114 protein-coding genes, 2 tRNA genes and 1 other RNA gene (1 of these 117 cut by a window edge) are annotated in these 113857 nt (G+C 52.0%); 75 read left to right on the top strand and 42 right to left on the bottom strand.

Features of this window, described 5'->3' with window-relative positions; genetic code table 11:
- The 3 genes from P1U47_RS11915 to P1U47_RS11905 form a co-directional block, all read left to right on the top strand.
- On the top strand, positions 1-422 hold the 3' portion of the coding sequence (locus P1U47_RS11915; RefSeq protein ID WP_301029176.1) for a DUF3015 domain-containing protein. 61 nt of this gene lie to the left of the window's left edge; 422 of the gene's 483 nt are visible here — the last part of the coding sequence; its start codon lies off the left edge, out of view; its stop codon occupies positions 420-422.
- Positions 423-483: 61 nt separating this feature from the next.
- Positions 484-2325, top strand: coding sequence for a DUF4105 domain-containing protein (locus P1U47_RS11910; RefSeq protein WP_301029174.1), 1842 nt, complete (start codon positions 484-486; stop codon positions 2323-2325).
- A 53-nt stretch (positions 2326-2378) separates the two neighbouring features.
- Positions 2379-3221 (top strand): alpha/beta hydrolase, encoded by an 843-nt coding sequence (locus P1U47_RS11905; RefSeq protein WP_301029173.1) that lies wholly within the window; start codon positions 2379-2381, stop codon positions 3219-3221.
- Between the two features lie 36 nt (positions 3222-3257).
- Here P1U47_RS11905 and P1U47_RS11900 read toward each other — a convergent pair whose 3' ends face one another.
- A complete protein-coding gene (locus tag P1U47_RS11900; RefSeq protein ID WP_301029171.1) occupies positions 3258-3740 on the bottom strand; it encodes a peptidylprolyl isomerase in 483 nt (160 codons plus the stop codon).
- A gap of 111 nt (positions 3741-3851) precedes the next feature.
- Here P1U47_RS11900 and P1U47_RS11895 point away from each other — a divergent pair, with 111 nt between their 5' ends.
- Positions 3852-4034, top strand: a complete 183-nt coding sequence (locus tag P1U47_RS11895) for a hypothetical protein (RefSeq protein ID WP_301029170.1) — start codon at positions 3852-3854, stop codon at positions 4032-4034.
- Positions 4035-4368: 334 nt separating this feature from the next.
- Here P1U47_RS11895 and P1U47_RS11890 read toward each other — a convergent pair.
- The 9 genes from P1U47_RS11890 to P1U47_RS11850 form a co-directional block, all read right to left on the bottom strand.
- Positions 4369-4445 (bottom strand) — tRNA-Met (locus P1U47_RS11890).
- A gap of 75 nt (positions 4446-4520) precedes the next feature.
- Positions 4521-5612, bottom strand: a complete 1092-nt coding sequence (gene ychF, locus P1U47_RS11885) for a redox-regulated ATPase YchF (RefSeq protein WP_301029169.1) — start codon at positions 5610-5612, stop codon at positions 4521-4523.
- 7 nt (positions 5613-5619) lie between these two features.
- Entirely contained in the window at positions 5620-6207 is a 588-nt protein-coding gene (gene pth, locus P1U47_RS11880) for an aminoacyl-tRNA hydrolase (RefSeq protein ID WP_301029168.1), read from the bottom strand.
- A gap of 46 nt (positions 6208-6253) precedes the next feature.
- Entirely contained in the window at positions 6254-6874 is a 621-nt protein-coding gene (locus P1U47_RS11875) for a 50S ribosomal protein L25/general stress protein Ctc (RefSeq protein WP_301029167.1), read from the bottom strand.
- An 86-nt stretch (positions 6875-6960) separates the two neighbouring features.
- Positions 6961-7905 carry a ribose-phosphate diphosphokinase gene (locus tag P1U47_RS11870; protein WP_366943161.1) on the bottom strand — a complete coding sequence of 315 codons (945 nt, stop codon included), beginning with the start codon at positions 7903-7905 and terminating at the stop codon, positions 6961-6963.
- 154 nt (positions 7906-8059) lie between these two features.
- A tRNA-Gln gene (locus tag P1U47_RS11865) sits at positions 8060-8134 on the bottom strand.
- A 22-nt stretch (positions 8135-8156) separates the two neighbouring features.
- Positions 8157-9002: a 4-(cytidine 5'-diphospho)-2-C-methyl-D-erythritol kinase gene (ispE, locus tag P1U47_RS11860; protein ID WP_301029166.1), complete on the bottom strand. Its 846-nt coding sequence runs from the start codon at positions 9000-9002 to the stop codon at positions 8157-8159.
- Entirely contained in the window at positions 9002-9595 is a 594-nt protein-coding gene (gene lolB / locus P1U47_RS11855; RefSeq protein WP_301029164.1) for a lipoprotein insertase outer membrane protein LolB, read from the bottom strand. Before lolB ends, ispE begins: the two co-directional genes overlap by 1 nt.
- The gene (locus tag P1U47_RS11850; RefSeq protein WP_301029162.1) at positions 9588-11309 is read right to left on the bottom strand and encodes a tetratricopeptide repeat protein; all 1722 of its coding nucleotides are present in this window, start codon (positions 11307-11309) and stop codon (positions 9588-9590) included. Before P1U47_RS11850 ends, lolB begins: the two co-directional genes overlap by 8 nt.
- Before the next feature lie 283 nt (positions 11310-11592).
- Between P1U47_RS11850 and hemA the strand changes: the two genes are divergently transcribed.
- From hemA to rhlB, 6 genes are all read left to right on the top strand, one after another.
- Entirely contained in the window at positions 11593-12864 is a 1272-nt protein-coding gene (hemA, locus tag P1U47_RS11845) for a glutamyl-tRNA reductase (RefSeq protein ID WP_301029160.1), read from the top strand.
- Positions 12865-12893: 29 nt separating this feature from the next.
- Positions 12894-13976 carry a peptide chain release factor 1 gene (prfA, locus tag P1U47_RS11840; RefSeq protein WP_301029159.1) on the top strand — a complete coding sequence of 361 codons (1083 nt, stop codon included), beginning with the start codon at positions 12894-12896 and terminating at the stop codon, positions 13974-13976.
- Positions 13976-14824, top strand: a complete 849-nt coding sequence (gene prmC / locus P1U47_RS11835) for a peptide chain release factor N(5)-glutamine methyltransferase (RefSeq protein WP_301029158.1) — start codon at positions 13976-13978, stop codon at positions 14822-14824. The genes prfA and prmC overlap by 1 nt, the downstream gene beginning before the upstream one ends.
- A complete protein-coding gene (locus tag P1U47_RS11830) occupies positions 14817-15569 on the top strand; it encodes a molybdopterin-synthase adenylyltransferase MoeB (protein WP_301029157.1) in 753 nt (250 codons plus the stop codon). Before prmC ends, P1U47_RS11830 begins: the two co-directional genes overlap by 8 nt.
- Positions 15570-15621: 52 nt before the next feature.
- Positions 15622-16554, top strand: coding sequence for a DoxX family protein (locus P1U47_RS11825; protein WP_301029156.1), 933 nt, complete (start codon positions 15622-15624; stop codon positions 16552-16554).
- 82 nt (positions 16555-16636) lie between these two features.
- The gene (gene rhlB, locus P1U47_RS11820) at positions 16637-18004 is read left to right on the top strand and encodes an ATP-dependent RNA helicase RhlB (protein ID WP_301029154.1); all 1368 of its coding nucleotides are present in this window, start codon (positions 16637-16639) and stop codon (positions 18002-18004) included.
- Here the strand turns inward: rhlB and cysZ are convergent.
- Positions 18001-18732, bottom strand: a complete 732-nt coding sequence (gene cysZ, locus P1U47_RS11815; RefSeq protein ID WP_301029153.1) for a sulfate transporter CysZ — start codon at positions 18730-18732, stop codon at positions 18001-18003. The two genes, rhlB and cysZ, sit on opposite strands and share 4 nt — an antisense overlap.
- A 136-nt stretch (positions 18733-18868) precedes the next feature.
- Here cysZ and P1U47_RS11810 point away from each other — a divergent pair, with 136 nt between their 5' ends.
- Positions 18869-19234 (top strand): hypothetical protein, encoded by a 366-nt coding sequence (locus P1U47_RS11810; RefSeq protein WP_301029151.1) that lies wholly within the window; start codon positions 18869-18871, stop codon positions 19232-19234.
- 2 nt (positions 19235-19236) lie between these two features.
- Here P1U47_RS11810 and P1U47_RS11805 read toward each other — a convergent pair whose 3' ends face one another.
- Entirely contained in the window at positions 19237-19458 is a 222-nt protein-coding gene (locus P1U47_RS11805; RefSeq protein ID WP_301029149.1) for a cysteine-rich CWC family protein, read from the bottom strand.
- A 25-nt stretch (positions 19459-19483) separates the two neighbouring features.
- Between P1U47_RS11805 and smrA the strand changes: the two genes are divergently transcribed.
- From smrA to P1U47_RS11770, 7 genes are all read left to right on the top strand, one after another.
- On the top strand, positions 19484-20065 hold the full coding sequence (gene smrA, locus P1U47_RS11800) for a DNA endonuclease SmrA (protein ID WP_301029147.1): 582 nt from the start codon (positions 19484-19486) through the stop codon (positions 20063-20065).
- A 142-nt stretch (positions 20066-20207) separates the two neighbouring features.
- The gene (locus P1U47_RS11795; RefSeq protein WP_301029146.1) at positions 20208-20411 is read left to right on the top strand and encodes a helix-turn-helix domain-containing protein; all 204 of its coding nucleotides are present in this window, start codon (positions 20208-20210) and stop codon (positions 20409-20411) included.
- Positions 20412-20413: 2 nt separating this feature from the next.
- On the top strand, positions 20414-23233 hold the full coding sequence (locus P1U47_RS11790) for an SNF2-related protein (protein ID WP_301029144.1): 2820 nt from the start codon (positions 20414-20416) through the stop codon (positions 23231-23233).
- Between the two features lie 16 nt (positions 23234-23249).
- Positions 23250-24491, top strand: coding sequence for an RNA-binding domain-containing protein (locus P1U47_RS11785; RefSeq protein ID WP_301029143.1), 1242 nt, complete (start codon positions 23250-23252; stop codon positions 24489-24491).
- Position 24492: 1 nt separating this feature from the next.
- Entirely contained in the window at positions 24493-25920 is a 1428-nt protein-coding gene (locus tag P1U47_RS11780) for a DUF6880 family protein (RefSeq protein ID WP_301029142.1), read from the top strand.
- Positions 25921-26122: 202 nt separating this feature from the next.
- Positions 26123-27169, top strand: coding sequence for a DUF262 domain-containing protein (locus tag P1U47_RS11775; protein WP_301029141.1), 1047 nt, complete (start codon positions 26123-26125; stop codon positions 27167-27169).
- A 1-nt stretch (position 27170) separates the two neighbouring features.
- A complete protein-coding gene (locus P1U47_RS11770; protein WP_301029140.1) occupies positions 27171-27893 on the top strand; it encodes an MAE_28990/MAE_18760 family HEPN-like nuclease in 723 nt (240 codons plus the stop codon).
- 2 nt (positions 27894-27895) lie between these two features.
- Here P1U47_RS11770 and P1U47_RS11765 read toward each other — a convergent pair whose 3' ends face one another.
- The 5 genes from P1U47_RS11765 to gatC form a co-directional block, all read right to left on the bottom strand.
- Positions 27896-28954: a DNA cytosine methyltransferase gene (locus P1U47_RS11765; RefSeq protein WP_301029139.1), complete on the bottom strand. Its 1059-nt coding sequence runs from the start codon at positions 28952-28954 to the stop codon at positions 27896-27898.
- A 173-nt stretch (positions 28955-29127) separates the two neighbouring features.
- Positions 29128-29418: a PA4642 family protein gene (locus P1U47_RS11760; protein WP_301029137.1), complete on the bottom strand. Its 291-nt coding sequence runs from the start codon at positions 29416-29418 to the stop codon at positions 29128-29130.
- A gap of 35 nt (positions 29419-29453) precedes the next feature.
- On the bottom strand, positions 29454-30902 hold the full coding sequence (gene gatB, locus P1U47_RS11755; protein ID WP_301029136.1) for an Asp-tRNA(Asn)/Glu-tRNA(Gln) amidotransferase subunit GatB: 1449 nt from the start codon (positions 30900-30902) through the stop codon (positions 29454-29456).
- A 10-nt stretch (positions 30903-30912) separates the two neighbouring features.
- Positions 30913-32367, bottom strand: a complete 1455-nt coding sequence (gene gatA / locus P1U47_RS11750) for an Asp-tRNA(Asn)/Glu-tRNA(Gln) amidotransferase subunit GatA (protein WP_301029135.1) — start codon at positions 32365-32367, stop codon at positions 30913-30915.
- A 68-nt stretch (positions 32368-32435) separates the two neighbouring features.
- The gene (gene gatC / locus P1U47_RS11745) at positions 32436-32723 is read right to left on the bottom strand and encodes an Asp-tRNA(Asn)/Glu-tRNA(Gln) amidotransferase subunit GatC (RefSeq protein WP_301029134.1); all 288 of its coding nucleotides are present in this window, start codon (positions 32721-32723) and stop codon (positions 32436-32438) included.
- A 276-nt stretch (positions 32724-32999) separates the two neighbouring features.
- Here gatC and P1U47_RS11740 point away from each other — a divergent pair, with 276 nt between their 5' ends.
- The 7 genes from P1U47_RS11740 to P1U47_RS11710 all read left to right on the top strand — a co-directional run bounded on the left by P1U47_RS11740 (position 33000) and on the right by P1U47_RS11710 (position 42207).
- The gene (locus P1U47_RS11740; protein WP_301029132.1) at positions 33000-34037 is read left to right on the top strand and encodes a rod shape-determining protein; all 1038 of its coding nucleotides are present in this window, start codon (positions 33000-33002) and stop codon (positions 34035-34037) included.
- Between the two features lie 63 nt (positions 34038-34100).
- Complete coding sequence (mreC, locus tag P1U47_RS11735; RefSeq protein ID WP_301029130.1) at positions 34101-34904, top strand: rod shape-determining protein MreC; 804 nt, start codon at positions 34101-34103, stop codon at positions 34902-34904.
- A 3-nt stretch (positions 34905-34907) separates the two neighbouring features.
- Positions 34908-35393 (top strand): rod shape-determining protein MreD, encoded by a 486-nt coding sequence (mreD, locus tag P1U47_RS11730; RefSeq protein WP_301029128.1) that lies wholly within the window; start codon positions 34908-34910, stop codon positions 35391-35393.
- Between the two features lies 1 nt (position 35394).
- Positions 35395-35967, top strand: a complete 573-nt coding sequence (locus P1U47_RS11725) for a nucleoside triphosphate pyrophosphatase (RefSeq protein WP_301029127.1) — start codon at positions 35395-35397, stop codon at positions 35965-35967.
- A gap of 3 nt (positions 35968-35970) precedes the next feature.
- Complete coding sequence (gene rng / locus P1U47_RS11720) at positions 35971-37434, top strand: ribonuclease G (RefSeq protein ID WP_301029126.1); 1464 nt, start codon at positions 35971-35973, stop codon at positions 37432-37434.
- A gap of 47 nt (positions 37435-37481) precedes the next feature.
- Positions 37482-41342 carry a YhdP family protein gene (locus P1U47_RS11715; RefSeq protein ID WP_301029125.1) on the top strand — a complete coding sequence of 1287 codons (3861 nt, stop codon included), beginning with the start codon at positions 37482-37484 and terminating at the stop codon, positions 41340-41342.
- 13 nt (positions 41343-41355) lie between these two features.
- The gene (locus tag P1U47_RS11710; protein WP_301029123.1) at positions 41356-42207 is read left to right on the top strand and encodes a carbon-nitrogen hydrolase family protein; all 852 of its coding nucleotides are present in this window, start codon (positions 41356-41358) and stop codon (positions 42205-42207) included.
- A gap of 18 nt (positions 42208-42225) precedes the next feature.
- On the opposite strand, the gene yjgA is transcribed toward P1U47_RS11710, so the two are convergent.
- The 12 genes from yjgA to P1U47_RS11650 form a co-directional block, all read right to left on the bottom strand.
- Positions 42226-42741 carry a ribosome biogenesis factor YjgA gene (gene yjgA, locus P1U47_RS11705; RefSeq protein WP_301029122.1) on the bottom strand — a complete coding sequence of 172 codons (516 nt, stop codon included), beginning with the start codon at positions 42739-42741 and terminating at the stop codon, positions 42226-42228.
- Between the two features lie 17 nt (positions 42742-42758).
- The gene (gene mgtE, locus P1U47_RS11700; protein ID WP_301029120.1) at positions 42759-44117 is read right to left on the bottom strand and encodes a magnesium transporter; all 1359 of its coding nucleotides are present in this window, start codon (positions 44115-44117) and stop codon (positions 42759-42761) included.
- A 112-nt stretch (positions 44118-44229) separates the two neighbouring features.
- Complete coding sequence (locus tag P1U47_RS11695) at positions 44230-44499, bottom strand: HPr family phosphocarrier protein (protein ID WP_301029118.1); 270 nt, start codon at positions 44497-44499, stop codon at positions 44230-44232.
- Between the two features lie 10 nt (positions 44500-44509).
- Positions 44510-45367, bottom strand: a complete 858-nt coding sequence (rapZ, locus tag P1U47_RS11690) for an RNase adapter RapZ (RefSeq protein ID WP_301029117.1) — start codon at positions 45365-45367, stop codon at positions 44510-44512.
- Entirely contained in the window at positions 45367-45816 is a 450-nt protein-coding gene (locus tag P1U47_RS11685; protein ID WP_301029115.1) for a PTS sugar transporter subunit IIA, read from the bottom strand. The genes rapZ and P1U47_RS11685 overlap by 1 nt, the downstream gene beginning before the upstream one ends.
- A gap of 39 nt (positions 45817-45855) precedes the next feature.
- A complete protein-coding gene (gene raiA, locus P1U47_RS11680; protein ID WP_301029113.1) occupies positions 45856-46143 on the bottom strand; it encodes a ribosome-associated translation inhibitor RaiA in 288 nt (95 codons plus the stop codon).
- An 81-nt stretch (positions 46144-46224) separates the two neighbouring features.
- Positions 46225-47715 (bottom strand): RNA polymerase factor sigma-54, encoded by a 1491-nt coding sequence (locus tag P1U47_RS11675; protein ID WP_301029112.1) that lies wholly within the window; start codon positions 47713-47715, stop codon positions 46225-46227.
- Positions 47716-47925: 210 nt separating this feature from the next.
- Entirely contained in the window at positions 47926-48651 is a 726-nt protein-coding gene (gene lptB, locus P1U47_RS11670) for an LPS export ABC transporter ATP-binding protein (RefSeq protein ID WP_301029111.1), read from the bottom strand.
- 2 nt (positions 48652-48653) lie between these two features.
- The gene (gene lptA / locus P1U47_RS11665; RefSeq protein WP_301029110.1) at positions 48654-49226 is read right to left on the bottom strand and encodes a lipopolysaccharide transport periplasmic protein LptA; all 573 of its coding nucleotides are present in this window, start codon (positions 49224-49226) and stop codon (positions 48654-48656) included.
- On the bottom strand, positions 49213-49779 hold the full coding sequence (lptC, locus tag P1U47_RS11660) for an LPS export ABC transporter periplasmic protein LptC (RefSeq protein ID WP_301029109.1): 567 nt from the start codon (positions 49777-49779) through the stop codon (positions 49213-49215). Before lptC ends, lptA begins: the two co-directional genes overlap by 14 nt.
- Before the next feature lies 1 nt (position 49780).
- Positions 49781-50302, bottom strand: coding sequence for an HAD family hydrolase (locus tag P1U47_RS11655; protein WP_301029108.1), 522 nt, complete (start codon positions 50300-50302; stop codon positions 49781-49783).
- 14 nt (positions 50303-50316) lie between these two features.
- The gene (locus tag P1U47_RS11650; protein WP_366943160.1) at positions 50317-51291 is read right to left on the bottom strand and encodes a KpsF/GutQ family sugar-phosphate isomerase; all 975 of its coding nucleotides are present in this window, start codon (positions 51289-51291) and stop codon (positions 50317-50319) included.
- Between the two features lie 192 nt (positions 51292-51483).
- Between P1U47_RS11650 and P1U47_RS11645 the strand changes: the two genes are divergently transcribed.
- From P1U47_RS11645 to hisC, 6 genes are all read left to right on the top strand, one after another.
- Positions 51484-52155, top strand: coding sequence for a phospholipid-binding protein MlaC (locus P1U47_RS11645; protein ID WP_301029107.1), 672 nt, complete (start codon positions 51484-51486; stop codon positions 52153-52155).
- 119 nt (positions 52156-52274) lie between these two features.
- Complete coding sequence (locus tag P1U47_RS11640) at positions 52275-52508, top strand: BolA/IbaG family iron-sulfur metabolism protein (RefSeq protein WP_301029106.1); 234 nt, start codon at positions 52275-52277, stop codon at positions 52506-52508.
- A gap of 27 nt (positions 52509-52535) precedes the next feature.
- Entirely contained in the window at positions 52536-53801 is a 1266-nt protein-coding gene (murA, locus tag P1U47_RS11635; protein ID WP_301029105.1) for a UDP-N-acetylglucosamine 1-carboxyvinyltransferase, read from the top strand.
- 26 nt (positions 53802-53827) lie between these two features.
- Positions 53828-54484: an ATP phosphoribosyltransferase gene (hisG, locus tag P1U47_RS11630; RefSeq protein ID WP_301029104.1), complete on the top strand. Its 657-nt coding sequence runs from the start codon at positions 53828-53830 to the stop codon at positions 54482-54484.
- Positions 54484-55815 (top strand): histidinol dehydrogenase, encoded by a 1332-nt coding sequence (gene hisD / locus P1U47_RS11625; RefSeq protein ID WP_301029102.1) that lies wholly within the window; start codon positions 54484-54486, stop codon positions 55813-55815. The genes hisG and hisD overlap by 1 nt, the downstream gene beginning before the upstream one ends.
- The gene (gene hisC / locus P1U47_RS11620; RefSeq protein WP_301029101.1) at positions 55812-56873 is read left to right on the top strand and encodes a histidinol-phosphate transaminase; all 1062 of its coding nucleotides are present in this window, start codon (positions 55812-55814) and stop codon (positions 56871-56873) included. The genes hisD and hisC overlap by 4 nt, the downstream gene beginning before the upstream one ends.
- 1 nt (position 56874) lies before the next feature.
- Here hisC and P1U47_RS11615 read toward each other — a convergent pair whose 3' ends face one another.
- Entirely contained in the window at positions 56875-57918 is a 1044-nt protein-coding gene (locus tag P1U47_RS11615; RefSeq protein WP_301029099.1) for a trypsin-like peptidase domain-containing protein, read from the bottom strand.
- Positions 57919-58025: 107 nt separating this feature from the next.
- Here P1U47_RS11615 and P1U47_RS11610 point away from each other — a divergent pair, with 107 nt between their 5' ends.
- Entirely contained in the window at positions 58026-58787 is a 762-nt protein-coding gene (locus P1U47_RS11610) for a Nif3-like dinuclear metal center hexameric protein (protein WP_301029098.1), read from the top strand.
- Positions 58788-58901: 114 nt separating this feature from the next.
- Here P1U47_RS11610 and P1U47_RS11605 read toward each other — a convergent pair whose 3' ends face one another.
- Entirely contained in the window at positions 58902-59378 is a 477-nt protein-coding gene (locus P1U47_RS11605; RefSeq protein WP_301029097.1) for a DUF1043 family protein, read from the bottom strand.
- Positions 59379-59527: 149 nt separating this feature from the next.
- Between P1U47_RS11605 and zapE the strand changes: the two genes are divergently transcribed.
- From zapE to P1U47_RS11570, 7 genes are all read left to right on the top strand, one after another.
- Positions 59528-60637, top strand: coding sequence for a cell division protein ZapE (zapE, locus tag P1U47_RS11600; protein WP_301029096.1), 1110 nt, complete (start codon positions 59528-59530; stop codon positions 60635-60637).
- Positions 60638-60747: 110 nt separating this feature from the next.
- Positions 60748-61176, top strand: coding sequence for a 50S ribosomal protein L13 (rplM, locus tag P1U47_RS11595; RefSeq protein WP_008251607.1), 429 nt, complete (start codon positions 60748-60750; stop codon positions 61174-61176).
- A gap of 12 nt (positions 61177-61188) precedes the next feature.
- Positions 61189-61581, top strand: a complete 393-nt coding sequence (gene rpsI, locus P1U47_RS11590) for a 30S ribosomal protein S9 (protein WP_301029094.1) — start codon at positions 61189-61191, stop codon at positions 61579-61581.
- A 238-nt stretch (positions 61582-61819) separates the two neighbouring features.
- Positions 61820-62416, top strand: coding sequence for a ubiquinol-cytochrome c reductase iron-sulfur subunit (petA, locus tag P1U47_RS11585; RefSeq protein ID WP_301029092.1), 597 nt, complete (start codon positions 61820-61822; stop codon positions 62414-62416).
- Entirely contained in the window at positions 62416-64473 is a 2058-nt protein-coding gene (locus P1U47_RS11580) for a ubiquinol-cytochrome c reductase (protein WP_301029091.1), read from the top strand. The genes petA and P1U47_RS11580 overlap by 1 nt, the downstream gene beginning before the upstream one ends.
- Positions 64474-64583: 110 nt before the next feature.
- Complete coding sequence (locus P1U47_RS11575) at positions 64584-65231, top strand: glutathione S-transferase N-terminal domain-containing protein (RefSeq protein ID WP_301029090.1); 648 nt, start codon at positions 64584-64586, stop codon at positions 65229-65231.
- A 24-nt stretch (positions 65232-65255) separates the two neighbouring features.
- Positions 65256-65669: a ClpXP protease specificity-enhancing factor gene (locus P1U47_RS11570; protein ID WP_301029204.1), complete on the top strand. Its 414-nt coding sequence runs from the start codon at positions 65256-65258 to the stop codon at positions 65667-65669.
- A gap of 86 nt (positions 65670-65755) precedes the next feature.
- Here the strand turns inward: P1U47_RS11570 and P1U47_RS11565 are convergent, their stop codons facing one another.
- The 4 genes from P1U47_RS11565 to P1U47_RS11550 are packed head-to-tail and all read right to left on the bottom strand — an operon-like array spanning position 65756 to position 69219.
- Positions 65756-66328, bottom strand: a complete 573-nt coding sequence (locus P1U47_RS11565) for a BON domain-containing protein (RefSeq protein ID WP_301029089.1) — start codon at positions 66326-66328, stop codon at positions 65756-65758.
- 2 nt (positions 66329-66330) lie between these two features.
- Positions 66331-66915, bottom strand: a complete 585-nt coding sequence (locus P1U47_RS11560) for an SIS domain-containing protein (protein ID WP_301029088.1) — start codon at positions 66913-66915, stop codon at positions 66331-66333.
- 12 nt (positions 66916-66927) lie between these two features.
- The gene (locus P1U47_RS11555; RefSeq protein WP_301029087.1) at positions 66928-67311 is read right to left on the bottom strand and encodes a YraN family protein; all 384 of its coding nucleotides are present in this window, start codon (positions 67309-67311) and stop codon (positions 66928-66930) included.
- Positions 67312-69219 carry a penicillin-binding protein activator gene (locus tag P1U47_RS11550; RefSeq protein ID WP_301029085.1) on the bottom strand — a complete coding sequence of 636 codons (1908 nt, stop codon included), beginning with the start codon at positions 69217-69219 and terminating at the stop codon, positions 67312-67314.
- A gap of 32 nt (positions 69220-69251) precedes the next feature.
- Between P1U47_RS11550 and rsmI the strand changes: the two genes are divergently transcribed.
- The 21 genes from rsmI (at position 69252) to mutT (ending at position 93072) form a co-directional block, all read left to right on the top strand.
- On the top strand, positions 69252-70109 hold the full coding sequence (gene rsmI / locus P1U47_RS11545) for a 16S rRNA (cytidine(1402)-2'-O)-methyltransferase (RefSeq protein WP_301029202.1): 858 nt from the start codon (positions 69252-69254) through the stop codon (positions 70107-70109).
- A gap of 54 nt (positions 70110-70163) precedes the next feature.
- An RNA gene (gene rnpB / locus P1U47_RS11540) (RNase P RNA component class A) lies at positions 70164-70514 on the top strand.
- A gap of 272 nt (positions 70515-70786) precedes the next feature.
- Positions 70787-71230 carry a division/cell wall cluster transcriptional repressor MraZ gene (mraZ, locus tag P1U47_RS11535; protein ID WP_301029084.1) on the top strand — a complete coding sequence of 148 codons (444 nt, stop codon included), beginning with the start codon at positions 70787-70789 and terminating at the stop codon, positions 71228-71230.
- 12 nt (positions 71231-71242) lie between these two features.
- A complete protein-coding gene (gene rsmH / locus P1U47_RS11530; RefSeq protein ID WP_301029082.1) occupies positions 71243-72184 on the top strand; it encodes a 16S rRNA (cytosine(1402)-N(4))-methyltransferase RsmH in 942 nt (313 codons plus the stop codon).
- 2 nt (positions 72185-72186) lie between these two features.
- Positions 72187-72522, top strand: a complete 336-nt coding sequence (ftsL, locus tag P1U47_RS11525) for a cell division protein FtsL (protein WP_301029081.1) — start codon at positions 72187-72189, stop codon at positions 72520-72522.
- Entirely contained in the window at positions 72506-74230 is a 1725-nt protein-coding gene (locus P1U47_RS11520) for a penicillin-binding protein 2 (RefSeq protein ID WP_301029080.1), read from the top strand. The genes ftsL and P1U47_RS11520 overlap by 17 nt, the downstream gene beginning before the upstream one ends.
- Entirely contained in the window at positions 74230-75708 is a 1479-nt protein-coding gene (locus tag P1U47_RS11515; RefSeq protein ID WP_301029079.1) for a UDP-N-acetylmuramoyl-L-alanyl-D-glutamate--2,6-diaminopimelate ligase, read from the top strand. The genes P1U47_RS11520 and P1U47_RS11515 overlap by 1 nt, the downstream gene beginning before the upstream one ends.
- Positions 75705-77069, top strand: a complete 1365-nt coding sequence (gene murF, locus P1U47_RS11510) for a UDP-N-acetylmuramoyl-tripeptide--D-alanyl-D-alanine ligase (RefSeq protein WP_301029077.1) — start codon at positions 75705-75707, stop codon at positions 77067-77069. Before P1U47_RS11515 ends, murF begins: the two co-directional genes overlap by 4 nt.
- 1 nt (position 77070) lies before the next feature.
- Positions 77071-78153 (top strand): phospho-N-acetylmuramoyl-pentapeptide-transferase, encoded by a 1083-nt coding sequence (gene mraY / locus P1U47_RS11505; RefSeq protein ID WP_301029075.1) that lies wholly within the window; start codon positions 77071-77073, stop codon positions 78151-78153.
- Positions 78154-78168: 15 nt separating this feature from the next.
- Positions 78169-79530, top strand: coding sequence for a UDP-N-acetylmuramoyl-L-alanine--D-glutamate ligase (murD, locus tag P1U47_RS11500; RefSeq protein WP_366943159.1), 1362 nt, complete (start codon positions 78169-78171; stop codon positions 79528-79530).
- Entirely contained in the window at positions 79527-80669 is a 1143-nt protein-coding gene (gene ftsW, locus P1U47_RS11495) for a putative lipid II flippase FtsW (protein WP_301029073.1), read from the top strand. The genes murD and ftsW overlap by 4 nt, the downstream gene beginning before the upstream one ends.
- The gene (murG, locus tag P1U47_RS11490) at positions 80659-81744 is read left to right on the top strand and encodes an undecaprenyldiphospho-muramoylpentapeptide beta-N-acetylglucosaminyltransferase (RefSeq protein ID WP_301029072.1); all 1086 of its coding nucleotides are present in this window, start codon (positions 80659-80661) and stop codon (positions 81742-81744) included. The genes ftsW and murG overlap by 11 nt, the downstream gene beginning before the upstream one ends.
- On the top strand, positions 81734-83152 hold the full coding sequence (gene murC / locus P1U47_RS11485; protein ID WP_301029070.1) for a UDP-N-acetylmuramate--L-alanine ligase: 1419 nt from the start codon (positions 81734-81736) through the stop codon (positions 83150-83152). The genes murG and murC overlap by 11 nt, the downstream gene beginning before the upstream one ends.
- 9 nt (positions 83153-83161) lie before the next feature.
- Positions 83162-84106, top strand: coding sequence for a D-alanine--D-alanine ligase (locus P1U47_RS11480; RefSeq protein WP_301029069.1), 945 nt, complete (start codon positions 83162-83164; stop codon positions 84104-84106).
- 1 nt (position 84107) lies between these two features.
- Positions 84108-84902 carry a cell division protein FtsQ/DivIB gene (locus tag P1U47_RS11475; protein WP_301029067.1) on the top strand — a complete coding sequence of 265 codons (795 nt, stop codon included), beginning with the start codon at positions 84108-84110 and terminating at the stop codon, positions 84900-84902.
- A 65-nt stretch (positions 84903-84967) separates the two neighbouring features.
- Positions 84968-86197: a cell division protein FtsA gene (gene ftsA / locus P1U47_RS11470; RefSeq protein ID WP_301029066.1), complete on the top strand. Its 1230-nt coding sequence runs from the start codon at positions 84968-84970 to the stop codon at positions 86195-86197.
- A 56-nt stretch (positions 86198-86253) separates the two neighbouring features.
- Positions 86254-87411 carry a cell division protein FtsZ gene (gene ftsZ / locus P1U47_RS11465; RefSeq protein WP_008251578.1) on the top strand — a complete coding sequence of 386 codons (1158 nt, stop codon included), beginning with the start codon at positions 86254-86256 and terminating at the stop codon, positions 87409-87411.
- Positions 87412-87517: 106 nt separating this feature from the next.
- The gene (gene lpxC / locus P1U47_RS11460; protein ID WP_301029065.1) at positions 87518-88429 is read left to right on the top strand and encodes a UDP-3-O-acyl-N-acetylglucosamine deacetylase; all 912 of its coding nucleotides are present in this window, start codon (positions 87518-87520) and stop codon (positions 88427-88429) included.
- Positions 88430-88684: 255 nt separating this feature from the next.
- Entirely contained in the window at positions 88685-91435 is a 2751-nt protein-coding gene (gene secA / locus P1U47_RS11455; RefSeq protein ID WP_301029064.1) for a preprotein translocase subunit SecA, read from the top strand.
- 13 nt (positions 91436-91448) lie between these two features.
- Entirely contained in the window at positions 91449-92669 is a 1221-nt protein-coding gene (gene argJ, locus P1U47_RS11450) for a bifunctional glutamate N-acetyltransferase/amino-acid acetyltransferase ArgJ (protein WP_301029062.1), read from the top strand.
- Positions 92650-93072, top strand: coding sequence for an 8-oxo-dGTP diphosphatase MutT (gene mutT / locus P1U47_RS11445; protein ID WP_301029061.1), 423 nt, complete (start codon positions 92650-92652; stop codon positions 93070-93072). The genes argJ and mutT overlap by 20 nt, the downstream gene beginning before the upstream one ends.
- A 30-nt stretch (positions 93073-93102) precedes the next feature.
- On the opposite strand, the gene P1U47_RS11440 is transcribed toward mutT, so the two are convergent.
- The 5 genes from P1U47_RS11440 to pilB form a co-directional block, all read right to left on the bottom strand.
- Positions 93103-93318: a DNA gyrase inhibitor YacG gene (locus tag P1U47_RS11440; RefSeq protein WP_301029059.1), complete on the bottom strand. Its 216-nt coding sequence runs from the start codon at positions 93316-93318 to the stop codon at positions 93103-93105.
- A 34-nt stretch (positions 93319-93352) separates the two neighbouring features.
- Positions 93353-93961: a dephospho-CoA kinase gene (gene coaE / locus P1U47_RS11435; protein WP_301029057.1), complete on the bottom strand. Its 609-nt coding sequence runs from the start codon at positions 93959-93961 to the stop codon at positions 93353-93355.
- Positions 93962-93983: 22 nt separating this feature from the next.
- Positions 93984-94865, bottom strand: coding sequence for an A24 family peptidase (locus P1U47_RS11430; protein ID WP_301029056.1), 882 nt, complete (start codon positions 94863-94865; stop codon positions 93984-93986).
- Between the two features lie 73 nt (positions 94866-94938).
- Positions 94939-96153 carry a type II secretion system F family protein gene (locus P1U47_RS11425; protein WP_301029054.1) on the bottom strand — a complete coding sequence of 405 codons (1215 nt, stop codon included), beginning with the start codon at positions 96151-96153 and terminating at the stop codon, positions 94939-94941.
- Between the two features lie 2 nt (positions 96154-96155).
- Complete coding sequence (gene pilB / locus P1U47_RS11420; protein ID WP_301029053.1) at positions 96156-97877, bottom strand: type IV-A pilus assembly ATPase PilB; 1722 nt, start codon at positions 97875-97877, stop codon at positions 96156-96158.
- 256 nt (positions 97878-98133) lie between these two features.
- On the opposite strand from pilB, the gene P1U47_RS11415 reads away from it, so the two are divergent.
- The 3 genes from P1U47_RS11415 to P1U47_RS11405 all read left to right on the top strand — a co-directional run bounded on the left by P1U47_RS11415 (position 98134) and on the right by P1U47_RS11405 (position 102046).
- Positions 98134-99450, top strand: a complete 1317-nt coding sequence (locus tag P1U47_RS11415; protein WP_301029052.1) for an O-antigen ligase family protein — start codon at positions 98134-98136, stop codon at positions 99448-99450.
- 143 nt (positions 99451-99593) lie between these two features.
- Positions 99594-100073, top strand: coding sequence for a pilin (locus tag P1U47_RS11410; RefSeq protein ID WP_301029051.1), 480 nt, complete (start codon positions 99594-99596; stop codon positions 100071-100073).
- A 116-nt stretch (positions 100074-100189) separates the two neighbouring features.
- Positions 100190-102046, top strand: coding sequence for an LTA synthase family protein (locus P1U47_RS11405; RefSeq protein ID WP_301029049.1), 1857 nt, complete (start codon positions 100190-100192; stop codon positions 102044-102046).
- Here the strand turns inward: P1U47_RS11405 and nadC are convergent.
- A complete protein-coding gene (nadC, locus tag P1U47_RS11400; protein WP_301029047.1) occupies positions 102036-102878 on the bottom strand; it encodes a carboxylating nicotinate-nucleotide diphosphorylase in 843 nt (280 codons plus the stop codon). The genes P1U47_RS11405 and nadC overlap by 11 nt on opposite strands.
- Positions 102879-103129: 251 nt before the next feature.
- On the opposite strand from nadC, the gene P1U47_RS11395 reads away from it, so the two are divergent.
- From P1U47_RS11395 to P1U47_RS11380, 4 genes are all read left to right on the top strand, one after another.
- Positions 103130-105418, top strand: a complete 2289-nt coding sequence (locus P1U47_RS11395; protein WP_301029046.1) for a DUF1631 domain-containing protein — start codon at positions 103130-103132, stop codon at positions 105416-105418.
- A 137-nt stretch (positions 105419-105555) separates the two neighbouring features.
- Positions 105556-106104, top strand: a complete 549-nt coding sequence (gene ampD / locus P1U47_RS11390) for a 1,6-anhydro-N-acetylmuramyl-L-alanine amidase AmpD (RefSeq protein ID WP_301029045.1) — start codon at positions 105556-105558, stop codon at positions 106102-106104.
- 3 nt (positions 106105-106107) lie between these two features.
- A complete protein-coding gene (gene ampE / locus P1U47_RS11385) occupies positions 106108-106962 on the top strand; it encodes a regulatory signaling modulator protein AmpE (protein ID WP_301029044.1) in 855 nt (284 codons plus the stop codon).
- A gap of 33 nt (positions 106963-106995) precedes the next feature.
- A complete protein-coding gene (locus P1U47_RS11380; RefSeq protein WP_301029043.1) occupies positions 106996-107877 on the top strand; it encodes an ROK family protein in 882 nt (293 codons plus the stop codon).
- Positions 107878-108013: 136 nt separating this feature from the next.
- Here P1U47_RS11380 and P1U47_RS11375 read toward each other — a convergent pair whose 3' ends face one another.
- On the bottom strand, positions 108014-108568 hold the full coding sequence (locus P1U47_RS11375; protein ID WP_301029041.1) for a cob(I)yrinic acid a,c-diamide adenosyltransferase: 555 nt from the start codon (positions 108566-108568) through the stop codon (positions 108014-108016).
- Between the two features lie 97 nt (positions 108569-108665).
- Between P1U47_RS11375 and cobU the strand changes: the two genes are divergently transcribed.
- The 8 genes from cobU to P1U47_RS11340 all read left to right on the top strand — a co-directional run bounded on the left by cobU (position 108666) and on the right by P1U47_RS11340 (position 113739).
- Complete coding sequence (gene cobU, locus P1U47_RS11370) at positions 108666-109187, top strand: bifunctional adenosylcobinamide kinase/adenosylcobinamide-phosphate guanylyltransferase (RefSeq protein WP_301029040.1); 522 nt, start codon at positions 108666-108668, stop codon at positions 109185-109187.
- A gap of 10 nt (positions 109188-109197) precedes the next feature.
- Positions 109198-110244 (top strand): nicotinate-nucleotide--dimethylbenzimidazole phosphoribosyltransferase, encoded by a 1047-nt coding sequence (gene cobT / locus P1U47_RS11365; RefSeq protein WP_301029038.1) that lies wholly within the window; start codon positions 109198-109200, stop codon positions 110242-110244.
- Positions 110245-110280: 36 nt separating this feature from the next.
- Positions 110281-110892 carry a histidine phosphatase family protein gene (locus P1U47_RS11360; RefSeq protein ID WP_301029036.1) on the top strand — a complete coding sequence of 204 codons (612 nt, stop codon included), beginning with the start codon at positions 110281-110283 and terminating at the stop codon, positions 110890-110892.
- A gap of 266 nt (positions 110893-111158) precedes the next feature.
- Positions 111159-111452: a BrnT family toxin gene (locus P1U47_RS17590; RefSeq protein WP_366943157.1), complete on the top strand. Its 294-nt coding sequence runs from the start codon at positions 111159-111161 to the stop codon at positions 111450-111452.
- Positions 111430-111654: a BrnA antitoxin family protein gene (locus P1U47_RS11355; RefSeq protein WP_301029034.1), complete on the top strand. Its 225-nt coding sequence runs from the start codon at positions 111430-111432 to the stop codon at positions 111652-111654. The genes P1U47_RS17590 and P1U47_RS11355 overlap by 23 nt, the downstream gene beginning before the upstream one ends.
- A 975-nt stretch (positions 111655-112629) precedes the next feature.
- Positions 112630-112872: a type II toxin-antitoxin system Phd/YefM family antitoxin gene (locus P1U47_RS11350; protein ID WP_301029032.1), complete on the top strand. Its 243-nt coding sequence runs from the start codon at positions 112630-112632 to the stop codon at positions 112870-112872.
- Positions 112869-113132, top strand: coding sequence for a Txe/YoeB family addiction module toxin (locus P1U47_RS11345; RefSeq protein ID WP_008252539.1), 264 nt, complete (start codon positions 112869-112871; stop codon positions 113130-113132). Before P1U47_RS11350 ends, P1U47_RS11345 begins: the two co-directional genes overlap by 4 nt.
- A gap of 238 nt (positions 113133-113370) precedes the next feature.
- On the top strand, positions 113371-113739 hold the full coding sequence (locus tag P1U47_RS11340) for a DUF2750 domain-containing protein (protein ID WP_301029030.1): 369 nt from the start codon (positions 113371-113373) through the stop codon (positions 113737-113739).
- Positions 113740-113857: the final 118 nt, after the last annotated feature.

Below are 113857 nucleotides of genomic sequence, written 5' to 3'. Positions count from 1 at the left end.
CACCTGGCGGCCCAAATTGTGGTTGGGGCAATATGTTGTTTGCCGGTCAATCAGGCTTGCCTTCGCACATGGTTGCTTCTAGCACTAACGGTACATCAGGTAATAACACCTTTGGTATGACCTTGGGCACCAATGGTTGCTCAGCAGACGGCACCTTGACCTACGGCGGCAAGAAAATGATTAATGTCGGCGCCATCATGGATGAGTTTTCTGAAGACGTTGCCCGTGGCGATGGCGAGGCGTTAAGTGCGGTTGCTGTTTCATTGGGTATCAGTGCAGAAGATCGCCCAGTGTTTAAGGCAGCAATGCATCAGCACTTTGACAGCCTGTTTCCACAGGGCGATGTCAGCGCTGACGCCGTGGTGGCATCGATGTTTGAAATTATGAAAAACGATCAGCGTTTAGCGAAATACGCCGTTTAAAATACTTTTTCATTAATACTGTAACGGTCCTTCGGGGCCGTTTTTTTATACAAGGAAAATCATGGCGCGTTCTCTAGCCGCGGTATTGGCTCTGCTTTTTAGCAGCTGCGTTATCGGCGCAGAAGTTAAGCCGGCGTCAAATTTGATGGTGTTGGCGCAAAGCAATGCTTGGCGCGCCTTGTTGCATATTCCTCGGGGTGGCGCTGAGCATAGTTATATCGACGACCCGCGGTTTTTCTTGGCAGAAAACGGCCCGCGAGATCGCGGGGCAGAATTAAGCGCAACATTAGCGGCTTTTGCGCAGGCACCAGAAGTAACTGCGTGCCGTTTTCCTGCGCGCTATAAGTGGCTGCGCGAGCAGGGCATATTGCCTGCTAATCTTCTGGTGGGCTGCTCGGAGTATCTGCTGTGGCGAAGTCAAACCGATATCCAGCGCGTGGTCTTGGTGCTGGCCGCCAGTTATTTAAACAGTCCGTCCTCCATGTATGGTCATACTTTTTTGCGGCTCGACCCCGCTGGGGCGCGCAGCGAAAGTGCATTTTTATCTTATGCCTTAAACTTTGCGGCAAGTATTCCCGCTGGCGAAAATGGCATGTTATACGCTTATCGGGGAATTCTCGGCGGCTACCCGGGTTTGTTTAGCATGCAGCCCTATTACGAAAAAATTCAGGAATACAGCCGCTTAGAAAACCGCGATATGTGGGAATACCCCTTAGATTTAAGTGCGGCGCAAATCGACACCTTGCTAGCTCACACTTGGGAGCTGCGGGGAATTAATTTTGATTATTACTATTTTGATGAAAATTGCTCTTTCCGCTTGCTCGAATTGTTAGAGGTAGCACTGCCCGACCTAGACTTAACTTCTGCCTTTGCCCGCGCCGCGATGCCGGTTGATACCGTGCGGGCAGTGATCGATGCCGGTTTGGCTGGGGAGCCAGAATATCGGCCCTCAAAGCGCATTGAACTGGAGTTGCTGCTAAAAGGGTTTGATCGTGCTCAGCGCGGCTTGGTAAAGGCTTTGGCGGCGAGCTCGGAGGTACTGCAAACTGCAGAATTTAAGCGCTACCCCAAAGCGCAGCGCCAAACCATGGCGATGGCGGCCTACCGCTATCTGCGTTATACCGACAATCGCGAGCAACGCAGGGCGGCGGTGGCGGCGCGCAGCCTTGGATTACTTGGCGAGGTGCAGCGTCACGGCGCTGTCCAATGGCCGCTTTCAGCGCAGCCCGCGCAGCCAGATCAAGGCCACCCAACATCGCTGTTTGCACTGACTCTCGGCTCCCGAGGTGACCGCCAATACAGCATTGCTGAGTGGCGAATTAGTTATCACGACGCGCTAGATTCGGTGGCCGGTTATCCCGAGGGCGCAACACTCAGTATGGGCCGCTTGCAGTTGCGCTGGCAGGAAGGTGAACAGCGGGGTGATGACAAACTGCAATTGCAGCGCTTTGACCCCATCGCGATTCGCTCCTTGGCGCCCCGCAATGAATTTTTCTCGCCCCTGAGTTGGCAGGTCGACGCCGGCGTAGAGCGTTTAGAATACAGCCCCGAGCAGAGCTTGGTTACGCGGATTAGCGGCGGCGCGGGGGTGAGTGTAGCGGTATTAGGGGGGCTGGCGTACGCGCTGCCGGGCCTGCGCTTAGAATACAACGACGATGCTCGGCGTAATTTGCGTTTGGCGCCCCAAATAGCGCTTGGCCAATTATGGCAGAGTCAGGTTATGGCGTGGGAGTTAGCACTCACCTATAGCGATTTTGGCGCGGAGGGCGAACGCCGCAGTGCAGCACTTAGTAGCAATTGGGCTATGTCGTCCAGCCAGGCGCTGCGCGCGTCAGTGGACTACCGCAATCAGCCTTGGGGCGAATCTACAGGGGTAGAGGTGTCGTGGCGTCATTACTTTTGAGGTCGCGTCAAATCGCGAGGCTGACCTGCTTCTCGCGCCAGCGGGGTCTTGCTTTGCTGCTGTTGATGAGCCTACTGCTGTGTGGTTGTGAGGGCTTATTGTTTTTTCCTCAGCAGCAATTACTGCGTAATCCAGCCGATGTTGGTCTGAACTATCAAGATGTGAAAATTACGCTCGATGATGGCAACACCATTCATGGCTGGTGGCTCCCAGCGACCGGCAGGGTGCAAGCCACCGTGCTTTTTGCCCACGGTAATGCCGAAAATATTAGCACCCATCTTGCCAGCGTTTACTGGCTGCCCGCACAGGGCGTGAATGTGCTGCTAATCGATTACCGCGGCTACGGCCAGTCCAGCGGTAGCCCTAGTATAGTAAGTGCTCAAGCAGACGTTACGGCGGGGCTGGCGTGGTTGGCAACGCAGGCGAGCGCGCACGATACGCCGTGGTTTGTATTAGGGCAAAGTTTGGGTGCGAGTGTGGCAGGAGTTGCGGTGGCCCGCAGCGCAAATAAATATCCCAATATGGCGGGGGTGATATTAGATGCAGGTTTTAGTCGTTACGGCGACATCGCCCAAGAGGTGGCCGCCGGCAATTGGTTAACATGGCCATTTCAGTGTCTTGCGCGTTGGGGAATGCCAGATGGCCAGGATTTGATTGATGAGGTCGCCGCAATCGCGCCGCTGCCGTTGCTATTAATTCACGGTCGCCAAGACCCAGTGGTTCCGTACGCCCACGCCGTGGCCCTGTATGAGGCTGCGCAGCCGCCGCGTCGCTTACTCAGTTACGACGGCGGCCATATCGAAACCTTTAATCAGACCAGCAGCGCCGCTCAAAACCGTGAGCAGCTTTTGGACTTTATTGGCGCGGCGGGCAAGGCGTGGCGGCAAAGCCACTGATTAAAACACGAGCCGATTAAACTTAGAGCCTAGGCCTTAATGCTGGTGGCCGCCCTCGCCGTGGGCGTGGCGGTGGCGAATCTCTTCGTCGGTGGCGTCGCGAATATCCTTGATAAGCACCTTAAAACTCAGGGTTTGGCCTGCCAGCGGGTGATTAAGATCAACGTCCACTGAGAATTTCCCTACTTTCACCACAGTAGCTTGGCGCATGCCTTTATCGGTATTAAAACTAATCGCTTGGCCGAGCTTCATCTTGCCCTCGTGCTTAAGGTATTTGGCAGGAATGCGCTCCTGCTTATTGGGTTCAACGTGGCCGTAAGCATCTTCTGGCGCGAGGGTAACGTCAAACTCATCACCTACTTTGTGGCCAGCCATCGCTGCTTCTAAGCCGCTGATGATATTGTCGGCGCCGTGCATATACAGCGACGGTGCATCGTTAAAATTATTTTCTAATACCGCGCCCTGGCTATCGCTGAGCTCATAGTGAAAAGACACTACCTTATTCTTGCTGATTTCCATGTATTCTCCTCGCCGCCGCCGAATATCGTGCAGCTATCTTAAGGCGCGTATAGTAATCTTGAATTTCATTTAGTGGTAGGTTTGCGGGGCTGAATCTAATGGAGAAACACAATGGGTGAAGTCATCCCCTTTGCACGGCGCCCTAAAGGGCCAAAACCCGCCAGCAGCTTATGCCGCGAAGGCCACCACAAATGGCAGGTAGATAAAGCCAAACAGTTTGATGTGAAGCAGGGCAAGCTGGTAACGGTTTACCGTTGTGAGCGCTGTGGTGAGAAGAAAATTACAGCGCATTGATCAGAAGCAGGCTAGGGCCTGTTTCTGCCCCTACGGGCGGCTAGCGCCGTCTAAAATGCTGGTCGCATTTTATGATCATTATCAGGCTAGGGCCTGTTTCTGCCCCTACGGGCGGCTAGCGCCGTCTAAAATGCTGGTCGCATTTTATGATCATTATCAGGCTGGGGCCTGCTAATGCTCCTGCGGGCTGCGCCATGTATATAAAGCATACATGGCTTGTTTAAAATGCTGGGCGCATTTTATCGAACCGCGGCGGTTCTCATCCACCCGTCTAGAGTGGCGCACTTTTCTTGAGGCGTAAAAAAAACCACCGTTAGGTGGTTTCTTCGAATAATGGTAGCAAGGGGCGGATTCGAACCGCCGACCCCAACATTATGAGTGTTGTGCTCTAACCAACTGAGCTACCTTGCCACTGTTCTCTGTGTTTAGAGAAGGCGCGCATTTTCCAAGCTTCCGGTCCTTATGTCAAGTGCGGATTAACGCAGCTTAAACATTGAAGCGGAAATGGACGACGTCGCCGTCTTTAACAATGTAGTCTTTACCTTCTAAACGCCATTTGCCGGCGTCTTTACTGCCTTGTTCGCCTTTGTATTGAATAAAGTCGTCGTAGGCGATGACTTCGGCGCGGATGAAGCCTTTTTCAAAGTCGGTGTGAATAACGCCGGCCGATTGAGGGGCGGTGGCGCCGACGGAGATAGTCCACGCGCGCACTTCTTTTACGCCAGCGGTGAAGTAGGTTTGCAGGCCCAAAAGCTGGTAGCCAGCGCGAATAACGCGATTTAGGCCAGCTTCTTCCATGCCGAGGTCGGTGAGGAATTCCTGTTTCTCTTCATCGTCTAGTTCGGCAATTTCCGACTCAAGTTTATTGCATATCGGTACCACGATGGCGCCGTCTTCGGCGGCGATTGCACGTACTACGTCGAGGTGCGGGTTGTTTTCGAAACCGTCTTCGTTAACGTTGGCGATGTACATGGTGGGTTTGATAGTGAGCAGGTGCAGGGTGCGGGTGCGGGCCAGTTCTTCGCTGTCCAGCGCCAGTGAGCGCACGGGCTTGCCTTGGTTGAGGTGGGCGAGGAGTTTTTCGAACAGGTTTTTAAGTACTGTGGCTTCTTTGTCGCCGCTGCGGGCAACGCGAACCACTTTTTGCAATTGCTTGTCGATGCTTTCCATGTCGGCCAGCGCCAGCTCGGTATTGATAATGTCGATGTCGGCGGCGGGGTCGATTTTATTGGCAACGTGAATAATATTGTCGTTGTCGAAGCAGCGCACTACGTGGGCGATGGCGTCGGTTTCGCGAATATTGGCCAAAAATTTATTGCCCAGGCCTTCACCTTTGGAGGCGCCGGCAACGAGGCCGGCAATGTCGACAAATTCCATGGTGGCGGGCAGTACGCGTTCGGGCTTAACAATGGCGGCCAGCGCGTGTAGGCGCTGGTCCGGTACCATAACGATGCCCGAGTTGGGTTCGATGGTGCAGAACGGGAAATTGGCCGCGTCAATGCCGGCATTGGTCAGTGCATTGAAGAGGGTGGACTTGCCGACATTGGGTAGTCCGACGATGCCGCAGTTAAATCCCATGTGATATTTACCCTTGTTTGTAGCTGTGTAGTTGGTTCATGGCCTTTGCCCAGTCGCCGTTAACGGCGTCGGGGAGGCTGCGCAGGGCTTCGTCGATACAGCGGTCGATGCTGATGCGCTCGTCTGCGGGGGGCTTGCCAAGAACATAATTGGTTACTTGTGCCGCGCTGCCGGGGTGGCCAATGCCAATCCGCAGGCGGTGAAAGTTGTTGTTATTGCCTAGTTGGGCAACGGTGTCGCGCAGGCCGTTGTGGCCGCCGTGACCACCGCCGGTTTTAAAGCGGGCGGTGCCGGGGGCAAGATCCAGTTCGTCGTGGGCGACGAGAATGGCTTCTGCCGGAATTCGGTAAAAATTAGCGAGCGCTGCGATAGCTTGACCGCTGCGATTCATAAACGTGGTGGGTATTAATAGGCGCAGATCGCCGCCTTGATATTGGATTCTGGCGGTGTCGCCAAAAAACCGAGATTCACTGCTGAGGGTGCAGTGATGCTGGCGCGCCAGTTCTGAAACGAACCAAGCGCCCGCATTGTGACGAGTATCGTGATATTGCGGGCCGGGGTTAGCCAGCCCAACGATCAGTTTTATCGTAGTCAATGGGGCGCCTGTTACTATTGGTCCCGAGGGGCCGTTAGTTTATTGCTTACTCTTCTTCGCTAGTTTCTTCTTCGTCAGCGCCGCCGTGCGGGGCGTGGACGTGAACTACTGGGTGATCGTGATCTTCGCCCAGAGCCAATGCTGTGCTTTCTACGCCAGCTGGCAATACGATGTCGGAGATGTGAAGAATGGTGCCAGCTTCTACTGCAGCCATATCGACTTCAATGAACTCAGGCAGGTCTTTGGGCAAGCACTGGATTTCAATGTCGGTCATTGCGTGAGTGATGTTGCCGCCAGCAAGCTTAACGCCAACACAGCTTTCTTCGTTAATGAAGTGCAGTGGTACGTGTAGCGTGATTGGGGTGTCGGCATCAACGCGCAGAAAGTCGGCGTGAAGTACGCGCAGCTTCGCAGGGTGACGTTGCAGGTCTTTCAGGATCACAGACTCTTTCTGGCCATCAATATCCAAAGTAAGGATAGAGGTGTAGAAAGCTTCGTCGGTCAGTAATCTAACCAAGTCTTTGTGGATCAGGTTAAGCATTTGTGGAGCTTTTTCGCCACCGTAAACAATGGCAGGAATTTCACCTTGCAGACGACGTAGGCGGCGGCTCGCACCTTTCCCTACATCTGCGCGTGCTGTTGCGCTAACTGTGTAATCGCTAGACATATTTGTCTCCTTAATAACGCGAAAACCGCCGACTTGCGACCAGTGCGGCGGTAAATGTCGAAAAGCGTTGTTGCTAAACGGTGTGCTTAGCGGAACAGGGCGCTGATCGACTCTTCATTACTAACCCGTCGAATTGACTCGGCCAGTAGATTTGCCAGGGTTAGCTGGCGAATTTTGCTGCATTTTCTCGCTTCTTCAGACAGCGGAATGGTGTCGGTTACCACCAGTTCGTCTAGTTCTGAGCCATTGATGTTGGCAATTGCGGAGCCGGATAATACAGGATGTGTACAGTAAGCGACAACTTTTGCTGCGCCGTGCTGCTTTAATGCTTCGGCAGCTTTGCACAAGGTGCCAGCGGTATCGACCATGTCGTCAACCAAAATACAGGTTTTGCCCTGCACTTCGCCGATAATGTGCATCACTTGGGCAATGCCTGCGGCGGGGCGGCGCTTGTCGATAATCGCAAGGTCGGCGTCGTCTAATTGTTTGGCAACGGCGCGGGCGCGAACAACACCGCCAATATCGGGTGATACCACCATTTGATTTTCATATTGCTGACGGCTGATGTCGTCTAGCAAGATGGGCGAGCCGTAGACATTGTCGACGGGCACATCAAAGAAGCCCTGAATTTGTTCTGCGTGCAGATCAACCGTTAATACTCGGTTGATGCCAACGCCGCTCATCATATCGGCAACCACTTTGGCCGAAATAGGTACGCGCTGTGAGCGCACGCGGCGATCTTGGCGGGCGTAACCAAAGTAGGGGACAACGGCGGTAATCCGGCCGGCAGACGCTCTGCGCATGGCGTCGGCCATTACGATGAGTTCCATCAAGTTGTCGTTGGTTGGCGCGCAGGTGGGTTGCAGCAGAAAGACATCAGCACCGCGTACGTTTTCGTTCACTTCGACGAAAATTTCGCCGTCACTGAATTTGCCAACAACCGCATCGCCGAGAGGCAGGTGCAGATGTTCTACGACTTTGCGAGCAAGTTCGGGGTTGGCATTGCCGGTGAAGACCATCATCTTGGGCACGGTCGGCGTCCTGTAGGGCTGGTGTTAATGAATTTCGGGTGGTGTGCATTGCCAATTTATCGCAATTGGCTGGCTCTCAGTGCCGGTACTTATCGTGTCTAGCTCGGGCAGCTGATTTGAAGCTACAAGCCGCTTTACGCGGCGAGTTTTAAAATGGCTGGGGTGGTAGGACTCGAACCTACGAATGCTGAGATCAAAACCCAGTGCCTTACCACTTGGCGACACCCCAATTAAACTTTTCAGGTCTGCGTTTAGAGAATGCCCAATGCTTTGTGCAGTGGCGAGGTGTTTACACCCCGGGCAGCAAAACCGTCAATATTATCCGGTCGTTGCGCGCAAACCGCCTCGGCAGTTGCCTGATCTTGAAAGCTGGCAAACACGCATGCGCCTGTTCCGGTCAGCTTTGCGGGAGAGAATTGATTCAGCCAAATCAAAGCCTTATCAACATTCGGATACAGTTTTCGAACCAGTGGTTCGCAACTATTTCCGTTACCTCCCTCAAGAAAGGCGGCTATTTTGATCGGTGAGCTATGGCGTGTCAATTGTTCATGACAAAAAATTTCTACAGTAGACACATGGCAGTCCGGTTTTAGCACCACAAACCAGCTTTCTGGGGTTTGTATTGGGCTCAGTTTTTCGCCGATTCCCTCGGCCCAAGCGGTCTTGCCATGCACAAAAACCGGTACGTCGGCGCCGAGTTTTAAGCCAATTTCGGCGAGCTGCGCCAAATTGAGATTTAAGCCCCACAAAACGTTAAGGCCCAGTAGAGTGCTCGCGGCATCTGAGCTGCCGCCCCCAATACCCCCGCCCATGGGTAGGCGCTTAATTAGCGAGAGGTCGGCGCCAAGGCGCTGCTGAGGGTGCAGCGCCTGTAGTTGCCGCGCAGCGCGCATAATTAAATTGTCGTCGTCGTCGACGCCGTCGAGCGCGGGGAGTAGGCGCAGCTGATCATCGTCGCGGCGAGTGAGTTGCAAGCTATCGCCATAATCGAGCAGTTGAAACAGTGTTTGCAGTTCGTGATAGCCGTCGGCGCGGCGGCCGGTAATATTCAAAAATAAATTTATTTTGGCGGGGCAGGGTAGCTCAATACTGGTCATTATGGGGTACACGCGCTCACATTATCGCTCCAGTCGCGGACCATTAGGACTAGCCGAGTGTCGGCCGAGCTGGCTTCGATTCGCTCAGGGAGGGTTTGTTGGGGGTGGCTGTAGCGATAGAGTATGGTCCAGCCAGCTTGTTCCAGTTGCTCAAGTTGGCCGTTGGTATTAATGCGGGTGCTCAGCTCTAACTGCGGCGCGGCACGACCGCGCACCCAGCGGCGTAAAGCTTTTACGGGCAGGGGCCACTGGGCTTGGGCGGCGAGGCTTTCAATATTGTCGGCGCGCTGGGTTTCGCCGTTTTGGCTGAGGCTGGCGCCGTGTTGATCGGCAACTAATTCAATGGCGCCGCTGCCCAGTGGCCCGCTGAGGCGGATGTGCAGGCTGTTGGCGCTGCACTGCTGCCAATCTATGGTGGCGCTTTCTTTTTTGTCGCCGTGCCAAAGACCGATCTTGCCCTTTAATTGCCAGTGTTCAGCGCTGTTGTTGTCGGGGTAGCGTTCGGGGCTGCTTGCGCAGCCAGCGAGTATCAGTAGGCAGAGTGCAGCGGTAAATTTGGCGCTGCGGCGCCGGCAGGGTTGAGGTCTATTCATTGAAAAGGCCCAGCCTGCGCAGGGTGTCGTAAATAATTGGGCTGTCGGGGGTGTGCTTTAGCCCCGTTTCCCATACGGTTTTGGCGCGTTGTTTATCGCCACTGGCCCATAGCGCTTCGCCAAAGTGGGCGGCAATTTCGTGGTCTTGGCTTTTGCTATAGGCCTTTTCTAATAGCTTAATTGCGCCACCGGTATTGCCTTTTAAAAACAGTATCCAGCCGTAGCTATCAATAATGGCGGGGTCTTCCGGCTCAAGCACTAGTGCGCGTTTAACAAGGGTTTCGGCTTCGTCTAGGCGTGAACTGAGGTTGGCTAAGCTGTAGCCAAGGGCATTGAGGGCCGTGGCGTTTTCGGGGTCGCGGGCAATAATGTGTCTGAGGTCGGTTTCTACGCCGGCTAGGTTGCCGAGCCTTTCGCTAAACAAAGAGCGCGCGTAACGCAATTGCTCGTCGTTTGGGTTGGCGCTTAGGGCGCTGCTCAATAAATCGTAACCGCGTTGGTATTGGGTTTCTTTGCGCAGCACTTCTGCTTCGAGCAAATAAATGCGGCCGCTGTGTTCGGGTAGACGCAGGCGCAGGGCCTGTAAGCGCGCAAGGGTTTTCTCGGCGCCGTCAATGCCGAGCGAGATGCTGGTTAAGCGTTGGCTGGCTGGGGTGAACTCGGGGCTGGCGGTGGCTTTTTCATAATGGCCGATCGCTTCTGGCCATTTGCGATCTTCCTCGGCAAGGCGGCCCAGTACATAGTGGGCGCGGCTGCTATGGGCCGGGGTGTCGCTAAGGGATTCAAGTTGTTGGGCGGCTTCGTCGGTATTACTGAGTTCGCGATTGACCAGCATGAGCTCTAGCAGTAAATCACTGTCGTCAGGGTTTTGCCTAACCAGCAGTTCGTATTGGGCTTTGGCTTGGAATAAGTCGGTTTTTACCAGTCGCCGCGCAAGATCGTGGCGCAGGCGCTTGTGGTTGGGGTTTTGGTCTATCGCGTAGCGCAGGCGCTCAAGGGCCTCGTCGTCGCGGCCGAGCTGGGCTAGGGTGCGGGTTTCGATGAGCAGGGCGTGGGGGTTGTCGGGTTCGTCGTTCAGCACTTGTTGAATTAGGGCGAGCGCGGCGACTTCTTGCTCCTGATACTGGAGGATTAGGGCCTTGGCTATTTTTAGGCTGTTTTCATCGGGGTGGCGTTCAAGCTGGGTGTTTAAAAGTGCGAGAAAGTTGCCCTGCTCGTTTTTGTCGCGCGCTAAGACGGTGGCAGCGAGGGCGGCAAAATTACTCTCGCCGCCCAACTCCATTACTTTGGTCATGTGGGGAAATGCGTCTAGCGGGCGCTGGCCGTGGGACAGGGCCGAGGCCAGAATATAGTGGGCTTCGGCGTTTTCTGGCTCAAACTGCAGCCATTGCTGGGCGTAGGTTTCGGCTACGTCGTCGCGATTTAGGTACTGGGCCAGTCTCGCGGCGGTGGTAATTACCCCGTGGTCGCCGGTTTTGTCTGCTTGGTAGCTGTAGTTGTCTAATGCGGTGTCTAGGTCGTGATAGCGCAGGGCCATTTCGGCAACCAGCAAATCGAAGAAAGTATCCTCCGGAAAGGGGCGGCTGGGCGTTGGCTTGGCCTGGGGGCTGGCGACGGCATCTGCTGCGAGTTCTGCGTCGCTCTCTGACGTTAGGCTCGCACAGCCGCTAAGTAACACCATTATAATCAGCAGGTAGGGGAAGACAGAACGCATGCTTATATATCACCACAGAATTTGAAGGCCAATCTTAGCATGGCTCTTGCGTAGGAGTTAGGGTCAAAGCTGGCTTGAGCGCAGCGCCAGCGTTTAGGGTCTATTTTGGGGGCAAATACGTGTCAGTTTTAGAGCTGATAGATAGGACATTATTGGTCTAATTAAATTCGCAGAAAAACATTGTTTGGAACAAGCTCGTAATAAAATCCACATTTGGCCTTCATCTTGCTAAAATTCACCGCTGTTTCCGCGTTAACCCGTAAAGCTAGGCGCACGTTATTTAATGAATTTGCTCGTAATTGGCATAAACCACAACTCGGCCCCGGTCGCGGTGCGCGAGCGCGTGGCGTTTGTGCCCGAGCAAATGTCGGCAGCGCTGCGCGATGCGCTAGCCAATATCGGGGTGTCTGAGCTGGCGATTTTGTCGACCTGCAATCGCACTGAGCTATACGGCATAATTACTGATGAGGCCGATGCCACCGTGCACGGGATGCTGGATTGGCTAGCGGCTTATCATCATATTGATCGCGCCGAGCTGGCAGATTGCATCTATGATCACCGCGGCCAATCTGCCCTTAAGCATATGATGGAAGTGGCTGCGGGCTTGGATTCTATGGTATTGGGCGAGCCGCAAATTTTTGGCCAAATGAAAACCGCTTACGCCCAAGCAGTGGATGCTGGCACCGCCAGTGGTGCCTTGCATCGTACTTTTGCGCAGGTGTTTTCCATTGCCAAGCGAGTGCGCACCGACACCGGTATTGGCGAAAATCCCGTGTCGGTGGCCTATGCCGCTGTTAACTTAACCCAGCATGTATTCTCTTCTTTGAGCAGTTGTACGGCGCTGTTGATCGGTGCCGGTGAAACTATAGAGTTGGTTGCTCGACATCTGCACGACAAAGGCATTAAGCGCATTATCATCGCTAACCGCACCCTAGACCGCGCGCGGGTATTGGCCGAGCAGTTTGACGCTGAGGCAGTGATGCTCTCGGATATGCCTAAATATTTGGTTGATGCCGATATTGTGGTGGCTTCAACAGCCAGTCAGCTGCCAATCTTGGGCAAGGGTGCGGTTGAGGGTGCACTGAAAAAGCGCAAACATCGGCCCATGGTGATGGTCGATATTGCGGTGCCGCGCGATATTGAGGCGCAAGTGTCCGAATTGGCTGATGTGTATTTATACACTGTGGACGATTTGCGCGAGATTGTTGAAGAAAATAAGCGCGCTCGCCAAAACGAGGCGCGCAAAGCCGACGATATTATTGCCAAGGCGCTCGTTGACTGGCAAATCCAAATTCGCGCATTGAATGCGGTGGAAACGGTGCGTGATTATCGCGCCAAAGCCGAGGAGGTTCGCGACGCCGAACTGGAGCGGGCACTGCGCCAGTTGGCGAAGGGCGACAATGCAGAGCAAGTGCTAGAGCAATTGGCGCGGGGCTTAACAAATAAACTAATACACAGCCCAACAACTCAAATAAAAGCGGCGGGCGCGCAGGGCCGAACCGACTTGGTCCACTGGGCGCGAGAGCTATTTCAGCTTAAAGACAGCGAATCCTGAACATCACCACCCAAATTAAGTGAGTCAATATGAAGGCCTCCCTTGTCAGTAAACTCGACAATTTACTTGATCGTTATGAAGAGATCGGCGCACTGCTCAGCGATGGCGAAATTATCGCCAATCAAGATCGGTTTCGCGGCTTGTCACAGGAATATGCCGAGATAGAACCTGTAGTACAAGGCTATGGTCACTACCGTCAGGTTGTGCAAGACCTTGCCGAAGCCACCGCCATGTTGAGCGAAGACGACGCCGATATGCGCGAAATGGCCGAGGACGAAGTTAAAGCGGCCAAAGCCAAGCTAGAAGTTTTAGAGCTTGAGCTGCAAACCCTGTTGCTGCCTAAAGACCCCAATGATTCCCATAACGTGTTTTTAGAGATCCGCGCCGGTACTGGCGGCGACGAGGCGGCAATTTTTGCCGGTGATCTATTTCGCATGTACTCCCGCTACGCCGAGCGCAAGGGCTGGCGGGTTGAGGTATTGAGTGAGCGCCACGGTGAGCACGGCGGTTACAAAGAAGTGATTAGCCGAGTCGCAGGCCAAGAAGTGTATGGCCATCTCAAGTTTGAATCGGGCGCGCACCGCGTGCAGCGCGTACCAGAAACCGAATCTCAGGGCCGTATTCATACCTCGGCTTGCACAGTGGCGGTAATGGCCGAGCCAGAAGAAGCCGACGAAATTTTAATTAATAAAGGCGATTTGCGCATCGACACCTTTCGGTCGAGCGGCGCGGGTGGTCAGCACGTTAACACCACCGATTCGGCGGTGCGTATTGTTCACCTGCCTACCGGTATTGTGGTGGAGTGTCAGGACGAGCGCTCGCAGCATAAAAACAAGGCGCGGGCGATGTCTTTGCTAACCGCAAAAGTGAATGATGCCGCGAATAGCAAAAACTTGGCCGAGCAGGCGACCGAGCGCCGCAATTTGGTGGGCAGCGGTGATCGTTCCGAGCGTATCCGCACTTACAATTTTCCGCAGGGTCGAGTAACTGATCACCGTATAAACCTGACTCTGTATAAATTAGACGAATTCGTACAGGGCGATGTCGATCATATTATTTCGCCGCTGCGCCAAGAATACCAAGCAGACCTCTTGGCGGCGCTGGCGGAGTAATGCCTAGCCTGAGTATTGCCGACGCCTTGGCGTATCGAGGGCAATTGGCGGCGCTGAGTGACAGCGCCGATCTCGATACCGCGCTACTGCTTTGCCACTGCCTAAACAAACCTCGCAGTTATTTATACAGTTGGCCGGAGCGGGAATTAACGGCAACCGAACAAGGGCAATTTGAAGCGCTTTTTGCGCGGCGGCTGGTGGGCGAACCCATCGCTCATATTCTCGGTCACCGCGATTTTTGGTCGCTGTCGTTGGCGGTGTCGCCAGCCAGTTTAATTCCCCGCCCCGACACCGAGTGCTTAGTTGAACGCGCCCTTGAAATAATCGACGGCCAACAGCGGCCCCAGATTCTTGATTTGGGCACCGGCACTGGTGCCATTGCATTGGCATTGGCGTCGGAACGTGCTGACGCCCAAGTGCTGGGATTAGATTGCGTGGCCGAGGCCGTAGCGTTGGCCGAGTCCAATCGCGCGGCGCTGGGTTTGACGAATGTGCGCTTTCAGCAGTCCAACTGGTTTGCCGAACTGGCGCCCAGCCGGTTTGAATTGATTGTTAGCAACCCACCGTATATCGACCCTGATGACCCTCACTTATTGACCGGCGATGTGCGCTTTGAACCGCGTTCGGCCTTGGTTGCGGCCGATGGCGGCATGGCGGATCTTAAACATATTATTAGCCAAGCGTCGAACTATTTGGCCGCCGGTGGCGTGCTGTTGTTAGAGCACGGCTTTCAACAAGCGGCGGCGGTGCGCGAGGTGTTGAGTGAGCGAGGTTTTAGCTGCGTAGAATCCCGCCGCGACTACGGCGCTAACGAGCGAATCAGCTGGGGAGTGTGGCGCAATGAATGACGAACAATTACTACGTTATAGCCGCCATATTTTATTGCCAAATTTAGATGTGGACGGCCAAGAGGCCTTGCTCCGCAGCCGCGTGCTGATTGTGGGAATGGGCGGATTGGGATGTCCGGTGGCGATGTATTTGGCGGCCTCGGGGGTGGGTGAACTGCATTTGGCCGATGACGACACCGTAGATTTAAGCAATCTGCAGCGCCAGATTGCCCACGGCAGTAGTGATGTTGGCCGCCTTAAAGTCGACTCAGTGGCCGACAGCATTGGCGCTATAAACAGTGATATCTCAGTGCTGAAATACCCCGCGCGACTGACTGGCAAGGCATTGATAAACGCGGTGGCTGCGGTCGATTTGGTGGTGGACGCCAGCGATAACTTCACTACCCGCTTTGCCCTGAATCAAGCCTGCTATAGCGCGCGAAAACCACTGGTTTCAGGCGCGGCAATTCGCGGCGAAGGTCAGTTATCGGTATTCGATTTTCGCCGCGAGGACTCCCCTTGCTATCGCTGCTTGTATCACGAGGCCGACGACGCGGCCCTCAATTGTGCCGAGAGCGGGGTGTTGGCGCCCATCGTTGGCATTGTTGGCAGTATGCAGGCGCTGGAAGCGCTGAAGTGTTTGGCGGGCGTGGGTGAGCCCTTGGTGGGGCGGCTGCTATTGATTGACGGTATTAATATGGAGCTGCGTCAATTAAATCTGCGCAGAGACCCCGCGTGTCCTGTGTGCAGTCGGGCGCGTGTCTAGTTATACTGCCTCCAGCTTTTCACCACGATAATGATAAAAAAGAGGGATGATCATGGCTTTGCTATTCAGGGCATATTACGGCGTACACGATTTTTTATTTGGTTTGCTCGCTAAATTAGACGGCTTGGCACCGCTGCTGATTCGCCTGTATTTGGCGCCAGTGATGATTGCCGCCGGCCTTTATAAATTTCGTCATCTCGATGCTATCACGCAGTGGTTAGGCAGCGGTTTAGGATTACCCGAACCAGAATTAATGGCGCAATTGCTTACTTATACCGAACTGATCGGTGGGTTTTTGCTGCTATTTGGCCTGGCCGTACGCTGGGTCAGTATTCCTTTGATGGTGGCGATGTTGGTTGCGGCAATCACCGTGCACTGGGATAACGGTTGGTTTGCAATTGCCCCCAGCGACCCCGCTTCCAGTATCGCAAAGCCGCTGGCAGATTTAGGTTTGCCGGCGGCGCGGGCCAGTATGGAAAATAGTCAGGCGGTGGCCGACCGCTTGGCGAGCGCGCGCACCATTCTTGATGAATACGGCGACTACGGCTGGATAACTGAAAAAGGCAATATTGCGGTGGTAAACAACGGCATTGAATTTGCCGCCACCTATTTTATTATGCTGCTTAGCTTACTGTTTAGCGGCGGTGGTCGCTGGTTTAGCGCGGATTATTATATAGATCGCAAGGCGCGGGCCCGAGTTAAGGCGAGCAAAGAGGCTAAGGCTGCCGCTAAGCGGGAGGCCGAAGAGGCGTTGCCACCGCCACCAGTAATTGCATCGGCGCCAGAAGCAGAGCCAGAGCCAGAACCCGAATCAGAACTAAAGCCGAAGTCGGCAGCGGTGGTGGATGCAGCGAAAACCGCAGCGCCCCAACCTGAAAGCAAAACTGAGCCCGAGCCTCAAGTTGAGCCGCCGACAGAGTCTAAGGAAGATCATCCGCCGGCCAAAACGCCCAGCGCCCAAGCCCCGAGTGACCTACCTAAATAGCAGGCCGTAATTGCATTTGGGCGTGTCGCCAGTGAATGGTGATAGAATGGGTGATTATTGCGCAATTTAAGAAGAGTGAATTTTGTTAAAAAAGTTGTTCGGCTCAGGTAAAGCATCGTCAGCGCCAGAAAAAGTCGCGGCTGTCGATAATCAGCGCGGACAGATCGGCGCAGCCGCTGCTCCAGTTAACGCCCACGAAGGCCGCAAGCGCTCGCCGCGAGAGCGCAGTGGCGCCGAGGGGCGTGCTGTGGAAGCGGCTTGGACGCTAGATCAATTTCCGGTGCCCGCCGAAGAGGGCAAGGTTCGTTTCCACGACCTCGATCTCGATCTGCGCTTAATGCACGGTATTGCCGACACCGGTTTTAAATACTGCTCGCCGATTCAAGGCGTGTCGCTGCCCCATACCCTGCGCGGCAATGATGTGATTGGTAAAGCGCAAACCGGTACCGGTAAAACGGCAGCATTTTTGATCACCATTTTTAATGATCTGCTGAATAACCCGATTGAAGAAGAGCGTTTTGCCGGTGAGCCCCGCGCCCTCGTTATTGCGCCAACCCGCGAATTGGTTGTGCAAATCGGCGAAGACGCCCGCGCCTTAGGTAAATACGCTGGTTTAAATGTGGTTACCTTAATCGGCGGAATGGACTACCAAAAGCAGCAGGATAAATTGGCGGGGATGGTCGATATTGTCGTGGCTACCCCTGGCCGCCTACTGGATTTTGAAGGCCGCAAAGACCTGTATTTGGATCAGATCGAAATCTTGGTCATTGATGAAGCCGACCGCATGTTAGACATGGGTTTTATTCCCCAAGTTAAACGGATTGTGCGGGCAACGCCGAGCACTAACCATCGTCAAACCCTGCTCTTCAGTGCCACGTTCACCGACGATATTATGCGGCTTACCGAGCAGTGGACCAAAGAGCCGGTTAAAATCGAAATTGAGCCCGAGAGCGTGGCCACCGACACGGTAGATCAAAAAGTCTATTTGGTAGAGTCGCAGGACAAATTTCGCTTATTGCTGAATATTGTTAAAGAAGAAAACGCCAAGAGCGTGATTATTTTCGCCAATCGCCGCGACGAAACTCGCCGCCTGTTTGAGAAAATGCAAAAAGCGGGTATTCGCTGCGGCATCTTGTCGGGTGAAATTCCCCAGAACAAACGCTCGCGGACTTTACAGCAATTTAAAGACGGCGAGATTGAATGCCTTGTTGCTACCGACGTGGCGGGGCGGGGTATTCACGTTGACGGCGTTAGCCACGTTGTTAACTACGTGTTGCCCGAGGATGCCGAGGACTATGTGCACCGCATTGGCCGCACCGGACGCGCTGGGGCAATCGGCACCTCAATTAGCTTTGCCTGCGAAGACGATGCTTTCTTGTTGCCGAATATTGAAGAAGCGCTGGGCATGAAACTGGCCTGTATCCGCCCCCCAGAGCACCTGCTGCGCTAACTCGCTTGCTTAAAACGCTCAACCCACATCAAGGTGCCGCCGCACACGGCGGCGGGCATAATAAATAAATTTAAAATGGGTATCATGGTGCCCAACATCACTAGGGCGCCAAAACTAAAGCTGGTGCCGCGCTGACTACCAACACGTTTTCTTGCCTCTTTAAAGCTTAGTTTGTGATTGTCCATGGGATAGTCGCAATACTCGATGGCCATCATCCACGCGTTTAGGGCAAACCACAGCACGGGTGCCAAGGGCGAAATCACAAAACTAGCGATTAAGGTGAGTATCGCAAAGCCGAAGTAGTAGAGTAGTTTTTGGCATTCGCGGCCGATACTTTTGGGGAAGCTGGCGATTGCCATGGCAATGGTCTCGCGGCCGGCCACTTCCTCGCCGGTGAGCATTTCTTCCACTTTCTCGGCCAGCAAGCCGTTAAAGGGCGCGGCGATAATATTGGCCACGGTACTGAAGATATACATCACAATTGCCAGCACCAAAATCACCGCCAGCGGCCACAGTATCCAGCGCAGAAAATCCAGCCAGCTTGGCAACCACTCAATTACCTGATTAATCCAGCCGCTCATGGCGTCGAGGGTGAGCGTGGTGAAGGCGCCAAAAATAATGATGTTAATCAGCAGCGGAATCGCAACAAATAGGCGAATGCCGGGCTGACGTATTATTTTAAAACCCCGTAATAAATAATCTGGGCCGCTAAGTGGGCTTGCTGTCATAGTGTATTACCGCTGTCGCAATTAAATAGGAATTCGCTGCTGTCTGGCCTGCATCGGATTTTCAGCTTATCCTTGTTTGGCTATTTTAAAAAGCGTAGCGGCGGTCTGAATATTTATTTGCGGGGAGATAGGCTGGATGAAAAGGAATTTGCTGGTTTTAGTATTTGCCTTAATGGGTTTTGGGGCCGCGACGCAGGCCACTTCGCTAGATGACGCTTATCATGAGATGTGCGAAAAGCTGAAATATTGCGCCTTAAAGGACGTTGCTGAAAGCGATTTGTCGCCAGAGATGCGCGCCATGATTTTACAGAGCATGGAGGGGGCCTGCGTTAGCATACAGCAACAGTTCGCCAATGTGGCGAGCGCCCATCCGCTCTATGTGCCAGCGAGCGCTTGCATGGAGTCAATGGCGGCCTTAAGTTGCGAGGAAATTGAAAGCAGGGGCGATCAATCGACCCCAGAGTGCGCCCGTTATGAGAAAATGGCGGCAACAGCGCCTTAGCGTTAGCTAATGCTGGGACGGCCGCAGGCTGCACAGATACAGCGCTGTGGCCCAGCCATGCTCGCCGCCTGCTGTTTGGCGGCGGTGTCGAGGGTAGCGGCCATACACCAACAATTGCTTGGCTCGCTGCCCGCCGCAACCGCACATTGATTGTCTTGGCCGCAGAGCGGGCATTGGGCGGCTGATGTATTCGGGCCGGTTAGCGGGGCTTGGCTACTGAGCATAAATTTACCGTATACGGAGGTGAGCATGGACGAAGAAGAGCAATTGTTCGCCCAAGAGATGAGCGGTGTCAAACGCCTTGAGATAGATGCGCGGGTTGCCCTGAAAAAACAGGGTGTCGACAATATTAATATTGCCGCCCGTCGCGAGGCGGCCACTGCGCGCAGCGAGCGCCGAAATTTTTTATCGACCGGTGATATTGAATTACTCGATCCCTACCATATTTTGGAATTTAAGCGCGAAGGTGTGCAGCACGGTGTATTTCGCCGTTTAAAACAGGGTAAATACCGCATTGAGGCGAGTTTAGATCTGCATAAAATGACGGTTGAGCAGGCGCGTTTAGAGGTTTTTGAATTTATTCGCGAGGCCATGAAATTGGATTTGCGGGCGGTGATCATTGTTCACGGTAGAGGCCACAATAGCAGCTCCAAGGGCGCGGTATTAAAGTCTTACGTGAATCGCTGGCTGCCGGAAATGGAGGATGTGCAGGCTTATTGCAGCGCGCAGCCCCAACACGGCGGTGCGGGTGCGGTGTATATTATGCTGCGTAAAAGTGAGACTAAAAAGCAGGAAAACCGCGACCGCTTTAGTCGCAGTCGCGGGGCCTAAGTCTCATTAGCTAAATTGACCGTGGCCGCGATGTTCATAGCGCAGGAGCAATAACAACGGGTGTCTGACACTTGCGATTTTCCCAAGACTGGCAAATACTACCTATTATTGGCTAAATACTGTTAATAACAAGAGTGTTGCGGTGTCTAATATAAACAGCGATCAAGTTCTGACCCTTGAGGAATTGGCGCTCTACTTAAAAATTCCTAAGTCAACCTTGTACAAACTGGTGCAAGAGGGGCGGGTGCCTGGCCAAAAATTAGGCAAGCAGTGGCGGTTTGGCAAGCTAGCCATAGATCGCTGGCTAGATTCAGAGCAAAAGCGTGATGGCAAGGGGGGGCAGTAGCGGTGTTTACGCCTCATCAAAGTGCCTATTTTGCCCACTGGCTAACGCAAAGTGGCCGCATAGAAAACCAAGTATCCCGAACCATGGCCTCTGCTCGGGTGGATATGAATCCCCACCAAGTTGAGGCAGCCTGCTTCGCGCTAAAGTCCCCCTTGGCAAAAGGAGTTTTATTGGCCGATGAAGTGGGCCTTGGTAAAACTATTGAGGCCAGTTTGGTTATTGCCCAAAAATGGGCTGAGGGTAAAAAGAAAATATTGCTGGTCACCCCCGCATCATTAAGAAAGCAGTGGAACCAGGAGCTGGCAGATAAGTTTGAGCTACCTTCAATCATTATCGACAGTAAAATCGCCAAGGAGCAGCGCCAGCAAGGCTTGACGAATCCCTTTGATCAAACTGAAAACATCGTTATTTGCTCGTACCAGTATATTGCCGCGCAAAAAGACCGCGTTGGACTAATTGACTGGCATTTAGTGGTGTTTGACGAGGCTCACAAGCTCCGGAATGTGTATCAGAGCAAGGGCAGTAAACAGGCAAAGGCGGTGGTGGATGCGACCCGTCATGCTGAGTTGCGGGTGCTGCTCTCGGCAACGCCAATTCAAAATAATCTAATGGAGTTGTACGGTCTTGCTTCGGTGATCGACGAGCACTATTTTGGCGATGCTAAGTCTTTTCGTACTCTCTATGTAAATCGTCAACGCAGCGGCGCAGCGCTAGAAGATCTCAAAAAACGCATTACCCCCCTGTGCCACCGAACCTTACGCAAACAAGTACAGCAAGAGGGCGGTATCAACTTTACCAATCGCTACTCGCTAACACAGGACTTTATCCCTAACGCCGAGGAGTGGGAGCTGTATCAGAAAATATCAGCCTACTTGCAGCAGCCCGATCTCCAAGCGATATCCTTTCAGGCTAGGCACTTGGTGAGTATTGGTATTCGCAAGATTTTAGCGTCTTCGTCATTCGCCCTTGCCGATACTTTGGCGGGCATGATCACGCGTTTAAAAGCGCAGCAGTTATTAGACGAAGACTCACTGACCGACCTAGAAGAAGCCGACGATTGGCTGGATCAGTTCGACGACGAGCCAGCGAACCCTAGCTCGAAACAGAGCAAGCTTGCCGAAGAAATCGCGCAATTAAGTGAATATCAGCAGTTGGCCGCAACTATCACCAGCAATGCCAAGGGTGACGCTTTGCTGCGGGTATTAGAAAAAGCGCTGGAAATGACTGAAAGTCTCGGCGGCCAACGCAAGGCCGTCGTGTTTACTGAATCTTGTCGCACCCAGCGCTACCTGAGCGATTTACTGGAAAATAACGGCTTTCAAGGCCGCACGGTGTTATTGAATGGCAGCAATAACGATGCTCAATCCAAAGCCATCTATCAAAATTGGCTAAGCCAGCATCAAGGCTCAGCACGGATTAGCGGCTCGAAAACCGCCGACATGAAAGCCGCCATTGTCGATCATTTTAAAAGTAATGGCGCCGATATTTTGATCTCTACCGAAGCCGGTGGCGAAGGTATTAACCTGCAGTTTTGCTCCGTACTCATTAATTACGACCTGCCGTGGAATCCCCAAAAAGTAGAGCAACGTATCGGCCGGATTCACCGCTATGGCCAAAAAAATGACGTGGTGGTGGTCAATTTTGTAAACCGTAAAAACCCTGCAGACCAGCGGGTGTTTCAATTGCTCAGTGAAAAGCTCAAACTTTTTGAAGGGGTATTTGGCGCCTCTGACGAAATTCTCGGTGCCATTGAAAGCGCGATAGATATTGAAAAACGGATATACGAAATTTATCAAAAGTGCCGTAATGAAGAGGCAATACAATATGAATTTGACCAGTTACAGCGCGATATGGAAGAGGTGCTGTCGGTTAAAGAAGAGGCTGCTCGCCAAACCCTACTGAGTCATTTCGACCGCGATGTTGTTGCCGCGCTAAAAACTCGACGCGATCGCAGTAAGGATTTTCTAAAAGACTATGAGCAAGTATTGCTAGACCTCGCCAGAGCAGAATTGCCAGAGGCGAGGTTTAACCGCAACCATTTTCATTACCAAGACAGCCGCTACGATTTAAGCTGGGTACTGGCCGAGGAACATAACGCAGAGTTTTTCCGGCTGCAAAGCAGTGAACATTACTTAGCGTGGGACTTAGTTCACCGCGCAAAGGCGCGCAGCCTTAAGCAAGCCCATTTGCAATTTTGCTATGGTGCCTTAGACGGTGGGCATTATGCTGCGCTGCAGCCCCTAATTGGGCAAAGCGGGGTATTGCAGCTTATTAAACTCACCTTTAAATACGCCAATACTGAAGAGCATCATCTGCTTGCGTTAGCGAAGACCGACGCGGGTGAAGACTTGAGCCTAGACAACGCCGCCCATTTACTGTGTATTCCCGCGAGCGTCCTGCAAGAGCCGCATAGTCTCGATACCTCGGTGTTTGAAGCATTGGCTAACGACGCCATTGCCAGCAAAGAGCAGCAGACCCAAGCTCAGCTAGAGCAGTATTTTGAGCAAGAAAACGACAAGCTCGAGCGCTGGGCAGAAGATCGCCGCCAAGCGCTCTTGCTCACCGTTACCGAACTGGACGAGGAAATAAAACTGCTTAAAAAGGCCGCTCGGCAACTGGCCTCGACCGCAGAGAAAGTGGCGGCAAAGAAAGCATTGCGTAAGCTCGAACGCAAACGCGACGATGCCTTAAGCGAATACCACGAAGCTAGAAAACATATTGAGGCCGAAGAAGACGCCTTATTAGACGAGATAAGTGCCAAGCTGGAATTAAGTACAAACCAACAAACCCTGTTCAGCATTCGCTGGACATTAAGCCAGTAGCCGGTGGGAGAATGGCGTGAACAGAGAAAAACTCAGCAAAGAGCTGCTGTTTCATATTCGCCTTGGCGAAGACTCTAGCATCGAATTTAAGGGCCTAAAATTTGAAGGCGAGCGCCTCGTTGGCCCAAATCGCGACAAAATGGCCCACGAAATCGCCGCCTTTGCCAATGGCCAAGGCGGGCGCTTATTACTTGGCGTAGACGACAAAAACCGCGATGTCATTGGTATTGCCGACGAGCAAGTTGCCAAAGTGGAAGAATGGGTGGTGAATATAAGTCAGCAGCAAATCCAGCCTCCGGTAAAAGTAGATACCCGCTTGCTACAACTGCCCGACCGGCAGGGCGATCTTAAAAATGTGGTGTACGTTGAAATTCCCCGTAGCATCATGGTGCACGCCAGCAATGGCCGCTACTACCAGCGGGTTGGCTCCACCAAACAAGAAATGAAGCCAGAAGTCTTGGCGCGTTTATTTCAGCAGCGCAGCCAGTCGCGGCTTATTCGTTTTGACGAAACCCATGTACCCAATACCAGCTTGGCCGATATCGACAAAAGCCTGTTGCAGCGCTTTTTAAAAGCGAATAGCCCAGAAAGTGAGCAACTGCGTAAATTACACCTCAGCGCGATTAATGAGGGTGAAATAGGCTTGTCAGTGAGCGGGGTTTTGCTGCTGTGCCAAGAGCCGGGGCAATGGCTGAGCAACGCCTATATTCAATGTGTTTGTTATAGCGGTACGGAGCGCGATGCTAACGACCAGCTCGACGCCGCCGATTTTAACGGCCCGCTAGACCAGCAAATTAACGGCGCATTTGAATTTGTTCGCAAAAACATGCGTGTAGAAGCGGTCAAAACCGTGGGTCGTCAAGACCTGCCTCAATATGACTTGGGCGCGGTGTTCGAGGCTATTGTTAACGCCGTAGCCCACCGCGACTATTCCATGACCGGCCGCCGTATTCGCCTGCACATGTTTGCCAATCGCCTTGAGCTATACAGCCCCGGCGCCTTAGCCAATAGCCTGACCTTAGACGGCTTAATGGACAATACCGTCACCCGCAATGAGAATATCGTTAACCTCCTTAGCCGCTACTACAACGCTCGCGACGAAGCTGGGCGCCAAGCGCTTATTGAGCGGCGGGGCGAGGGTGTACCTAAAATCATGAATGCCAGCGAGCGGCTTAGCGCCAAGCGCCCTGAATATAGCCTGATAGACGACAATGAATTACTGCTAACAATTTATGCCGCGAGTAAAGAAGCCAATTAATATGTCGATTGAAAAAGCCTTAAAGCCCTTAAAAAAGCAGCAACTGATTAATATGCTCGCCGCTGTTTACGGTATTTACGGCGATATAGACGATATTATTGAGCGGCATCTTGCTGTCGATGGTATGTCAGATAACATGGGGTCTAGCGCTGACTTACAGCAAGTTGTGCTTTGGCAAATTGATGAGCTTAAGACCAGCCATGAATATATAGACTGGAAATCCGTGCATGATTTTTCCTGTCGCCTGCAAAGTTTGCTGATCGACATAGATACTCTGGTGCGGGAGCAAAATCCCGTGTCGGCACTGGCGTTAACAGAAGCCTTTCTCGAAACCTGCGAGAGCATAATGAATCGCTGCGACGATTCTAGCGGCGATATTGGTGAAGTTTATCGAGAAGCCATTGATCAATGGCTCGATACTGCCGCACAAATACGGGCGGAACAAACTGATACTAAAATAGATTGGGTGGCAAAAGTCCGCTTTTATTTCGATAATAACGATTACGGCTGCTTTGATAATATTATCCGTCATGGCGCGTTGCTGTTAAGCGACGACGAGCTTACCCAGCTCGCGTGGCGTTTTGAAAATAATATTAAAAAAGCCTTGCTGCAGGCTAGGTCAGATAAATCAGAGCGATTCAATTACAACCCAAGCGCTGCGCACGCCAGTATTGGCTTGCGGTCAGTGGCTGAGGCACTTGAAGACTTAGCCATGTTTGAAAAAGCCACCCTGCTGCAAAGCCCCCAGCCCAATGAACTACAAATGCAGTCATTGATTGAATTTGCCCTGTACACCGAAAATTACGAGCGCGCCCAGCACTGGTTAGATCAACCCAGCTGGAGCGCGGAGCGCGGCCTGCACAAAAAACTCACTACGCAATTACTGTTGGAACAAGGCAAAATTGCTGAAGTGAAAGAAAACTTTCGCAAGGACTTTGCTACCACGCCGAGTTTAGTTAACCTGCTTTGTTACTGGGAAATGGCAGATAAAAAAGAGCGTAAAGCACTGCGCCAAACCGTGCTTAATATCGCGCCAAACAATGAGGATATTGGCAACGCCATTGAGATGTTGTTGCTAGTAAACGAAGAAAAATTGGCAGCAACTACCCTCGTGACCAGAGCGGCAGAAATAGCAACGTTTCATTACAGCCACGTACGCGATTGGCTTTCCGTTTTTAAGCAACACAAAGACAAACTCGCCGCCATAGTGTGCTACCGAACACTATTGAGCGACATTTTAGATCGCGGCCGCAGCACCGCATATCACCACGCCGCCGATTATTTTAATGCCTTGCTAACGCTGGATAAAACACAAAAGGCCTATCAGCCTTTAATTAGCGGCCAAGCGTATATCACCGAATTACAAGCTAAGCACTGGCGTAAGCGCTCGTTCTGGGCCGCGGCCGATTACTCGAATAAATCTGAGTGAAATCGCTAACCGTAAATATCGCTAACTAATACTGCTCATAGACACAGTTCATACGCAGGATACATTATGACCAGTTCCAGTTCCAGTTTCGTGCAAGATCGTAAGCTGTTACGTTAATAGTATTGCTCGGTGGTTAACCTTGGGCGGTTTGGTTATTGATTTAAATGTAAGTTTACAGGACGAATAAAGGGATCAGTTCTATATGGATAAGGACGCACAAAAACGGGCTGAAGAGCAGATTCTTAACTATTCTAAGAAAATTGACTTCTATACTTCAGAGTACACTCTTGAGATTTTGGCGCAGAAGGTGTCAAAAGAAGAGTACACAGTGCCTGAGTATCAGCGTGAATTTACGTGGGATGCTACAAGGAAATCCAAGTTTATTGAGTCCTTACTCATCGGACTTCCGGTGCCATTTGTGTTCTTTTGGCAAAACGACGAGACTGGAAAGTTGGAAATAGTGGATGGTTCGCAACGCTTACGAACTGTAGCGGAGTATTTAGAAAATAATTTAGCACTCAGTGGTCTGGAGCGGCTAGATCTACTTAATAATACTCGATTTTTTGATCTTCCTCTTTCGCGGCAACGTAAGGTTCTTAATAAGTCGATTAGAGGAATTATTTTATCGGACGATACTGATATAGAAGCAAGAATTGACCTGTTTGAACGAATTAATACCGGTAGTAAAGTCGCTAACCCTGCGGAGGTAAGGCGAGGCGCATTACGTGGGCCATTTATGAGTTTCTTAAATACTTTGTCTGAAAACCCACTGTTTAATAAATTAGCTCCAGTTTCGACGAAACAAAAGAATGAGCGAGAGCGTGAAGAGCTTATTTCGCGATTTTTTGCGTATTCTGATGGATTGGATGATTATCGTGACGACGTGTCCGCATTTATTTTTAGGTACATCAAACGGATGAACTCTGAGTTTGCTACGAATCCAAACTTAAAGGATCAATATTCAGATCGATTTAATGAAACTTTAGAGTTTGTATCTAAATCATTCGAGCATGGATTTCGGAAAACTCCTAAAGCAAAAACTACGCCGCGCGCGCGATTTGAAGCCATTTTTATCGGTTCGTACTTAGCTCTAAAACAAGACCCTAATTTGGTGGTGTCAAAAGAGGATGTGACTAAAATACTTGTGAGTGATGGCTTCATTGGGGAGATCCGGTCTGACGGGGCCAACGCAATACGCAGATTGCAGGGAAGAATTAATTATGTTCGTAATGCATTGCTAGGTCTCTGATATGGAATTAGTAAGAACTACATTCGATGATAGGGTCTCAGGCATTGAAAGTTATTTTGAGCTTGTCGATAAGATTGAAATCGCGGTCAGGTCAGGAGGGGCATTTATAAAAGCTGGTGATGACGATTATCGAATTACACCAGAACAGCAAAAGATAATGTACTCAGGTATATATCTCCATCTTTACAATCTTGTTGAATCAACGGTTTCAATGTGCATTGAAGCTGTCGAACGGCACGCATTAGATGGGATAGGCAATAATCTTTGTGACTTCACGGAAAAAATGCGAGCGATTTATGTGAAGTCTATACTGAAGCCTCATGAATCACTTAGTTACGAAAAACGGCTTGAAGGAGCCTTAGATCTTTTTCGCCAGGTTATGGGTGAAAGCGATATTCAATTAAAAATCTTTGCTGGTGGCGGTGGAAGTTGGGGTAGTACGGAAATAAAGAATTTCAGCAAAACTATTGGTGTGGATATCCATCTTCCTCGCGCAATAAATCAATCTGTTAATCGGCCATTTCGTGATGAAAAAGGCCCAATAAGGCTGATAAAGGACATAAGAAATAAACTTGCTCATGGCTCGTTATCTTTTGTTGAATGCGGGGAAGGGCATGTCGCTAGCGATTTTCGGAGGTTGATCAACATCGTTAAGGACTACCTTGCTTGCATAATAAGTGCTTACGAATATTTTATTGATCACTGCAAGTATAAAACGGCTTAAAGTTAATGGTTGTGAGGAACTGCTGAGCTGATAGACTGACCGACAACCTCTCCGAGCCGTACTGGAACTGCATTACCAATCATTTTTGCGAGTGCGGCTATCTGAGCGATTTTGTCTTTGGGATGGAACTGATAATTTTTGGGAAAGGATTGAAGCATTGCGGCTTCACGAAGACTTATAGCTCTATCTTGTGATGGATGGCCAAAACGGCCGTTTCCATATCCATTGCATTGAGTGGTTATGGTTGGCGATGGTTCATCCCAAGACATACGACCGTAAACGCTAGGAAACGTTTTTCCTGATTCTTTCTTGTGGCAATTAGACCGTAGTTCTTCAGGCCAGTCTAGCCAAGTGCCGCCGGGCTTAGATGTCCTTATTCTACGAAGATTGATCGGGGAGAGGCGTGAAGCTCTATGCAATGCGTCTCCAGAGCATGATTCCCCTGCAGCGATTTTTGGCAGCCCCTTTATAATATCGGCCACTGTTAGATAGGTATTTGGGTTGTGTGTTGGTCTTGGGATAGTGATCTCTCCAAGTCTAGAGGCAATTAACACTAAGCGCTTTCGGGTTTGCGCCATCCCATAGTCAGGGCAGAAGATGATTTTAAAGTCAGTGTGATATCCATATTTACTCAACAATAATAGGAAGTCTTTAAAAACTTCTTGATCAGCTAGTCCTGGGACATTTTCCATTGTTACAAAGTCAGGTTTTACTAATTTGATTAGATTCCCGAAGCTAGAGAGTAGTGTCCATCTTTTATCAAATTTAAGTCCTTGTTGTTTAGCGGCCCGAGAGTAAGTCGAAAATGGTTGGCAAGGCGCGCACCCAGCCAGTAGGGTGTAGTCCGCGCCGGAAAAGTGCTGCTCGATGTCATGCTTGGTAAGCAATGTTACGCAACGATTAATAAATACGGCGTTGTTATTATATTCATAAGCGAATCGACATGATTCTTCAATGTCGTAGCCAGCTACAACATTGATTCCAGTTTTTAACAAGCCGTTGGTCAGCCCGCCTGCGCCGCAGAATAGATCGACAGCTTTGATCGATAGTTGTTTGGTCATGTTTAGGTTGCTTGGCTTAATGTTATCGCCAGTAGATTATAAGTTGCTATAGGAAGTTGTTACTAGACTATTTTTTGAGCATTTTTGACTTGGTTTCATTGTTTTTTGTGATAGCCCTCAGTGGTGTTGCTTGCAAGGCCACCGTTTGGGGATGGCCTTCGTGGAAGGTGGGCTTAAACTGCGCCCTTGGCCTCTAGTGCAGCAACGTGCTCGCCGGAGTTGCGGTGTTCTTTGGCATAGCTAAGCACCGTGCGACCCGCTTTGTCGGTGGCATTAAGGTTGCGATTGGTCTCTAGGAACATGCCAATAAACAATTCGAAATCGTCGGCGCGCATGCTTTGGTAGGCTTTGAGCAGGGCGTGAAAATCCGCGTCGGTGCCGGCTTTGGGCTCGGAAGCCAAAAACTCTCTAACCCGATCTTCGGTCCATACTTCGTCAAGAACCTTTTCTTTATCTTTTTTCATAATATCGATTACCTTGTGGCTTGTAGGGGCAGCGCTTAGCCGCCCAGCTTTTCGTTTAAAATTTTGTTGATAACGCCAGGGTTGGCTTGGCCCTTGGACGCTTTCATGATTTGACCAACAAAGAAGCCCAGCATTTTTTTGCGTTTGCCTTCGTCGGCGCCGCGGAACTGCTCAACCTGATCGGGGTTGGCGGCCAAGACTTCGTCGACCATTGCGCCGAGGGCGCCGGTGTCAGAAACCTGTTTTAAGCCCTTGCTGTCGATGATCGCGTCGGCGCTGTCGCCTTCGCCGTTCCATAGCGCTTCAAAGACCTGTTTGGCGATTTTGCCGGAGATGCTGTTGTCGACAATGCGTTGGATTAAACCGCCAAGCTGGCTTGCACTAACGGGGCTATTGGCAATGCCGAGGTTGTCGCGATTGAGGGCGGCAGAGAGTTCGCCGTTTACCCAGTTGGCGGCGAGCTTGGCATCGCCAGCGGCATCTGCTGCTGCTTCAAAATAATTGGCGATGGCGCGCTCGGTGGTGAGCAGGGCGGCATCGTAGCTCGACAGGCCATAGGCTTGTTCAAAGCGCTGACGCTTGGCGTCGGGCAACTCGGGCATGGTGGTTTTGAGCTGGTCTACTAGGCTTTGTTCGATGACTACCGGCAGTAAGTCTGGGCAGGGGAAGTAGCGGTAGTCATTGGCTTCTTCCTTGCTGCGCATGGCGCGGGTTTCGTTTTTGTCGCTGTCGTAAAGTCGGGTTTCCTGCTTAACCTTGCCGCCATCTTCGATTAATTCAATTTGGCGCTGCACTTCAACTTTGATTGCGCGCTCAACAAAGCGGAAGGAGTTGATGTTTTTAATTTCGGCGCGGGTGCCGTACTCCGCTTGCCCCTTGGGGCGCACCGAGACGTTGGCGTCACAGCGCAAGGAACCCTGCGATAGGTCGCCGTCGGAAATGTCGAGGTAGGTCACAATAGAGTGGATCTTGCGCAGATAAGCCACCGCTTCTTCGGCGCTGCGCAGATCTGGCTCAGATACGATTTCAATCAGTGGCGTGCCAGCGCGGTTCAAGTCGATGCCGGTCATGCCGTGATAATCTTCGTGCAGGGATTTACCTGCGTCTTCCTCTAAGTGGGCATGGTGCACGCGTATATCGCGGCTGCTGCCATCGCTCAGGCTAATCGTGACAATGCCGGGGCCAACTATGGGAAAGTCCATTTGGGTGGTTTGGTAGCCCTTGGGCAGATCGGGGTAAAAATAATTTTTGCGGTCGAACACCGAGGCCATGCAAATATCGGCGTCGATGGCGAGGCCAAATAAAATGGCTTTTTTCAGTGCCTGTTCGTTCAGTACTGGCAGGGTGCCAGGTAGCGCCAAGTCTACTGCGCTAGCTTGGGTGTTGGGCGCCGCGCCAAAGGTGGTGCTGGAGCCAGAGAAAATCTTTGTTTTGGTGTTGAGCTGGACGTGAACTTCCAGACCAATAACTACTTCCCATTCCATAATGCTTTCCTTATACGCTGCCGGGCGCGACTTGGCGGTGCCAGTCGCTGCGCTGCTGATACTGATGGGCGGCGGCGAGCAAGCTCGCCTCGTCAAAGTCGCGGCCAATTAATTGCAGGCCAATAGGCTTGCCTTGGGTGAGGCCCACCGGTAGCGAGATGGCGGGCAGGCCGGCCAAGTTCACGGCTATGGTGTAAATGTCTTCTAAATACATGGTGAGGGGGTCGCTGACTTTCTCGCCCAAGGCAAAGGCGGGGTTGGGTGTGGTGGGGCCAGCAATAATGTCGACTTCTTTAAAGGCTTCGTTAAAGTCTTGTTTAATCAGGCGACGAATCTGTTGGGCCTTGCGGTAGTAAGCGTCGTAAAAGCCGGATGACAGCGCATAGGTGCCAATTAATATGCGGCGTTTAACCTCGGCGCCAAAGCCTTCGGCGCGGGTGCGGGTGTAAAGGTCATCAAGGTCTTTGGGGTTTTCGCAGCGATAGCCGTAGCGCACGCCGTCAAAACGCGACAAATTCGCCGAGGCCTCTGCTGGGGCAATAATATAGTAGCAGGGCACGGCCAAATGAGTGTGGGGCAGGCTAATGGCTTTGATCTCCGCGCCGAGCTTGCGGTACTCGTCTAAGGCTGCTTCCACCGCCGCGCCGATGGCGGGGTCTAGGCCTTCGCTGAAATATTCTTTAGGCACGCCGATTTTTAAACCCTTAAGATCTTTGTTCAGGCCGCCCACAAAATCCGGTACGGGCAGTTGCATGCTGGTGCTGTCTAGCGGGTCAAAGCCCGCCATCGCTTGCAGGAGCAGGGCATTGTCTTCGGCGGTTTTGGCCATGGGGCCAGCTTGATCGAGGCTAGATGCGAAGGCGATCATGCCGTAGCGAGACACGCGGCCATAGGTCGGCTTGAGGCCGGTGAGGCCACACAGCGCCGCGGGTTGGCGAATAGAGCCGCCGGTGTCGGTGCCGGTTGCTGCAGGTGCCAGCCCTGCAGCAATTGCAGCCGCCGAGCCGCCAGAGGAGCCGCCGGGTACGCAGTCGGTATTCCAAGGGTTGCGCACCGCGCCGTAAAAACTGGTTTCATTGGACGAACCCATGGCGAATTCGTCCATATTGGTTTTGCCCAAGGTAATGGTGCCTGCTTGCGCCAGTTTCGTAACGATGGTGGCGTTATAGGGGGCGATAAAATTGTTGAGCATTTTGGATGCGCAGCTGGTGCGCACGCCGTCTGTGCAAAAAATGTCTTTGTGGGCGATGGGCACACCGCACAGCAATCCGCCGCTGCCATTTTGGCGGGCTAGGTCGGCGGCGCGAGCTTGCTCGAGCGCCGCTGCCGCGGTTACGGTGATGTAGCTGTTATACCGTGGGTCGTGGGCGACAATAGCGTCTAGATACTGTTGGGTAATTTCTTCGCTGGAGAAGGTTTTGGCCTCCAGTCCGCGGAGGATGTCGGCAACCGTGTGATTGGGCATATATATGTGGCTCTTGGCAATATGTTTAATGTGGGTGTCGCGCAGTGGGCAGCTCGCGCCCCGTGGTCTCACTCAATAACTTGGGGAACCAAGTACAGGCCGTCGGCGGTCTGCGGGGCGATGGCTTGGAAGTGCTCGCGCTGATTGATTTCGCTCACTTCGTCGGCGCGCAGGCGCTGCACGGCGTCGTGGGGATTGGCCATGGCCACTACATTGCTGGTGTCCACCGCTTGCATGACATCGACCATATCTAAAATGTCACCAATGCGTTGACTAAGTTCGGCAGTGTCGCTGTCGGCAATGCTAATGCGCGCCAGTCGGGCCAGTTTGCTAATTTCGTTCTGGTCTAAACTCATGGTTCACCTGATTTGGGTGGTTTGAGGCTGGCGCAGGCGTATTTTTCGGGGCCGCTATTTGGACTAATAACAGAGTGTGGCACCGAGATTGCTTGGCTGACAGCAGTAAACCGTTAAACTTATCATATTTGCGCCTTGCCCTAAATCCCTGCCATTGATAGAGTGGCAAAGTTTTCAATTCAGGGGCACGCGAAAATTGCCGGGCGGCAATGTATTCGAGTCTCATTAGCCTGGCTCTAGTCTCTATATGCGAGCCGTATAAGGTGATAAATACTAATGTTTAAACGAATTCGTGGCATGTTTTCCAACGATTTATCTATCGATCTTGGAACAGCAAATACGCTTATTTATGTTCGAGGTCAGGGCATCGTTCTCGATGAGCCTTCGGTGGTAGCCATACGCGTGCACAATGGCCAGAAAACCATTGAAGCGGTGGGTATGGAGGCTAAGCGCATGTTGGGCCGAACGCCTGGCAATATCACGGCTATCCGGCCATTAAAAGACGGCGTTATTGCCGACTTTCAAGTAACCGAAAAAATGCTCCAGCATTTTATTAAATTGGTTCATCAAAATAGTTTTATTCGCCCTAGCCCTCGGGTTTTGGTGAGCGTACCGTGCAAAAGCACTCAAGTTGAGCGTCGCGCGATTCGGGAATCGGTACTCAGCGCCGGTGCCCGTGAAGTGCGTTTAATTGAAGAGCCTATGGCGGCCGCTATTGGTGCTGGCCTGCGGGTTGGCGAAGCCTCTGGTTCGATGGTGGTGGATATTGGTGGTGGTACCACTGAAATTGCAATTATCTCTCTAAACGGCGTGGTGTATTCCGATTCTGTGCGCGTGGGCGGTGACCGTTTCGATGAAGCGATTGTGACTCATGTGCGCCGTACTTACGGTAGTTTGATTGGCGATGCTACGGCCGAGCGAATTAAACAAGAAATTGGCTGCGCCTACCCAGGTAGTGAACTGCGTGAAATTGATGTGCGTGGTCGCAATTTGGCCGAAGGTATTCCGCGTCGCTTCACCTTGAATAGCGATGAAATTCTTGAGGCGCTGCAAGAGCCACTGCAAGTGATTATTCAGGGTGTAAAACGCGCGCTGGAGCAATCGCCACCAGAATTGGCCGCCGATATTGCCGAAACCGGTATTGTGCTGACCGGGGGCGGTGCGCTATTGCGCGGCATTGACCTATTAATTGCCGACGAGAGCGCACTGCCGGTTATTATCGCGGAGGACCCGCTGACTTGTGTGGCTCGCGGTGGTGGCAAGGCGCTGGAAATGATGGATCGCCATCATCTCGACATATTGTCTGCAGAGTAATAATGATTCGCCCCATAGCGGGAGGACGCAGCAATTAAACCGGTATTCTCCAATGAGTCGTCCGTGGGTGGGCGTCTGCTGCTGTTTGGCGGCGTGGCGCTAGCCCTGATTCTTATTGGTCAGCGGCTGGATTTTATGGCCCCGGTACGAACTCAGTTGTCGCTGGTCGCCGCACCGTTTTACTGGGTGGTTGATGTGCCTAGCCGCGTTGTTGGGCAATTCAGCGACGTGATTAGCAGTCGACGTGAGCTGATGGCCGACAATGAACGGCTGCGCGCCGAGTCGTTAATTCTTAACGCCAAACTTCAAAAATACATTGAACTGCGCGCCGAAAATGTTCGGCTGCGGGAGTTGATGAATTCTGCCGAGCGTCTTAATGACACCGTGGTAGTTGCCGAAGTGGTGGCGGTTGCCTCAGATCCGAATCGTCACCAGCTGGTGGTGGATAAGGGCAGTCGTGACGGCGCCTTTGTTGGTCAGCCGGTGATTGATGCTACCGGCCTGCTTGGCCAGATTACAGAAGTGGGTTTGCTGCAAAGTCGCGTTTTACTTATAACTGATAGTGCCCACGCCCTACCTGTGCGGGTGAGCCGTAACGGATTGCGGGCAATAGCCGAGGGCACGGGGCTAATTGATGAGCTGGCGCTAACCCATGTGGCCGCGACGACCGATATTCAGGTTGGCGACTTGCTGGTTAGTTCGGGTTTGGGCGGACGCTTTCCTGGCGGCTACCCCGTTGGCGAGGTTATTGAGGTGTCGATTGATCCTGGCCAACCCTTTGCCGAAGTGCGGGCTAGACCTATGGCGAAACTTGATCGCAGTCGCAATGTCTTGCTGGTGTTCAGTGAGCAGAAGTCGGAGGAGTAGCGCATGGAATCGCATGCGCACGGTCTGTGGTTTGTTGTTGTAAGTTTGTTGGCAGCGCTGCTGCTGAGTATCTCGCCTTTAAGCGGTGATTGGGCTTGGGCCCGTCCTGACTTTGTCTTATTAATGTTGGTGTATTGGCTGCTGGCATTGCCCGAGCGTATTGGGGTGTTTGTCAGCTGGCTGTGCGGCATTGTTCTGGATATTTTACAGGGCGTGGTGCTGGGCCAGAATGCGTTTGCACTGGCGGTGATCGCCTATATTATTCAAGTCTCTTACCAGCGTTTGCGTATGTTTAGCTTGCGTAAACAGGCGGCGTTCATCTCTTTTTTAGAGCTGTTCCATATCCTTGTTGACCAGTGGGCACAAAATATTAATGGTGTTGCGCACACGCATTGGCTCGTGTTTTTGCCCGCGTTGAGCACAGGTCTGTTATGGTTGTTCTTGCGCCCCATCGTTGGCTGGTTCCAGCGTCTGTTTGCGGTTTACTAACATGGCTGAAACTGTGATTTTGGCATCGAAGTCGCCGCGCCGCGCCGAATTATTGCAGCAAATTGGTCTGCGCTTTGAGGTGATAGCGGCAGATATTGATGAAACCCCTGCCGTCAATGAAGGCGCGCAAGAGTATGTGCGGCGCATGGCGGTGGAGAAGGCCATGGCTGTGGTGGCATTAGCACCCAATAGAGCAGTGCTTGCCGCCGATACTTCGGTAATCCTTGACGGTGAAATTTTGGGTAAACCGGAAAGCCGCCGCCACGCTGAGGTAATGCTCAGCCGTTTAAGTGGGCGCAGCCATCAGGTAATGACCGCAGTGGCGCTGTATGCGGGTGGAACGTTGCGGCAGGCATTAGCGGTGACCGAGGTTACTTTTGCGGTGTTGAGCCCAGCCCAAATTCGGGCCTATCTCGCCACCGGCGAGGCCGATGATAAGGCCGGAAGCTATGGTATTCAGGGCGCTGCGGGCTATTTTGTACAGCATTTGTCGGGCAGCTATTCTGGGGTGGTGGGCCTGCCCTTATATGAAACAGCGGCTTTGTTAAGCGAAGCCGGAATCGGGTTAGCGTAAATCATGAGCGAAGAGATTCTAATCAATGTTACGCCGGTAGAAACACGGGTGGCCGTGGTTGAAAACGGCGTGCTGCAAGAGGTTTATATTGAGCGCAGCCGCTCGCGCGGAATTGCCGGCAATATTTATCAGGGCAAAGTAGTGCGGGTACTGCCAGGGATGCAGGCGGCCTTTGTTGAGATTGGCTTAGAGCGCACCGGATTTATTCACGCCTCAGATATCGCCACATTAGACACCACCGATGGCGAGCACGCCGATATTCGTACCAAAATCCGTGAAGGCCAACTGCTGACCGTGCAGGTGAGCAAAGACCCAATGGGCACCAAGGGCGCGCGCTTAACTACGCGCTTATCGGTGTCGTCGCGGTATTTGGTGTATATGCCTGGCGCGGCGCACATAGGGGTTTCGCACCGTATTGATGACGAGCTTGAGCGCCAGCGCCTGCGCAGTTTGTTGGAATCGGCGGCGCTCGACGAGAGCGGTGAGCTGCGTGACGGCTATATCTTACGTACCGCCGCCGAAGGCGCTGGCGAAGAGGAAATGCTCGCCGACGTGCAGTTTTTAAGGCGTCTTTGGGGCGCGGTGGAGCGGCGAATGAAACGCGATGTGGCGCCGAGTGTTATTTACGAAGACCTGCCGCTGTTTATGCGCACCATGCGCGATTTGGTAAGGCCCGGCCTCGAAAAGATTCGCATCGACTCCCGCGAGAGTTTTCAGCGAGTGGCGCAGTTTGCTGAAGATTATCTGCCTGAAATAGTTGCCCAATTAGAGTATTACCCAGGTGAACGTCCGATTTTTGACCTCTACGGCGTGGAGGACGAAATTCAAAAAGCCTTAGGGCGCAAAGTTGAATTAAAGTCTGGGGGCTATCTGATTATCGATCAGACCGAGGCCATGAGTACCATTGATATTAATACCGGTGCCTTTGTTGGGCACCGCAATCTTGAAGAAACCATTTTTAAAACCAACTTAGAAGCGGCTGCCGCTCTGGCGCGGCAGCTGCGGCTGCGCAATCTCGGCGGCATTATTATTATTGATTTTATCGACATGAAAGATGCCGAGCATCGTCGCCAGGTGTTGCGGGCCTTAGAGAAGGCCATGGAAAAAGATTACGCCAAGACTTCAATTACGGGTGTGTCGGAGTTGGGGCTGGTGGAAATGACGCGCAAGCGCACCCGCGAAAGTTTGGAACACATTTTGTGTGAAAGCTGTCGCTACTGCCACGGCCGCGGTTCGATGAAGTCGCCGGAAACGGTATGCTATGAAGTGTTTAGAGAAATACTGCGCGAGGCTCGCGCCTACGAAAGTAAGCGTTTATTGGTGTTGGCATCCCAAGAAGTTGTCGATCGTTTGCTGGATGAAGAGTCATCTAGCGTGGCAGATTTAGAAGAATTTATCGGTGCCAGTATTCGCTTCCAAGTAGAGGCGGTATACACCCAAGAACAATATGATGTGGTGTTGCTGTGAGCGGGGCTTTGCCTGCCAAGGCAGTTGGTAGTCGTGGGTGATTATTAATGTTCAAACGCCTACTTCGTCAAACCTATACCCTGCTCTGGAGTCTTGCGCTCGTCGGCTTGGTATTGCTGGCGCTCTACGCGAGCTTGGGCCGCCAGTATATTGGTTTGGTGGAGCGCTATCAGAGCGAAATATTTCAGCAGGCTGAGGCGCTTTCGGGCGTTCACTTGCAGGCTAGCGCGATGCGCGGAACTTGGAAGGGACTGTCGCCCGTTATCGAGTTATTGGATTTTCAGCTCGGAGAAAGCGCTGCGCTGCGGTTTGACCATGCGCGGATTGAAATCGACGTTATTAGCTCGCTGTTCACTGGTCGGCCGACAATTCGCCAGATCGATGTGGGTCAGCTCAATTTGGAATTGGCGCAAGCAGATGATGGTCGCTGGTTTATTCCCGGCCTCAACACCCAGGGTGGCAGCAGTCCCGACGCACTAATTGATTCGGTATTAGGGGTTCGCAATGCCAGTCTCGAATTGTTTGCGATTAAGCTTCATTACCTCAACGGTGATCAAACTCAGATAAGCTCGCGGGATTTCTCCCTGCGCAGCGACGACAAGTTTCGTCGGGTCTACGCCAAGCTAAATACCGATAGCGACGGTGATATTCAATTATTAGTGGAAGCCTACGGCGACCCTCGCAATACCGACCACTTTAGCGCCAGCGCTTACATGGTGATAAAAGACAGCCGGTTGAGCGCCTTAGCGCCGTTGTTTCAAGATAGTGCGGCTTTAATTAATAGCGAAGTGAGTGGTGAGCTGTGGCTTAACTGGCGGCAGGGGCAGCGAGTTAGCTTGAACGGCGTACTTAATACGCCGGCGCTGTCGGTTGGGGTGTTGTGGGGTGCGCAAGACGCGGTGCTTAGCGATGTGAATATGCGTTTTAGTGGCAGTCATCGCGACGGCTTTTGGCGGATCGGCTTTTTGGAATTTGACGCTCGCTGGCACGATTTAAATTTAGATTTGGCGGGGCTAGCTGCGAGTCGCCCAGACGCGTCAATGTGGCAATTTAGCTTGCCCCAGCTCGACCTTGATGTCTCAAATAGTTTGCTGCTGGCGAGTGATGCGCTCAGCCCCGGTTTGCAGGCAACACTGGAGGAATTGGCGCCTAAAGGTCTACTGCGCAATATCCAGTTTGATTTATTGACCTCGGTAGCTGGTTTTGCAGACTTTAGTTTGCGGGCTGAAGCCAGCGAACTCAGTGTTGAGGCTTGGCAGGGCGCGCCAGCGGCCAGCGGGCTTTCCGGGTATTTAGAGATCAAACCCAAGCAAGGTAAATTGCTGCTTAAATCCGATCAGCTGGCCTTGGCCTTTCCGCATTTATATGACAAGGCCTTTTCCTTGCAAAAGGTTAACGCCGAGCTGAATTGGCGCTATGACGATGAGCGCTTGCAGGTAAGCAGTGGCTTAATTCGCGGCGAAAACGAGGGCGTGCCAATTGCGGCCTTGCTGAGTTTGGATTTGCCGCTACACAAAGACGCCAAGAATGAACCGCAGATGAGCCTGGTGATTGGCGCCCGCGATGCCGACGCGACGGTGCACGAGCGCTACACACCCAAGGTATTGCATGCGTCCCTACTCGATTGGTTGAAAGACAGTATTCGCGGTGGCCATGCCGATGTTGCGGGCTTTATTTTTCGGGGTTCGCTGCTGGCGTCCACCGAGGACCACCCCACGGTGCAACTCTATTTAGACTTAAGCGATATTGAACTGGCTTTTCGCCCCGACTGGCCAGCACTGACGGGCGATGCCGCGCAGGTGTTTATTGATAACAACCTTGTTGACGCTTGGCTTGAGGGTGCTGGCGCGCTAGACGGTCTAGCAGTTGAGGATCTTCGGGTTGCCGTAGGTCCTGCCTCGGCGGGGCCAATTACACTCACCGTTCGCGCTGCCGCCAAGCCCAGTTTTACCCAAGCTCAGCGCTTGCTAACGGAAACCCCGCTGCACCAATATGTGGGTAAAACCTTTGATCACTGGCAGGGCGAAGGTGATGCGGCGATTGATTTTGCGTTGACCATGGCCTTTAGCGATGAACCCGAGTTGGCGGTTAATGTGGATGCCGACATTGATTTTTCAACTGTAGAAATGAAGGATTACCGCTTAAACCTCAGTGATGCTAAAGGACATTTACATTACGACACTGCGCGAGGTTTGCGCAGTCGTGGCCTGCGTGCGAGCTTGTTTGGTCAGCCCCTGACCGCGACTATAAAGCAGACTGGAGCCCAGCTCGACGTTGATGTTAGTGGCCAGGTAGCGATGGGCGACCTCCAGCGCTGGACGGCGCAACCGGCAATGAGCTTCTTTACAGGTAGCGCGGCTGCGCGCTTGCATATTCAAACCGGCGCCGAGCCGAGCTTGCGGGTGAGCAGCGATCTACAGGGGGTTAATATTCTGCTGCCCCAGCCGCTCTATAAAACCGCTGAGCAAAAACGCAATGTGAATATTACGTTGCCGCTAGATGGCGATGTGCAGGTAATGCAAATCAATCTGGCTGAGCAATTAAGTCTGTTGCTGGGTTTTCAAGAGGGCAAGGTATTTGGCGCTGATTTATTGCTGGGTGCCCGGCCGCCGGGCAATAGCTCTCATCTACTTATGCCTGGCCGGATGACCATTGGTGGACGCTTGGAGTTTGCTGATTTTGATCAGTGGCGGCGGGTGCTTGACCGTTATCTTGAACTCGCAGCGGCCGGCGACGGCAATGAATCGGGCATGGCGTTTAGTGCCAACAGTTTACGCATTGACGAGCTGATGATATTCGGTAATTTGCTCGAGTCGGTGGATATCGGCTTGGTAAGTCATCCAAACTCTTGGCTATTGCATGTGAGTAGTCCCCAATTGCAGGGGGATATTAATATTCCCCGCAATGCGCCGGCGAACCAAGCTTTTAATATTGATTTAGAGTACTTGTATTTGCCGGCCGCCAGCGGTGGTGATGGGGGTGAAGACAGCTTGGCCGGTATTGATCCGCGCGGCTTACAAAATATTGACCTTAATATTCAGACGCTTTTTGTGGGAGGGGAGGCTTGGGGGCCGCTCGGTTTTGATTTGCGCAGTGACAGTCGTGGGGCGCATTTTAATAATCTGCGGGGTAGCCTGCGGGGCATTGAATTGGCAACGGTGGCGGGCAGCAGTACTTTGCATTGGCTACAGGATGACAGCGGCCGCGTTTCGTCGCAGTTGCGGGGCCAGTTCGGGCTTGGCGACTTGGGTGGCGTTTTACAGGGCTTTGGCTACCCCAAGGTAATGGAAACCCGCCGCGGTAACTTTGACTTAGATTTACAGTGGCTAGGCACGCCGACTCAGTGGGCGCTAGCCGACAGCGAAGGCAGTTTTAGTTTCTCGTTTAAAGACGGACGCTTTTTAAAAACGTCGGATGCAGCCAGCGGCACCTTGCGCATATTCAGTATTTTTAATATGGCCAATATTGTCCGCCGGCTAAAGTTTGATTTTCGCGATGTATTTAAAAAAGGCATTTATTTTGATCGCATGCGCGGTGGTTTAGCGCTTGCCGATGGTCAGTTAACCTTGTCGTCGCCGCTGGATGTGCACGGCCCGTCGAGTCGCTTCCAAATGACCGGCGCAATTAATTTGCTAAACGATGTGCCAGATCTGCGCTTGGTGGCAACGTTGCCGGTAGGGAGTAATCTGCCGTGGGTGGCGGCCTTGGTTGGCGGCTTGCCAGCGGCCGCGGGAGTGTATGTGGTGAGTAAGGTGTTTGAAGAGCAGATGAATAGTTTTTCCAGCGCGGTTTACGAAATTTCGGGTACCATCCAAGACCCGGAACTCACCTTTAAAAATATTTTTGATGACGAAGTTGATAAGCCCGCTGACGCGAGTAGGTCGAGTGCCAAGCCTGGAATGCAATAATGGCGGAGCTAAAATGGCGGAACTGCAAGAATCGCATAACGAGCGTTACGGGCAGCAGGTTGCGACCGTTGTAGCGGCTATTCAAATGGTTTCGGTTAATGATCTTGCCGCAAATTTGCAGCGGGCAGAGCGGTTGGTGGCGCAGGCCGCAGCGCGGGGTGCAAAGCTCGCGGTGTTGCCAGAAAATTTTGCGATGTTTGGCAGTGCCGAAATTAAAAAAGTGGCGGCTCACGAAGCCGTTGCGGGGCCTTTACAGGCTTTTTTGAGCGCCTTGGCGAGTCGTTATCAGTTGATTGTGATTGGTGGCACTATTCCGCTGCCCGCCGAGGACGGTCGCGTTTATGCATGCTGCTTGGTGTTTGCTGCCGACGGCAGTTGCTTGGGCAGCTACCGAAAAATACATTTGTTCGACGCCGATGTTGCCGATGGCCACGGCCGGTATCGGGAGTCGGATACCTATGCCCCCGGCAGTTCGGTAACGGTAGTAGACACGAGTTTAGGCCGGCTGGGCTTGGCGGTGTGTTACGACCTGCGTTTTCCTGAATTATTTCGCGCGATGTTAAGCCTTGATCTCGATATTATTGCCTTGCCCTCCGCATTTACTCGCAGCACCGGCTGGGCGCATTGGCTGCCCTTGCTGCGCGCGCGAGCCATTGAAAACCAGTGCCTAATTGTGGCGGCCAATCAGGGTGGTGTTCACGACCCCAAACGGGAAACCTCGGGCGGTTCTGTGATTGTTGACAGTTGGGGGCGGGTGTTGGCTGAGGCGGGCTTGGGTGAAGCCTGCGTGACCGCAGTGTATGACGCCGCCGCGCAAGCCGCGCTGCGCAGGCGAATGCCGGTTGCGCAGCACCGCCGCCTATAAGTATTTGCTATTAAAAAATTAGCTGGCCGGCTTGTGAATTTGCAGCTCTTTGAGGTATTGGAAGAGTTTGCGTTTTGCCGCCGGCGGCTTTTTGGCTTGGGCGTCTTTGTCGATTTGCATCACCAGTTGGCGCAGGCGCTGACGGTCGGCGTGGGGGAAGTCCTCCAATACTTTCTCAATGGCGCTGACACCCGTGGTGGCGAGTTCGTCGCGCAGCAACTCTAGGCGCTGGAATTGTTTGGCCTGCTCCCGCTGGCCCTCTTCGCGTTTAGCGAGACCGGCTTCAATCTCAGTGAGGTCGGTGTCGCGCATCAGCTTGCCAATGTATTGCAGCTGGCGGCGCAGCGCTTCGCGGCTGGTCAGCTTGCGTGCGGTGCTAAGTGCTTCAGAGAGATGTTCGTCGTGAATTGGAATTTTGGCCAATTCGTTATTGCTGAGTTTAACCAGCTGTTCCCCCAATTGCTGAAGGGCCTGCATCTCTTTTTTAACCGCCGTTTTGCTGGGGCGTTCCGATTCGGGTATTGCGTCAGTCACATTAAATTCCATTGCTATTAGGCGTAGAAGTAGGAGGCGAGGCCAAGAAAGGACATAAAGCCAATCACGTCGGTGACGGTGGTTAATACCACGCCACCGGCGAGTGCCGGATCTATTTTCATTGATTTCATAATAAGTGGCAGGGCGGCGCCGGCCAGTGCCGCAGTAATTAAATTAATGACCATTGCGGCGGCAATGATGGCGCCCATTAGTGGGTCGCCAAACCACAGCGTGGTAGCGCCCGCCACAATGACCGCCCACAGTAGGCCGTTTATGGCGCCAACCATGATTTCGCGATTAATTAGCCAGCGGCTATTGTCGCGGCTGATGTGGCCTAGCGCCATACCGCGAATAACCACGGTGAGGGTTTGGGTGCCCGCTACGCCGCCCATGCTGGCAACTATTGGCATGAGCACGGCCAAGGCCACGACTTTTTCAATGGTGGCTTCAAATAAATTGATTACCCCAGAGGCGATAAACGCGGTGAGCAGGTTGATGCCCAGCCAAATTGCGCGGCGCGGTGCGGTGGTGAGTACGGCGGCGAAGGTGTCTTCATCCTCGTCCAAACCCGCCATGCTCATCAGCGAGTGGTCGGATTCTTCGCGGATAACGTCAACCACGTCATCGATGGTGATTCGGCCCAATAGTAGACTGTTGTCGCCAATAACCGGCGCCGACACCCAGTCGTGACGGGCGAAGAGCATGGCGACTTCGTTAGACGACATGCTGGCCGAGATTGGTTCGACCTCGGTGTCCATGATTTCCCGCACCGTGACGCTGGGGTCAGATACCAGCAGTTTGCGCAGCGACAATATGCCGATGTACTGATCGTTGCGGTTGACCACAATCAGGCTGTCGGTCATTTCGGGCAGGCTTTCGTGGCGACGTAAATAGCGCAGTGCCACGTCGAGGGTGATGTTAGGCCGCACGGTAATCGTGTCGGTGTTCATCAAACCGCCGGCGGTGTCCTCATCGAAGGACAGCACATGCTCTACGCGCAGGCGATCTTGATGATCCATCGACTCGAGAACTTCGCGAATAACCCGATCCGGTAATTGCTGGAGGATGTCAGCAATATCATCGGTTTCAAGGCCTTCGGTGATGGCGGCGACTTCTTCGGCGTCCATCTGGCGCAAAAATTGGCTCTGCACTTCGTCATTGAGGTGTTGGAGGATGTCACCTTCATTCTCAATGTCGATCAGCTGCCACAGCACACTACGAATTTTGTGCGGTGTAGATTCAATAAGGTGGGCGGCGTCTGCGGGGGGCAGGCCATTTAACATACGGCGGATTTGCAGAAAGCCACCGGAACCCAAGGCGTCATTGAGGGTTTTGAGTTGGCTCTCGGTTTGAAGCTTGTCTGCAGTCTGGGCCATACCTATCCCTAGCCTGAGCCGTGATGGTTAAAAGAGAAGTCTGGCCAATTATCCTTTAAAGCGGGCCGCGCAACAATCCGCGAGGGAGCTGCTGACGAAATAAAGTTAAATCTTATTCCCCTTCGCCAAAACGTTGATTAATAAGATCTTGTACCGCCGCCATAGCGGCGTCTTCGTCGCTGCCTTGACAGTTGACGGTGATTTCTGTGCCCTTGCTGGCGGCGAGCATCATCAGCGCCATAATGCTTTTGCCATCGACGGGCTTGTCGCCAATCCGAATGGTGATTGCCGCGCTGTAAGCGGTGGTGGTGGCGACAAGTTTTGCGGCTGCGCGCGCGTGCAGGCCTAATTTATTAATAATTATTAGTTTGGTTTCGACCATCGTAATGACTCTAGTGCTGCAGTTCGCGGTGGCGAACTTGGAGGTCTGGGTAGTTGTTGCGAAGCGCCTCGGCGAGGGATTCAACCATATATACTGAGCGATGTTGGCCGCCGGTGCAACCAATGGCAATGGTGAAATAACTGCGGTTGCTGGCTTCAATTTTGGGCAGCCAAGTTTGCAAATACTGCAAAATATCGGCGCGCATGAGCTGCACATCGGTTTGCTGGCCAAGAAAGTCTTGCACCGCCGGGTCTTTGCCGGTCAAGGTGCGCAAATCATCCTGCCAGTGGGGGTTGGGCAGCATGCGCAGATCGTAAACTAGGTCGGCGTCGATGGGCAGCCCGCGCTTAAAACCGAAGGATTTTAGCTGCACTGCAAGGCGGCTGGCATCGACGCCAAGGATGCGGTCACGAATGGTGGCGCGTAATTCGTGTACTGTCATGTCGCTGCTGTCGATGGCCAGCGAGGCCTCAACAACAATGGGCTCGAGCAGCCGAGACTCCAGTTTGATCGCGTCGGCCAGTGGCAGTGAGTCAGTGGTAAGCGGGTGGCGGCGGCGGGTTTCGCTAAAGCGTTTGATTAATTTGTCGTCGCCGGCATCGAGAAATACGATGCGCAGTCGCGCGTGTTGTTTAACTTGCTCGCAGAGGCTTTTGAAACGCGCTAAGCCATCTTGAGAGTTGCGCGCGTCGATACATACGGCGACCTGTTGATGAACCTTTAGGGGGCTTTGCGACAGCTCGCGGACCAGTTCGGGCAGGAGCGACACCGGTAGATTGTCGATGGCGTAAAAGCCTTCGTCCTCTAGTTGGTGGAGGGCGGTACTTTTGCCTGAGCCAGAGCGGCCGCTGAGGATAATGAGCTCCATTAGGGCTGCAATGCGCGTTCAAAAAGCGCTTGATCGGTGCTGGCGTTGCGCAGATCGCGACGAAACGATTCCTCATTAAATGCGGTCGCCAATGCGCCGAGCACCTTGAGGTGCTCGTCGTGGGCCTCGGCGGGAACGATAAGCGCAAATACGAGGTCAACTGGTGCGTCGTCGACAGCTTCAAAGTCGATGGGCTGGTCTAGCTTGAGTAGCATGCCGGTGATCGCCGAGCAGCGACTGCTGCGGCAGTGGGGAATGGCCACGCCATAGCCAATGCCGGTGCTGCCCAAGCGTTCTCTGGCGAGTAATTCATTGAATAATTCGTCGGCGTCAAATTCGCTGTTGTCGGCGCTGATCTCGGTAGAGATGTATTCGAGAAGGCGCTTTTTGCTGGTGATGGACGCACCGCTGTGGGTGCGTCCTTGTGTGAGAATGGAATTGAGTATCATGGTTTCTTGCAACAGAGTGGGAGAGTGGATCGTAAGGCCTTAGCGGCCCAACGATTTTTCTTTGTGTTTAATTAATTGCCGGTCAAGTTTGTCGGTTAGGCTGTCGATTGCCGCGTACATATCCTCCGATTCGCAGGTGGCAAATAAGTCGGCGCCGGCAACGTGAACGGTGGCCTCGGCTTTTTGAATTAGCTTTTCGACGGACAGGGTGACATCAGTATTGGTGATGTTGTCAAAATGTCGTTGAAGTTTGCCGAACTTAGCATTGACGTAATCGCGAAGAGACGGGGTGACGTCAACGTGATGACCACTAACAGTAATCTGCATATTTTACTCCTTCATCGCTGAAAATAACCAGCGCCTCACGGCGCGTGTATGACGACAATGACCGTAACAGGGGCACTGCCACTATACTAGTCGTTTCCGCTCGTTTGAGGGCGGAATAACCAGTGATTCTCGGTATTTTGCAATGGTGCGGCGGGCAACTTGAATGCCTTGCTCGCCCAGTAAGTCAGTAATTTTGCTGTCGCTCAGCGGCTTGCGCGGGTTTTCGGCGGCAACTAGTTTTTTGATTAGTGCGCGAATCGCGGTAGAGGAGCATTCGCCGCCAGTATCGGTGGATACATGACTGGAAAAAAAGAACTTTAGCTCAAAAATTCCCCGCGGGGTGTGCATGTATTTTTGGGTGGTTACCCGCGAGATGGTGGACTCGTGCATGCCCACCGCCTCGGCAATATCGTGTAATACGAGTGGCTTCATGGCCTCTTCGCCGTATTCAAAAAAGCCGCGCTGATACTCTACAATTTTGGTGGCTACTTTCATTAAGGTCTCGTTGCGGCTGAGCAAGCTTTTAATGAACCAGCGCGCTTCTTGTAGGTTGTCACGAATATAATCGTTGTCACTGCTGTTGCTGCTTTTGCGCGCCAGTGCCGCGTAATGGGCATTAATCTGGATTTTGGGTGCAATGTCAGGATTAAGTTCAACCAACCAGCGATCTTCCTTTTTGCTCACAAACACATCGGGAACCACATACTCGGTGGAGTCGGCACCAATGCCGTCACCGGGAGTGGGGTTAAGTGATTGAACTAATTTAATCACTTCGCGAAGCTGGTCTTCTTTCAAGCGGCAGCGACGCATAATTTGGTTATAGTCGCGATTTCCCAATTGCGCCATGTATTGGCTTACAACAAGGGTGGCTTCTTCCGCGTAAGGGGTGCCGGCGGGCAATTGCTTTAACTGAATTAACAGGCACTCTTGTAGGTCGCGGGCGCCGACGCCTGGTGGGTCAAATTGTTGAATAAGGTGTAACACCGCATTGAATTCTTCGATTTCAATGTCTTCATTGGCAAAGCCTTCAACCAGTTCTTCGGCGCTAACTGTTAGGCGGCCCTTCTCGTCGATGGCGTCGATAATGGCTTCGGCAATGATTCGGTCGATTTCTGATAAGCGGCTGAGGTTGAGCTGCCAGCGAAGATGGTCTTGTAGCGAATCTGAGCTAGTGTTGCGGTAGTCGTTGTTGTAGTCGCTGTCTTCCGACGAGGAACCGGAACCAGAGCTGCTTCCGGCGGTTTGGTACACGTCGTCCCACTGGCTGTCGACGGGGAGATCTTCGGGTATATCGCTGCGCTCTGCCCAGTCGGCGTCGGCTTCTGGCTGTGGCGCTTCGGTTTCTTGGTCGCTGCTTTTTTCGGCTTTTTTGGGTTCGGCGGAAGTCGGTTCGGTATTGACCTCGATGTCGCCGTCATCGTCGCTGATTTCAAGCAGCGGGTTTGAGTCTAGCGCCGATTGAATTTCTTGCTGAAGGTCGAGGGTGGAGAGTTGTAATAAGCGAATCGCTTGTTGCAGCTGAGGTGTCATGGTCAGGCTTTGACCGACTTTGAGCTGTAGCGATTGTTTCATAGGCAGCGGCTTCTACAACAGGACAGTGGCAACATGAACAAATGGTTTTGTTCTACCGGCAATAATTATGCCTCTCTTGCAGTGTAGTCGGGACAATCATTACCTGCAATACCTGTGCCGATTCATTTGTAAAAGTTAGCGAGTTTTGAATTAAAATAATGAGGCTGATTCTGGCCCCAGCCATGCATAACTGGGGTCAAGGTTTTGGCTTTATAAAGTGAATTTATCGCCAAGATAAATATCCCGCACAATTTGGTTGTTTAGCACGGTGTTAGCGTCACCTTCGGCGACGATGCGGCCTTCGCCAACGATGTAGGCCTTGTCGCAAATGTCGAGGGTTTCGCGGACATTGTGGTCGGTAATGAGTACGCCAATACCCCGCGCTTGCAGGTGTTTTACGATATTTTGAATGTCGTTTACCGAGATTGGGTCGACCCCAGCGAAGGGCTCGTCAAGCAGGATAAAACTGGGTTCGGTAGCCAGTGCGCGGGCTATTTCAACTCGGCGACGTTCGCCGCCAGAGAGTGACATGCCCATTGATTTGCGGATATGGGTGATATGAAATTCTTGCAGCAGGGCCTCGAGTTTTTCCTTGCGCTGCTTGCGGTTGAGGTCGCTGCGGGTTTCAAGAATGGCCATAATATTATCGGCGACACTTAATTTGCGAAATATCGAAGCCTCTTGGGGCAGATAACCGACGCCATGCTTGGCGCGGCCGCTAATTGATGAAAGCGTTAGATCGCGGTCATCGAGACGAATTGAGCCGCGGTCGGCGTTTACAATGCCGACAATCATATAGAAACAGGTGGTTTTACCGGCGCCATTGGGGCCGAGTAAACCTACAATTTCACCGCTGCTAATGGTGAGCGAAACATCTTTAATGATTTCGCGGCCCTTGTAGGCTTTGGCGAGATTACTGGCTTGCAGTACGGGCATAGTTAAGGCGACTCTTCGCTATTGGTGCTTTCCACGGTGGGGCTGGTGGCGGGCTTGTCATCGGCAGGGGCTTCACTGTCGGGGATGGCTTGGGGCTGGAGGGTCATTTTGACGCGATGCTCTTTTTCAGCGGTGCCGCCGTCGGCAACCACCATTTGCTTGCGTCCGTTGTAAACCACCCTGTCGCCAGAGATTTTTGAGCCTCGATGAGTAATAGAGGCATTGCGCTGCAGCAAAATCTCTTCTTGTTGCAGGCTGTACTCAATGCGCTGGGCGCTGGCAACCACCACGCCTTCATCCGCTCTGGGCTGCTGTTCAAAATATGCGGGGCTGCCCTCGGCGATGACTTTTTCAACCTTGCGATTGGCTTCGATTATAGTGAGCTTGTCGGCGCTAATTTTGAGGGAGCCCTGGCTCATGCTGACATTGCCGATGTAGACGCCTTGGTTGTTTTCGTAAATTGCGCGGTCAGAACTCAGGTTGATGGCCTGCTTGCGGTCTTCGGGTAAGCTCAGCGCAATGCAACTAACGCTGAGTAGCAGCGTGGTGGCGAGCGCGGCTTTAGATGGGGTCATAGTGGCCTTTTACCTGGTCGAGGAGTTCAATACGTTCATTTTTCATGCTGGCTTTCATGCCCATTGAGTGGGTTTTGCCATTGCGCAGTGAGAGGGTTAATGCTTGATCGGTGCTCACTTCGCTGCTGTCTAAATTGATTCGCAGTAATTCTGTGCTTATTTGTGCTTGGCGAATCAAATCTTTTACTAGCACTGTATTCCGTAAGGTTAAGTGCTCGCCGTCCTGCGATAGTTTGCCGACCTTGGCGCTGGCGGTCCACGGCCGTTGGTCTGCGATATTGCCGATATAAAAGGGTTCTTGCAATGCTATCGAGCCATCAGAGATCAAACGCTCGGCGCTGGTGGCGCGCCACTTATAGGCAATATGGCCGTCGGCGCTGTATTTTATGCCGCTAACTTGGCGTAGATGCGAATCGGCGTCTGGTACTGCTTCAAAGCGCTCAGTAATGCTTAATTTGCCGCTTTCGCTGAATTGGGTGAGATACACCACCGTGCCGGCCATTGCGGTAATGGCCGATAGCACAGAGAATATGGTGAATTTGATTTGCTTCATCTTAGAGGTATTGCTCCAAGGCGCTATTCAGTTTGCCTTGCGCTTTAAGGATTAGCTCGCAAACCTCGCGTATGGCGCCGTTGCCACCCGCAGCGGTGGTTTGCCAGTCGGCGTGACGGGCAACGAAGTGGTGGCCGTTGGCAACGGTAATGCCGAGCCCAGCTTTGCGGATGGCGGAGAGGTCGGGCAGGTCGTCGCCGACATAGGCGATGTCTTGCATTTCAAGGCCGAGGTCGGCGCGCAATTCTTCGAGGGCGACGAGTTTGTCTTCGCGGCCTTGATAGATCAGTTCGATTTTAAGTTCGCCAGCGCGGCGCTTGACCAGCTCTGAGCAGCGACCGGTAATGATTGCCGGCTTAATGCCTGCATCGCGAAGCAATTTAATGCCGAGGCCGTCGAGAATGCTGAAGGCCTTCATTTCTTCGCCACTATTGCCAAAGTAGAGGCTGCCATCGGTGAGTACGCCGTCGACGTCCATCGCCAAAAGTTTGATGGTTTTCGCTTTTTCAATCACGCTATGCATGGTGCTGCAGTTTCCTAGGCAACGCCTGCTTTGAGCAGGTCGTGGGTGTGGATGACGCCAACGGGTTGGCCATTGTCGTTAACGGCAACCAGTACCGTAATTTTATTATCTTCCATAATGCGCAGTGCTTCCGCCGCCATAGTGCCTGGCTTAATGGTGCGGCAGTTGCGGGTCATAATGTCATCTATCGGGCAGCTGTGTATATCAATACCGCGGTCAATAGCGCGGCGCAGGTCGCCATCAGTGAAGATGCCGGCGAGTACGCCATTTTGGTCAACTACTGTGGTCATGCCAAGGGTTTTGCTGCTCATCTCCAGCAGGGCGCCGCTTAGGGCACTGCCCAGCGTGATTTTGGGAATGCTGTCGCCAGTGTGCATAATGCTATCAATTTTGAGTATGAGCCTGCGGCCCAGCGCGCCACCGGGGTGGGACAGGGCGAAGTCGTTGGCGGTAAAGCCTCTGGCCTCTAACAGGGCGATAGCCAGTGCGTCGCCCATGACTAAGGTAACCGTAGTGCTAGACGTGGGCGCGAGGTTTAGCGGGCAGGCTTCTTCGGCCACGCCGACGTTTAGGTGCACGTCTGCGGTGGTGGCGAGCTCTGAGGCGGGGTTGCCGGTGAGGGCAATCACCGGCACGGCCAGCAATTTAAGCAGGGGTAAAATAGTAATTAATTCGCCAGTGGTGCCGGAGTTAGATAGCGCAATCACTACGTCGCCGGCGGTGATCATGCCCAAGTCGCCGTGGCTGGCCTCGCCCGGATGAACAAAAAAAGCGGGGGTGCCGGTGCTGGCGAGGGTGGCGGCAATTTTATTGCCGATATGACCGGATTTACCCATGCCAGTCACCACGACGCGACCCTTGCAAGCGAGTAGAATGTCGCAGGCGCGGCCGAAGCTTTCGTCGATGCGCTCGGCGAGAACGGCAACGGCGTCCCTTTCCATGCGGATAACACGCAGGGCTGAGCTGGTATAAGATGATGGATTGGTCACGCGCGATTACCTGAATTATGTGAATTGCCCGTTAAGCTGGGGCTAATGTTAGCTATGATAATTTCCAATGTGACAAAATAACAGGATTAGCTGGCCTGAGATTTGGGAGACATTCCCGTGAAAGGGGGTCGAAGCTTACGGTTAGCAGTGTTGTGCCGTGTTTATACGGTTTAAATTTATTGAGGGAAAACTATGTTTAAGCAAATTTTACTGGCGGCATTGATGACTTTTGGCCTGTTTAGTCAGGCATCTGCTGCGGCGAAGGGGCCATATGAGCTGGTTGCCGACACCACTCAAGAGTTGGTGAAAGTAATTGAGGAGGCGCGTAGCTATGTAGATAAAGATCCGGAGCGCTTTACCAGTGAAGTGCGCCGCATAATGGATGATGTTGTCGACTTTCAAAGTTTTGCTCGCGGCATTATGGGGAAATACGGCAGCCGAGGTTATTACGAGAGCCTGAAGACTGATGCCGAGCGCGCCCAGTTCCGCGAGCGGGTTATTCGTTTTACCGATAGTTTTAAAGATGGTCTGATTAATACTTACTCAAAAGGTCTGCTGGGTTTTAATGGGAATCGAATAGAAGTACTGCCGCTGGAAGATGATGTGGACTTATCCGGCAATGTGGGCGTGCGCCAAGATATTTATGGTGAGCGCGCAAAGCCCTACCAGCTGGTGTATTCCGTTCGTAAAGATTCTAATGGTATGTGGAAGCTGCGAAATGTGATTATCGAGGGTGTGAACTTGGGTCGTATCTTTTCAAGTCAGTTTAATGCTGCTTTAAAACAATATGATGGTGATGTCGATAAAGTCATTGATAACTGGATTGTCGTGCCGAAAGAAGTGATGGAAAAGGCTGCTGAATAAAATAGAAGCATTCTTGGCGAGGTGTTAAGTCCGAAGGGGTATTCACCTCGCCATGTTGACCGCAATTGCGTACAATTCCGCGCTTGATATCGCTAGTGATGAATACAGGTAGAATTGTCATGCAAACAGACCAGATTGAACAACGTCTTTCTGAACATTTCCCCGAGAGCGAAGTGGCTGTTGGCGGCGACGGCAGTCATTTTGATGTTCGGGTTGTGAGTGCTGCGTTTGCCGGTTTGCGCGCAGTTAAACGCCAGCAATTGGTTTATGCTGCAGTTAACGATTGGATCCGCGACGGTTCACTGCACGCTATTAATATTAAAGCTATTACCCCCGAGGAAGCCCAAGCCTGAGGCTTACGGGACTTTCCAGGAGATTTCATGGATAAGTTGCTTATACGCGGCTGCGGCCCTTTGGCCGGAGAGATTCGCGTGTCCGGTTCTAAAAATGCGGCGCTGCCGATTCTTGCCGCCACCTTACTATCCAGTGAGCCGGTATTAATCCGCAATCTCCCACATTTGCACGACGTTACCACCATGATTGCGTTATTGCGCAGCATGGGCACCGAGCTGATTGTCGACGAGCGGCTCGGCGTTGAAATTAATGGGTCAACCACCACCGAAACAACGGCGCCCTATGAGCTGGTGAAAACCATGCGCGCCTCGATTTTGGTGCTGGGTCCTTTGTTAACTCATTTCGGACACGCGAAAGTGTCATTTCCTGGCGGCTGCGCGATCGGTAGTCGGCCGGTAGATCAGCATCTGCGCGGCTTTGAGGCGATGGGTGCAATTATTGATATCGACGAAGGTTATATCACTGCGCGGGCGCCAGAGGGTGGTTTAAGGGGTGCCCATGTTTTATTTGATATGGTTACCGTTGGTGGTACAGAGAATGTAATGATGGCGGCGGCGCTGGCTAACGGCCGCACCGTGCTAGAAAACGCCGCGCGTGAGCCTGAAATTGTCGATTTGGCAAATTGCCTGATCGCCATGGGTGCCAAAATCACCGGTCATGGTACGGCGACAATTACCATCGACGGTGTTAAACGCCTAAATGGCTGCACATACTCAGTGATGCCCGACCGTATTGAAGCGGGTACCTATTTGGTGGCGGCAGCGGCTAGTCGCGGTTCTATCCGGCTGCGAGATATTGGTCCTGAGACCTTAGAGGCGGTACTCGTTAAGCTGGAAGAGGCGGGTGCCAAAATCGAAAGTGGCGCCGACTGGATTACCCTCGACATGGAGGGGCGTCAGCCCAAGGCGGTGAACATTAAGACTATGCCGTATCCGGGTTTCCCTACCGATATGCAGGCCCAGTTTACCGCGATGAATACCGTGGCCGATGGCGTATCTCACGTTACCGAAACGATTTTTGAAAATCGTTTGATTCAAACCCATGAAATGAACCGTATGGGCGCTAAAATCACTATTGAAGGTAATACCGCTATGATTAAGGGTATTAACCGTCTCAAGGGTGCGCCGGTAATGGCTAGTGACCTGCGCGCCTCGGCAAGTTTGGTTATTGCTGGCTTGGTCGCCGACGGTGAAACCTTGGTTGATCGGATTTACCATATCGATCGCGGTTATGAATGTATTGAGGAGAAATTCCTCGCCCTCGGCGCCGATATTCGCCGAGTTGCCAATTAGAATTTATCAGTTCTTGGAGTTTACTTGTGGATCAGCCGGTTACTATCGCCCTAACTAAAGGGCGTATTCTTAAAGAAACCCTGCCCCTGCTAGCCGAGGCTGGCATTGTGCCGCTCGAAGATATCAGCAGCAGCCGCAAGTTGATTTTTGAAACCAATCACGCTCATATTCAGCTAATTGTGATTCGCGGTACCGATGTGCCGACCTATGTAAAACTGGGCTCGGCAGATATTGGTGTGGCGGGCAAAGATATGCTGCTCGAGATCGGCGCGGCAGATATGTATGAGCCGCTGGACCTGAATATTGCCCGCTGTCGCTTAATGACTGCGGGGCGAGTTGGCGAAGCACTGCCTCACGGCCGAGTGCGGGTGGCGACCAAATTTGTGAACGTTGCGCGGCGTCATTTTGCTGAGCGGGGTATCCAAGTGGAATTAATCAAACTCTATGGGGCGATGGAGCTGGCGCCCTTGATGAATTTGGCTGACTTGATCGTCGATATTGTTGATACCGGCAATACCCTGCGCGCCAATGGTATGGAGCCGCGGGATATGATTGCCGATGTCAGCTCGCGCTTGGTGGTTAACAAGGCGGCGATGAAGCGTAAGCACCAGAGCATTCAAGATATTATCGGCAAATTGACGGCCGCCGTGGAGGCTCGCCAAGCTGCATCGGAGTCTGTGTAATGGCGGAACTTATTCGGCGCATGAGCGCGGCAGATGCCGGTTTTGATGCCGCACTAACGGCTTTGCTAGACTGGGAGGCCACGACCAATCCCATGGTGTCCAACACCGTGGCCAGTGTATTAGCGGCTATCCGCGGCGACGGCGATGCGGCATTGCTGGCTTATACCAAGCAGTTTGATGGCGTAGATGTGGCGACGGCTGCTGAGCTAGAGATTTCGCAGACGCGCATGCAGGCGGCTTTGCAATCCATTCCCGCGGATGTTCGCGCGGCGTTGGAAAAAGCTGCCGAGCGTATCCGCAGCTATCACCAGCATCAGCGTCAGGAGTCTTGGTCTTACACCGAGGCAGACGGCACCGTGCTGGGTCAGCAAATCACCCCGCTTGAGCGGGTTGGCTTGTACGTGCCCGGTGGCAAAGCAACCTACCCCTCATCGGTGTTAATGAATGCGATTCCCGCCAAGGTGGCGGGGGTGGATGAATTGATTATGGTGTCGCCAACCCCAAAGGGCTTTGTCAACGACATGGTCTTGGCGGCGGCCGCAATCGCCGGTGTTGATCGGGTGTTTACTGTGGGCGGCGCGCAAGCAGTTGGTGCCTTGGCCTACGGCACTGAGACCATTCCTAAGGTTGATAAAATCGTTGGCCCAGGCAACATTTATGTGGCCACTGCGAAGCGTCAGGTTTTCGGCAGCGTTGGCTTGGATATGATTGCCGGCCCCTCGGAAATACTGGTGATCTGCGACGGTAAAACCGATCCAGATTGGATTGCGATGGATTTGTTTTCTCAAGCCGAACACGACGAAGATGCGCAGTCTATTTTGCTGAGCCCCGATGCCGCATTTTTGGATGCCGTGGCCGCGAGTATTGCCAAATTATTGCCAGAGTCTGAGCGGGCAGCGATTATTCGCCAGTCGCTATTGGCGCGTGGCGCCCTGATTTTGGTGAAGGATCTCGACGAAGCCATTGCGTTAAGCAATCGCATCGCCCCAGAGCATTTGGAGTTGTCGGTGGACAATGCCGAGGCCTTGCTGCCAAAAATTCGTCACGCGGGGGCGATTTTTATGGGGCGCTATACGCCTGAGGCGCTGGGTGATTACTGTGCTGGGCCGAACCACGTATTGCCAACGTCGGGCACCGCGCGGTTTTCTTCGCCGCTGGGTGTTTACGATTTTCAAAAGCGCTCATCTATTATTGGCTGTTCGGCGGCGGGTGCTGCAGAGTTGGCCAAGGTGGCTTCGGTGCTGGCCAGGGGTGAGTCTTTAACTGCTCACGCCCGCAGTGCAGAGTACCGTTTATTGCCTGCGAATAGCGCTGGCGAGGAGTCGACATGAGCCGGTTTTGGAGTCCCTTCGTTAAGGGCTTGGTGCCCTATGTGCCTGGTGAACAGCCTAAAATGCACAAGCTCACCAAGCTTAATACCAATGAGAATCCCTACGGACCGTCGCCAAAGGTGTTGGCGGCGATACAGGATGAGCTGGGCGATGATTTGCGCCGCTACCCAGATCCCAATAGCGATTTGTTAAAAGCAGCGATTGCTGATTATCACGGCGTGGACGCCGCACAGGTGTTTGTTGGCAACGGTTCAGATGAAGTGCTGGCGCATATTTTTCACGGCCTGTTTCAGCACGGTAAGCCGCTGCTATTTCCCGATATTACCTACAGCTTTTATCCAGTTTACTGTGGTTTGTACGGTATTCCCTATGAGGCGATACCGCTGGACGAGTCTTTCCAAATTCGGGTTGGCGATTACACGGGCATGAAGGGCGGGATTATTTTCCCCAACCCAAATGCGCCGACGGGATGCTTTTTGCCCCTCGCCGAGATTGAGCGGCTATTGATGGTGAATACCGAGACCGTGGTCGTTATCGATGAGGCCTATGTGGATTTTGGCGGCGAATCGGCAATTTGTCTCGTTGAGCGCTTTCCTAATTTGCTCGTTACTCAGACCTTGTCTAAGTCGCGTTCGCTGGCGGGTTTGCGCGTGGGGTTTGCCGTTGGTCACCCAGATTTGATTGAGGCTTTAGAGCGAATTAAGAACAGCTTTAACTCTTATCCTCTCGATCGACTCGCGCAGCGTGGCGCGGTCGCCTCGTTTGCCGATCAGGCCTATTTTGAACAGTGCCAACAAGCGGTAGTCAGTGAGCGCGATAAGCTTGTGCAGGCGTTAACGGCGCTGGATTTTGAGGTGTTGCCCTCGGCGGCGAACTTTGTGTTTTGTCGTCACTGCAGCCGCGATGCGGCCGCCTTGGCTGCCGGCTTGCGTGAAGATGGCGTAATCGTTCGCCACTTCAAACAAGCTCGTATTGAGCAATATTTGCGGATTACCGTTGGTCGCCCAGAAGAGAATGCCGTGTTGCTTGCGTCTTTGCAGGCAATTCTAGCCAATTGATTTAGCTATTGGGGCGCTCGGCCACTTGCGTCTCGATAGTGAGTACCTCTTCACCCCGCAATAATCCGATTCGCACCCGCTCGCCTGGGCGAGTGTAAGTGATCAGCTTCATGCCTGCGTGACCGTCGCCGACTTGTTCACCGTTAATTTCAGTGAGAATGTCACCAATTTTGAGCCCCGCCTTCTCGGCTGGGCCGCTAGTGGCTAGGGCGGTTATGACCACGCCGTTAGTGCCAATGCCCACCGGCTGCACCTCGATACCCAGCCAGCCACGCAGGGGGCGGCCGTAGCTAATGAGGTCGCTCATGGTGCGCAGCGCGAGATCCGTGGGAATGGCAAGGCCTATGCCGGTTGAACCGCCGCTCTGGGTGTAGATGGCGGTATTGATTCCAAGCAGGCGGCCTTTGGTGTCGATTAGTGCGCCGCCGGAGTTGCCAGGGTTGATGGCCGCATCGGTTTGAATAAAATTTTCAAATTGGCTCAGGCCAAGGCCGTAGCGGCCGGTGGCGCTGACAATGCCCTGAGTTACGGTTTGCCCAAAACCATAGGGGTTGCCAATAGCTAAAACGATATTGCCGACCCGTATTTTACTCGGATCGCCGATGCTTATACTGGTGAGTCCATCTAGGTCGATTTTAAGTACCGCAAGATCAGTGTCGGCGTCGCTACCAATAACGCTGGCAAGGGCTTGGCGGCCGTCGTGAAGTAGTACTAATATTTCGTCGGCGCCGTTAATAACGTGGTAGTTGGTGAGCAAGTAGCCGGCATCGCTAACAATAACCCCAGAGCCCAAGCTGCGTTCGAGCTGTTGTTTGACTTTGCCGTTGCGGCTGAAAAAGTGTTTGAATAGCGGGTCATTGGCGAGGGGGTGGCGCTGCTGAACGACCTTGGTGGTGTATATGTTGGCTACTGCCGGAGCAGCGTGCTCAACGGCGTAAACGTAGTCGCGGTCGCGCTGGCTCTGTAGGTAGGTGAGTATGCATAGGCCCAGTAATACCCCGCAGAGTGTTGGCCAAATCAGGGTCTTGGGGTTGGGCAGGTTCAAAAGCGGGATCCTCGTAATGCGCTAATTGGCCGTTTCCGGCCTCGACTAAAGTGTTGGCGTGCAAGCCTAGCATGAATCACGCCGTTTTCGAATTTCTAGGAGCTTGTATGAGTGTTTCATTGTCCGCCTTAGTGGCCGCCGCAGACGAGCTGCTGGCGCCGCAAAATTTTAACGACTACTGCCCAAATGGGCTGCAGGTAGCTGGGCGCAGTGATGTGCGTCGGATTGTGTCGGGGGTGACGGCGTCGCAGGCCTTGATCGAGGCGGCAATAGACGCACAGGCTGACGCCATCATAGTACACCACGGCTATTTTTGGCGGGGCGAAGATCCTTGTGTGGTTGGTATGAAGCGCCGTCGCTTGGCGTTATTGCTGCAGCACGATATTAGTTTGATCGCCTATCACCTGCCCTTAGATGCACATCCCGAATTGGGTAATAATATTCAGTTGGCTAAGCAGTTGGGTATTACCGTGCAGGGTGGGCTTGAACCGAACAATCCCCGTTCGGTGGGTAATGTTGGGGTGTTAGCAGCCCCTCAGTCAGCGCAGGATTTTGCTGATCATATCGCCACAATTTTGGGGCGGCGCCCGCTATTAGAGCTGGGGCACGGCCGGCCAATTCGGAGTATTGCTTGGTGTACGGGCGGGGCGCAGTCTTATATAGAGAAGGCAGCTGCGCTGGGCATGGACGCTTTTCTCAGTGGCGAGGTGTCGGAGCCAACTATTTTGGCTGCGCGAGAGCTGGGGATTCACTATATTGGCGCAGGTCATCACGCCACTGAGCGCTACGGGGTGCAGGCCTTGGCTGCGGAGCTGGCTGGGCGCTTTGATTTATATCATGAGTTTATCGACATCGATAACCCCGCCTAGCGGGCGTGTGGAGCGTGTTGTGATGCTCTGACAGGTCGGTAAGGCCCTAGCTTAGCTGCTAGGGCGTACTTTTTGCATGGGCTGATTGGGTGCTGGCAAGTGACGCCGGCGAAATCAGAGGTGCGGCGCTACCGGCGGGGTGATTTGTTCTTTGGTTTTCTTTTCGGAGTCCATGCCGAACTCTTCGTGCAGTGCGCCTTTTTTGCCGGGCTGGCGAGGTGCGTAATCTAGTGGTGGTGCCGAGGGCACAACTTTGTTGGATTTGCTTTCCAGTACGGGACGGCCTTCGGGGAGGGCTTGCAGCGGGCTGATGCCTGAACTGTGCAAATTTTGGGCGCCTTCCACAATATGGTTGTGGACGCTGCGGTAGCTTTCGGCGAGTTCGTTAAGGAGTTCGCCAGTGCGGTCGAAATGGCTGCTAACTTGCTGCTGGTAATCCTGCTGCTGTTGTTGCATTTCGCTGAACTGCTTTTCTAGTGCTGCACGGTTCTGCTGCTCGGGTTTTAGTCGGCCCAAGACGAAGTAGCCTATGGCGGCGCCACTTAATAGGCAAATAATGGCAACGGCGATCAATGTGGTAAAGTCTTGCACAGAAGCTCCTCCGGTGAGTCGACGTGTTTGTCACTCTCGTATAACTAAGTATAACTGCTCGCGCTCTGTGGTTCAGTAATCCGAGATAAAAAATTGCCAATTCACAATCAGGCCGGTAAAGTTGCGCCGTCTTGAACGAGGCTCATACAATGGCTACCCCTATACAGCGATATCGCCGTGATCTTGAGTTGGCAGATTTTTCTTACGATGCAGCTCAAGAACAAGCGGTTATGTGTCTGCAGCGTCTATACGATGATCTTGTGGCGCAGCCCATGCCTAGCGCGACAGGGCTTTGGGCGAGTGTTAGTGCGCGCATTACGCGGCGTAAATCACCCGTGGCCGATATTAAAGGTCTGTATTTTTGGGGCGGAGTGGGGCGCGGTAAAACCTATTTGATGGACACCTTTTTCGACACCCTGCCGTTTGAAAATAAATTGCGAGCGCATTTCCATCGCTTTATGCAGCGGGTCCATAAAGAGCTGAAATCCCTTTCTGGTGAAAAAAACCCCCTTGTGATTGTCGCGGATCGCATCGCTGATGAGGCGAGAGTGATTTGCTTTGACGAGTTTTTTGTCTCGGATATCACCGATGCGATGATACTTGCTGGTTTGTTTGAGCGTTTGTTCGAGCGCGGCGTGGTTTTAGTGGCGACCTCAAATATTGTTCCCGACGGTCTCTATAAAGATGGCTTGCAGCGCGCGAGGTTTCTGCCAGCAATTGCCTTGTTGAATCAACGTACCGAAGTCGTCAACGTGGATGGCGGGGTTGATTACCGCTTGCGGGCTCTTGAGCAGGCTGAATTATATTATCAACCGCTGGGCGAGGCGGCAGAGCAAAGTTTGATGCGGAGTTTTCAGCGCTTGGCGCCTGAGCCGGTCAGTGCTGATCAAGCTCTAGATATAGAAGGGCGAAACATTGTGGCGCGCTATGTGGCCGACGATGTGGCGTGGTTTGACTTTGTCGAACTCTGTGATGGCCCACGCAGTCAGTATGACTATATAGAATTGGCGCGGGTGTTTCATGCGGTAGTGGTTAGCAATGTGCCGCAAATGGGGGCGGGGCGCGACGATCAGGCGCGGCGTTTCATTAACTTAATTGATGAATTTTACGATCGCAACGTTAAATTGGTTTTGTCGGCTGCAGTTTCCCTTGAAAATCTGTATACTGGCGGCCGATTGGATTTTGAGTTTGAGCGGACTCAGAGTCGTCTGCTGGAAATGCAGTCTGAGGACTATCTTGGGCAAGAGCACCGTCCATAACGGTGTTTGTCGCTATTCCTTTAGAAAACCAAATATTCCGCTTGAAAAACCTGTGGCGCTTATGTAGTATTCGCGCTCTTTGTTCGGTACGGGCCCTATAGGCGAGACACATGAAAACCTTAAGCGCAAAACCCAGTGACGTAATACATGACTGGTACGTAGTAGACGCCGCCGAAAAAACATTGGGTCGTTTGGCCAGTGAAATTGCGCATCGTTTGCGCGGTAAGCATAAGCCTGAATACACGCCTCATGTTGATACTGGCGATTATATCGTTGTTGTTAATGCGGAAAAAATTCGCGTTACCGGCAATAAGGCAAGTGGTAAGATCTACCATCACCACACCGGTTATCCGGGTGGATTGAAGTCGATGAGCTTCGAGAAGTTGATCGAGAAAGCCCCTGAGCGCGTGATCCAGGGAGCGGTAAAGGGTATGTTGCCCAAGAACCCGCTGGGTCGTGCTATGTTTAAAAAATTGAAAGTTTACGCTGGTACTGAGCATCCCCATACCGCTCAGCAGCCAGTTGAACTGAACATCTAACGGAAGCGTAATATGTCAGCCACCCAGTATTACGGTACAGGTCGCCGTAAAACCTCGTCAGCCCGTGTATTCCTGAGAGCAGGAACCGGCGCTATTTCAGTTAACGATCGCACTCTTGACCAGTATTTTGGTCGTGAAGTAGCACGCATGATCGTTCGTCAGCCATTAGAGCTGGTCGAAATGTCTGAAAAGTTTGATATTTTGGTGACCGTTGCAGGTGGTGGCAGTTTCGGCCAAGCCGGTGCGATTCGCCATGGCATTACTCGTGCTCTTATGGAATATGACGAAGGCCTGCGCAGCAGTCTGCGTAAAGCTGGTTTCGTAACCCGAGATTCACGTGAAGTTGAACGTAAGAAAGTCGGTCTGCGTAAAGCTCGTAAGAAGCCACAATTCTCCAAGCGTTAACCGCGACGGCCTCTGGCCTGTGGAGACTGCCCATTGCGGCTTTCGGAAAACGCCCACGAGCTACGATGTGGGCGTTTTTTTTTGCCTGAACAAAGATCTGGATACGGATCTTTGTCGCGCATTATTATTGTCAGAATGGGTCAAGTTCATTAGTATTTGGCCCATTTGGAATTTTGGAGTGGGTTCCGCTCATCTAGCGGGGCCAGCCTGACTTTTCGTATGTTATGGGGGAATCGTCATGAGTAATGACGGCGTAAATACAGGGCGTCGACGTTTCCTGACGGCCGCAACATCTGTTGTTGGTGCCGCCGGGGCCGTTGGTATAGCAACGCCATTTGTGGGTTCTTGGAACCCTAGTGCTAAAGCAAAAGCTGCCGGTGCGCCAGTAAAGGCTGACATTAGTAAGCTTGAGCCGGGTCAGATGGTTGTTGTTGAATGGCGTGGCAAACCTGTTTATGTGGTGCGTCGCACCGAAGAACAGCTTGCTGGTCTCAACGAGCTAGCACAATATCTTAAAGATCCTGAATCGACCGGTTCGGATCAGCCTGCCTATGTTGAAACCATTACTCGCTCAATTCGTCCGGAATATTTGGTTCTGGTCGGCTTGTGTACGCATTTGGGTTGTGCGCCTAAGCATCACCCAGAAGTGGGTGTGCCTGATCTAGGTGGTAAAGCTTGGCTAGGTGGATTCTTCTGCCCTTGTCACGGTTCGCGCTTTGACTTGGCTGGACGTGTTTATCAGGGTTCACCAGCGTCTCAAAACCTTGTTGTCCCTCCTTATTCCTTTGAGGGTAACGGTGTGCTTGTTATCGGTATTGATCAGGGGGCTGCGTAATGGTCAAAATGCTAGTGGGTTTGCGCGATTGGGTTGATGCCCGTCTGCCAATCATGCGTGCGTGGGATACCCATATGGGTAAATACTACGCGCCGAAAAACTTTAATTTCTGGTATTTCTTTGGTGTGTTGTCGCTAGTAGTGCTGGTTAACCAGCTGCTGACCGGCGTATGGCTAACCATGAGTTTTACCCCCAGCTCTGAAGAAGCATTCAACTCTGTTGAATACATCATGCGTGATGTCGACTTTGGTTGGATCATTCGCTATATGCATTCCACCGGTGCTTCGGCATTCTTTATTGTGGTTTACCTGCATATGTTCCGCGGCCTGTTGTATGGCTCATACCAAAAACCCCGTGAATTGATTTGGGTTTTCGGTATGTTCATCTTCCTTGCGCTGATGGCCGAAGCCTTTGTTGGTTATGTACTGCCTTGGGGGCAAATGTCCTATTGGGGTGCGCAGGTTATTATTTCGCTATTTGGCGCGATACCTGTAGTCGGTGACGATATTGTGCAGTGGGTTCGCGGCGACTTCCTTATTTCTGGGGTGACTCTAAACCGTTTCTTTGCTCTACATGTTGTTGCCTTGCCAATTATCCTGATTGCCTTGGTTGTGCTGCATTTGCTGGCGCTGCACGAAGTGGGTTCAAATAACCCCGACGGTGTAGAAATCAAGAAAAACAAGGATGCCAATGGCATACCTCTGGATGGCGTGGCTTTCCACCCGTATTACACCGTTCATGATTTAACGGCGATTGCGGTCTTCCTGTTTGTTTTCTGCGCTATTGTGTTCTTTATGCCGGAGATGGGCGGTTACTTCCTAGAACACGCCAACTTTGAAATTGCTAATGGCTTGAAAACCCCTGAGCACATTGCACCGGTTTGGTATTTCACGCCGTTCTATTCAGTGCTGCGCGCTGTGCCGGATAAGCTAATGGGCTTTATGGCCTTTGGCGCTTCGGTAGCCATTTTGTTCTTACTGCCATGGTTGGATCGCAGCAAAGTTAAGTCGATTCGTTACAAAGGTAATTTCAGTAAAGCGGCCATTTTGATTTTTGTTGCCTCTTTCTTAATCCTTGGTGTATTGGGTGTGAAGGCGCCGACCGAAGCGCGGACTTTGTTGGCGCGTATCTGCTCGGTGATCTACTTTGCCTTCTTCTTGCTGATGCCGTTCTGGACTAAATGGGAAGCGACCAAGCCGGAGCCTACTCGTACTACCGATGGTGGTATGGGTTTCTGGAAGAGTATGTTGGTGTTATTGGTTGTGATTCTGTTAACTGTGCTGCCACTTAAAGCGGCGGGTTCAGAGTCTAACTTTGATTGCGGCACTGTGGCCTGTGATCATATCGAAACCGATGTTACCGACCTGCCATCTTTGCAGAGCGGCGCAGCGACCTATATGAACTATTGTATGGGTTGTCACTCGCTGAACTATGCGCGTTACCAGCGCACTGCTGAAGATCTTGGTATTCCGCTGGAGCTATTTGAGAGCCATTTGAAATTTGATAGTGACGCCAAAATCGGATCACTTATGCACAATTCAATGGCCCCTGCCGACGCAAAAAAGTGGTTTGGCGCGGCACCGCCTAATTTAACGTTGGTGGCGCGCGCTCGTAGTCCTGAGTGGTTGTACACCTATTTGCGCACCTTTTACGCGGATCCGTCGCGCCCTTATGGTGTGAACAATAAAGTCTTTAAAGACGTGGGTATGCCCCATGTTATGGCTGAGTTGCAGGGTATGCCTGAGTGCGCACCTGGTCCAGTTCACGCCCATAACGGCGGCGTATTGCGCGACGAATTGACCGGCGAAGATATTCTTTTTGGTGAAGATGGCAAGGCGCTTAACCCCTGCGGTTCATTTACCTACAGCCCTGAGGGCGCCCTGAGTCCAGCAGAGTATGATAAAGTCGTTTATGACTTGGTTAACTTTTTGGAATATATCGGCGAGCCTTCGCAGGTAAAAAGTAAGCGCATTGGTGTTTTTGTGCTGCTGTTTATTGCTTTGTTCTTCGTATTTGCCTTCTTGTTGAATCGCGAATACTGGAAAGACGTGCATTAAAAATCCATCAGCTTGCGCCGGTTTTTGGGCAGGCGGGTAAGAGTCAGCGGGCGGTTCTTTATGGAGCTGCCCGTTTGTTGTTTTTAGTTTGATAATTTGAGGTGAGATCAATGGGCGTTGTTGCCAAGCGTTCTACCATGACTTTCTTTTCCGACGCAGCGAGTCATTACTGTCATCGGGTGAGAATTGTATTGGCCGAAAAAGGCGTAACTGTTGATATCGTCGATGTAAAGCCGGGCACTTTGCCGGAAGAAGTCGCCGAATTGAATCCGTATAATTCGCTACCAACTTTGGTTGACCGCGATTTGGCTTTGTATGAATCCAAAGTCATGATGGAATATTTGGACGAGCGCTTCCCGCACCCGCCGTTGCTGCCAGTTTACCCAGTTGCACGTGGTGAAAGCCGTCAGTATATTTATCGTATCGAGCGCGACTGGTGCCGCTTGGTTGATGAGCTATTGCTCGGTGGCAATCAAAAGAACGCCGACAAAGCCCGCAAAGAGCTGCGCGATAGTCTGCTGACAGTGGCGCCAATCTTCGCTGAAAAACCATTTTTTATGAGCGATGAATTTACCTTGGTTGATTGCTGTTTGGCACCAATTTTGTGGCGTTTGCCCCAGCTGGGTGTGGTTATTCCGCAAACTCGTCAGTCTAAGCCGCTGTTCGATTATATGACGCGTTTGTTTGAGCGGCCTTCCTTCCAAGAAAGCCTGACTGAAAAAGAGCGTGAAAATCGTAGCGAGGCGTCAGTAGCCTAAGCCGCTGGCCGAATAAATATGGCAATGACATCAAGCCGTTCCTATATGATTAGGGCAATTTACGAATGGGTAGTCGATAACGGCTGCACTCCCTATGTACTTGTGAATGCGCTGCACGAAGGGGTTTTTGTGCCCCAGCAGTATGTGCAGGACGGCCAAATTGTGCTCAATATATCGCCGTCAGCGGTAGTGGGTTTGAATGTCGGTAACGATTATTTAACCTTTAGCGGCCGTTTTGGCGGTGTACCGCAGGAAGTGAGTGCGCCGATCTCTGCGGTATTGGGTGTGTATGCCAAGGAAAACGGTCAAGGCATGCTGTTTGAAACCGAAGAGCCGGACCTGCCGCCTAAGCCGCCAGGGCCGAGGCCAACGGCGAGTCTCAGTAAGTTGTCGAGCGGCAAAGCGAAAGCGAAGCCAAGCCTAAGAGTAGTAAAGTAAAGCAAAACGGGGCTGATGAGAATCAGCCCCGTTTTTCGTTTTATACCTGTGTTTCCTGCGAATGCCTGTAGGCCTACGCGTTGTTCTTAGTAGTATTCAAATACCCTAACGACTTTTTGTACACCACTAGTCTCGCTAACGATTTTCGATGCAGTTTCAGACTCGGCCTGCGATACTAGGCCCATCAAGTAGACAATGCCATTCTCGGTGACCACTTTGATTTTCGACGCGTCGAGCTTGTCGTCGAGAGATAAACGACTTTTCACTTTAGTGCTAATCCATGCGTCATTGCTGCGTGCCAGCATGCTCACGTCGGCGCCGATTGCAAGTTCGTTATGCACCTTGCGGACTTTCTTAACTTCATTCGCCACTTCGCTGGCCAATTGGCTTAGGCGTTCGTTCGGGGCATTGCCGGTGAGTAATACAATGCCGTTGTGGCTGGTAACGCTAATGCGGGCACTCTGCAGCGCGGGATCGGTTTTGCGAATATTGACTAAGGCCTTTGTCTCGATGATTTCGTCGTCTAGGTAGCTGCCTAAACTGCGGCTGCCGGGGTCTTCCTCTATGGGTTTATCAGTTGTGGCGGTCAGTATTTGGGTGCAGCCACAAAGTAAGCTGACAAGTAATATTGGGATGCTAATTCGTTGAAAAGAGTTCATAGCTATGGGCTTCCAAAAAGTTGGCTGTCAATAAGTTCACAAATACTGTGAATGGCGATAAGTTGCATTTCGGTGACGCGGGCGCGGTCCTCTACTGGGAAGGCGAGTTCGACGTCTTCTGGGGAGAGCAACGAGCTAGCGTCGCCGCCGTTTAGATTGCAGAGTGAGATTACCCGCATATTGCGCTCGTGGGCGGCCTGAATGGCCCGCAGCGTTGCAGTAGATCCGTTGCCGTTGTAGCACAGCACCAAGCAGTCACCTGCTTGGCCTAGGGCGCGAATTTGATTTGCGTAGATGTCGTTGTAGCTGGAGTCGGCGGCAATGGCGGTAGCGGCGTCAGCGCTGAGAATCATCGCCGGCAGGGCCGGCCGCTCGTGCTGAAAACTGGTAAGCAAATTGGTGGCCAAGTGGTGGGCGATCAAGCCGCTACTGCCTTCGCCACAGCATATGACTTTATGTTCGTGCAGCATACTTTCCACGATGCATTGGCTGGCTTGCACGATGGCGTCGCTCAGCGACTCCATCGTATACATGCAGCTTTCAATGTGGCGATGAAACAGGTCTATTACTTGCTCTGAATATTCCACGGTGTTGTTGTCTCACTCCTGAAAAGCATTGGGTAGCCAATTGAAGTGCAGCTCACCCCGTTGTGTGGGGCTAGCTTCAATGACATCAAAGCGGCATGGAAGTTCACGGTACTTGGCGCTGCATGCACCGCTACCAAGGTAGTGGCGGGCGGTGAGCATGATCCGCTGCTGCTTGCGAGGGGTCACGGATTCGGCGCCACTACCGAAGTTGGCGCTGCGCCGATAGCGAACTTCGACGAACACCAAATGCGTAGTGCTAAGGGCGATAATATCTATTTCACCCAAGCGGCAGCGGTAATTACGTTCAATAATTTTAAGTTTGTGCTGCTCCAAATAGATGCTGGCAGCGCGCTCTGCGCGCTTGCCGGCATCTGCTTCGGTTGCACGCCCAAACATTTAAGGCTGATCTTGTTCTACGGCATTTATTGGGTTGACTACGGCAATGCCATTTTGGATTTCAGCTAAGGACAGCTCGCGTTCTATCTGGCCAAGCTTATTTAAGCTGAGGGTACCGGTTTCGCCGAATACCTTGCCGTTATCACCGTTGCGCAATTGCTTTAGGCGCAAATGTAGGCGAAAACTGTCTACGCCAAGTGCGTACATTCGCTGGTAGCCAGCGCTCGAGGGGATGCCGTTGTTTATGTCGCGACGGATGTCTGATTTCTCATTGAAAATCCATGGAATATCGATGAAGCGCACGCCATTAATATCTTGATCCTTGGTGGGCGCGCTATTGCCACGATAGATGTGTGAGGTTGCGTATACGGGGATGTCGCCCGCGTAGTGGTAGGCCAATAAAGGTTTTATAGCGCGGCCTTCATTGGGGCGGGCAAGCAAGAATATAAAGTCTAGGTCGGTGCGGCGGTAGGGCTCATAGTTTGGGCGCAGGCCAATAATTTGCTGTAGTCGCTGCAGGCGATGTTCGCTTTTATCAATATTTAGAATATTTTTAATCTGTTTTGAGTAATTGTTTTTACTGGCGTCAAAGGTTTGGCTGGCAACAATTTTACCGCCCAGCTGCTGCCAGCGGCCACTAAATGCATCGGCAACTTTTTGGCCCCAGGGGCCCTCGGGAATAATAATCAGTGCGCGTTTATAGCCTTTGCCCAGTGCAATGTCTGCAATTTGCGCGGCTTCGTCCTCGGGGTTTAGACCGAACTGATAGAGGCCGCTGGGAAAATGATTGCCGTCTATTCGGTTTAGCGCCAAGGTCGGTACCGGCATAGACTGCGGGCGGCTTGCGGTGAGTGCGCTTAGGTTTTCTTTTTCAAGGGGGCCAATAACGAGCTTGCTGCCCTCAGTAATTACCTGCTGGTAAAGGGCATCGATATTGCTGTTATTGCTGTCGTACTGCTTGATTGTCGGCACGCTGCCGCCCTGGTTAAGGGTTTCGTAATAAGCGGCGAAGAATCCGTCGCGAATTGCCTTGCCGTAGGCGGCGAGGCGACCGGTGACGGGTAAAATTAAGGCAACTTGGTCGGGGCGTTCAATAATAAGGTCATCTAATTTGTCTAGCCCGCCAGGTAGTGAGTTGTGCGCGGGGTGTGTGGGCCAGCGCGCCAGCCACGTGTCGCGCTGTCGCACTTGTGCTTCGATATCGCCTTGATTGTCTTTAGCGATAGAAGCGAGCTCTAGCCAGCCGAGATAGTCGCGGTTGCCGTTGCTGCCAATATTGTCAATGAGGGTGGCTGTGGGGATTTGCATTAGTGACAGCCAAATAGCCTCTCTGTTTGCCGCTTGTTGGCTGGGGTTGAGAAGGGGGTCGATGAATATCCACTCTTTTGCTGCAGCGAGATGGTCGCCTTCGATCTGAAATAGGCTTGCCCGCAGTTGGCTGTATTGCATTTGGCGACGAACGGGGGCGTCAATTACCGCTGATTCAATGAGTGGGTCAGACAGCTCTGCAAGTGCCTCGGCAAATTCAGCGTGACCGCGATGAACCCGTGCGCGAATGATCGCAAGGTGAAGTGCCTGCTCTGAAGTTAGTTCTGGGGCAATAAGTTCGCCAACCACATCGTCAGCCCGCGCGAGCTCGCCCTCTCTGAGCAAGACCTCTGCGGCGCGGAGCAGCAGGTCGGCGGCGTCATCAGAGTCTAAGGTGGCAGCTTCGGCCAGCCATTGCTCAACCAAGCTGGCATCTGCGGTGGCGGGATTGAAATCGCTGGGTGAAACGACGGTAGGGCGGGGTTTGGGTAAGGGCTTTTGTATGCTGGGCCGAGTATAAACCGAGGTCGTCGATGGTGTGGAGGCGCAGCTAGCCATTAGGCTGCAAATAAGTGCAAAAGCAAAAGTTCTTGTCTTCATTGATAAGCCATTGTTAGTCTGCGCGGTCATGTATTACGAGCGAGGCATCCGTTGTGGAAATTAGCCCCACCCTTTACGTTGTTGCGACGCCAATCGGGAATTTGGCAGATATGGTACCCCGAGCCATAGAGGTCCTACAAACAGTTGCGCTCATCGCGGCGGAAGATACCCGCCACAGTCGTCCGCTATTAAAGCATTTTGACATTGATACGCCCTTGGTGGCTTATCATGATCACAGTAATAATGCCGCTCTCGAGCGCTTGCTCGGCCATTTGCGTGACGGCAAAGATCTTGCCTTGATTTCTGACGCCGGTACGCCGCTGGTTTCTGATCCGGGTTATCGATTGGTCGATCTTGCACTGCGCGAGGGTTTTAAGGTGGTGCCAATTCCTGGTGCTTGCGCCGTTATCGCAGCGCTGAGTGTGGCTGGGCTGCCCTCGGACCGGTTTATGTTTGAGGGTTTTTTGCCTGCCAAGCAACATGCGCGACAGGCGACCTTAACGGCCCTAGTGCGCGAGCGCCGCACCATGATTTTCTACGAGGCGCCGCATCGGCTCCGCGACAGCTTGGCCGATGTGCTCACCGTGATGGGGCCTGAGCGCACCGTGGTGTTGGCCAGAGAAATAACGAAATTGTTTGAGACTGTTAAACGGTTGCCCGCCGCCGAAATGTTGGAGTGGGTGAGCGCCGACAGCAATCAGCAGCGCGGCGAGTGCGTGCTCTTGATCGCCGGCTTTGGTGGCGATGACGGCATCCCAGTTGCGGTTATTGAAATACTCGATGTTTTGCGCGGCGAGTTGCCTTTAAAGCAGGCGGCGGCGCTGTGTGCAAAAATCACCGGCATTAAGAAAAATCAGCTATATCAATACGGTATTGAGAATCCGCTCTAGCTGTTGCGGAAAATAGCGCTTGCGTCGGCTCTAACTACTGGTTATTCTTACAGTTGAGTCGGCCAGACGATCGCTCGGCAGTTCGCTGCAGGGAGGAAAGTCCGGGCTCCGCAGGGCAAGGCGCCAGGTAACTCCTGGGAGGTGCGAGCCTACGGAAAGTGCAACAGAAAATAAACCGCCTACGTAGCGCAAGCTGCCGGTAAGGTTGAAATGGTGCGGTAAGAGCGCACCGCGCGACTGGTAACAGTTCGTGGCATGGTAAACCCCGCCTGGAGCAAGGCCAAATAGGAATCCAATGCTGTGGCCCACAGTGGATTCGGGTAGGCTGCTAGAGGTTTGCGGTGACGCAGATCCCAGATGAATGGTCGTCCAAGACAGAACCCGGCTTATCGGCCGACTCACTTTTTACCCCCATTACGTTGAAAATCTCCTAGCACTTAATGTAATACATTAAGTCGCTTTCTCATGCCTTTGTTTCCAGTTATATAGTTGGCTTTGGGCGTCTTCCTTACTCCACTTTTGCACGCAAGTTACTGACATTTTTAAGAAAAATCCCTCTATTTTCCCTCAGCCCCAGCTTGACACTAGGGCTTGCAAGTTCCTATAGTGTCGCTTAGTGGGTAAAAGTGGTTTTTTGTGGTTTTTAATGGTTTTTTTAGTGGGAAAAGGTGGGGAATGTGTTCCTAGGTAGTCATGCCATAACAATGGACAGCAAAGGGCGTTTGGCGATACCAGCCAAAATACGCGACGCCTTGGTGTCTTTGTGCGGCGGGCGTTTAGTTATTACCGCCCATACCGAAGAGCGCTGTCTGCTGGTGTACCCCGAGCCACAATGGCTGGATTTACTGCCAAAAATTGAGGCGCTACCCAATATTCACCGCAAGGCGCGACTAGCGCAGCGGCTGTTGCTGGGTTACGCCACCCCTCTAGAAATGGATGCCAACGGCCGAGTGCTATTGCCGCAACCATTACGCGATTACGCTGACCTTGAGAAAAAGCTGTTATTGGTTGGTCAGGGTAAAAAATTAGAGCTGTGGAGCGAGTCGGGATGGTTTGACTGGCTTGGTGCAGCGGGAGAGGGTGACGATATGCCAGACGAGATGTTGTCGCTGTCACTATAGAGAGAGTGTCATTTGGAACAACATTTAACAGTATTGCTGCACGAGGCCGTGAGCGCATTGGTAACAAATACCAGTGGCCGCTATATCGACGGCACGTTTGGCCGTGGTGGCCACAGTAGGCAAATACTGGCGAGCTTGAGTGCCGACGGCCGCTTACTGGGTATCGATAAAGATGCCCACGCGTTTGCTGAGGGGCTTGAGTTGAGCGCTGCAGATACGCGTTTTCAAATTGCTCGGGGATCATTCGCAGATTTCGCTGAACTTGCCGACGCCGAGGGCATGGCGGCGCCGTTTACTGGGGTGCTGCTGGATTTAGGGGTTTCGTCGCCGCAATTGGATCAAGCCGAGCGCGGCTTTAGTTTTATGCGCGACGGCGATTTGGATATGCGCATGGACGTCGATCGCGGTATGAGTGCCGCCCAGTGGATTGCGGTGGCCGACGAAGCCGAGATCACTAAGGTATTGCGGGACTACGGCGAGGAGCGTTTTGCCAAGCGCATAGCTCGGGCAATTATTGCCGCGCGGGAAGAGCAGCCGATTACGCGTACCTTGCAGCTCGCAAAAATAGTCACCGAGGCCAATCCGGCTTGGGAAAAGCACAAGCATCCGGCAACGCGCAGCTTTCAAGCGATACGGATCTTTATTAATGATGAATTAACAGATTTAGAGAAGCTGCTGAGCAAGCTTGTCGACAATCTCGAAGTGGGCGGTCGTTTAGTGGTGATTAGTTTCCATTCCCTCGAAGACCGCATCGTTAAGCGTTTTATGCGTCGTCAGGCCGAGGGCGACAAGGTGCCGGCATATATTCCAGTGACCGAGAGCCAGCGCAATCGCAAGTTAAAAATTATTGGCAAGGCGGTTAAGGCTACCGAGCATGAAGTTGCGTTAAACCCGCGCTCGCGCAGCGCGGTGATGCGCGTGGCGGAAAAAATCGCTTTAGATGAGTGTGCATAGCCATGCGGGCAGCTGGGCAACGCAGTAGTAGAGCATCGGAACTCTCTGCGCCAGCGCCGGTGGGTGGCTTGCTGGTGCCAGTCTTGCTGCTATTGGTGGTGATGTCGTGTATTGCGGTTATTCAGAGCTCTCACAAGAGCCGCAAGCTATTTGGTGAATTACAGGATTTGCGCCGCGATGCGATGTCGCTGGAAGAGGAGTGGGGGCGCCTGCTACTGGAGCAGAGCACTTGGGCATCGCCAGATAGAGTTCAGGACATGGCGGTACAAAAATTAAAAATGCAGGCACCCAATATACGGGAAGTCAAAATGGTTCGGGGTTATGGCAAAGCAGGCTAAAGTTCAAATATCGCTCTGGCGCTTCCGTATAGTGCTCGGCGGCCTGCTGCTGCTTGCCTGTTTATTGGCTTGGCGTGCACTTACCCTGCAAGTACTCGATGTTGATCGCGGCTACCAATTCTTGCAAGGCCAAGGCAATGCGCGCACCAACCGCACCGAAGTGATCCCTGCTCATCGTGGAATTATTACTGATCGCAACGGTGAGCCACTGGCAGTGAGTACGCCCGTGGCCTCTATATGGGCAAACCCCCAAGAACTGAGCGGCGCTAAAAGTGACTGGGCGCGCTTGGCTGGGGCGCTGGAAATGTCAGTCGGTGAATTGTCGCGCCGAATAGAGCGTTATGGCGACAGCCAATTCATGTATTTGCGTCGCCATTTGCCGCCTGTTGCAGCGCAGGCGCTTATGCAAATGAAGATCCCTGGTGTGTATTTGCAACGCGAATATCGCCGCTTTTATCCGGCAGGGGAAGTGACCGCGCATTTGCTGGGCTTTACCGATATTGATGATCGTGGCCAAGAGGGTCTCGAACTTACCTATGATGAATGGTTGAACGGAACGCCTGGACGAAAACGGGTATTAAAAGATTTATACGGCAATATTATTAGGGAGATCGACGCTGGGGAGGCGGCCAGCCCCGGCAAAAATGTCCAGTTGAGTATTGATCTACGCTTACAGTATCTCGCTTACCGAGAACTTAAAGCAGCAATAAACCGAACCGGCGCTAAAGCCGGTTCGGTCGTTATTATCGATAGTGATAGTGGCGAAGTATTAGCCTTGGTTAATCAGCCCTCATTTAACCCCAATAACCGCAATCAATTAACGCCAGATGCCCTGCGCAATCGCGCGGTTATTGACATGTTTGAACCCGGTTCAACCGTCAAGCCGCTAACGATGGTGGCCGCGCTGGAAAGCGGCAAATACCAGCCAGACACCAAGATCAACACCAACCCAGGTTACATCAAAGTGGGAAGGAAGTTACTTGAGGATCACCGTAATTACGGGGTGTTGACCGTGGCCGAAGTGTTGAAAAAGTCAAGCCAAGTGGGTACCACTAAAATTGCACTGTCGCTAGATGAACACGATATTTGGGGTGTGTTCGACCGCTTTGGTTTGGGTCGTTCAACCAATTCCGGTTTTCCTGGCGAAAGCAGCGGAGTGTTGCCCAATCGACCAAACTGGCGGCCTATTGAGCGAGCCACGTTTGCCTTTGGCTATGGAATCACCGTGACAAATTTACAATTGGCGCAGGCCTACTCGGTATTTGCGAATCGCGGCGTATTTCAGCAGGTATCACTGCTCAAACGCAAAGAAAAACCGGTTCAACAGCAAGTCATTTCAGCCAAAATCGCCCGCCAAGTTGTTGATATGTTGGAAGAGGTAACTGAACTAGGCGGCACCGCAACCCGCGCTCAGGTTGACGCTTATCGCATTGCCGGCAAAACCGGAACCTCGCACAAGGCGATTGCCGGCGGCTATGCCGAAGATCGCTATTTCGCCATTTTTGCTGGCGTGGCGCCGGCGAGCAATCCGCGAATTGTGGCGGTAGTGACGATTGATGAGCCCAAGGGTGATTACTTTGGTGGCCTCGTGGCTGCGCCCGTGTTCTCTAAAGTGGTTTCAGATGCCCTGCGGCTGCTGAATATCGCGCCAGACAATCTAGAAGAGACTGAGCCCAAGCCGGTAGTAAAGGTAGGAGCGTCAGCGTGATGGCAGACCAACAAAGCTATACATTACCGCGTTTACTGGGTGACTTACTGCCAGGTCTAAGCCACGAAGTTGCCGCGGTGCCGGTAACGGGGATCGCCATAGACAGTCGCAAAATAAAGGCTGGCGATGTGTTTTTGGCCATTAAAGGCCACCAAGTGGATGGTCGTGACTATATTCACGCGGCGATTTCTGCGGGTGCAGTTGCCGTGATTGCCGACGCCCCCTTTGATGATAGTCAATGGTCGCTGCCGGTGGTGGTGATCGAAAATTTAGACGCTCGCTTAAGTGAAATTGCGGGCCGGTTTTACGGTCGGCCGTCACGCCAATTACAGCTTATTGGTATTACGGGCACCAATGGCAAAACCTCTTGTGCATGGATGGTCGCGCAGCTGCTGGAAGCTATCGGCCAGCCCTGCGGCTTAATTGGCACCTTGGGTAATGGCCGCTTTGGCCGCTTGAATAGCGGCAATAACACTACGCCAGATGCGGTATCGATTCAGGCGCTATTGAGTGACTGGCGCGATGGCGGCGCTAATTGGGCGGCGATGGAGGTGTCTTCGCACGGACTTGCTCAGCACCGAGTGGAAGCATTGAATTTTGCCGCGGCGGTGTTTACTAATTTGAGCCAAGATCATTTGGATTACCACGGATCCATGGCGGCTTACGGCGCAGAGAAAGCGCGTCTATTAAAATGGGCAGATTTGCCCTTGGCGGTGATTAACCGCGACGACGCGTTTGGCCGTCAGCTGCTAAGCGAATCGACAGCTAAGCAAACTATTGATTTTAGTATTAGCGATTCCCAAGCTGCAGTTTACGCCGCCGATGTACGCTGCGATATGCAGGGTATCGCAGCGCAGGTTCACAGCCCTTGGGGCAGTTTTCAGTTGCAGTCGCCACTGCTGGGCAGTTTTAACCTTTCTAATTTAGTGGCGGCAAGTGCGGTGCTATTGGGCTTGGGAGTCACTGCGACGGCAATAGCTGATGCAATTCCAAGCTTAAAACCGGTTCCCGGTCGTATGGAATGCTTGCGCTCAGAAGATGGCGTGCTGGCGGTAATTGATTATGCCCACACCCCAGACGCGCTTGAAAAAGTGCTGCAGGCGCTGCGCGCGGTTACCAAAGGTGAATTGATTTGCGTCATGGGTTGCGGCGGTGACCGCGACCGCAGCAAGCGGCCGTTGATGGGCGCTATTGCCGAACAATTTTCTGACCGCGTTATGGTGACCAATGACAATCCGCGCTCAGAACAGCCCGCCGCTATTATTGCAGAGATATGTGCTGGCATGACCCGCTCACCGCAGGTGGTTTCTGAGCGAGATGCGGCGATTGCTGCGGCGATTGCCGCTGCTAAATCTGGCGATGTGGTACTGATTGCCGGAAAAGGTCATGAGGACTATCAAGAAGTGGCCGGTCGCAGGTTGCCCTTTAGCGATGTTCAGTGCGCACGGCTAGCACTAGCTGCGAGGCCGACAGAATGATTGCGCCAATGAATTTACAAGCCATCGCCGCTGCAACGCAGGGCGTGTTGACGGGTGAAAACGTGACTATTGAGCGGGTCTGCACCGACAGCCGCCAAGTTCAACGTGGCGATTTGTTTGTTGCCCTCAGTGGCGAAAATTTTAATGGTAATCAATTTGTTGCGGCGGCCAAAGAGGCCGGCGCGGCAGCGGCAATTGTTAGCGATACTCGGGATATTTTGGCCAATGTCAGGGTCACAGATACCCGTCGCGCACTGGGCTTAATCGCGCGGGAAAATCGCCGTCGTTTCAAAGGTCCGCTCGTTGCGATTACTGGCAGCAGTGGTAAGACCAGCACCAAAGAAATGTTGGCCGCGATCTTCGCACAATGTGGCGAGGTGTATGCCACGGTTGGCAATTTAAATAATGAGATTGGCGTGCCCTTAAGTTTGCTCGCTATCTCTGCGCAACACCAATTTGCAGTGATCGAGATGGGCGCTGCAAAACAAGGTGATATCCACTACCTCTGTGAATTTGCCCAGCCGACTATTGCCGTGCTGACCAATGCTCAGCCTGCGCATATTGCTGGCTTTGGTTCACTGACCAGCGTGGCTGAAACCAAGGGCGAGATATTTCGCGGTTTAGCGAAGGGCGGCCTCGCCATTATCAATGCGGATGATGCTCACTGCGCGCTCTGGCAGTCTTATGCCCGGGATGTGCAACAGCGCTTATTCAGTTTGGTGCGGGAGGATGTCGATGTGTTTGCGCGAGATATTGATCTGAGTGAGCCAGGCAAAGTTCGTTTTGAACTCGTTAGTTTTGCCGGAAGTGCGCAGGTGTGTATGCCCTTGTCGGGGCGGCATATGGTTGCCAATGCCCTAGCCGCTGCGGCAGCGGCACTGGCGGCGGGCGCGAGTCTCGACCAGGTTGTTAGTGGCTTGGAGTCGGTGCGCGGTGTGAGCGGGCGTTTATTGCGTCGCGAAATTGCCGGCATAGCGCTGATTGATGACAGTTATAACGCCAACCCCGGTTCGGTGCGGGCGGCCATAGACGTATTAGCGGCCGCCAAGGGGCGAAAAATTTTGGTGCTCGGACATATGGCCGAGCTGGGTAATGAAGCCGCGCAGCAACATCGTGAAATAGCGGCTTACGCGCGGGAAAATCGCTTAGACAGTGTATTTTTACTGGGCGAGTACGCTGCCATGATGGCGGTAGAGTTTGGTGGCAATGGCCATGCGTTTGACGATAAGCCGAGCTTGATCTCGGCACTAAAAACATACTTACAGCTTGGGGATACGGTATTGGTTAAGGGTTCACGCAGCGCCGCAATGGAAGTGGTGGTCGATGTCATGGCGGCAGAATTGACGCGGAGGAACAACTGAAATGTTGTTGCTTCTAGCCGAATATTTAAGCCAATACGTAAGCGGCTTTGCCGTTTTTCAATACCTGAGTATTCGCGGCATCCTTGGGGTGTTAACTGCACTGGCGATTTCATTAATGATTGGCCCAGTGATGATTCGCAAACTGAATTTTCATCAAATTGGTCAGGCGGTGCGCGACGACGGCCCGCAGTCGCATCTCAGTAAATCTGGTACGCCGACCATGGGTGGCGCGCTGATATTGGTTGCGATTTTTATTAGCACCCTGCTGTGGTCGGATCTTAAGAACCACTATGTGTGGACGGTATTAATTGTAACCGCGATTTTTGGCGCGGTGGGTTGGATCGATGACTATCGTAAAGTCATTGAGCGCAATCCACGTGGACTGCCAGCTCGCTGGAAGTACCTTTGGCAAAGCGTGGCGGGGCTCGGCGCGGCGGTGTATTTGTATATGACTGCCGACAGCTCAGTAAACACACAATTGTTTATACCGTTTTTGAAAAACGTCAGTTGGCAAATGGGCCCGCTGTTTATTGTATTAACGTATTTTGTGATTGTTGGCGCCAGCAATGCGGTGAATTTAACCGATGGCTTAGACGGCCTAGCAATTCTGCCAACGGTAATGGTTGGCGCGGCGCTGGGTTTAATCGCCTATCTAACGGGCAACGTGAAGTTTGCAGAATATTTGCATATTCCCTACGTGGCGGGTGCCGGTGAACTCATTGTTATTTGCGGTGCGCTGGCGGGCGCGGGTCTTGGCTTTTTGTGGTTTAACACTTATCCCGCGCAGGTATTTATGGGTGATGTTGGCGCACTGGCCCTAGGCGCAACCTTGGGCACCATCGCAGTAATTACTCGCCACGAAATTGTATTTTTTATTATGGGCGGCATCTTTGTATTAGAAACCGTGTCGGTTATTTTGCAGGTGGCCTCGTTCAAATTAACCGGCCGTCGCATTTTTCGCATGGCGCCGATACACCACCATTTTGAATTAAAAGGTTGGCCAGAGCCGCGGGTAATTGTGCGCTTTTGGATTATTACAGTGATGTTGGTTTTATTTGGTTTGGCTACTTTAAAACTGCGCTAATTAAAAACGGGAGTTATGGGTAACGTGAGTTTAATCGCATCCGACAATAGGCGGGTCATTATCGGTTTGGGTAAAACTGGGCTTTCTATCGCCCGTCATTTTACCCGCCGAGGCTTGTCCTTTGCGATTGCCGATAGCCGCGATGCACCGCCGGAGCTTGCGCTTTTTAAGGCCGAATTCCCCACAGTAACGCCAATTTTAGGTGCGTTCACCGCCGATCAATTTTTGTCGGCAACTGAATTAATAATTAGCCCTGGCATTTCTTTGGCGGAGCCTGCGATAGCTGCCGCTAAGGCGGCAGGCGTGGTCATTACCGGCGATATTGAATGGTTTTGCCGCGAGGCTAAGGCGCCCATTGTTGCAATTACCGGTTCTAACGGTAAGAGCACCGTGACCACGCTCGTGGCCGAAATGGCGGTCAATGCGAGTTGGCGCTGTGCGGTGGGTGGCAATCTGGGTACACCGGCGCTGGAGTTGCTCGACGACCGCGCCGAACTCTATGTGCTGGAGTTGTCGTCATTCCAATTAGAGCGCTGCGCATTTATTGGCGCTGAAGTGGCGACGGTATTAAATGTGAGTGAAGATCATCTAGATCATCACGGCAATATGATCGCCTACCACCAAGCCAAACATCGCATCTTCCGCGAATGTAAAAAGGTTGTTATTAATCGCGATGACGCCTTGAGTACGCCACTGATTCCCGACGCCGTCGAAAAGTGGAGCTTTGGTTTGGGGCGCTCAGATTTTCGCGCCTTTGGTTTAATAGAAGAAGACGGCGAGCAGTATTTGGCGTTGGCCAGAGAGGCTTTGTTGCCAGTGTCGGCCTTAAAAATGGCTGGACTGCATAATATTAGCAACGCCTTGGCGGCGTTGGCGTTGGGTGCTGCAGCTGGCCTGCCGATGAGTGCGATGCTCAGCACACTCACCGAATTTACCGGCTTAGCTCATCGCTGCCAATTTGTTGCACAGTGGCAGGGTTTACGCTTTTACAACGACTCTAAGGGCACCAATGTTGGTGCGGCAGTATCGGCGTTACGGGGCTTGAGTGGTGCTGGCAAAGTCGTGCTAATAGCCGGCGGCATTGGTAAAGGTGCTGATTTTAAGCCGCTGATTGATACCTTGTTGGATGTCGGGCGCGCCGTGGTGTTAATTGGCGAAGCTGGGCCAGCGATGCTCAGTATGCTTGATGGCCGTTTGCCCGCTGAACTTTGCGTGGACATGCCTTCTGCGGTTCGCGCTGCGGCGGCAAATGCCCGAGCTGGCGATGTGGTGTTGCTGTCACCGGCCTGTGCCAGTTTCGACATGTTTAATAATTACGAGCATCGCGGCGACGTCTTTACCGAGGCGGTAATGGCACTGGCGGGAGGGCTGCAATGACGACGTATATGCAGTCGCGCTGGACCGAGTTGCGTCAATTTGACCGCCATTTGCAGCTCTTGCTGGTCGCCCTATTGGTGATTGGTTTTATCGCCATGACCTCGGCCTCGGTAGAGCATGCGGCAAGCCGCTACGGTGATGCTTTCTTTTTTGCCAAGCGTTATTTCTTCCACTTTAGTTTGGCCTTTGGCTTGAGCGTGGTCATGTATCTGACGCCGGTCGAACTGTGGGAGCGCACGGGTTGGCTGTGGTTATTATTTGGTTTTGTGCTGTTAGCCTTGGTCTTGATTCCCGGCGTTGGCAAAGAAGTTAACGGTAGTCGGCGCTGGCTGGGCGTAGGGCCACTGACTTTGCAGGCTTCGGAATTTGTAAAGCTGTGCGTCATTTTTTATCTGGCCGGCTACTTGGTGCGCCGTCGCGACGAAGTGCGGCAGAGTTGGTCAGGTTTTGTTAAGCCCATGGCGTTGCTGTTTGCGGTGACGTTATTGCTGATGTTAGAACCGGATTTCGGTGCGACGGTCGTTACCGCTGGCACCGCGTTTGTGATGATCTTTTTGGGTGGCGTAAAGCTCGGCCAATTTTTGCTGGTGATTTTAAGTTGTGTTGCTGGCGCCGTGGCGATGGTTATTTTTGAGCCCTATCGCATGAAGCGCCTCACCGCGTTTACCGACCCCTGGGCAGATCAGTTCAACACCGGCTATCAGCTCACCCAGTCGCTTATTGCTTTTGGTCGCGGCCAAATAAGTGGCGTGGGCTTGGGCAATAGCGTACAGAAATTATTTTATTTGCCCGAGGCGCACACCGACTTTGTGTACGCCATTTTTGCCGAAGAGTTTGGCTTTATTGGCAGCCTACTGGTGCTGGTACTGTTTGCGGGCTTAATTGGTCGAATTTTGTTTATTGGCCGTTACGCCGAAATGATGGGTAAGCAATTTCACGCGTTTGTGGCCTACGGTATCGCGGTCATGATCAGCGGCCAAGCCTTTATCAATATGGGCGTAAATACCGGCTTGCTACCGACTAAAGGTTTGACCCTGCCGTTTTTCAGTTATGGCGGCAGTAGTTTAATTGTGTGTATGGCAATGGTGTCGCTGGTGGGACGAATCGAACTGGAATGCCGGAGGCAAGATGGCCGCTGAGCAAACAGTATTAATGATGGCCGGTGGCACTGGCGGGCATGTTTTCCCCGCGCTCGCGGTGGCGTCGGCGCTGGCCGAACGCAATGTGAGCGTTCATTGGCTGGGCACGGCGGCGGGCATCGAAGCGCGCTTGGTACCTGCCGCAGGTTTGCCTTTGCACTGCTTGAATATGGCCGGTGTGCGGGGCAAAAACCCTGTATTTCGTCTGCTCGCCATTGGCAAAGCGATGCTCGCAGTATTGCATAGCATGCGTCTGATTTTGAAATTGAAGCCCTTCTGTGTGGTGGGTATGGGCGGTTACGCCTCTGGCCCCGGTGGTTTGGCTGCCAAGTTGTTGGGTGTGCCGGTATTGATTCAAGAGCAAAACGCGGTCGCGGGCACCACTAATCGCTTGCTAGCGAAAATTGCGCGGCTCTGTTTAACCGGTTATCCCATCGACTTGGGTGGCGAGCGCAATCGCTATATTGGCAATCCGGTGCGCCGCGAAATTGCAGCGATAGCCGCCCCAGCCAGCCGCTGGGCTGAGCGCAGTGACGGCCTGCGGGTTTTAGTGCTGGGCGGAAGCTTAGGCGCCAAACCGATAAATGATGTGGTACTCGCAGCATGGCAGCAACTTGCCGAGCCGCAGCGGCCGACCTTGTGGCATCAGACCGGCCGTGCCCACGAAGAACAAGTGCAGCAAGCGTATCAAGCGGCGGGCATCGCGGTTCGCGCTGAAGCGTTTATTGACGATATGGCGGCCGCCTACAGCTGGGCCGATGTGGTTATTTGCCGCGCCGGCGCACTGACGGTAGCCGAGCTAGCGGCAGCGGGCGTACCGGCTCTGTTAATTCCATTGCCCCACGCAATTGATGACCATCAGCGTGCCAATGCCCAGTGGTTTGTGGATGGCGGCGCCGGCGAAATTATTGATCAGTCGGCTTTTAATGCCGACGCTTTATGTGATTGGTTGAAAAGTGCCAGTGCAAATAGGGAGTCATTGTTGATTTGTGCCGAGGCCGCAAGGCGGCTTGCCAAAATAGATGCAGCTGACGTTGCCGCAAATTATTGTATGGAGTTTGCCAATGAGTCCTAAGCATCCTTTTGTGGTTCCTGAAATGCGCCGGGTGAAACGTATTCATTTCGTTGGTATTGGCGGCGTGGGTATGTGCGGTATTGCCGAAGTGCTGTTGAATTTGGGCTATGTGATTTCTGGCTCAGACCTTAAGGCCTCGCCGAGTACGGCGCGTTTACAGCAGCTGGGCGCACGAGTCGCTTTTGGCCATCGCGGCGAGAATATTGGCGACTCCGATGTGGTCGTGGTTTCCAGTGCCGTGAACGAGAGTAATCCGGAAATAGCTGCTGCCCGACAGCAGCGGGTGCCAATTGTGCGCCGCGCGGAAATGTTGGCAGAATTGATGCGCTACCGCCACGGTATCGCGGTGGCGGGCACCCACGGTAAAACGACTACCACTAGTTTAATCACCGCTATTTTTGCCGAGGCCGGCCTAGATCCCACTTTTGTGATTGGCGGCCGCGTGAATAGTGTTGGCACCAATGCGGCCCTAGGTGAGAGTCGCTATTTGGTGGCAGAAGCGGATGAGAGTGACGCTTCCTTTCTGCATTTACAGCCCATGGTGTCGGTGATTACCAATATTGAAGCCGACCACATGGCGACCTACGACGGCGACTTTAGCAAGTTAAAGCGCACGTTCATCGAGTTTTTACACAATTTGCCGTTTTACGGCATGGCGGTGGTGTGTATTGATGACCCAGTGGTGCGCGACATTCTGCCAGATATTGCCCGCCCCACCTTGACCTATGGCTTTAGTGAAGACGCCGATTTTCGTATTCACTCCCTGCAAAAGCTGGGCATGCAGAGCCGCTTTAATGTTGCGCGTCCCGATGGCAGTGATATCGAACTCAGCATTCAGCAGCCCGGTGTTCACAACGTGTTGAATGCTACCGCAGCGGTTGCCGTAGCGACCGATGAAGGTTTACCGGTTGAGGCTATTTGCACCGGTATTGCTAATTTCCAAGGTGTGGGCCGTCGCTTTCAGCGCTACGGCGAACTGCCGCTGGCCAATGGCGAATTTATGTTGGTGGACGATTACGGCCATCATCCCACCGAAGTGGCCGCGACGATTTCTGCGGCTCGCCAAGCCTGGCCAGATCGCCGTCTAGTGATGCTGTATCAGCCGCATCGCTATAGTCGGACCAAAGATTTGTACGAGGATTTTGTACGGGTATTGTCCACCGTCGACAGCCTCTTGCTGTTGGATGTGTATTCCGCTGGTGAAGAGCCGGTACCGGGCGCCGACAGTCGAAGCCTGTGCCGCAGCATTCGTTTGCAAGGCAGTTTAGAGCCAGTATTTGTTGAGAATACCGAGGCTGCCTTTGACATTTTAAAACCCCGTATTCGCGCTGGTGATGTACTGCTCACCCAGGGCGCGGGAAATATTGGCGCCTTGGCGCTGCAATTAGCCAGTCAAGATTGGGTGTAGGTCGCGGCAATGAGTGACATAGCAATAGCAAACATAAATCAGGCGATTGGCGGCAAGCTAGCCGTACTGCTGGGCGGCCGCTCGGCGGAGCGTGCAATTTCCCTGAAAAGCGGCGCGGCGGTAATGGCTGCATTTGAGCGTCAGGGCATTGCGGTAGAAGGCATTGATGTGGCAAATGCCGGTTGGATGCAGCGCCTCAGTGGCGAGTTTAGCCACGTGTTTATCGCCTTGCATGGCCCTGGCGGTGAAGACGGCACTGTGCAGGGCGCGCTGGAATGCTTGGATATTTGCTATACCGGCAGCGGTGTGATGGCCTCGGCCTTGGCGATGGATAAGTTTCGTTGCAAGTTGCTGTGGCTGGGCGTGGGCTTGTCGACTCCGCGTTTTGCCGAGTTAACCGCAAACAGTGATTGGCAGGGCATTATCAACGATTTAGGGCCGGTCATTGTTAAGCCAGCCTGTGAGGGTTCGAGTATTGGTATGGCCCGTGCGGCAAATGCTGTCGAACTCGCCGATGCTTGGCAAAATGCCCAAGCCTATGGCCGGGTGTTCGCCGAGCAGTGGATTAGTGGCAGCGAATACACCGTAGCGATATTAAACGGCAAGGCCTTGCCGGCGATTAAATTAGAAACCGATGCCGCGTTTTACGATTTTAACGCCAAGTATATTTCTGATGAGACGCGTTATTTGTGCCCCTGCGGTTTGAGCGCGGTTGAAGAGCAAGAGCTGAGTGAGTTGGCACTCGCAGCGTTTAGCAGCTTGGGCTGCGCTGGTTGGGGCCGGGTTGATGTGATGCGCGACGCGGCGGGGAAATTCTATTTATTAGAAGTGAATACCGTGCCAGGGATGACCGACCACAGCTTAGTGCCAATGGCGGCAAAGCAGGCGGGTCTAAATTTTGACCAGTTAGTGCTCGCCATTTTGGCGGGCAGCATCGCGGCGAACGTGGTTTGAAATGAAGCTCCTGAGTGGCAAGCAAAATCGCCTGAAAGCGCGCAAATCTGCGGCGCCAAAGGAGTCGCGAGTACAGCGTGAGTGGGGGCGTATTTTAAACCGCCTAATTTTGGTTGCGGCGGTGGTTGGTTTTGTTTACGGCGTAGAGCAATTGGGGCGGCAGTTAGACGCTATTCCTGTTGATCGGGTGGTGTTTGCCGGTGATCTGCGCCACGTCAGCCGCGATGTGTTGGTCGACCGAGTAACTGGGCATTTAGCAATAGGTTATGTGGGGCTTAATTTAGAGGCAATCCAAGGCGAGTTAGAGCAAGAGCCTTGGGTGTATCGGGCCATTGTGGAGCGGGTTTGGCCTCGAGAATTAAAGATTACGATTGTTGAAGAGGCACCCATCGCGGTGTGGGGTAATGGTGGTTTGCTAAATCACCGCGGCAAAATATTTTTGCCCACAAAGGGCATGGCCGACGATGCTGGCCTGCCGCTACTGAGCGGGCCCGATGGCAGTGCCATAGAAATTATGCGCCAGTACCGCTTGATGAGTCAGCTGCTTGGCGATGAAGAATTAATTTTACAGCGCCTAGAAATGAACGATCGCGGCGCGTGGACGGCAACCTTAAGCGGAGGCGCGGTGCTGATTTTGGGGCGCCAAGAGCCGCTGGAAAAATTGCGGCGTTTTATGTGGGTGTACCGCCATCAATTGGCGGCAGACTTTGATCGAGTTAAACGTGTTGATACACGTTATATCAATGGCTTGGCGGTGGCGTGGGATGAAACAAAAGGTGCAAAAGGTAATGGCTAAGGAAATTGCTCTGGCAATGGAGTTGCCGGCGCACAACGGATCGCAAACTTGGGAGAAGCAAAGCAATGGCTAGTTCACACGCAAGCCGGATGATTGTCGGCCTTGATATCGGCACCTCGAAAGTGGTGGCTATCGTTGGCTCGAGCAACGAAGACGGCAAGCTGGAAATTATAGGCATTGGCTCGCACCCGTCTCGCGGTCTGAAGAAAGGGGTGGTGGTCAATATTGAGTCGACCGTGCACTCCATTCAGCGCGCTATAGAAGAAGCTGAGTTGATGGCCGGCTGCGAGATCCACAGCGTGTATGTGGGTATTGCGGGCAATCATATTCGCAGCCTCAACTCTCACGGTATTGTCGCGATTCGCGACCGCGAAGTATTTCAGCTGGATTTAGATCGGGTTATTGACGCGGCCCAAGCGGTGGCGATACCGGCTGACCAAAAAGTGTTGCACATCTTGCCGCAAGAATTTGTGATTGATGAGCAAGAGGGCATTAAAGAACCGCTGGGCATGTCTGGAGTTCGGCTCGAAGCCAAGGTGCATTTAGTGACCTGCGCCGTAAATGCAGTGCAAAACATTGAAAAATGCATACGCCGCTGCGGCCTAGAAGTTGAAGACGTCATTCTGGAGCAGTTGGCCTCGAGCTACGCAGTGTTGACCGAGGACGAGAAAGAGCTGGGTGTGTGCATGGTGGATATCGGCGGCGGTACCACCGATATCGCGATCTTTACCGATGGCGCGATTCGCCATACCGGTGTAATTCCAATCGCCGGCGATCAAGTTACCAATGACATTGCCATGGCGCTGCGCACCCCGACTCAGTACGCAGAAGAGATCAAAATTAAATACGCCTGCGCGCTGACGCAGCTCGCGGGCGAAGGCGAAATGATTAAAGTGCCCAGTGTTGGCGAGCGCGCCCCGCGGGAATTATCTCGCCAGGCGCTGGCTGAAGTGGTGGAGCCCCGCTACGACGAGCTATTCACGCTAATTCAAGCCGAACTGCGGCGCAGTGGCTACGAAGATTTGTGCGCGGCGGGCATCGTGCTGACCGGCGGCACTTCAAAGATGGAAGGCGTGGTTGAGCTGGCCGAAGAGATTTTTCATATGCCGGTGCGTATCGGTGTACCGCAGGATGCGCGGGGTTTAACTGACATCGTGCGCAATCCAATTTATTCAACCGGCGTGGGCTTGCTGCATTACGGCATCAAGCATCAGGCCGAGCACGGCGGCCGTGGACGGGTTAAACGCAACGGTTTCTTAGCGAGCCTGAAACAGTGGGTTCAAAACAATTTTTAAGGTGTAGGGCGGCCGTGCCGGCAGCACGGTCAAATATGTAAAAGGGAGAAAACCAAATGTTCGAACTAGTAGATAACGTTCCTCAGAACGCAGTAATTAAAGTCGTGGGTGTCGGTGGTGGTGGCGGTAACGCTGTTAAGCACATGATCGCCTGTAATGTTGATGGTGTCGATTTCATCTGCGCCAATACCGATGCTCAGGCGCTGACTAATGTCGCCTCTAAGACGGTATTGCAGCTGGGCACCACTATTACCAAGGGCTTGGGCGCAGGCGCCAACCCCGAAATCGGTCGGCAGTCGGCGATGGAAGACCGCGACCGCATTGCAGAAGCACTGCAGGGCGCCGATATGGTGTTCATCACCGCAGGTATGGGCGGCGGCACTGGTACGGGCGCCGCGCCAGTTGTGGCGCAGGTTGCCAAAGAGCTAGGTATTTTAACCGTAGCGGTGGTCACCAAGCCTTTCCCCTTCGAGGGCAAAAAGCGCATGGCGGTGGCTTTAGAGGGTATGAAAGAGCTGCGTCAACACGTTGACTCACTGATTACGATCCCTAATGAAAAGTTGCTACCCGTCTTGGGTAAAAACACCAGTTTACTCGATGCCTTTAAAGCGGCTAACGATGTATTGTTGGGTGCAGTACAGGGCATTGCCGATCTGATTATTCGTCCGGGTATGATCAACGTCGATTTCGCTGACGTGCGTACCGTGATGTCAGAGATGGGCATGGCGATGATGGGCAGTGGTGTGGCCACTGGCGAAAATCGCGCTCGCGAGGCTGCAGAGGCCGCCATTCGCAGCCCTCTTCTCGAAGATGTGAATTTGCAAGGGGCGCGCGGGATTTTGGTTAATATTACCGCAGGTCTGGATCTGTCCCTAGGCGAGTTTAACGATGTCGGGGATACTATCGAGGAATTCGCTTCTGAGAACGCAACAGTCGTTGTTGGAACGGTAATTGACCCCGATATGGTCGACGAATTGCGCGTTACAGTGGTTGCTACTGGCCTCGATGGCATAGGCGCTGATATACCACTTAAAGTAGTTGAATCACGGCCCATAGAGCCGCGTTCCAATGATTATCGCAAGCTCGATCGGCCAACTGTTATGCGCAACAACCAGCAAGCGGCGGTTGCGCGAGAAGTGGCTCCGGCGCCAATGGCAGACAAAGACATGGAGTATTTGGATATTCCAGCGTTTCTGCGGCGCCAAGCTGATTAATTAGCTGTAGCCGGTACAGCATGGGCGGGGTGTCAGTAATTTGCTGGCACCAAGACAAGTACGCCCCTGTAAATGTAGCCGTCCGGCCCATAGAGTGAGTGTGAACATGATTAAGCAACGTACCTTGCGCAATACCATTCGTGCTACTGGCATTGGTTTGCATACTGGGGAAAAGGTCTACCTGACGCTGAAGCCAGCGCCAGCGGATACCGGTGTGATTTTCCGGCGCACCGATTTAAATCCCGTTGTTGAAATCCACGCTCGCGCGGAAAATGTGGGTGATACCACTCTGTCGACCACCTTAATGAATGGCGACGTACGGGTATCAACGGTCGAGCATTTGCTGTCGGCAATGGCGGGCTTGGGCATTGATAATGCCTATGTTGAAGTCAGCTCATCGGAAGTGCCTATTATGGATGGCAGCGCCGGTCCATTTGTTTTTCTTATTCAGTCTGCCGGAATTGAAGAGCAAAATGCGCCGAAAAAATTCATTCGTATAAAGCGTCCGGTGACGGTAAGAGATGGTGATAAAGTCGCGAGTTTCCTCCCTTTTGACGGCTTTAAAGTGTCTTTTACCATCGACTTTGACCACCCGGTCTTTAAAGACCGGGTTGGCCACGCCGAGTTAGATTTTTCCAGCACTTCATTTGTAAAGGAAGTGAGTCGGGCGCGAACCTTTGGTTTCATGCACGAAATTGAATACCTGCGCTCTAAGGGCTTGGCGCAGGGCGGCAGTGTCGACAATGCGATTGTGGTTGATGAATACCGTATCCTTAACGAAGAAGGTCTTCGTTATGAGGATGAGTTTGTTAAGCACAAAGTGCTCGATGCCATTGGCGATTTGTATTTGCTGGGCACTAGCTTGATTGGCGAGTTTAAAGCCTTTAAATCAGGCCACGGTTTGAATAATGCGTCTTTGCGGACCTTGATTAAAGATACCGATGCATGGGAATGGGTGACCTTTGATGATCCCGCCGATGCGCCAATTAATTACGCCGCCGCTGTAGCGGCAGTCTGATTATCACTATCTACCATGCTTGGCGGAGATTCGTCGAAGCATGGTAATATTCCCCCATCTATGCGATATTGCGCCTCGGTGTTACGGTATTGCCCACGTCTTGCCAATCGGTAAAAGTACGGCATTTTCGGGATCATTCTCCGTAGTGGTCGTCGCGCCGTCATCAGAATTTCATTCGGACAATGTAGCTTGGTGCGGCTTTAGAGCCTTCATTGATTAGGGACTTTTGCTCCCGGGAACAGTAACGAATCCATCATGATTAGAGCAGTAGTTAAAAAAGTTTTTGGCAGTAAAAACGACCGCGAATTAAAGCGCATGCGCAAAGTGGCGACCAAGATCAACACCTTTGAAGAGGCGATGATTGCGCTAGATGACGCTGCTCTTGGTGCAAAAACGCTGGAGTTTCGCGAGCGCCTTGCCGCTGGCGAAACCCTAGATCAGTTGTTGCCCGAAGCCTTCGCGGTATGCCGCGAGGCGGGCCGCCGAGTGATGGGCATGCGGCACTTTGACGTGCAGCTTATTGGTGGTATCAGCCTGCACGAAGGCACTATTGCCGAGATGCGCACCGGTGAAGGTAAAACCTTGGTAGCGACCCTCGCCGTGTATCTCAATGCACTAGAAGGCAAGGGTGTATTCGTGGTTACCGTTAATGACTACCTCGCCTCGCGAGATGCCAACTGGATGCGGCCGCTCTACGAATTTTTGGGTCTTAGCGTGGGTGTTATCCGCTCTGGTCAAGATCCAGAAGAGAAGCGCGCTGCCTACCAGGCTGATATTACCTACGGCACCAATAACGAATTCGGTTTTGATTATTTACGCGACAATATGGCCTTCGCCATAGAAGATCGCTACCAGCGCTCCCTGAACTTTGCGATTATCGATGAGGTGGATTCCATCCTGATCGATGAGGCGCGCACCCCGCTGGTTATCTCTGGACCAGCGGAAGACAGCTCTAAGCTCTACAAGCAAATTAATCTGTTTATCCCGTCGCTTAAAGAGAGCGAAGTAGATGAGGCTGGTCAGCCCGTTGATGAAGACGGTCACTACACTGTTGATGAAAAAATGCGCCAGGTTGAATTGACCGAGCAAGGCCATCAACAGGTTGAAGATATGTTGATTGAGGCCGGCCTGCTGAGCGAGGGCGATAGCCTGTATTCGGCCGGTAATTTGAATTTGCTGCACCATGTGAACTCCGCGTTGCGCGCCCACGTACTATTCCATAACAATGTTGAATACATTGTTCAGAATGACCAAGTGGTATTGATCGACGAGCACACAGGTCGGACCATGGCGGGCCGCCGCTTGTCTGAGGGCTTGCACCAGGCCATCGAAGCCAAAGAGGGTGTCACGGTTCAGGCCGAAAGCCAGACCTTGGCATCGACCACCTTCCAAAACTATTTCCGTCAGTTTAATAAGTTGGCCGGTATGACCGGTACCGCAGATACCGAAGCCTTTGAATTTCGGCAAATCTACGGTTTGGATGTGGTCGTTATCCCCACCAACAAGCCTAGTGCGCGTCGCGACGCCAATGATTTGGTGTATCTGACCAAAGAAGAAAAATACGACGCCATCGTCGAAGACGTAAAAGCCATTATGGAAACCGGCGCGCCGATACTGGTCGGTACTGCGTCAATTGAAACGTCTGAAGAAATGTCTTCGCGCTTCCAAAAAGCGGGCATTCCTCACAAAGTACTCAACGCCAAATACCACGAGCAAGAAGCAGAAATTATTGCTCAAGCGGGTCGCCCAGGCGTAGTAACAATTGCAACCAATATGGCCGGTCGCGGTACCGATATTGTGCTGGGTGGCAATGTAGACGTAGAAATTGCCCACCACGAAAACCCCTCTGAAGAGCTCATTAGCGAGCTGCGCGAGGCGTGGAAATTACGCCACGAGAAAGTAATGCAGGCCGGTGGTTTGCATATTGTTGGTACCGAGCGCCACGAGTCGCGCCGTATCGACAATCAGCTGCGTGGTCGAGCTGGCCGCCAGGGTGATCCTGGTGCATCGCGCTTCTATCTATCTTTAGAAGACAGCCTAATGCGGATCTTTGCCTCAGACCGAGTGCGCGGCATTATGCAGGCACTGGGTCTTGAAAAAGGCGAGGCGATTGAACACCGCATGGTGTCTAACGCCATTGAAAAGGCCCAGCGCAAAGTTGAAGGCCGCAACTTTGATATGCGCAAGCAGTTGCTTGAATACGATGACGTGGCCAATGACCAACGCCAAATTATTTACCAGCAGCGCAATGAGTTAATGGAAGCTGATGATATCAGCGATATGCTCGCCGCAATTCGCCACGACGTGGTGGGCGATGTGGTGCGCGAATATATTCCGCCGCAAAGTTTGGAAGAGCAGTGGGATGTGGCTGGACTGGAACGTCGTCTGCACACCGATTTTGAAGTAGAGCTGCCTCTGCAAACTTGGCTGGACGAAGATCGTTCGGTGAATGAAGAAGTGCTGACCGAGAAAATCAACCAAGCGATCAGCGAGGCCTACGAGGCCAAGTGCGCGCAGGTTGGCTTGGATATGCGCAAAATCGAACGTCATATCATGCTGCAAGTGTTAGATACTTTGTGGAAAGAGCACTTGGCGACCATGGACCATCTGCGTCACGGTATTCATCTGCGCGCCTTTGCCCAGAAAAACCCCAAGCAAGAGTATAAACGCGAAGCCTTTGAGCTATTCCAAGAAATGCTCGACAGCTTAAAGCTCGAAGTGATTCGCTTCCTCTCGCATCTGCGTCTCCAGCAAAACGAGAGTGCAGAAGAGCTGGCGCGTCAGCGTCGTGAAGAGCAGGCGCAGCGCGCAATGGAATTTCAGCATGCCGAATCCAGCGGTCTGTCTTTAGAGGACGAGGCCGGAGAGAACGATGCAGCTGCCAATGCGAATAGCAGTACTAGCCCAGAGACCTTTGTGCGCGACACTCGTAAAGTCGGTCGCAATGAAGTTTGCCCCTGTGGTTCCGGCAAAAAATACAAACAATGTCACGGCAAATTAGACTGAGGTAGGCAAAAGCATGGCGGTAGGTTCTGGTGAGTTGCCAGTTCTTCACACTGTAGACGGTGTGCGGATTGGGGTGGCAAGTGCGGGGATTAAAAAAGTTGGCCGCATCGACACCGTGGTCTTTGAGTTGTGCGAAGGCGCGTCGGTTGCAGGGGTGTTTACCCTAAACGCGTTTTGCGCCGCGCCGGTTACCGTGGCCAAAGAACATTTGGCCAGTACGTCGCCGCGTTATTTACTGATCAATACTGGTAATGCCAATGCCGGCACCGGTCAAGCGGGTATGCTTAATGCCCGTAATTCTTGCGCTGCACTGGCCGAACTCGTGGGTTTAGAACCTTCTGCAATACTGCCATTCTCCACAGGCGTTATCGGCGAGAAATTGCCCGTAGATAAATTGGTTGCCGCCATGCCGGCTGCTGTTGCTGCGCTTTCTGCTGACAGTTGGGAACGTGCGGCAAACGGCATTATGACTACCGACACTCGCCCCAAAGCGACGTCTCGCCAAATCGACATTGCTGGCCGCACTATTACCGTCACCGGTATTTCTAAGGGTGCGGGCATGATTAAGCCGAATATGGCGACCATGCTTGGCTATGTGGCGACCAACGCCAATATTGCGCCAAACGTTCTACAAGCAATGTTGGATCAGTCTGCGGATGCATCGTTTAATCGCATCACCATCGACGGCGACACCTCAACAAATGATGCCTGCGTGCTGGTTGCAACTGGTCGCGCCGGTGGCGAGCAGCTTTGTGAGGCCAGTGGTCCTGTATTTGATAAGCTTCAGCAAATATTCAACGAAGTATTTTTGGAGTTGGCCCACGCCATTGTGCGCGACGGCGAGGGAGCTACCAAGTTTGTTGCCGTAGAAGTAAGCGGCGCCAATGATGTAAGCGAAGCCCTAAAAGTTGCCTATGCGGTGGCGGAATCGCCGCTGGTGAAAACTGCATTATTTGCCAGCGATCCAAACTGGGGGCGTATTCTGGCCGCTATTGGTCGTGCCGGTGTAGATTCCCTCGATGTTGCCGCGCTAACCGTTCACCTTGACGATGTGCTGATTACCGAGCACGGTGGTCGCGCCGAGTCGTATACCGAGGCGGCGGGTGCAGCGGTTATGAAGCAGGCTGAAATCCGCATTCGTATCAATTTGAATCGCGGCCAGCATGCCGAAACGGTATGGACCACTGACTTCTCCTACGACTACGTCAAAATCAATGCCGAATACCGCAGCTAATAAACGAGTCCATGTTGCCGTTGGGGTGATCCTTAATCCGCTGGGCGATATTCTTATTGCCCGTCGTGCGAACGGGGCCCACCAAGGTGGCTTATGGGAGTTTCCTGGCGGTAAAGTCGAGGCTGGCGAAGGTGTTAGCGAGGCGCTGGCACGCGAATTACACGAAGAACTTGGGATTTATATTGAGTTGGCGAGCTGCCGTTCACTAATCGAAATCAATCATGATTATTCCGATAAAACCGTGTTTCTCGATGTATGGCTAGTCACTAAGTTTAGTGGCGATGCCGTTGGCCGCGAAGGTCAGCCGCTACGCTGGGTTAGCCCAAAATCACTTTCTGACTACGTGTTTCCGGCGGCCAATGTCGCCATTGTTGACGCCATTCAGTGTGCCGAAGCTGTTTAAATCCGCTTTAATTTGTGCTCCGTTTTCCCCTTAAAAATCCTGCTCTAAATCTCTACTCAAAACGTCATCGTGTAATGAGTCGCCAGGAATGTTGTGCTCTTCATTTGCCCATGCGATTAGATCGTGGTTTTTGCAGGACTCTGAACAAAATGGCCGAAAGGCGTTATTTGTATCCCATACCAATTCTGTTTTGCATTGCGGGCAGGGCACTGTGCGGGCTGCGGCTTTGTTTTGGTCTAAATTCATAGCAAAGGATTTTCCTAGAAATGATTGGCGAGGCTTACGATTTTGCAGCCGCGAGTTTTAGGAATTGTTGGTGCAATTCGCTTACCCGTTCATCTAACTGCGACAAACTCTGGGTGTTATCAATAACATCGCTGGCGGCGGCTAAGCGACTATTGCGATCGACTTGGCTGGCAATAATTCGCTCTACCTGTGCTTGCTCATTATTGTCTCTGGAAATTGTCCGGCTCAGCTGTACGGTTTCCGGCACGTCCACTACCACTAATCGGTCGCACATGTGTTTTTGCTGACTTTCCACTAGCAGGGGCGACACATACATCGCATAGGCACTTTGTACGCTCTGTAATTGGCGCTGGGTTTCTGAGGCAATCAGGGGGTGGAGTAATGACTCTAGCCATTGCTTAGCGGCGGGGTCAGCAAAAATGGTTTGCCGTAGTGCCGCGCGATTCAGCTGGCCGTCGGCGAGCAGATGCGAGTCGCCAAAGTGCGCAGCGATTTTTTGTAGTGCAGTGCTGCCGGGTTCAACTACTTCGCGGGCAATAACATCGGCATCGACAATGCCGATACCCAATTTAGCGAAGCGGTTTGATGCGGCAGTTTTGCCGCTGCCAATACCGCCGGTTAGTCCTATAACGAGTTTGCTCATAACTTGAATAACTTATTGGCGCCTAGCGAATACCGGCGAGTTGCAGGTAACCATCGATCAGTGCCTCTCCCCAGAATAGCGCGATCCAGCCGGCGCCAGCGAGGTAAGGCCCAAACGGCATTGGGGTTGAACTGTCACTGCGCTTAAGCATCATTACCGCGCCGCCAAACACCGCGCCGACTACTGACGACAGTAGAATAATCAGCGGTAAATACTGCCAGCCCAACCAAGCACCGAGCGCCGCGAGCAGTTTAAAGTCACCATAGCCCATGCCCTCTTTGCCGGTTAATAATTTAAACAGCCAAAATACCGACCATAGCGACAAGTAGCCCGCCATGGCGCCCCATACCGCGTCGTGCAGGGGAATGCTGCCGGTAATACTGTTGAATAACAACCCCAACCAAATCAGCGGCAGGGTAAGTTGGTCAGGTAACAGTTGGTGGTCAATATCGATCACGGTGAGAATGAGCAAAATCCAGCTGAACAAAATCGCCGCAAAGGCGTAGGGCGTGAAGCCAAACATCAGTAGCGGGAATATTGTTAACAGGGCGGTTACGCACTCCACTATTGGGTAGCGAATACCAATTGGCGCCTTACACGATGCACAGCGCCCGCGCAGCATTACATAGCTTAATACTGGAATATTCTGCCAAGCTTTAACGGGTGCATTGCAGCGTGGGCAGTGGGAGTTGGGAATTGCCAAATTAAACTGCGGTGGGGTAACCTCTTCGGCGTCATCGACCTCGCTGAGTAATAGTTTGCACTCGTGCTTCCATGTGGCTTCCATCATCTTGGGCAGGCGATAAATCACTACATTGAAAAAGCTGCCAAGCAGAAGGCCGAAGAGACCAAAAAAAGCGATAAGAAGCAGCGGAAAATTCGCGGCGGCTTCGAAAAAACTCATATGACTTACTCGCTTTAGGGGGAGTGCTCATCCCCGCTGGGGGAGAGCCTTGTAGTGACAATAATTCGACATGTTACATTGCCGAACCGAGCATAAAAATGGGTAGATACATAGCGATCATCAGCCCGCCTACCAGCACACCTAGTACCGACATAATCAAGGGTTCTAATAATGCGGTTAGGGTGTCAACCGCATTATCTACCGCTTCTTCGTAGTGGGTGGCGACTTTGTCGAGCATGTCATCAAGGGAGCCAGATTCCTCACCAATTGAGACCATCTGTAGGAGCATGCTGGGAAATAAATTTGTAAATTTAATAGAGGAGTAAAGTGTTTGGCCAGTGGTAACGTCATCGCGAATCTGGAGTATCGCTTTGCCATAGACGGCATTGCCAGCTGCGCCAGCAACAGAATTGAGCGCGTCAACTAGCGGCACCCCAGCACCAAAGGTTGTTGCCAGCGTACGAGAAAATCGCGCAATAACTGAGTTAAAGACAATGTCGCCTATAATTGGCATTTTAAGCATCATTTTGTCGACCCAGTCAGAGAACGCTTGAGATTTCTCTCTTGCTTTACCAAAAGAAAATCCCGCAATGATAGCTCCACCTAAAACGATATACCAATTGGCCTGCATCCATTCAGACATGCTGACTACTAATTTGGTGAAGGCGGGTAAATCGGAGCCGAAACTTTCGAAGGTGATAGCGAACTGAGGTACAACCTTAATTAGCAGAATACTTGTAACAATAGCGGCTACAACTAAAACTGCGATTGGGTAGGTAAGTGCTTTCTTGATTTTTGCTTTTAGAGCTTCCGTTTTCTCTTTGTAGGTCGCCACTCGGTCTAGCATGATTTCTAGTGTGCCCGAGGATTCGCCAGATGCTATTAGGCTACAAAAAAGGTCGTCAAAGTACTTGGGGTGCTTTGCACATGCAACAGCAAAACCACCACCAGCGGAGACGTCGTTTTTAATGTCAATAACGAGCTCTTGCATGGTGGGGTTTTCAACACCCTCGGCCACTATGTCAAAGCTTTGAACTAGCGGTACGCCCGCTTTTAGCATGGTTGCCATTTGGCGAGTGAAGATTGATATGTCGGCCGGCTTTATCGCCTTTTTATTGCTAAAAAGTGGTTTGGGCTTTTTCTTAACATTTTTTGCAGCAATACCCTGTTTACGTAAGTGGGCTTTAACAATAGCCGAAGAGGGCGCGTTAAGTTCGCCGCGGGTTTTGCGACCCTGCTTGTCTACACCTTGCCAGACAAACGTCTCGTTTTTTGCTGCAGTTGCCATCGCTAATCCTTGGTAACTCGGTTAACTTCTTCAAGGCTGGTAACACCCTGCGCGCATTTCATTAGCGCAGACTGGCGTAAATTATTAAAGCCTTCTATTTGCGCCTGAGCGGCTATGGCTAGGGAGTTGCCGTTCTCCATGATAATACGAGATATATCGGGAGTGATGCGAATTACTTCGTAAATACCGACGCGGCCTTTATAGCCATTGTTACAGTGCTCGCAGCCCACCGGATGCATGATTCTAGCTGTTTTCAACAGATCTTCAGAAAACCCCTCGTCTAACAGCGTTTGCTTTGGAATGTCATCGGCGGGAATAGCGCATTCTTTGCATAAACGTCGCGCTAAGCGCTGGGCAATAATCAAACTAACCGAAGTCGCCACGTTAAACGCCGGTACACCCATGTTAAGGAGTCGGGTTAGGGTTTCTGGGGCGCTATTGGTGTGCAAGGTAGACAGCACCAAGTGACCAGTTTGCGCCGCTTTAATCGCGATTTCTGCGGTTTCTAAATCGCGAATCTCACCCACCATGATAATGTCGGGGTCTTGTCGTAAGAACGAACGCAGCGCTTCGGGAAAGCCAAGGCCAACCTTGGCGTTAACGTGAACTTGGTTAATGCCCTCAAGGTTGATCTCGACTGGGTCTTCTGCCGTAGAGATATTCCGCTCGGGGGTGTTTAGAATATTCAGGCCGGTGTACAGCGACACGGTTTTACCCGAGCCGGTGGGGCCGGTAACTAAAATCATTCCTTGGGGCTGGTTGAGGGCTTTCATGTACAGGTCTTTTTGTACCTGTTCATAACCCAGTGCGTCGATACCCATTTGCGCTGATGACGGATCGAGTATCCGTAATACCACCTTTTCTCCCCATAATGTGGGCAGGGTGTTTACCCGAAAGTCGATGGCGCGGGTTTTAGACAGTTTCATCTTAATCCGGCCATCTTGGGGTACGCGCCGTTCAGATATGTCCATTTGCGACATAACTTTCAAACGTGCCGCGAGCCGGTAGCCTAGGCTGGAGGGTGGCCGAGCAACTTCCTGTAATATGCCGTCAGTGCGAAACCGAACCCGGTAGATTTTCTCGTAAGGCTCAAAATGAATATCAGAAGCGCCGCCGCGAATGGCATCTAGCAATACTTTGTTTACAAATTTAACAACCGGCGCTTCGTCGGCCCCTTTTAACTCAATTTCACCGCCGCCATCCTCGTCTACTGCCTCAATATCGAGGTTTTCGAGGCTGATGTCATCCATATCGCCAAGGCTGTCGGCAAGAGACTCTTCTTGGGCAGCAAGATACTTTTCAATGGCGATGTTAAGCGCCGACTCCTCAACAACGATAGGCTCAGTTGTTAGGCCGGTATGAAATTTGATTTGGTCTAGGGCGTGGAGGTTGGTTGGATCTGACATGCCAATAAATAAGCGCTTACCCCGCTTCCACAGCGGAAGCGTGCGGTGGGCTTTAATTAGCTTGTTGTCGATGATTTTTTGGGGCGACAGCTCGGTGGTGTAAGAGCGGAGGTCAAGGAAGGGAATGCCAAACTCATCCGCCGCAATCTCGGCTATACGCACACCATCGGCTAGATTTTTACTAACAAGGTGGGTAACTAGGCTTTTTTTATCCTTTTGGGCGGCCTCTTGGGCCTTGCGAACGGTGGCCTCGTCTAGTATTTCATCGTATACCAGTCGTCGGGCTAAACCGTTTAAAGGAATTGCAGAGCTGTTCATGTGTCGCCTGTGTAAAATTTGTTTAGAGAGTTGGCGCAAATCAAGGTCTTATACCTTGATTGTAGCTTAGATTCTCAAACCTAATAGACTAAACAGTGTAGCCTTAAATAGTAAGAAGAAGAAGTCTACCGTTATTTGGTGCTTAATTTGCTAGGTTGTTTGGAGCAAAAGGCTTAGGGGTGTTGGGCATGATGGTTTTCAAGGGCTTGCACTACTGCTGTGAAACTGAATTTTATTCTATTATAAGGTTGCTAATATGATTGTTGAGTCAAATCGGACGGTGTTTGGGCTAGATACCACGCGGCCGGGCTCAGTGCTGTATTTGTTATTGCTGGCACTGTTGTTCAGTATTTCAATTACAACCGGAATATGGGATTTGGGCAATTCCCATATCGTTATGTTACATGAGCTGGTGTTTGTGCTCGCTTGTGTCGTTGGTGTGGGTGTAAAGCCCTTTGTGACATTGATAAAATCTCGGCCTATTGTGAGTGTGTTGTTAGGCGCATGGCTATTTAGTATCACCTTATCTTTGTTGTTGTCACCTTATAACTTAGCGTATTTAAGTACCGGCCGGGCGCGATACTACGAAACTATACTCCATGTTTTCTTCTTTTTGAGCTTGCTAGTCTATTTGCGACTATATCAGCCGCCGCTACGTTTGGTGTTTTATGTTCTTCTACTAAGTAATGCCTTTGTGGTTATGCAGGCTATTTCAGTTTGGCATTTCAGCTCCGACGTGGGAATTCATTCATCCGCGGCATGGTTTAGTCGTTTTCCCTTTGTGGGTCATGCGCGTCATGCGGGCTACAATATGCTCGTAGCAGTGCTGGCGGGTGCTTTTTTGTTGCTAAGTGAACCGCTGTCTCGGCAACGAATTTTTATTGGCGCAGCCTTATTTTTAGTGGCTGCTTGCCTGTTCTGGTTGGGTGGCAGAGGTTCGATGCTGTCGGCGCTCGTCGCGCTAGGTGTTGTGTTTGTTTGGGTAAGACAAAAGCTCATAATTGATCGTCGATTACTCGTTATAACGCTGAGTGTTGTGGTTTGCGCCGTAATTGCGGCGCATTTTGCGGCCGCTTTTAGCTGGAATGGTGTTTCAAATTCGATTGGCCGCTCGGTTGCAGCAGAAAATGCAGATAGGCTGTCGTCTGGTCGGCTGACCATCTGGCTGTATTCGCTTGCGGCTATTCGCGATGATTGGTTTTTGGGGCTGGGCTCGCAGAGCTATTTATTTATTCCTGGTAAATGGCGAAATACCGCCATGCCGCACAATGCAATAGTTCAGTTTTTAGTTGAGTGGGGGGTGCTGGGAGCAACGCTGTTTCTGTCACTATTTTTATATGCTCTCCGGCAGGCTTTTGTCCGCCTTCGGGTGTCGGCTTCGTCGATTAGTGCTGAGATATTAAGCGCGACTACTATTGTTGTGGCGCTTGCCGTTCATGGTTTAACCGATGGTACCTTTTACCACGGCAAGGCCAGTTTTTACATGGCACTGTGCTTTGCCATTTGCTTGGGTGGGGCCACTTTTAGTAGCAGAACTGACAAAAAGTGTCAGTTAGTGCCGGTAAGGAGCTAGTTTTTCTGTTGGAAATTGCATTCGTTGCGATGAACGCAAGGGTTTCAGAGCTAAAAATACTGGCATGGTAAATGCTCAGTTAGATCTGATTGGTAAATTCTCAATCGTCAAACAATTTAAATTTTGTTCGCTTGGAGAAAACAATGAAAAAAGTTCAACAGGGTTTTACATTAATCGAACTGATGATCGTTATTGCGATTATCGGTATTTTGGCCGCGGTTGCGCTTCCTGCTTATCAGGATTATACCGTGCGCGCTAAGGTGTCAGAAATTGTATTGGCCGCGTCTACTTGTCGGACGGCAGTAACTGAGTACTATCAATCTGGTGAAGTAACTCCTACTCTGAATGGTTGGGGTTGTGAGTCTAGCGCTGTAGGTGGTTCATCTAAATACGTTAAAAGTGTTGCGACTACCGCTGACGGCGCGATTGTTGTAACTGCACAAGGTATCTCTGAATTAACTCCTAGTTCTGCTGATGTCTTGACGCTGTTTCCTGCAACTGCTACTAATAAAACGGCAATGACGTGGAATGCTAATAAAGGTCAAGCGGTATTCCAGTGGGTTTGTGGTGGTACAGGTACAACTATTCCTAAGCAATACTTGCCTGGTTCATGCCGCGGCTAAGTATGTTGCTTAATTAGTAAGTGAAATAGCTATTATTTCGAAAAAGGGAGCTTAGGCTCCCTTTTTTTACGGAAATTTTTTATAGGTGTAATGTTCGCTTGATATTTCGAATAGCATTGTTGTTATCACTGATTGGTACTTCATTTTTTTCTTATTTTGGTTTTCTTAATCCGAACCCATTAGGATTGCTTAGTGATTGCATGGTGTTTACGTTAGGCCTTGCTATGGCGTATCTGCTAATTCCATTTGGACGAGTCACCTTTGCATTGTATTTGACCGGCTTTACGTGCTTTTCTTTTTTAATTTGTGTTAGTAATTGGTGGTATTTTCAGTATTTCCAGTCTTTTTATAATTACGAATCACTCGGTCTTGGTGGCGATATTGTTGCTGCCCTAAAGTCGTTAGAAAGCTTTCAATATAAACGTGAAAGCATCTACCTCTTTATTCTTAATTGCTTTTTTGTTGCTCTATCAATTTTCTTTTATCATAAGCCAGCAAGACGTGGAGCACCCGCCTATGTTGCTGGATTAGTATTGTTGTTGGTCGCGATGGTGTTTGGTTTTGTGGCCAATTTTGCGCTTGAATCGTATGCCAAACTTAATATCTCAATACTGAAGCCATCTTATGTTCACCCTTTACATGCATTCTTTGTTTCTGATAATGCAAATTCGGGGGTAGAGAGTGAAGAGGTTTTAGCATCCGATATATTCACTAGTTTAAATTTGCCAGTGAAAGATAGAGAGTCAGTTTTATTTAAGCAGCAAGCGTATAACGTTATTTACATTGTCCTTGAGTCAACAAGGGCTTCTTTAGTTGGTAAGTACGGAAATGACGATAAATTAACACCGAATATTGATGCGCTTGCTAAATCCTTGGTCGTATCAAAAAACTTCTACGCTAATAGCAATTACACAATAAAAGGTGAAGTTGCCAGTTGGTGCGGAATTTTTGATCAGAATGCGGCGCCGCCGATATCAAAGTCTACTGATAAAATAAAGAGCTTGCAGTGTTTGCCAAAAATTTTGGCAGAGCGAGGGTACGATACATCTTATTTTCACGGGAATACTTCGCTATTTAACAGCCGAGATGAGTTTTTACCCCTTGTTGGTTTTAAACATTTGTATTTTCCAGAAGACGGCGCGAATGCAAATGCGTTACCAAAAATCGGCTGGGGTATTTCAGATGAGTATATGTATCAGTTTATGCTCGATACGTTGCTTTCAAAAGGTGATAAACCATTCTTTGCACATTTCATGACGGTTAGTAGCCATTATCCCTATAGTTGGGATTGGGGTATATCTGTGCCAGTAGCAGAACACGCTAATCCCAAAAATGCATCGGAAGTGTATGAGAATTATAAAAATGCCGTTTTCTATGAGGATTACGCTTTAGGTAAGTTTTGGGCGGCGTTTAAAAAATCTAAGCTCTACGATAATACGATAGTTGTGATTACTGCAGATCATGGTGTTTGGGTTTTTGACGATGAGGAAAATAAGTCGTTAATACAAAAAAATGAAGAGTTTTTCCGAGTGCCTTTATTGATCTACCATCCAGACATTAAAGAGCCAGTGGAGTTGACGGATACTGCTAGTCAAATAGACCTGCCCGAAACAGTGCTTAATATGTTGGGAATAAAGGATTACGACGACTTTTTTGTGGGTAAAAATTTATTTGAAACGGTCGAAAATCCTTGGGCTATTATGATGAAACAGGGCGATATTGTGGTGCGGAAAAACGACACCATCTGCTATGTTGAAGGTGCTGGCTGTGCTGGGATTCAGCAAGATTGCGTGGCAATAGAGTACGGTGAGTTATTGCCCGACATTAATAAGCTGCAGCGCTGCCAAAAAGTGACGGGTAATCTACTGCAAAAAAATGGGGCGGTGCTTAGCGCGCAACCCGCCGATCCCGATTTGATGGATAAGGCGTTTAGCCTTATCCGCTACCACAATAAAAAAGTATTTATGGATTAAACCGCATCGATAAATCCACCGCCTGCGCATGCTTGGTTAGCGCACCTATCGAAATATAATCTACGCCGGTTTCGGCGATGCCCGCCAAGGTAGTGGTATCTACATTTCCAGATGCTTCCAGCTTGGCTCTTCCCGCCGTCAGTGCTACGCCAGTTTTCATATCTGCCAAGCTAAAGTTGTCGAGCATTATGATGTCGGCATTGCCGGCTAGGGCAATTTCTAATTCAGCCAAGCTTTCTACTTCTACTTCCACCGGTTTGCCGGGGGCGATTTCCCGTGCGGCGCTGATCGCGGCGGGGATACCACCGCAGGCGGCGATGTGGTTTTCTTTTATAAGAAATGCGTCGTATAGGCCAATACGATGGTTGTGGCAGCCGCCGCAGGTTACGGCGTATTTTTGGGCGGTGCGCAGGCCGGGGATGGTTTTGCGGGTGTCGAGCAGGCGCACTTGGGTGTGGGCGACGATGTTGGCGTAGCTGTTACAGATGGTTGCCGTGCCAGAGAGTAGCTGTAAAAAGTTGAGGGCGGTGCGCTCGCCGGTGAGCAGTGAGCGGGCCGAACCTGTTAGTTCAAACAGCAATTGGTCGGGAATAACGGTGTCACCGTCGGCGACATGCCACCGAATTGTGACGGAGCTATCAATTTGGCGAAATACCTCGTTCACCCATTCGGTGCCGCAAACCACTGCGTTTTCCCGGGTAATAATGCGGGCTTTGGCGGTTTGGGTAACGGGAATAAGCTGGGCGGTAATGTCGCCACTTCCAATGTCTTCTTTTAGGGCGAAGGCCACGGTTTCTGTGATGTCGCGCTGTAATTGGGCTGATAACTGCATGTTGAATTTCCGGGGTTATTGGCAAGATAATTCGGAGCGCCGCTATTCTACCAGCACATGGCTTGGCCTGCCTATTTTCATGGTGTTTGGCTGGGCAAGTAAGTAGTTGTAACAGTGGCGAGCTGGGGGCTGTTTGCCGTATAACTATGTCATTCATATGAATATTGAGTCATTGTTGTGCTTTTGCTCGACAGTTCAGTGGCTTACGTTTTATATTTCTTGCGTTTACTTCAAATTTTGGCGAAAGCATTATGGTTGACCAGTCACCAAAGGTAGTGGATTTACAGTCGCGGCGAGAGCCGACTACGACTGATGCTACCTTGTCCGCGCCACTCGCCGCGATTCGTGATAAATGTGTTTTGTTTCTGAATGATCGTCTCTGCAATTTGCTAGACGATGTTGACGATGCCCTGTTTGAGTTGGCTGACGAGGCGAGCAATGCCCGTGAGCAACACCTGTATTTTGATGCCATGCGTGAAATTCGGGTGAACAGGCAGGCCATAGAAGTGGGCTTTGCCGAGTCCTTTGTTCAAGGTTTTCATTTTCTAGGTAGTACTAGTCGCAAGGCTAATTCGCTAGAGAGCGGTAAAGCCAAACTTCGCTTGCTAGAGTCTGAAGCGCTTGAAGAGTTAGTGGCGCTAGAAGGAATGGCGAAAAAAGCTGAGCGCCGGTTTCTACAAGAAATATGGGTGCTGTGTACCGCTTGGCAGCAGGGAAGCAACGGCCCTGTTGTGGCGGCGAAAGAACTGCCAATGGGGCCAGCTAAAATAGCCGCTGCGCTTGGTATTGCTTGTCAGTGCTTAGATGTTGATATCAAGGCTAGACTGGTCTTGTTCAAACTGTTTGATACTCAGATTATCACTGCCTTTGGCGACCTTTATTCGGTGCTCGTGCCGGTACTAGAAGCGCAAGGGCTGCCAGTTGAGTTGTTGGCGACAAAACCACAAGCAGCGGCAAAGGACGAGCTTGGGAAGGCCGCGGATGCGGCACCTACCGAACGTTCTAATGCTAAGCCCACAGCGGAAAGCTCTCAGTCGGCAGAGCTGGTTACCCAGTTGTTTGACGCTTTTGATTCGATGTTAGGCGGTAGTAAAGAGCCTGGCGCAAACAGCGCAAAAGCCGCGGTATCCAAACCGTCGTTTATGGTTGCCCTGCAAGACATGCAAAATGAGCAGTTTGCGCAGTTTAATGTGCAAATTTCGATGAACGGTGAAGCCGGTGTTGATTTTACGGCGATCGCGCAAAAGCTCATTGCGCGCCTTTCGCAAGTGATAAGGGTTGCGAGTACCGATGCGTCGGCACTTAGCTACCAGCGCGATCAAGATACCATTAATTTTGTTGGCGCTTTGTTTCAGTATATTTTAGAAGGCGACGGCCTCGCCGAGCCTTTAAAAGGCTTAATCGCTAGGCTGCAAATCCCCGTTTTAAAAATGGCCATGCTCGACAAAGGCTTTTTTGCCCACGAAGAACATCCAGCTCGCAAATTACTTAGCGCCTTAGTGAGTGCTGGTATTGGCTGGTCGCCGGTTGCTGGCGTTGACAAAGATCCCTTGTACCGCGAAATTGAAAAAGTGGTGATGCGGGTATTGCGCGACTTTGGTGTTGATACCCAAGTGTTTGTAGATGCGCATGAAGAATTTCTCACTTTTAATGAAAAGGCCAAGCGTCGGGCCGAGCTGGTTGCTCGGCGCACGGTAGATACCGAAGATGGTCGGGCCGTGGCAGAAGCGGCGCGCATGTATATTGCCGGTGTGCTTGAAATCCGCTTGGCAGGGGTAGATTGCCCGCCAGTGCTGACTAAAATACTGCAGTTAGGTTGGAGCAAGGTGTTGTTCCTTAGCTATATTCAGCACGGTAAAGACAGCGAGCGGTTCGCGGAAGATACCGGCTTAATAAACCGCTTGTTGTGGAGCGTATTGCCCTCGAATGAGGCGGGACATCGCAATGAGTTAATTGCGACCTTACCGCTACTGGTTGAAACCCTGAGGCTGGGCTTTAATCGGGTATCGTTGAATAATTTTGAAACAGCGCAGTGGTTCGAGCAGTTGGAGCGTTTGCATCTTGCCAAGTTAAGCCGGAAAGAGATTGCGCCTCCAGTGGAGCCTGCGCCAGTAGTTCCGTCTGAATCAGATATTGCGGCCTTGGATGCGGCGTTGGCCGAAAGTCTCGATGGCGGCAGTGACGACTCAGAGCGTACTGCCACTAATGAGCAAGCCACTGCAGATAGTGTGGCTAATACTATCAACAACGATGAAGAATCAGCTGCTCGGCTGCAGTCTTTGCGGGTGGGCAATTGGGTGGATTTTAGGCAGAGCGACGGCAAAATGCTGCGCTGCCGCTTGGCCGCCGTAATCAATGGCATTGGCCGCTATATTTTTGTTAACCGCTCAGGGATTAAGGTCGCTGAATTTAATCGCGATGAGCTAGAGTTAGCGCTGCGGCAGAAGTCGGTATTGTTGATTGAAGATGACCGCCTGTTTGACCGCGCACTGGAGTCCGTCATTAGTAATTTGCGTGATATGAAAGACAAACCTCTCTAAGTCTGTATTTTACAGCCCCACCACATTCCGTGTAATCTTGGCCAAGCTGCTTTGCAAGTGCTTGTTGCAATGAGTTTTGGCAGTGTCCTTTGTCGTATTTCTTTATGACACTTCACAGTTAAGAGCGCGGTAGTGGCATGTACACCATAAATAGCGCCGGTTGGCTTAATCCTGCTGCCAAGCATCCCTCGCCCAATTTTAATGATCGGCCAGTTCTTGGCGATATTAGTTTGCTGGTCATTCACAATATTAGTTTACCGGCTGGCCAATTTGGGGGGCGCCACGTTCACGAACTGTTTACCAACTGCTTAGACTGCAATACTCACCCTAGCTTTGACGATTTACAGGGGCTTAAGGTTTCTTCGCACTTATTTATAGATCGGCGGGGCGGCGTCAGCCAATTTGTGTCATTTGCCGATCGCGCGTGGCACGCAGGGGTCTCCCAGTTTGCTGGCCGCGAGAACTGCAATGACTTTAGTATTGGCATTGAGCTTGAGGGTTGCGACGATATTCCCTATACCTACGCGCAGTACCGCGAGCTTATAGCCCTTAGCCATACGCTGCGCCGTGCTTATCCGGCGATAACACCTGAGCGTATAGTTGGGCATAATGACATTGCGCCAGGCCGAAAAACGGATCCCGGCGCAGCCTTTGATTGGACTTATTATAAAAACGCATTGGAATAAACCATGGAATTTTTTGCAATTTTAATTGCTTGGGCGGCTGTGCAGTTTTGGGGTAGCGGCGGTGTTGTGCAGCAAGACGCGTGGTTTGAGCGGCTGCAATTAGTGGCCAACAAGATACCGGCCAGCGCCGTTCGCTTGTTGCTGGTGTTTGGCTTGCCGGTAATTGGCGTATTTGTGCTGGTCTGGATGCTCAGCCCGTTGCTGTTTGGGTTGCCCGCATTTTTGCTCAGTGTGATTATTTTGTTATACAGCTTGGGCCGTGGTGATTTTCAGATTCTGCTAAAGCTCTATTTGAATAGTTGGTTGCGAGGTGATTTAGAGGGGGCATTCCAGCACGGACGGGGGTTTAGCACTGAACTCTGCGAGAGCGGTATCGACAATGCCCTGCAACTGCATACCAGCGTACGCAAGGCCGTGTTTTATCAGGGCTTTGAGCGTTGGTTTGCGGTGGTTTTTTGGTTTGTTTTGCTCGGTCCCGCAGGGGCTTTGGCCTATCGTTTATTATTTATGCTGGCAGGTAGTGAGCGACAGCCGCAGCAAGATCGCGATCATGCGGCAAATGCGTTGTTCTACTTAGAGTGGTTACCGGTGCGCTTATTGGGTTTGGCCTTTGCCATTATCGCTAATTTTGACACCGGTATCAGTGCTTGGCGGCAACATCTGCGCAGCGAACAGCCCAGTGCCGAAGTGCTCGACAATATTGGTATGAAGGCGCTGCCAACGTTTGTGCCAGAGGGCCAAATTGATGGTGAGCAATTTGTAAAATCTGCTGCCGATGAATTGCTGGCGGTGCAACATTTACTGTCGCGCAGCTTGCTGTGCTGGATTTGCGCGGTGGCGGTATTACAGCTGCTATAGTTATTACCGTATTTGCTTAAGTAGGGGTTGGCAATGAAAATGGGCATCGATCTTGGCGGCACAAAAATTGAGGGTGTGGTGCTGTCGTCCAAGGGAATTGTGCTCGCCAAGGAGAGGGTCGCCACCCCGCAAAACTATCCCGCTATTCTCGACGCCATCGCAGATTTAGTCGTTAGCCTAGAACGTAGTGCCGGTGGCCGCGCCAGTGTTGGGCTTGGAGGGCCTGGCGCCGAATCGGCGATAAACGGCCGAATGAAAAACAGCAATACCCAGTGTATCAATGGCGAATCGCTGCGCGAGGATCTTAGTATTCGCCTGGGAAAAATTGTACGTTTCGCCAACGACGCCAATTGCTTTGCTCTGTCTGAGGCGGTCGATGGCGCCGGCGCAGCCTACAACTTCGTGTTTGGGGTTATTCTTGGCACGGGTACGGGGGGTGGCCTTGTTTTTAATAAGCAGGTACTGGTTGGCGCCAATGGTATTGCTGGCGAGTGGGGACACACCCCCATGCCCTATCTAAATGAAGGCCGGCCCTGCTACTGCGGTCGGGCAGACTGCATTGAAACCTATCTCTGCGGCGCGGGCTTAACGCGCAGCTACCGCAACGCGGGCGGTGATGTCCTATTGGTGCCCGATATTGTTAAGCGTGCCGGCGCAGGCGAGGTGCTAGCCAATACAGTGTTAGATGTTTACTGCCAACAACTCGCCTCTGCGCTTGCGGTAGTGATTAATATCGTCGACCCCGCCGCAATAGTGCTGGGCGGCGGGCTCTCTAATATTGCTATGCTCTACGAAAAAGTACCCCAGTATTGGCATGACTATGTTTTTAGCGACCGCTGCGTAACTAAACTCTTGCCTGCAAAATACGGCGATAGCAGCGGCGTACGCGGCGCCGCGTGGTTGTGGGGAGAATAAATAGTCTGGCGTCGGGGGGCTGATGTCGGATGCTTAAGGGCATGCGCTGCGCTTATTTAGAAGCAACAAAGTCCGAGCTTAAAAGTAGGGGCCAAGCGCTTGTCCGACGTCTGACACCAGACCTCCGACGTATCTATTAGCGCTTATCCGCCTGCACCCACAATACTTCCTGACCACCATCGCGCAGTGCCAGCAAGCGCGCCATCACAAACAAAAAATCCGACAAGCGGTTTAAATACTTGCGTCCTGTCGCATTAACGTCATCGGTTTTGCTCAATGCCACCACGCAGCGTTCGGCGCGGCGACACACCGAGCGGGCCATATGGCAGAGCGCGGCGGCTTTGCTGCCACCAGGCAGAATAAAGTTTTTTAGCGGAGGTAAGTCGGCGTTTAATTGGTCGAGGCTAGTCTCTAATTCATCAATACGCTCGGGGCTAATCATGGTGTAACCCGGTACCGCCAGCTCGCCGCCCAAATCAAATAAATCGTGTTGAATGCGGGCTAGTAAGGGCGAGTAGGGGTCTGCTGGGGGTAGCTCAGCCATAAGTAAACCGATAATAGAGTTCACTTCGTCGATGGTGCCAATGCCTTCCATACGGCAGTGATCTTTGTCTATACGTGAGCCATCGCCCAGCCCTGTGGTGCCGTCATCGCCGGTTCGCGTGTAAATCTTAGATAATCGATGTCCCATATTTCCCTCAATCAAGCCCAGTCTTGTAGAATATGCGGCTTACTATACGTCAGATCGCTAAACGGTGGCAGTCTCGGCCTTGTTGTGGAGTTTACTCTTGCTGGAATTGTATTTAGGTGGCGCCCGCTCGGGGAAAAGCCGATTGGCCGAACAGCGGGTGCGCGCCGCCAATATGCAGCGCATTTATGTGGCTACGGCAACGCCAGGTGATGCCGAGATGGCCGCGCGGATAAACCACCATCAACAGCAGCGCCAAGCTGATGATTGGCGTACTGTAGAGGCGCCAGAAGACTTGTCTGCAGCGATACTCCAACACGCCGCTGCGGATAAAGCTATATTGGTGGACTGCCTAACCTTGTGGCTAAGTAATTGGCTGGCCAAAGAAGATGACGATAGCTGGCAGCAGGTAAGGGGGCGATTCTTGCATACCTTACAAACAGCGCCGGGCCATATTGTGTTAGTCAGCAATGAAGTGGGGCAGGGTATAGTACCCTTGGGGGCGCTGACCCGCCGGTTTGTGGATGAGGCTGGGCGCTTGCACCAAGACATTGCCGCAATAGCGGATAGAGTGGTGTTTGTTACCGCAGGCTTAGAACAAATTTTAAAAAATAGGGCATAAGGGAATTGATATGAGTCATTGGTACGAGGAAGCGGCACCGGAAGCCGACGAAGAGATGCGGGCGGCAGCAATTGCGCGGCAAAATAGTTTAACCAAACCCCGCGGCGCCCTTGGTCGCCTAGAAAATGTTGCGGTGCAAATGTCGGCGATTCAACGCACCTTAGAGCCCCACGCTAATAAGGCCTTAATTGCGGTATTTGCTGGCGACCACGGCGTTACCACCGAAGACATCTCTGCCTACCCGCAAACGGTTACCTCGGAAATGGTGCGCAATTTCGCCAATGGCGGCGCGGCTATTAGCGTCTTGGCCAAGTCGATGGGCATTGATTTTACCGTGGTGAATGTCGGTACGGTTTACGCGTTAGAAGACCTGCCCAATGTGCAAGACTTACGGGTGGGGGCGGGCACCCAAAATATGTGCGTTACCGAAGCCATGTCTTTAGAACAGTGCGAAGAAGCCTTGGCCGTGGGCCGCGATATTATTGATCAGGCTGGCGACATCGATGTGTTTATTGGCGGCGAAATGGGTATTGGCAACAGCACCGCCGCCGCGGCTTTGGCGGTCGCACACACTCGCCTGTCGGCCACTGCAATGGTGGGCCGTGGCACGGGTATTAGCGATCAGGTTTTGGCGAAAAAAGCAGCCGTTGTCACCCGCGCCATGTCCCGTCATTTACCCCATATGAAAAATGGCGTTGAGGTGCTGCGGCGCATTGGCGGTTATGAAATTAATGCTTTGGCCGGCGCCTATATTCGCGCCGCTCAGCGCGGTATTGTGGTATTGGTCGACGGCTATATCTGCACTGCAGCGGCTATTTCGGCAGTAAAAATCAACCCCTCAATTCGGCCCTGGTTGTTCTTTTCACACTGTTCAGCAGAGCCTGGCCACAGCCGCTTACTAACCAAGCTAGAAGCCGAGCCACTATTGCAATTGGATATGCGTTTGGGCGAAGGCACGGGCGCAGCTTTGGCATTGCCAATAATGCAAGCGGCCTGCCGTTTGCAAATCGAAATGGCCAGCTTTGAACAAGCCGGTGTAAGCCGCGGCAACGATTAAGCGTTGGCGGCTTTTAAATTTAATGGCGAATCATAAATGAGCAAGGTTACAGAAACCTACATCGATTTACTGCGTCATGGCGCCTGCGAAGGCGGCGAAATTTTTCGCGGTAGCACCGATGTGGCGCTAAGCGATTTAGGCTGGCAGCAAATGCGCGACAAAGTCGCGGCCTTGGGCGAAGTGCACTGGGACCACATTGTTAGCTCGCCGTTGCAGCGCTGCCTGCGCTTTGCAGAAGATTTATCTACCCAGCGCGCCACCAAAATAACAGTGCAGGGCAATCTCCGCGAAATGCATTTTGGCGACTGGGAAGGCCTGCCTCACGCAGAGGCCAAAAAGCAATTTCCTCAGGCGTGGACGGAATTTTGGGAATCACCCGCCGAGGCGAGCCCGCCCAATGGCGAGGCCATGCCAGATTTTTGCCAACGTATTACGGCTGAGCTAGATGCGGTTGTAGAACAGCATCAGGGCAAGTCGGTGCTGCTGGTGGTGCACGGCGCGGTAATTCGGGTAATGATGTGCCATTTTCTGGGCATGCCCATGGGCGCCATGACCCGCATCAATGTGCCCTATGCGGGCGTAAGTCGTTTTCGTATTTACCACCAAGCGGGCAAGGCGCCGTGGGTGCAGTTGGCGAGCCATTTTTAAGGCGCGCTTAGCGCTTAATAAAAAACGAGTCTGCCGACGCAAGGGCTTAAACAACAGTGGGGATTTATCCGCTAAGTTTGCATAACTGCGGCTACCTGAACACCGTCATTTTGAATTTGATTTAGAACCCTATGCAGCCTTAGCGCGTAATGTGTCTGGCTTTAAGGTCACAAAAACAGTCAGCCGCTGTTTTAACATGGTCAAGCCATTTGGACAGTATCGTTCTAAGCTCTTGACTGTAAATACAGTGTAGTTACAATTAGGGCATGGCTCATCTACGATTTGAATGGGATCCTAGTAAGGATGCCTCTAATGTTAAAAAGCACGGCATCTCATTCGATGAGGCTAAAACCGTGTTTACTGACGAGTTCGCCCGCCTTATCGCAGATCCAGACCATTCAGAAACCGAAGATCGATTCATCTTGCTTGGCACGAGTATCAATTCTCGTCTATTGGTCGTCTGTCACTGTGTAAGAGAGGGCGAATTTATTCGTATTATCTCCGCTCGAAAGGCAGACAAAACAGAACGAAAAGTATATGAGGGTGCTAAAAATGCGTGACAGCTATGATTTCTCGAAGTCCAAACCAAACCCCTACGCCAAAAAGCTAAAAAAGCAGGTAACCATCCGACTTGATGAAGATACGATCGAGTATTTTAAAGGCTTGGCGGAGGACAAGGGTGTACCCTATCAAAGCCTAATAAATCTTTATCTGCGTGACTGCGCGCAGTCGCATAAAGACCTTACGATGAAGTGGCAGTAAAGACTGGTAATAAGTTGCTTGAATTCGTTTTGCCCGTTTGTCGCCAGATCAGGAAATGCCGCTCAGATACTTGGTGTGCTTGGCTCTTGTGTCACAACAGCGGTCAGTCGCTGATTTCATTTTCGTTACTTTATAAACTTTCCAACAAAGAAAAACAGTAAATAGCGGTCATAACAGAAGTAATCGCAATTACCAAAAAAAAATTCCCATTTCGAGTTAGAACCCCTGGGATAAAAAATGCAAATGGCCCCATGATCTTAAACACTGTATCTTTATTTTCATTGACATTTCTCAGCAGTCCAATCGATGAAAAAATAAAAATCAGCGTACTCAGTAGTAATATATACGGCGTCATTTCTTTTTTTATCCCCCCCTATAACCGATCGCTAGCGTCACCAAACACTGTGTGGACTGACTTTGATCCCACCCAGCGGTAAGCTCTAGGCCACCGTAAGGTAGCAGATTGGCCACTCCTGCCTTTTTGCCATATAGAAGTGCAAAATACCCTCTATTTCTCCAAGTGCGTATATCGAACCACCGACAATTATACTCAAAGTTAGGGTAAGACTAAAGTCACTGGCCTGAGCGCAAACCTCATTTTTGAAACCTACACAGAAAGATTAAAGTAACAGCACACAATCAACATGCCTAGATGGATACAACCATCCAGAGCGTTACTGCGAAGCCATATAAGAGAGGATCGGTGCGCAGCGCTGAACAAGCTTGTTCAGGCGCCAGAGACCTAGCACTTTGAAGACATCTAACGCTGAATGGATAGTCACCGAAGCATCTTTCAATCCAAATACAGACTTAGCAGTGATATAAAAGGCTCTAGCGTCACAATAACAGTCATTCGAAATGCTCTAATACATATACAAAGCAGGCATTCCCTGACGTCTCGGTCGTACGCGGAACGATAGGTCGGATTGACGCTGCGTACGTAACGGCGTACGCTTCGACCATATGGAGGAAGCTATGACCACACTTAATGCCACAGAAGCTCGTTCCAAGCTTTACGCGCTGATAGATGAAACGTCTACAAGTCACCAACCTATTATTATTACTGGTAAGAGGGGCAACGCAGTTTTGCTGTCGGAAGACGACTGGAATGCCGTCAATGAGACACTTCATCTGCTCTCCATTCCCAGTATGCGCGAATCTATCCGAGAAGGTATGGACGTCGAACTCGACAAGTGTAGTAAGAGCCTTGATTGGTGAGCTGGACGCTTTATTTCACTAAACAGGCTCAAAAAGATGCGCGAAAACTAGCGTCGTCCGGGCTAAAGGATAAGGCTCAGGAGCTGCTGAAAATTGTCGAAAGGAACCCGTATCAAAATCCTCCTCCCTATGAAAAATTAATTGGGGATTTAGCGGGCGCCTATTCTCGCCGAATAAACATCCAGCATCGCTTGGTATACCAAGTGTTGGAAGAGGAAAAAGCGATCAAAGTATTGAGGCTATGGACTCACTATGAGTAAAGCCTAAAACGGTAGAAATATCCCCTAATAACGAAATACTGTTACTTCCAAACCTCCGCTTTCGATCAATTGACGTCATGATTGAACGTCCGCTTAATTACCAGATCAGGAAGTGGCCGCTTACATGCGCAATGTGGATGGCTCTAGCGTCACAATAGCGGTCAGTCTCTGATTTTCAGATCATCAATTTGCCTAGTAAACGAAGGGAAGTCCATACTGTTAAGCATCATGAGAAGTTATGAGTAAATCGTCACTACATGCAGATGCCTTTTATAAAGATGTTGCTAAAAATTTAGTCATTTTTGGCATCAAAGATGATGCGGGCGTTCCCGCTCCGTTGGGGGACAACGTAAAGAGAACCATGCCATTCTGGTCTTCGCGGTCAAGAGCCCAGAAGATTGTAGCTAACGTAGATGCATACTTAGGATTTGTGATTTTTGAGCTTTCGTGGGAAGTGTTTCGAACTAAGTGGCTTGCTGGCTTGGAGAAGGACGGTTTATTGGTGGGCGTGAACTGGAGCGGCGATAAAGCTGTAGGCTATGATGTTGAACCTTCAACCGTTAAAGCTGCTATCGAATTTCAAATTAAAGGTGCGAAAAATGCTTAACAAGGCTGGCAGTGCGACCCATTTTCCGTTGCGCCTTCGGCTCCACTACAAATGCTCGCCTGTTGGCGGCGTTCAGGCTGTAGAAAAATACCTATAGGCCAGGCCATTGCTGAATTCT

The sequence above is a fragment of the Zhongshania sp. genome (assembly GCF_029212375.1).
In the GTDB taxonomy this organism is placed as follows: Bacteria; Pseudomonadota; Gammaproteobacteria; order Pseudomonadales; family Spongiibacteraceae; genus Spongiibacter.
This window is presented reverse-complemented; position numbering and strand designations above follow the sequence as displayed.

What these genes read in the sequence shown, in the direction of transcription:
- lptA (WP_301029110.1), bottom strand. Translation starts at nt 49,226, where the DNA reads ATGACCCCATCTAAAGCCGCGCTCGCCACCACGCTGCTACTCAGCGTT.
- murC (WP_301029070.1), top strand. Translation starts at nt 81,734, where the DNA reads ATGAGTCCTAAGCATCCTTTTGTGGTTCCTGAAATGCGCCGGGTGAAA.
- P1U47_RS11640 (WP_301029106.1), top strand. Translation starts at nt 52,275, where the DNA reads ATGCAAACAGACCAGATTGAACAACGTCTTTCTGAACATTTCCCCGAG.
- P1U47_RS11395 (WP_301029046.1), top strand. Translation starts at nt 103,130, where the DNA reads ATGGTTGACCAGTCACCAAAGGTAGTGGATTTACAGTCGCGGCGAGAG.
- P1U47_RS11565 (WP_301029089.1), bottom strand. Translation starts at nt 66,328, where the DNA reads ATGAACTCTTTTCAACGAATTAGCATCCCAATATTACTTGTCAGCTTA.
- gatC (WP_301029134.1), bottom strand. Translation starts at nt 32,723, where the DNA reads ATGAGTTTAGACCAGAACGAAATTAGCAAACTGGCCCGACTGGCGCGC.
- hisD (WP_301029102.1), top strand. Translation starts at nt 54,484, where the DNA reads ATGGCGGAACTTATTCGGCGCATGAGCGCGGCAGATGCCGGTTTTGAT.
- ftsA (WP_301029066.1), top strand. Translation starts at nt 84,968, where the DNA reads ATGGCTAGTTCACACGCAAGCCGGATGATTGTCGGCCTTGATATCGGC.
- P1U47_RS11740 (WP_301029132.1), top strand. Translation starts at nt 33,000, where the DNA reads ATGTTTAAACGAATTCGTGGCATGTTTTCCAACGATTTATCTATCGAT.
- P1U47_RS11780 (WP_301029142.1), top strand. Translation starts at nt 24,493, where the DNA reads ATGTCGATTGAAAAAGCCTTAAAGCCCTTAAAAAAGCAGCAACTGATT.
- P1U47_RS11830 (WP_301029157.1), top strand. Translation starts at nt 14,817, where the DNA reads ATGAATGACGAACAATTACTACGTTATAGCCGCCATATTTTATTGCCA.
- P1U47_RS11355 (WP_301029034.1), top strand. Translation starts at nt 111,430, where the DNA reads ATGAGGGTGCTAAAAATGCGTGACAGCTATGATTTCTCGAAGTCCAAA.
- P1U47_RS11550 (WP_301029085.1), bottom strand. Translation starts at nt 69,219, where the DNA reads ATGAAGACAAGAACTTTTGCTTTTGCACTTATTTGCAGCCTAATGGCT.
- P1U47_RS11645 (WP_301029107.1), top strand. Translation starts at nt 51,484, where the DNA reads ATGTTTAAGCAAATTTTACTGGCGGCATTGATGACTTTTGGCCTGTTT.
- rplM (WP_008251607.1), top strand. Translation starts at nt 60,748, where the DNA reads ATGAAAACCTTAAGCGCAAAACCCAGTGACGTAATACATGACTGGTAC.
- P1U47_RS11775 (WP_301029141.1), top strand. Translation starts at nt 26,123, where the DNA reads ATGGATAAGGACGCACAAAAACGGGCTGAAGAGCAGATTCTTAACTAT.
- petA (WP_301029092.1), top strand. Translation starts at nt 61,820, where the DNA reads ATGAGTAATGACGGCGTAAATACAGGGCGTCGACGTTTCCTGACGGCC.
- P1U47_RS11555 (WP_301029087.1), bottom strand. Translation starts at nt 67,311, where the DNA reads ATGTTTGGGCGTGCAACCGAAGCAGATGCCGGCAAGCGCGCAGAGCGC.
- mreD (WP_301029128.1), top strand. Translation starts at nt 34,908, where the DNA reads ATGGAATCGCATGCGCACGGTCTGTGGTTTGTTGTTGTAAGTTTGTTG.
- P1U47_RS11725 (WP_301029127.1), top strand. Translation starts at nt 35,395, where the DNA reads ATGGCTGAAACTGTGATTTTGGCATCGAAGTCGCCGCGCCGCGCCGAA.
- P1U47_RS11375 (WP_301029041.1), bottom strand. Translation starts at nt 108,568, where the DNA reads ATGGGACATCGATTATCTAAGATTTACACGCGAACCGGCGATGACGGC.
- P1U47_RS11810 (WP_301029151.1), top strand. Translation starts at nt 18,869, where the DNA reads ATGAAAAGGAATTTGCTGGTTTTAGTATTTGCCTTAATGGGTTTTGGG.
- P1U47_RS11825 (WP_301029156.1), top strand. Translation starts at nt 15,622, where the DNA reads ATGGCTTTGCTATTCAGGGCATATTACGGCGTACACGATTTTTTATTT.
- hisC (WP_301029101.1), top strand. Translation starts at nt 55,812, where the DNA reads ATGAGCCGGTTTTGGAGTCCCTTCGTTAAGGGCTTGGTGCCCTATGTG.
- P1U47_RS11710 (WP_301029123.1), top strand. Translation starts at nt 41,356, where the DNA reads ATGGCGGAACTGCAAGAATCGCATAACGAGCGTTACGGGCAGCAGGTT.
- P1U47_RS11770 (WP_301029140.1), top strand. Translation starts at nt 27,171, where the DNA reads ATGGAATTAGTAAGAACTACATTCGATGATAGGGTCTCAGGCATTGAA.
- P1U47_RS11850 (WP_301029162.1), bottom strand. Translation starts at nt 11,309, where the DNA reads ATGCGTTCTGTCTTCCCCTACCTGCTGATTATAATGGTGTTACTTAGC.
- P1U47_RS11715 (WP_301029125.1), top strand. Translation starts at nt 37,482, where the DNA reads ATGTTCAAACGCCTACTTCGTCAAACCTATACCCTGCTCTGGAGTCTT.
- cobT (WP_301029038.1), top strand. Translation starts at nt 109,198, where the DNA reads ATGAGTCATTGGTACGAGGAAGCGGCACCGGAAGCCGACGAAGAGATG.
- P1U47_RS11900 (WP_301029171.1), bottom strand. Translation starts at nt 3,740, where the DNA reads ATGGAAATCAGCAAGAATAAGGTAGTGTCTTTTCACTATGAGCTCAGC.
- P1U47_RS11875 (WP_301029167.1), bottom strand. Translation starts at nt 6,874, where the DNA reads ATGTCTAGCGATTACACAGTTAGCGCAACAGCACGCGCAGATGTAGGG.
- cysZ (WP_301029153.1), bottom strand. Translation starts at nt 18,732, where the DNA reads ATGACAGCAAGCCCACTTAGCGGCCCAGATTATTTATTACGGGGTTTT.
- raiA (WP_301029113.1), bottom strand. Translation starts at nt 46,143, where the DNA reads ATGCAGATTACTGTTAGTGGTCATCACGTTGACGTCACCCCGTCTCTT.
- P1U47_RS11580 (WP_301029091.1), top strand. Translation starts at nt 62,416, where the DNA reads ATGGTCAAAATGCTAGTGGGTTTGCGCGATTGGGTTGATGCCCGTCTG.
- P1U47_RS17590 (WP_366943157.1), top strand. Translation starts at nt 111,159, where the DNA reads ATGGCTCATCTACGATTTGAATGGGATCCTAGTAAGGATGCCTCTAAT.
- mgtE (WP_301029120.1), bottom strand. Translation starts at nt 44,117, where the DNA reads ATGGCCCAGACTGCAGACAAGCTTCAAACCGAGAGCCAACTCAAAACC.
- P1U47_RS11675 (WP_301029112.1), bottom strand. Translation starts at nt 47,715, where the DNA reads ATGAAACAATCGCTACAGCTCAAAGTCGGTCAAAGCCTGACCATGACA.
- gatA (WP_301029135.1), bottom strand. Translation starts at nt 32,367, where the DNA reads ATGCCCAATCACACGGTTGCCGACATCCTCCGCGGACTGGAGGCCAAA.
- P1U47_RS11415 (WP_301029052.1), top strand. Translation starts at nt 98,134, where the DNA reads ATGATTGTTGAGTCAAATCGGACGGTGTTTGGGCTAGATACCACGCGG.
- gatB (WP_301029136.1), bottom strand. Translation starts at nt 30,902, where the DNA reads ATGGAATGGGAAGTAGTTATTGGTCTGGAAGTTCACGTCCAGCTCAAC.
- P1U47_RS11570 (WP_301029204.1), top strand. Translation starts at nt 65,256, where the DNA reads ATGACATCAAGCCGTTCCTATATGATTAGGGCAATTTACGAATGGGTA.
- P1U47_RS11685 (WP_301029115.1), bottom strand. Translation starts at nt 45,816, where the DNA reads ATGATACTCAATTCCATTCTCACACAAGGACGCACCCACAGCGGTGCG.
- ampE (WP_301029044.1), top strand. Translation starts at nt 106,108, where the DNA reads ATGGAATTTTTTGCAATTTTAATTGCTTGGGCGGCTGTGCAGTTTTGG.
- P1U47_RS11655 (WP_301029108.1), bottom strand. Translation starts at nt 50,302, where the DNA reads ATGCATAGCGTGATTGAAAAAGCGAAAACCATCAAACTTTTGGCGATG.
- rapZ (WP_301029117.1), bottom strand. Translation starts at nt 45,367, where the DNA reads ATGGAGCTCATTATCCTCAGCGGCCGCTCTGGCTCAGGCAAAAGTACC.
- ftsW (WP_301029073.1), top strand. Translation starts at nt 79,527, where the DNA reads ATGACGACGTATATGCAGTCGCGCTGGACCGAGTTGCGTCAATTTGAC.
- P1U47_RS11350 (WP_301029032.1), top strand. Translation starts at nt 112,630, where the DNA reads ATGACCACACTTAATGCCACAGAAGCTCGTTCCAAGCTTTACGCGCTG.
- P1U47_RS11410 (WP_301029051.1), top strand. Translation starts at nt 99,594, where the DNA reads ATGAAAAAAGTTCAACAGGGTTTTACATTAATCGAACTGATGATCGTT.
- P1U47_RS11425 (WP_301029054.1), bottom strand. Translation starts at nt 96,153, where the DNA reads ATGGCAACTGCAGCAAAAAACGAGACGTTTGTCTGGCAAGGTGTAGAC.
- P1U47_RS11480 (WP_301029069.1), top strand. Translation starts at nt 83,162, where the DNA reads ATGAGTGACATAGCAATAGCAAACATAAATCAGGCGATTGGCGGCAAG.
- P1U47_RS11340 (WP_301029030.1), top strand. Translation starts at nt 113,371, where the DNA reads ATGAGTAAATCGTCACTACATGCAGATGCCTTTTATAAAGATGTTGCT.
- hemA (WP_301029160.1), top strand. Translation starts at nt 11,593, where the DNA reads ATGAATTTGCTCGTAATTGGCATAAACCACAACTCGGCCCCGGTCGCG.
- ispE (WP_301029166.1), bottom strand. Translation starts at nt 9,002, where the DNA reads ATGACCAGTATTGAGCTACCCTGCCCCGCCAAAATAAATTTATTTTTG.
- prfA (WP_301029159.1), top strand. Translation starts at nt 12,894, where the DNA reads ATGAAGGCCTCCCTTGTCAGTAAACTCGACAATTTACTTGATCGTTAT.
- P1U47_RS11440 (WP_301029059.1), bottom strand. Translation starts at nt 93,318, where the DNA reads ATGAATTTAGACCAAAACAAAGCCGCAGCCCGCACAGTGCCCTGCCCG.
- rpsI (WP_301029094.1), top strand. Translation starts at nt 61,189, where the DNA reads ATGTCAGCCACCCAGTATTACGGTACAGGTCGCCGTAAAACCTCGTCA.
- argJ (WP_301029062.1), top strand. Translation starts at nt 91,449, where the DNA reads ATGGCGGTAGGTTCTGGTGAGTTGCCAGTTCTTCACACTGTAGACGGT.
- murG (WP_301029072.1), top strand. Translation starts at nt 80,659, where the DNA reads ATGGCCGCTGAGCAAACAGTATTAATGATGGCCGGTGGCACTGGCGGG.
- lptB (WP_301029111.1), bottom strand. Translation starts at nt 48,651, where the DNA reads ATGCCCGTACTGCAAGCCAGTAATCTCGCCAAAGCCTACAAGGGCCGC.
- ftsL (WP_301029081.1), top strand. Translation starts at nt 72,187, where the DNA reads ATGCGGGCAGCTGGGCAACGCAGTAGTAGAGCATCGGAACTCTCTGCG.
- prmC (WP_301029158.1), top strand. Translation starts at nt 13,976, where the DNA reads ATGCCTAGCCTGAGTATTGCCGACGCCTTGGCGTATCGAGGGCAATTG.
- coaE (WP_301029057.1), bottom strand. Translation starts at nt 93,961, where the DNA reads ATGAGCAAACTCGTTATAGGACTAACCGGCGGTATTGGCAGCGGCAAA.
- P1U47_RS11380 (WP_301029043.1), top strand. Translation starts at nt 106,996, where the DNA reads ATGAAAATGGGCATCGATCTTGGCGGCACAAAAATTGAGGGTGTGGTG.
- P1U47_RS11475 (WP_301029067.1), top strand. Translation starts at nt 84,108, where the DNA reads ATGAAGCTCCTGAGTGGCAAGCAAAATCGCCTGAAAGCGCGCAAATCT.
- rng (WP_301029126.1), top strand. Translation starts at nt 35,971, where the DNA reads ATGAGCGAAGAGATTCTAATCAATGTTACGCCGGTAGAAACACGGGTG.
- lpxC (WP_301029065.1), top strand. Translation starts at nt 87,518, where the DNA reads ATGATTAAGCAACGTACCTTGCGCAATACCATTCGTGCTACTGGCATT.
- murF (WP_301029077.1), top strand. Translation starts at nt 75,705, where the DNA reads ATGATTGCGCCAATGAATTTACAAGCCATCGCCGCTGCAACGCAGGGC.
- P1U47_RS11695 (WP_301029118.1), bottom strand. Translation starts at nt 44,499, where the DNA reads ATGGTCGAAACCAAACTAATAATTATTAATAAATTAGGCCTGCACGCG.
- murA (WP_301029105.1), top strand. Translation starts at nt 52,536, where the DNA reads ATGGATAAGTTGCTTATACGCGGCTGCGGCCCTTTGGCCGGAGAGATT.
- ftsZ (WP_008251578.1), top strand. Translation starts at nt 86,254, where the DNA reads ATGTTCGAACTAGTAGATAACGTTCCTCAGAACGCAGTAATTAAAGTC.
- P1U47_RS11895 (WP_301029170.1), top strand. Translation starts at nt 3,852, where the DNA reads ATGGGTGAAGTCATCCCCTTTGCACGGCGCCCTAAAGGGCCAAAACCC.
- P1U47_RS11910 (WP_301029174.1), top strand. Translation starts at nt 484, where the DNA reads ATGGCGCGTTCTCTAGCCGCGGTATTGGCTCTGCTTTTTAGCAGCTGC.
- ampD (WP_301029045.1), top strand. Translation starts at nt 105,556, where the DNA reads ATGTACACCATAAATAGCGCCGGTTGGCTTAATCCTGCTGCCAAGCAT.
- P1U47_RS11760 (WP_301029137.1), bottom strand. Translation starts at nt 29,418, where the DNA reads ATGAAAAAAGATAAAGAAAAGGTTCTTGACGAAGTATGGACCGAAGAT.
- secA (WP_301029064.1), top strand. Translation starts at nt 88,685, where the DNA reads ATGATTAGAGCAGTAGTTAAAAAAGTTTTTGGCAGTAAAAACGACCGC.
- P1U47_RS11575 (WP_301029090.1), top strand. Translation starts at nt 64,584, where the DNA reads ATGGGCGTTGTTGCCAAGCGTTCTACCATGACTTTCTTTTCCGACGCA.
- P1U47_RS11515 (WP_301029079.1), top strand. Translation starts at nt 74,230, where the DNA reads ATGGCAGACCAACAAAGCTATACATTACCGCGTTTACTGGGTGACTTA.
- pilB (WP_301029053.1), bottom strand. Translation starts at nt 97,877, where the DNA reads ATGAACAGCTCTGCAATTCCTTTAAACGGTTTAGCCCGACGACTGGTA.
- P1U47_RS11430 (WP_301029056.1), bottom strand. Translation starts at nt 94,865, where the DNA reads ATGAGTTTTTTCGAAGCCGCCGCGAATTTTCCGCTGCTTCTTATCGCT.
- P1U47_RS11520 (WP_301029080.1), top strand. Translation starts at nt 72,506, where the DNA reads ATGGCAAAGCAGGCTAAAGTTCAAATATCGCTCTGGCGCTTCCGTATA.
- P1U47_RS11765 (WP_301029139.1), bottom strand. Translation starts at nt 28,954, where the DNA reads ATGACCAAACAACTATCGATCAAAGCTGTCGATCTATTCTGCGGCGCA.
- mraY (WP_301029075.1), top strand. Translation starts at nt 77,071, where the DNA reads ATGTTGTTGCTTCTAGCCGAATATTTAAGCCAATACGTAAGCGGCTTT.
- mutT (WP_301029061.1), top strand. Translation starts at nt 92,650, where the DNA reads ATGCCGAATACCGCAGCTAATAAACGAGTCCATGTTGCCGTTGGGGTG.
- zapE (WP_301029096.1), top strand. Translation starts at nt 59,528, where the DNA reads ATGGCTACCCCTATACAGCGATATCGCCGTGATCTTGAGTTGGCAGAT.
- nadC (WP_301029047.1), bottom strand. Translation starts at nt 102,878, where the DNA reads ATGCAGTTATCAGCCCAATTACAGCGCGACATCACAGAAACCGTGGCC.
- lptC (WP_301029109.1), bottom strand. Translation starts at nt 49,779, where the DNA reads ATGAAGCAAATCAAATTCACCATATTCTCTGTGCTATCGGCCATTACC.
- P1U47_RS11610 (WP_301029098.1), top strand. Translation starts at nt 58,026, where the DNA reads ATGAGTGTTTCATTGTCCGCCTTAGTGGCCGCCGCAGACGAGCTGCTG.
- P1U47_RS11805 (WP_301029149.1), bottom strand. Translation starts at nt 19,458, where the DNA reads ATGCTCAGTAGCCAAGCCCCGCTAACCGGCCCGAATACATCAGCCGCC.
- murD (WP_366943159.1), top strand. Translation starts at nt 78,169, where the DNA reads ATGGGTAACGTGAGTTTAATCGCATCCGACAATAGGCGGGTCATTATC.
- smrA (WP_301029147.1), top strand. Translation starts at nt 19,484, where the DNA reads ATGGACGAAGAAGAGCAATTGTTCGCCCAAGAGATGAGCGGTGTCAAA.
- ychF (WP_301029169.1), bottom strand. Translation starts at nt 5,612, where the DNA reads ATGGGATTTAACTGCGGCATCGTCGGACTACCCAATGTCGGCAAGTCC.
- lolB (WP_301029164.1), bottom strand. Translation starts at nt 9,595, where the DNA reads ATGAATAGACCTCAACCCTGCCGGCGCCGCAGCGCCAAATTTACCGCT.
- P1U47_RS11360 (WP_301029036.1), top strand. Translation starts at nt 110,281, where the DNA reads ATGAGCAAGGTTACAGAAACCTACATCGATTTACTGCGTCATGGCGCC.